The following is a 114,986-nucleotide window of genomic DNA, read 5'->3' on the forward strand; positions in this document are numbered from 1 at the left end:
TGGATCGAGCTCGACGGCAGGCGGGTCGGCGCCAGCAGCCTGACGCTCGACGGCGTGCCGCCCGGCGTCTACGCGCTCAGGATCACGAAAACGGGCTTCCGGCCCGTGATCCGGCGGATTCGCCTGGGTCCGGGAGAGCGCGTCGCCCTGCGCGTGGCCCTGGCGCCAGTGGCACCGCCACGACGCTCGCCGCCTGCGCCGCAGTGGATCGTCCGGCTGCAGGACGCACAGCGACCGCGGAGCATCCCCACGCCCGCCGCGCGACCCGGCGCGGTGTACCTGGTGACGTTGCCCGCGCTGGCAGGCGTCACGCAGTACAACCGGCTCGACCAGGTGGTGCTGGCCGGTGTCGTCTATCGGCGCGCCCTGGTCGAGTACCGCAACTGGTGGCAGGGACGCAGCCGGCGCGATCGCGAGTGGCGGGTGGTCTACCGGCTGGGAGGCCGGTACGCGCGCTTCCGCGCGCGGGCGGGCCTGGAGGACGGCGCGCCCCCGGAGGTCACCGCGTCGTTCGAGGTGCGGGGCGACGGGGTCACGCTGTTTGCGGGCGCACTCAAGCGCGCTGGCGACGCGCCCGACGTGATCGACGTCGACGTCGCTGGCGTCGTCGAGCTGGAGCTGATCGCCAGGGCGACGGATCCGTTCTACACCCGGGGCGTGGGCGTCATCTGGGCCGATCCACACCTGGTGCCGGCACCCGCTGGTGCCCCGACACCGTCCGCGCCGTCACCGGCAGCCGGCGACGGCCCCGCGCGCCAGGAGCGTCCCTGAGGTCGCAGCGGTGCGGGCGCCACCCCCCGGCGCGCGCATCCCCGGGGTCCCGCCACCGGAGCGCGCGAGGGCCGTTCCACCGCCGTTGCGCGACGCGATCGGCCCGGCAGCCGCGCGGCCAACCGCGCGGGGTTGAACCCGAGGCCGCGCCGCCTGCAGGCGGGGGAGGCAGGACGCCCGATCCCCGTCGCTACGTCGCGTACTTCTTCGCCCAGTCGCTGACCAGGGGGATCGTAAACGCTTTGCCCTGATACGCCTGCGCGGCGTAGTACACCGACAGGATCAGCCAGGCCAGCCACAGCACGGGGAACGTGAGCACGCCCATCAAGAACCCCAGGAACGGGATCCCGGAGAGGATCGTGGCGATGACCCAGAGGGCGAACCAGGCGATCCCCCAGAACAGAGCCGTCCAGCCGTGGTGGCGCATGAACGGGTCCTTCTTGAGGTCGCTGACGACGATGACGAGGGCCACCAGCCAGATGGGGTAGGCGAGCGCGGCGAGCAGGCGGTTCGACTGGTCCGATGGCGATGTGCTCATGGACGCCTCCTGCAGGCGAAGTGCGCACGTGCCACGCGTGCACGCGCGCCCGGTGTGGTTCGCACCACCTGACGATGCGGCATCTCCTCGCGCAGGAACGTACGCGCGCGAGCACATGCGCCCAGCGTCTTTCGCACCGCGGCCCTGACTTCCTGCCGCCTCACGTCGCTCCAGACCGGGCGGTAGCGGTATCCAGCTCGCCTGCACCGGCTGGTCCGACGTGCGCTCGTAGGGCGTGTTGAGCGGTACCTGTGGCGACGCCTGCAGAGACGTCCATATGACACGCCCCTGGACACGCTCGTGGAGACGCCGCTTGAGACGTCCACGCGCCTGCAATTCGAAAGACACGTCTGCCGTCGTGTGCCCGTCCGCTTGAGACGTCGACCGCCTACCGATGCGCCTGTATGCGCCTATAATGAAAGCGCGATGGCCACCGCCTCGACCGTGCGCTCACCGCTCGCCGCCGGGCTGATCGACGAGATCCGCGCGGTGACCGGCGGCCGCCCCGTGGTCGTCGCGTTCAGCGGCGGGCTCGACTCGTCGACCGTGGCAGCGCTGGCGAAGGAGGCGCTGGGGGCGCCGTCGGTGCTGCTGGTCACGGTCAACATGGGCGCCTACAACTACCGCCGCGGCAACGAGATCGTCCTGGAGATGGCCGAGCAGCTGGGGCTGGCACAGCGCTGCCTGCTGGGCCAGCGGCTCCAGCACGTGGTGCAGCGCGCCGGCCCGGCGTGCAACCGCTGCACCCGGGAGATCAAGTTGGGGCTGGTGCGGGCTGCCGCCCGGGGGCGGCTGGTGCTGACGGGCTCCAACCGCAGCGACACCTGGGGGCAGCGCGGCCTGAAGGTGCACGACGGCTTCTACGCGCCCCTGCTGGACCTCGACAAGCCGCAGATCCGCGCGCTGGCCGCCGAGCTCGGCCTGCGGATCCCACGCATCGGTGAGGCGCCCGGCCGCGAGGGGTGCAAGCTGAAGCACCTGCTGAAGCCGCTGGTGAACCCCGACTACCACGGCCGCGCGGTGGCCGAGGCCAACGAGGTGTTGCTGCAGACCCTGGCGGCGGTCGGCTGGCCTGCCGAGCTGGCCAACGTGAAGATCATTGGGCCGCTGCGCCGGAACGTGGCCCTGGTGAACGTCCGGCCGACGCCGCCCGGCCCGGTGCGGGCGGCGGTGGAGGCCGCCCTGCGGGCGCTCCCGGTGCTGGACGAGGTGCGCGTCGTCGACGGGCCCCTGCGCCTGGTCGTGCGCGCCGGCCCCGCGCTCGCCGGTGACGCCCGGGGCCGCTACTGGGTCGAGCACGGCCGCCTGGCCCCGGAGTTCGCGCATCCCATCACGGTCGAGTGGCAGCCCGCAGCCGACGGGCGCCTGGCGACCTTCCACGTGCTGGACGCCACGCCCGCCTGACGGTCTGCCGCGCTGCGCGGGGCGGCCTGCAGGACTGGCCGCGCGCGCGCCCGAACCAGCGTGACGATGAGCCGGGGCCCGAGCATGCCGTGGCCAGACGCGGTGCGGACCACCGCTCGAGGGGGCCACATCCGTATGCTGACGGGCAGCGTGCTGCTGCTCGCGCTGGCCCTCGCCGTGGCCGGACCGGCGGCCGCGACATCCGAGGCCACGCTGGAGTTCTGGACGATCGCGCTCCAGCCGTTCTTCACCGACTACGTCCGCGCGATGATCGCAGCCTACGAACGGGCCACCCCGGGCGTCCGCGTGCGCTGGGTCGACGTGCAGTTCCAGGCCATCGAGCAGAAGCTGCTCGCCGCCCTCGCCGGTGGCGTGCCCCCGGACGTGGTGAACCTCAACACCGAGATGACGGTCCGCCTGGCGCAGCGGGGCGCCCTGGTCGACATGGACGCGGCCACCCCACCCGAAGTCCGCGCGCGGTACTTCGAGGGGCTGTGGCGCTCGGCACGGCTGGATGGGCGCACCTACGGTGTGCCGTGGTACGTGGTGCCCAACGTCGTCGCCTACAACGCCGCCCTCTACCGCAGGGCGGGCCTGGACCCCCAGCGCCCGCCCGCGACCGAAGACGCCATGATCGCGCACGCCCGCCAGATCAAGGACCGCACCGGCATCTACGGGTTCATGCCCAACGTCGAGGGCGTGCGAATGCTGCACCGCTTCCAGGAAGCGGGGCTGCCGATCCTCAGCGCCGACGGGCGGCGCGCCGTGTTCAACTCCGCGGCCCACGTGGCCTACCTGGCGCGCTACGTGGCGTTGTTCCGGCAGGACTACTTCCCCGAAGACACGCTGCGCCGCGGGTACCTGGGCGCCACCGAACGCTACAGCGCCGGGCGGCTCGGGATGCTCATGACCGGCCCGCAGTTCCTGCTGCGGGTCAAGACCGACAACCCCGAGGTCTACGTCCAGACGCGCGTGGCGCCCTACCCGAAGGGCAAGGGGCAGACGCTGCACCTGGCGACGATGACGCTGGCGGTCCCCCGCGCCAGCCGGCACGTGCGCGCGGCGGTGGCGTTCGCGCTGTACGTGACCAACGACGAGAACCAGCTGGCGTTCAGCCGACGGGTGGTGGTCTTCCCCTCGACGCGGCGCGCGGCGGCCGACCCCTTCTTCCGGCAGGGCGGCGCGGACCCCGAAGCCGTGGCGCGTCGGGTCGCCGCCGCCGACCTGCCCCTGGCGCGCGACCTGAGCGTGGTCGTGCCGCACCAGGGCGACCTGTTCCGCATCTTCCGCGAGGCGATCGAGAGCGCGTTCTACGGCCGGCGCACGCCCCAGGCGGCCCTCGACTGGGCGGTGGCCGAGTGGAACGCGCGGCTGTGAGGCGGCCGTGACCTCCTTCGGGCAGGTCCTGGGCATCTACCTCCTGCGGGCGCACCGCCAGCCACCCGATCCCGTGCCGCAGGCCAAGGCGCTGGTCGGGCACGGCCTCGAGGGCGACGTGCACGGCAAGGGGCGGCCCGACACGGCACGGCAGGTCCTGCTCGTCGACCGGAGCACGCTGGCCGCGCTGGACCTGCCGCCCGGGGGGCTGCGCGAGCAGCTCACCGTGGACCTGCCCGGGCTCGACCGCTTGCCGCCAGGCACACGGCTGCGGGTGGGCGAGGCCACCCTGGAGGTCACGATGCCCTGCGAGCCGTGCGAGGTGGTGGGTCGGTACCTGGGCGTCCCCGATCCGTATGCCTTGCGCGACGCCCTCCGCGGCCGGCGGGGAGTCCTGGCGCGGGTCGTGGCCACGACGGGCGAGGGGTGGATCCGCCTCGGGGATGCCATCGTCGTGGAGCCCCCGGCCGCTCCCGGCCCGGCGTTCCGGTGACCGTCGCCGCGCGCCGCTGGCGCCGCGCCGCGACGGCCTACCTGTTCCTCGCGCCCGCGCTGGCGCTGCTGGGGCTGTTCACGTTCTACCCGGTGGCCGTCGGCACCCTGCTGGCGCTGTTCGACTACGACGCGATCTCGCCGCCGCGGTTCGTGGGGCTGGCGCACTTTCGCGCGCTCGTTGCCGACCGGTTCTTCTGGATCGCGCTGGGGAACTCGCTGAAGTACCTGCTGGTGGTGCCGGTGCTCCAGGCGCTGTCCATCGGGCTCGCGGTGGCGGTGAACGTGCCGCTACGGGGGATCGCCTGGCTGCGCGCGGCGTACTACCTGCCCGTGGTGACGTCGATGGTCGTGGCCGGGCTGCTGTGGCGGTGGCTGTACGAGCAGGACGGCCTCGTGAACTTCGTCCTGCTGCGTCTGGGCGTGCTGGCGCGGCCGGTGGCGTGGCTGGGCCACCCGGACCTGGCGCTGTTTGCCGTCATGTTCGTCACGCTGTGGAAGGGCCTGGGATACTACATGGTGATCTACCTGGCGGGGCTGCAGGCGATCTCCCCGGAGTATGAGGAAGCCGCGACCGTGGACGGCGCCACGCGGTGGCAGGTCTTCCGATGGGTCACGCTGCCCCTGCTGCGGCCGTCGATCCTGCTGGCCTCGACCATCAGCGCCATTGCGGCGTTGAAGGTCTTTGAAGAGATCTACGTGATGACCGGCGGGGGGCCGATGTTCCGGACGTACACCATGTTCTACTACATGTTCGACAAGGGGTTCCAGCAGCTCGACCTGGGCTACGCCGCCGCCCTGGGCGTCGTGCTGGCGGCCGCCGTGCTCGTGTTCTCGGCGGTGACCTTCCGGCTGTTTCGGCACGGGGGGTGGACCTATTACTGACGCGCTGTCCCGCCGTGCCCGTCGCCCGCCCCCGGTGGTGCGCTACGCGGGGCTGGTGGCGCTCGCGGTCTTCACCACGTTCCCGCTGGTGTGGCTGGCGGCGGTGGCGCTGCGGGCCCGCGGCCCGGTCTTTGGGTTCCCGCCGGCGCTGTGGCCGTGGCCGCCGTCCCTGGTGCACGTCGCCACCGTCTGGCAGACGATGCCGCTGCCGCGGTTCTTCGCCAACACGCTGGTGCTGGTCGGGGCCGGGGTGGTCCTGCAGGTGACGCTGTGCGCCATGGCGGCCTACCCGCTGGCCCGCATGGAGTTCCCGGGGCGCCGCCTGATCACGGGGCTACTGCTGGCGACGCTGATGCTGCCCGGGCACATCGGCCTGATCGTCAACTTCGTGACGCTGCTGCGGCTGCGCCTGGTGGACACCTACGCGGGGGTGGTCCTGCCGGGCGCGGTGAGCGTCTTTGGCATCCTCCTGCTGCGCCAGGCGTTCCTGGCCGTGCCGGCGGACCTGGAAGACGCCGCGCGGCTGGATGGGGCCTCGGAGTGGACCATCTGGCGACGGGTCATGCTGCCCGTGGTGCGGCCGGCGCTGGCGACGCTCGCGCTGTTCGAGTTCGTCGCCCACTGGAACGCGTTCCTCTGGCCGCTGGTGGTGCTGAAGTCGCCCGAGAAGTACCCGCTGGCCGTGGGGCTGCTGTACCTGTCGGGGCTGTTCGCCCACAGCACGCGCGCGGTGGCCGCCGGCGCGGTGCTGATGACGCTGCCGGTGGTGGTGGTGTTCCTGTTCACGCAGCGGTACTTCGTGCGCGGGCTCCTGGTGGGAGCGCTGCGGTGAACGGTCCGCGCGGCACGCTGGACCGCGGCCCTCGCCCCGGACGCCTGGCCGGCGGTGGCGCCTGACGTGAACCGCCTGCTCTTCGTGCCGCTCGACGACCGGCCCGCCACGCGCGAGGGCGTGCTGGACCTGCTGCCGCTGCTGGGCGTCCCGTGGGCCACGCCGCCGCGGGAGCTGCTGGGGCATCGCCGGCAGCCCGCCGACCTGGACGCGCTGTGGCGGTGGGTGGAGCGCGAGGCGGCCTCGGCCGATGCCCTGGTGGCGTCCGCTGAAGTGCTCCTGCACGGCGGGCTGGTGGCCTCGCGCCTGTCGGTCGACCCGCTGGAGGCCCTGTGGGCGCGGCTGGACCGCCTGGTGCGGCTGGCCGGACGGGTGCCGACCTATCTGAGCGCCGTCAACCCGCGCATTCCCGCCGGCGGCGCCGACGAAGAACCCGCGTACTGGGGGCCGCACGGCGACGCGCTGCGGCTGTACTCCAGCCGGCTGGACGCCGGGGAGCAGACGGGCGACGACGCCAGGGTCCGCGAGGCGCTGCGCGCGCTGGAGACGGTGCCCGCGCCGGTGGTCGACGACCTGCTGCGCCGCCGTCGCCGCCAGCTGCTCCTCAACGTCGAGCTGATGCTGCTGGCCGCGCAGGGCACGCTGCGCGCGCTGCTCGTCGGCCAGGACGACGCGGAGCCCTACGGGCTCCCCCGCGCCGACCTGGCGGTGCTGCGGCGCCTGCGGGCGCGCCTGGGCAGCCCGCGGGTGCACATCTCCGCGGGTGCCGACGAGCTCAACGCGCGGTTGCTGGCGCGGCTGGCCAACGACACGATCGGCCGCGGACCCCGGGTGGCCGTGCGCTACACCTACCCCGAAGCCCGGCGCAGCATCCCGCGCTACGAGCCCGCACCGCTGGAGGAGACGGTGATGGCGCACCTGGAGGCCGCCGGCTGCCCGGTGGCCGAGGACGGTGCCGAAGCGCTGCTGTGGGTGCACAACTTCGCCGGGGCGCAGCAGCGCGAGGCAGTCGACCAGCGCGGCGCGCCGCCGGCGCCGGTGCGGACCGTGGCCACCGCGCTGGCCGAGGCCAGCGGGCGGGGGCTCCTGTGCGGGTGTGCCGACGTGCGGTTCGCCAACGGTGCCGACGACGCGCTGGTCAACGCGTTGCTGGTGCGCGACGACTTCGCCGGCCTCGTCGGCTACGCAGGCTGGAACACCTGCAGCAACAGCCTGGGGACGGTGGTGGCCCAGCTCGTGCTCAGCTACCATGCCCGCGCGCGCCTGAGCCCCACCCGCTACCGTGAGCTCCGCCGGCGCTACCTGCTCCGCCGCCTCCTGGACGACTGGGGCTACCAGGCCGTCGTGCGACCGTACCTGGCGCGTGAGGTGGTGCCGCACCTGGGCGCCGACGGCGGGCACCTGGGGCCCGCCGTCGGCGCCGTGCGCGAGGCGGCGCTGCGCCGGTTCCAGGAGAAGGTGCTGCCGCCGGTCGAGCGCGTCTTCGGTGGCCCTGCGCTGCGCGGGCTCAGCTTCCCCTGGGACCGGTTGTTCGAGGTCCACGTCGAGCTGCCCGAGGAGCTGGCCGCGCTGTGAGCGCTGATGCTGCCTACGACGTCGTGGTCATCGGCGGCGGTCCGGCCGGGACGGTGGCCAGCATCGCGGCCGCGCGCGCGGGCGTCCGGGTCGCCTGCGTCGAGCGGTATGGCTTCCTGGGCGGCACGCTGACCGCTGCCATGGTGGCGCCCATGATGGGGTTCCACGCCGGCGGGCAGCAGGTGGTACGCGGCATTCCCCAGGAGATCGTGGACCGCCTGCAGGCCCTGGGCGCCTCGCCGGGCCACGTGCCCGACCCTATCGACTTCTGCGCGTCGATCACGCCCTTCGACTACGAGGGGCTCAAGCGGGTGCTGCTGGAGATGGCCGTGGACGCCGGCGTCGACCTGTGGCTGCACACCGTGTTCCTCGACGCCCGGGCCCGCGACGGCGTGGTCGAGCGCGTTCGCGTCTGGCAGAAGGACGGGACCAAGGACCTGCGCGCGTCGGTGTTCGTCGATGCCTCGGGCGACGGCGACCTCTCGGCGGCGGCCGGCGCGCCCTTCGAGGTCGGGCGGCCCGGCGACGGACGCCCGCAGCCCATGACGCTGATGCTCCGCCTTGGCGGCGTGGACTGGGAGGCCGTAATGGACTACCTGACGGCGCACCCCGACGAGGTCCAGCACGGCCAGGGGATCCACGAGCGCATCGACGTCGCGTGGCTGCGGCGCCTGCCGTCGCGGGGCTTTGCGGGCTTTGGCGGCCTGGTCCGTGCGGCGCGCGACCGGGGCGAGTGGACGATCCCGCGCGACCGCCTGCTGGTGTTCGAGGGCGTGCGGGCGGGCGAGGCCGTGGTGAACACCACGCGCGTGCTCGACCGACTGGGCGTGGTCGGCGCCGACCTGGCTCGGGCCGAGGTGGAGGGTCGCCGGCAGGCCTACGCGGTGGCCGACTTCCTCCGCCGGCATGTGCCCGGATTCGGCGACGCCTACGTGCTCGAGACCCCCGCCCAGATCGGCGTGCGCGAGACGCGGCGGGTGCTGGGGGAGTACGTGCTGACTGCCGACGACGTCCTGGGAGCCCGCAAGTTCGACGATGCCATCGCGTGCGGCGCCTACCCCATCGACATCCACGATCCGGCATCCATGCGCCTGGTGGCCCGCCGCCTGCCCGAGGGCGAGTACTACACGATCCCCTACCGGTGCCTGCTGCCGCGCGGCGGCGTGAACTGGCTCGTGGCCGGCCGGTGCATCTCGGCTACCCACGAGGCCGCGGCGGCGTTTCGGGTCTCGGCGATCGTCATGGCCATCGCGCAGGCGGCGGGCACTGCGGCGGCGCTGGCCGTCCGGCAGCGCGCCACGCCGCGGGAGGTCGACGCGCAGGCGCTGCGGGCGCAGCTGCGCGCCCAGGGCGCCGTCGTCTGAGGCGGTCGCGAGAGGCAGAGAGGGGCATGTACGAGGGCGCCGCCGCATCGATCCCTGACCGCCGCGGGCTGCTGATCGTGAGCCTGCCCCGCAACGACCTGGCCCTGGCCCGGGCCGCGGTCACCGCCGGCGCCGACCTCCTCAAGGTGCACGTCAACGTCGACCACCGCGCCGCGCGCGTGCGCTTTGGCTCGCTGGACGACGAGTGGCCGCGCCTGGAGACGATCCTGGGGCTGGGCGTGCCCACGGGCCTCGTGCCCGGTGAGGAGCAGATGGTGACGCGCGAGGAGGTGCCGCGGTTGCGCCGGTTCGCGTTCCTCGACGCCTACATCACGCGGTTGCCGCTGTTCCTCTACGAGGTGGGCGTGCCGGTGGTGCCCGCCGTGCCCCACGACTACCCCGTGGCGGCCTACGGGGCGATCGCCGCGCTGCCGGGGGAGTGGCTGGAGGCCGCGCTCGTGCCGCCGGACGGCTACGGCGCCGAGCCCGTGGCCGACGACCTGGTGGCGCTGGCGCGGCTCGGGCAGGCGACGGGCCGTCGGCTCATCGTGCCCAGCCAGCGCCGGATGCGCCCCGAGGACCTGCCGCGCTACTTCGCCGTTCCGCACGTGTGGGCGGTGATGATCGGCGCGGTGGTGACGGGACGGACGCCCCGCGCGCTGGGGCAGGCCACCGAGGCCTTCCGGCGCGGGTTGGACGCGCTGTTCCGGTGACCGCCCTGGCCTGCTGGCAGGAGGCGGACGACATGCCCGTGACGTGGTCCGACGACGACATGAGGGGCTGCGGAAGGACTGCCCGCACGGCGTGCTGGCGCGACGCGCCCGGAGGCGCGTGACGGTGCCGAAGCCACGGCCTCGTGCTGACGCCGGCCACCGTGCAGGGTGCCACGCCCCCGGAGGCGCATGACGGTGCCGGACGATCGCAACCTGCGCTGGCTGTTTGCGGCGCTCTTCCTGTGGACGTTTGGGCTGGGCCTGTACGAGCAGCTGGTGCCCATCTTCGCGCGCCAGCTCGGGGCCTCGCCGGTGCAGCTCGGCACGCTGTTCAACCTGCGCTACCTGGGGTTGGCCGCGGGCTACCTGCTCGGCATCGTCGTCGCCGACCGCTGGCGCCGCCGGACCGTCATCGTCGCCTCGTGGGTGGCGGCCACGCCGGTGCCGCTGCTGCTGGCCGCCGCGCCCACCCACCTGTGGCTGCTGCCGGGCCTGCTGCTGTACGAGGTCACCTTCTTCGGGTTGCCCGCGGTGCACGCGTTCGTCGCCGAGCGCGTCGCGCCCGACCGCCTGGCGTCCACCTTCGCTGCCATGGGCGTGGTGACGTCGACCGCCTTCCTGGTGGCGCCGACCCTGGGCGGCGTCGTCGCCGACCGCTGGGGGATTCGCGCGACCCTGCTGCTGGCCGCGGCCTGCTACCTGCTCTCGACCGCGATGGTGCTGCAGGTGCGCGGGGCGCCGCCGGCTCCGCGTGCGGCGCACGCCGCGGTGCTGCTGACGTGGACGGCGCTGCGCCCGCTGCTGCCCGTGCTCCTGCTGGTCGCGGGACCCGCGGTCGCGGTGCTGGCAGCAGCGCCGTTCCTCACGCCGTTCCTGCGCGAGGTCCGGGGGCTCTCGCTGTCGGAGATCGGGTTCCTGGGCTCGATGACCGCGGTCGGCGGGGTGGGGCTCACCGCGATCGGTGGCCGGTTGGGCGACCGGGTGGGTATCGTCCCGGCCCTGGTCGGTGCGCTGCTGGTTTACGCGCTGGGGATGGCCCTGCACGTCTACGGCCCGGCGGCGCTGCTGCCGGTAGCGTCGATCCTGCGGGCGCGGGCGCCCGCCGCCGCGCTGGGGCAGGCCCTGGTCGGGGCGCACGCGCCCGCGGAGGTGCTCGGCCGGGCGTTCGCCGTCTCGGGGATGCTGGCGGCCGGGCTTGCGGCGCTTGGCGTGGTGGTCGGCGGCTATGCCTACCGGGCCGACCCCGTGCTGCCCGTGGTGCTGGCAGCGGGGCTCGCGGTCGCGCTGGCCGGGGCCGTGCTGTGGGTGCGCCCCGTCCCCGCCGCGGCGGCAACCGCGCGCCGACAGGTGGCAGAGGCCGCACGCGACGCGCCGGCGCCGTGACGCGCGACGCGCGCATCACGGCGCGGGCTCGCGCACCCTGAGCGTCTCCTGCGGGCGGCGCGGAGGGTGTGGGCGGCGCAGCAGGCGGGCGGCGCTGGAGGGCGCGTGGGCGCGCGAGGGCGACACTCAGGTGCGCGATGCGGTCGCAGCTGCGCCGGCTTGCTGCGGCGCCTGGCCGCGCGTGTTCACGAGCCAGACGCCCCCCAGCACCACCGCGCCCCCCAGCAGCGTGAGGCCCGAGGGGATCTCGCCGAGCCACACCCACGCCACGAGCACTGCCAGCGGTGCGATCAGGTACAGCGCGTTCCCGACGATGGCCGCCGGTGCCCGCGACAGGGCGTAGGTCCACGTGGCATAGCCGATCGCGGTGGGGAAGACGCCCAGGTAGACGGCGGCCAGGGTGGCGGTGCGCGGGGCCGTGCGTGTCGCGTCCACCAGGCCGCCGGCGGCCAGCAGCATGAGGAGCGTGCCGGCCCAGATGCAGTAGGCGTTCAGCGCGGTCGCCGCGTACCGCCGCAGCAGCGGCTTCTGGCCCACGAAGTACGCCGAGGTGGCCACGGCTGCCAGGACCACCCACAGCGCGTTGCGGTCGACCGCGAGGCTCCCGCTCTCGCTCCAGACGATCAACCCCACGCCGCCGAACGACAGCACGGTGCCCACCCATCCCCACGCGGTCAGCCGCTCGCGCAGGAACGCCACGGCGAAGAGCGCGATCCAGATCGACTCCGATGCGATGATGAGGCTGCCAGCGCCGGCCGTGACGGTGCGCAGACCAAAAGCCAGCGCCAGCGTGTAGGTCGTGATGCCCGTGGCGCCCAGGACGACGATCGCCGGGAGGTCGCGCCACGCCGGCGGGCGGAGCCCGGCGACGACCGCGTGCCCGGCCAGCAGCGTCGAGGCGATCAGGTACCGGAGGGCCGCCAGGTGCACCGGGTGGTAACCGTCCAGGCCGGCGCGGATCGCGGCGTAGGCCGATGACCAGGTGAGCAGGGTCGCTGCCACCGCCATGAGCGTGCGGCGGTCCAGGGGGAGCGTCCGCGGCATCAGGGGACGGCGACGCTCATGATCCGAGCCGGGATCAGGACAGCGCTGCAGGCCGCCTACGGCGGGGCGCCGGACGCGAGCGCGGCCACGACTGCGTCGAGGTCGGTGAGGTCCGGGAAGAGCAACGCCGCACCCGCCGCGCGCAGCGCCTCGAGCCCGTAGACGCCCGTGGCCACGCACAGGCAGGCCGCGCCGTTGGCCCGTGCGGCTGCCAGATCGTGTGGCGTGTCGCCGACCACGACGATCCGGTCGAACGGTGTGCGGTAGTGCGCCCGGGCACGGGCGATGCCAGCGGCGATGATGGCGGCGCGCTCGGGGGCGTCGTCGCCGAACCCACCCGTGGGGAAGTAGCGGTCCAGGTCGTGGACGGCCAGCTTGAGGCGGGCCCCGCGTTCCAGGTTGCCCGTGCCCAGCGCCAGGTACATGTCGGCCCGCGCCGCCAGCGCCTCGAGCAGCGGTCGCACGCCAGGACAGACCTCGCCCGGCTGCTCGCGGACCGTCTGCGCCAGGTGGCGCAGGAAGCCTTCCCGCAGGGCGGTCAGCGCACCGTCGGCGGCGGGCAGGCCGTGGCTGCGCAGCACGTCGCGTATGATCAGGGCGTCGGTGCGGCCCGCGGTGTCCAGCGCGCGCAGGTCGGGGACGACGCCGAAGCCTTCCTGCAGGGCACGGGCGAAGGCCAGGCGCGCGGCCCCGCTGCGGCGGACGAGCGTGCCGTCGACGTCGAAGAGGAGCAGCGTCGGCATGGACTTATTCTAACACCCGGCGCGCGTGATCCTGATCCGCCACGTCCCGCCGCCGACGTCGTCGATGGTGCAGCGGTACCCCATCGTGGAGACGTACAAGGGGATGGACTCCAACGCGGGCGGATGATCGGTCAGCACCTCCAGCACCGCCGCCTCCTCCAGCGGCGTCTGGCGAAGGACCTCCACGGTCTTCATCATGGGGTAGGGGCAGATCTCGCCCCGCACATCCAGTGTACGCATGATCGTGCTACCGTCCTTTCCGTCGTGGCGTCCTGGGGCATGGGGCAATGTTCCAGTACAACGCTGCGTTGGTGTGCCCCGCCGTGCGCTTTCGCTATGGCCTCCCGCAGGTGGAGCACGCCTCCGGTGTAGTCCTGTGCTAGCACGCGCCACCGGCCGCGCGCCCTGCGGCCTCCAGCGACCTGCCGCACGCCTCCAGTGCAGCCCCGTGCCAGCAAACGCCACCATCTGTGTACGCTACGCGATCCTGCGAATCACCGACACGCCCACCCGAGCCCCGAGCGCCAGCGCAGCGGCGAACACCCACCCGTTGAGGGCCAGCGAGGGAATCGCCGAGAAGAACGCGCCGATCGTGCACCCCATGGCCAGCGAGGCACCATACCCCATCAGCAGGCCACCGGCGAGGGCCTGCACGTAGCGCCGACGCTCGGCGGGCCGGCGGATCCGGAACTCGCCGGCCAGCAGCGCGCCCGCGAAGGCACCGGCGACCATGCCGACGTCGAGGGTCAACGCGTGGGAGATCCACGGGCCCCGCGTGCCGACCAGGGCGCACCCCGACAGCGTGCCGGCCCCCTGGAGCGGGCCCGGCCCCACGCCAGCGATCTCCAGCACCCCGATGGCCCAGCGGGAGAGTTCGCCGGTCACGCCCCACGGCATGTGCGCCAGGTAGAGCCACACGTTCAGCACGCCGAGCGCCACGCCCCCCGCCGTCGGCGACCATCCGCGCACCAGCACGGCCGCCAGCGCCACTGCCAGACGATCGAGGAGCCCCGCGCCCGATGGCGCGGCGAGGCTTGACCCCGCTGCGGGGCCCGGCGCCACAGGGGACGGTGCTGCCGGCAGCCCGGCGCGGGTCTCCCGCCACACCACCAGCACGTACGCCACCGCGAGCAGCGCGAACGTCACGGCGAGGCCACCCACGTACCCGCCTGCCGCCGGGAGCCACACCACCGGGCTGCGCGCAATGGACGCGCGCCACCAGAAGTTCCAGGTGTGGGCACCCGCCCCCAGCCCTGCCAGGATCCCCATCAGGGCCACCGCGGACGCCACATACCCTTCCCCGATGCGGTACAGCGAACCCGAGACGCACCCGCCGGCCAGCACCATGCCCACCCCGAACAGGATCCCCCCGAGCACCAGGTGGAGCCCGAGGGGAACCGCGTGCGCCTCCGGGGCCACCATCCCCAGCGTGGGATCCGGCACCATGCGCCACATGAGCAGGGCGAACCCCGCACTGGCCACGGCCAGCCCGGCCAGGATGCCCCGCATGATGCGACCAGACCCGAAGAGGAACAGGTCCCGAAAGGCGGAGGCGAAGCAGAACCTGCTGCGCTGCAACACGAACCCCAGGGCGACCCCAAACGCCCAAAAAACGCCCGTGCGGGGGTCGCCCGGCGCGGCATGCGCCCAGAGGACGCCCGCCACGAGCGTCGCCCCGAGCGCGGCGATCGCGCCAGCGGCGAGCGACACCACCGGAGGCTCGCGACGACCGTTCACCGTGCTACCGTCCTACCGGCGTGTCGGTGCGGTTGCCCCACTCCTCCCAGCTACCGTCGTAGTTGCGCACCTGGGGGTACCCCAGCAGGTACTTCAGCACGAACCACGTGTGCGCCGCGCGCACCCCCGTCTGGCAGTACACGATCACCTCGCGGTCCCGCGGGAACCGCGGCCCGTAGATGGCGCGCAGGGCCTCCGGCGTCTTGAACGTGCCGTCGGGGTTGACGGCGGCCGTCCACTCGATGTTCACGGCGCCCGGGACGTGACCGCCGCGGGCCGACCGCACGTCCAGGCCCGCGTACTCTCGCGGGCTGCGCGCGTCGCAGACGAGCCGGCTGCCCAGCCGGGCCAGCAGGTAGTCGGTCGTGGCGAGGATGTTCTCGTCCCGTGGGGGCGCGACGTACGTCGAGGGTGTCGGCGTGCTCCCGCCGGTGACCAGCGGCCGGCCCTCGGCGACCCAGCGCCGGCTGCCGCCGTCGAGGATCGCGACGCGCGGGTGGCGGTAGAGCTTGAAGATCCAGAACGCCCGCGCCGCGAACAGGCTGCTGGTGTCGTCGTAGAGGACCACGCTGTCCTCGTTCCGGATGCCCAGCCGCCGTGCCATGGCCTGGAACTGCTCGCGGGTGGGAGCCATGCCTTTGACGGGATGCGTGGGATCCGTCAGGTCCGTCTGCCAGTGCACGTAGACGGCGCCCGCGATGTGCCCACGGGCGTAGACCCCGGGCGTACTGCTCACGTCGATCAGGCGCACGGCCGGGTGCGTGAGGCGGGCGGCCACCCACGCGGCGTTTACCAGGGCCTGTGTGCGCCCCAGGCCGGCGGCGGGCTGGCCGGACACCGCAGGGGCCAGCGCGCCCACCACGACCGAGATGGTCACGAAGACCGGTACGATCGCGAGCATCCTCTGCCACCACGTCGCGCACACCGTCGCACTTGCCCGGGCCGTTGAACCCGTCCTGGAGAGGGGGACCCAGAAGCCCCCACGCATCTTCCACGCTCTGCCTGCACGCTGCATCTGCCAGGTCACCTCCCTGGTGCCGATTCCATTCAAGACGCGGCGCACGGCCGGCCCCTCGCCGGCCATACGCGTCAACGTCGTGTGACGGTTGTCGGGGGGAACGCGAAGGCTACCGCCTTCGCGACGGACAGATGCACTCGCGCGGCCTGGCGGTCCCGCGCTCGCGGGTGCTGCGGGAACGGTTCGTCGAGGACCCCATCGTCGTCGGTCTCCGTGCTTACGCCATTAGGTAGCACAGCTGCCAACGCGATACAACCCCCTGGCGGGCCGGGGCCAAGATGATTGACCTGTTGCCCGCCGCTTCACAAGATCGGGACACCACGGCGGGCCGGGGACGTATGCGCCTCAGGCGTGGGGCGATTCGGGCGGTGGGTTGTGCGGCGTTACGCGCTGAGGCCACCCAACGCTTCCCAGATCCGCCGCTCGAGGGCCGAGAACTCTGCGGCGAAACGCATCGCGGCGGTCCGCGGGCGGGGGAGGGTGACGTCAACGTGGGCCTTGATGCGCCCGGGCCGTGCCGTGAGGACCAGCACGCGATCCGCGAGGAAGACCGCCTCCTGGATATCGTGCGTCACCAGGACCACCGTCTTCCGCCGGTGCTCCCACAGGCGGTGCAGCTCCGTCTGCATCCGCGAGCGCGTTTGCGCGTCCAGCAGACCGAAGGGCTCGTCCAGCAGCAGGATCGATGGATCGGTGGCCAGCACGCGCGCCACCTCGACCATCTTCCTCATGCCCGCCGACAGCTCTTTGGGATAGGCCCGGGCGTAGGCACCCAGGCCGGTGAACTCCAGCAGCCCGTCGACGATCGCCTGGCGGGCCGCCGCCCCATCGTCCCGCGCCAGCAGGCCCAGCTCGAGGTTCTCGCGGACGGTCATCCACGGGAAGATCGCCTCCTCCTGGAAGACGTAGCCCCGTTCCGGGCCCGGTCCGGACACGGGACGGCCCTCGCAGAGGACGCGACCCTCGGTCGGCTGCAGGAGCCCGGCGATGATGCGCAGGAGCGTCGTCTTGCCGCACCCCACGGGGCCCACGACGGCCAGGAACTCGTGGTCGAAGACCTCCACGCTGACCCCCTCGAGGGCACGGGTCGGCACGCGGCCAGCGTAGGTATGGCCGATACCCGCGACCGCCAACCGTACCCTACGCGAGATGGGCATGGGCCACGGCGCCGCGGGCCGCCGCGTGGGCGACCAACCGTACCCTATGCGAGATGGGCATGGGCCTCACGCCTCGCCATCCAGCCCGTCGCCCTGCCGTGGACGGCGAGCAAGAGGCGATCGCTGGCGAGCACCACGAGCCCGATGGCGACGATGCCGATGACGATCGTCGACACGCGCGGGTATGTGGCCGCCAGCGTGAGGAGGTAGCCCAGGCTGGGGGAGTGGGGGTCGATCAGCTCGGCTACCACCATGGTGGTCCAGGCGAGGGCCACCCCGATGCGCACGCTGGAGAAGATCTCGGGCAACGCGCACGGCAAGACCACCCGACGCCACGTCATGGCTCGGGGGAGCCCCAGGACCGCGGCAGCCTCGAGGTAGACGCGCGGCACGCCGGAGGCGCCCTGGAGCACCCCCAGGGAGACGACGGCCCCAACGCCGGTGGTGATGAGGAGGATCCTGGCCAACTCCCCAACTCCGAACCACAGCACGTACAGCGGCAGGAGGGCCAGCGCCGCTGCAAACCGCACCAACGTCACCCAGGGCAGCAGGAGGGCTCCCATCCGCGGCTCGGCCGCGGCCGCAAGCCCCACCACCAGCCCCACTGTGGTCCCCGCCAGCACGCCGGCCAGGACCCGGCCGCCGCTGACGAGGACCCCGCCCATAAGGGTCCCCGAGCGCAGCAGGAAGACCGTCTCGGTCGCCAGGGAGCCGTAGGTGGGTAGGAACTCCACGTTCTCGATGTAGTGCGCCCCCATCCAGACGCGCCGGGGCAGATAGGGGCTGCTGATCTGGGCCACCGCGCCGTAGAGCACCGCCAGGGTTGCGAAGGCTACCAGTGCGTGGCGCACACGTCACCTCCGCGCCCAGCCGGTCAGCCTGGCCGCGACGGTCCTGCTTAGCGCGTCCATCGCGTACCCGGTCGCGGCCAGACCAACGATCCCTACCATGACCACGGCGGGGTCGGCACCGATCTCCAGGCGGGAGGACCACAGACCGCCTCCGACGATGAGGTGGCCGATGCCATCGTCAGCCATGAGCATCTCTGCGCCCACCGCCGTCATCCACGCGAGCATGAGCGCGTAGCGAACTCCCGAGAGGAGCGAGGGGCCGAGGGCCGGGAGGAGCACCCGGCGCCACAACAACCTGCCGCGCACCCCCAACGCCCGCGCCGCCAGGATGTACACGGCAGGGAGGTCGCGGAGACCGTGGTAGGCAGCCACCACCAGCGTGACGCACGCGGCGTAGCCCACCGGCACCAGCAGGTGCGCCTCGCCGTGCCCCAGCCACAGCATCAGGTACGTCAACAGCGCTAAGGGTGGAATCGAGCGCAGCAGGCTGAATACCGGGTGAACATACGCATCGACCACGCGGCTCCAGCCCATGGCGAGCCCTACCGCGATGCCCGCGGGCGCGCCGGCGGCCAGGCCGGTCAGGACGCGGGCCGTGGTGCGTGCCAGAGCGCCCTGCAGGGTGATCCGCCGTTGGATGAGGAAACCCAGGTGACCATCCCCGTGGGAATGCCCGCCTGGCGCTCCGGGGCCGACCGGCCCCGCAGACGCTTCCGGGCCAACCAGCCACACCAGCGTCCGCCCCAGTTGTGGTAGCGAGGGCAGGGCTTCCCGCCGGTGCACCGCCGCCAGCCCCTCGGGCATCCACGGCGCGTCGACCCAGCGCCCGGACTCCGCCAGCAAGCCGTAGGTCCCGACGGCGAACACGACCGAGAGGACGCCGAAGAGAAGGCGCTGTCGCGTGTCGTGATGGGTTCGGACAGCCTTCGTGAACGTCTCCCGACCAGGAGAGGACATGCACAGTTTAGCGCCGCATGCTACGGCGACGCTGCGTTCGTGGTGTTCGTACCCGCGAAACCCTCATCCTGCTCAGCTGGGAAGATCACTGGGACAGGCCTGGAGCGGGCGACGGGATTCGAACCCGCGACCCTCGGCTTGGGAAGCCGATGCTCTACCGCTGAGCTACACCCGCCCGCTCGCCCGCATTATACCAGATTCGGCATGGCCCGGAGCGCCCCTTCCAGAGCGGTCTGCCCGGCGACCCCCGTCGCGCGCGTCCCGCGGTCACCGGTCACCCCCGGGCCCCCGTGGCGCCCGATGACGATATGACGACGGCGCCGGCGCGGGTGGCGGCCTCGACGGCGGATGGGTGGATCACGAAGCCGAAGAGCACAGGCACCGGGGCGCCCGGCAACACCGGGGCGAGGGTCTGGACCTGCCTCCAGAACGCTTCCACGTCCCGGCCGTGGATGCGGCTCTTCACCTCGCCGACCACTACGATGCGTTCGCCGTCGCGCGTCCCTCGCCGTACAGGTCGACTTCGACCTCTTCACCGTCCACCGTGAGGAAGCGTCGCTCCAGGGCGCCCACGCGGATCCCGCAGTGTTTCTCGAGGTAGGCGGGAGCGACTTCGCGCGCGAGGTCCTCCAGGGTGAACCCGAGGGTCTCGGCAAGCGTGCCAAGCTGTCGGGCTGTCTCCCGCTGGGCCTCGGCGAGGCGGTGCATCTCCTCCACGAGTCGGGTAACCTGGCCCTCCGTGCGACGCTGCGCATCGGCCAGCTGTTCGAGGTGGGTCTCGGTGCGCTGCTGGGCGGCGGCCAGTTGCTCGAGGCGGGTCTCGGTACGCTGCTGGGCGGCGGCCAGCTGTTCGAGGCGGGTCTCGGTGCGCTGCTGGGCGGCGGCCAGCTGCTCGAGGCGGGTTTCGGTACGCTGCTGGGCGGCGGCCAGCTGCTCCACCCGCACCGCCAGCTGGCGCACGATTTCCGGCAGCGAGAGCAGCTCGTCGGTCAGCAGCAGACGGCGCAGTTGGGCCCGCCACTCGGCGCGCTTCTCCAGCGCCCGCAGCAAACCCTCGAAGTCGCGGAGCGTAAAAGGCATCGTGACAGAACTATACCACGGCGAGAGCGCTCGGTCCCAGCCGCGCGGACCCCGGACGGCTACTTGCGCTTCGCCCGCTCGACGTAGGCGCCGGCCTCCACGTCGACGCGGATCCACTCGCCGGCCGCGATGAAGGGCGGCACCTGGATGACGACGCCGTTCTCCAGCTTTGCCTCCTTCCAGACGTTCTCGGTGCCCACCCCATGGGCAGGCGGTGCGGTCTCGGCCACCCGCACCTCCACGATGTCCGGGAAGACGACGCCCACCGGTTGGTCCTCGTGGAACTCCACCGGGAGCACCATACCCTCGGTCAGGTACGCGGCCGGACGACCCAGGCGGGTGCGCTCGATCGCCACCTGGTCGTAGGTCTCGGTGTCCATGAAGTGGCAGAGGACGTCGTCGGCGTAGAGGAACTGCATCGACCGCCGCTCCAGGGGCACGTCGGCAACCGGCTCGTCGGCGCGAAACCGCCACTCCCGGACCGCGCCGGTACGGACGTTGCGCAGCTTGGCGTGGGTCACACCGCCCATCTGGCCGCCGCCGGCGTGGAAGGTGGCGCTGAGCACTTTATAGAGCTCGCCCTCGAGCCGGATCGCCATGCCCGGCCGGAGCGCGGACGCGACGACCATCGCAGACAGCTCTCCCGCAGCCAGGAGGTGAGTCTACACCCGATATCAGTATCAGTATAGGGGATCTACGGGCGACAAGGGTGGCATTGCCCGGTGTCGCGACTGTTCGGAGCGTTTCCCTGGGTCACCGGGCCGCTACCCACTTTCCTTGCCCGGGCCGCGCAGGCGCGCTGATGGGGGGCGTGCCTTCGCAGACGGTCACCGGTCGCGCGGGGTTCAGGGCGTGCCGTCCACGGGGCGCTGGGGGCCTGGGGGTACTCGCACACGTCACCGGTCGCGCCGCGCTCAGGTTCCTCCCGCAGGACAGCGGCAGGGCTCGTCCCAGACGCCAGACGCCGATCAGCTGTCGCGCTCGGGCAAGTCCTCGGGCGGCACTCAGGGGTACTCCCCAAGGGCGCCTAGCAGGAGGTCGAGAAACCGTGCCCGATCGAGCTGCACGCCTACCTGCGCGTTGGGCGGTTTACTGCGGCGCACGCCCTCATGGGCCTGGATCTGGTCGGGGGTACCGGTAACGTGACGGAAGTCGCACACGGTCATGCCGCGGGTCAGGGTCCCGTGGAGCTCGACGGCCACGTGCGCGGGGCGGAAGGTCACGACCGCCGGGTCGATCAGCCAGGCCACGGCACAGGGATCGTGCATGTACCCGCCCGGTCGGCCGAAGACCCGGCGCGCGGTGCCGACGTAGAAGTCGAGCAGGTCGGCGGCGACCCGGCCCAGGTGCGTGCCCAGTGCCCGCAGCCGGCGCACCTCGTCGTCGGTCATCAGGGCCTGGCGCGTGAGGTTCAAGCCGGCCATCCACAGGGGGATGCCGGACTCGAAGACCACGGCCGCCGCCTCGGGATCGGCGTAGATGTTGTACTCCGCCGCGGGGGTGACGTTGCCGCCTTCGGTGGAGCCGCCCATCAGGCTGATCCCGGCCAGGCAGTCCTTCAGGTCGGGCGCCTCGCGCAGGGCCACGGCGACGTTGGTGAGCGGCCCGGTGGGCACGAGCCAGCAGCCGGGGTGGCGGCGGATCTCGTCAATGAGGAACGACACGCCGTGCCGCGGGTCAGGGCGCAGGCGCGGCGGCGGAAAGTCGTGGCCGTCCAGGCCGGACGGGCCGTGGATCTCGGGCCCGTGCAACGGCGGGTTCACCAGGGGCCGGGCCATGCCGGCGGCCACCGGGATGTCGGTCAGGCCGGCAGCCTCCAGGATCTTCAGCGTGTTCTCGGTGGTGCGCTCCAGCGGCGCGTTGCCGCAGACCGTGGTGACGCCCACGACATGCAGCCGACGTGCCGCCAGCAGGATGGCGAAGGCGTCGTCGTGGCCGGTGTCGACGTCGAGGAAGACTGGAGGCGTATCGGCAGACATCGCTGTTCCTCCCTACGAGTACGCCCGACGGGCGCGCTCCGTCCCACGCGCCCCCGGTGCTGCGCCTGGCGTAGTTCGGCGTCTGACAGAGGCGGTCTCAGAACCAGGGAACATCACGTGGTCACGGCCCGTCAGCAGCGTCACACCGGTCTTCCCTCGGCTTGCGTGGCCTCCCGCCCGTTGGGACGAAACACGGGCAGCACCTCGCGGCCCAGGAGTGCGATCTCTTCCATGATGAACGCGTGAGGGGTATGGGGCCCGTAGAGGCGAAAGATCAGGTGGTCGCACCCGAACCGTTCCACGAAGAACCGAATGCCCTCGATAACATCATCAGGAGACCCCACGATGAATCGCTCTGTCCCGATCGCGTCGAGGTCACGCGCGCGGCTGGCGTCTACCAGCCCGTGGCGCCAGCTGCCGCCGTACTCGTCCCTATAGATGGGGAGCAAGTAGCGTTCGGCGGCCTCCAACGCCCGCGCCCTGGTCGGAGCGATGATGAGTTCGCGCGTGAGCACCCGGGGACGCGATGCCGGATCCACCCCTGCCTCTCTCAGATAGGTCTCGTACTGGGCGCGGCAGTCCAGCAACCGCCGGAGGTCGGCCACAGGGCCCGGGATCCAGGCGTCGGCGTAGCGGGCCGCCCGCCGCAGGTTCTCACGGCCCCACCCCCCAGCCCAGATCGGGAACGGCGCCCAGGGCTCGACGGCGATTGGGGCGATGTGGAAGTACTGGCCGTGAAACGGCGTCCCGTCGCGTGCCATGAGGTGGCGGATGGCCATGAGGGCCTCCTCGTAGCGTCGACCCCGGTCGCGCGTCGGGACGCCGAACGCGGCGTACTCATCGTGGCGGTACCCCATGCCCACACCGAGGATCGCGCGTCCCTTGGACAGGATCTGCAGCATGGCCGCTTCCTCGACCACGCGGAGGGGGTGGTAGAAGGGAAGGACGATGATGTTCGTGCCGAGCACGACGCGCTCGGTGCGGGCAGCAACGGCCGCAAGCATCAGGAGCGGGGACGGCCAGTAGTGGTCGTGCACGCCGTGGTGCTCCGACAGCCACACCGAGTCGAAGCCCATCTCTTCAGCGCGGACGACTTCGGCGAGCGCCTCAGCAGTGCGCGCTCCCCCCTCCGTGGGCTGGATGCCGAACTTCAACGCAACGCCTCCTGGACTCGCCGGAGCGTGGCCCGGACCCCAGCGACCTTCGGCCGGACATGGGTTTCGATGGAGATTGCGCCCTCGTACCCGTCGTCGCGGAGCGCCCGTAGTTGCGCCGCCCAGTCGATGTCGCCGTCGACCGTCCACTCGACCGTATCAGGAGCCGCACGACGCGCATCCTTCACGTGGACGTGGGCGACGAGGCCGCGTACCGCGGCGTAGCCGTCCGGGTACGGTCGTTCGCCAGCCGCCAGGGCATTGCCGGGATCCCAGTTTACGCGCAGGGCCGGCGAGCCGATCTGACGCACCAGCGCAGCCGTCCGGGCTCCCGTGTCGGCCCAGCAGATGTGCTCGTTCTCGAGGGCCAGGACGATCCCCGCTCGCTGGGCGGTGCTGGCGGCTTCCGCCAGGACCTCGACGACCGTCTGCGGCATGAACGTGACGCCCGGCGTCTTCACGATACCGAAGGTGACGACGACGCGGCAGCCGAGCTCCTGCGCGAACGCCAGGCTCTCTTCCAGCAGCCTGGTGCGATGGTCGGCAAGCAGCGCCTCTTGGCGGCGCTCACGTGCGGACTCCTCACGATCCTGCCAGCGCAGGACCTGAAAGCCCTCGGGCACGGGCGTGGGCAGGGGGATTTTGAACAGGCCCGGCGAGATGGCCACGACCTCCACGCGAAAGCGCGCCAACAGCTGGGGGAGCCGTCGACGCCAGTAGGGGTCGAGCCTGGGCACCCGGCGCCCGCCGACGCCTCGAAGCTCGACGTGGCGCAGCCCCAACTCGGCGGCGAGCTCCAGTGCGGTCTCCAGGTCGTCGCTCAGTTCATCGGTGACGACTGCCAGCTTCATGTGGCCAGCCACTGCCGCAGCCGCGCGGCCCCACGCGCCATGCCTTCCTCGGCGGGCGGCAGGTCCTCGGGGTGCCAGCGGCGTTCGTATTCGAGCGACAGCACCCCATCGTACCCTTGTTCACGCAGGGCGGACAGGATCTGGGGCCAGGGCACGATCCCCTCGCCCACGACTCGCGAGCGGACGATGCGCGCTTCGGCCTCCACGTGGCTCACGTCGCGGGCACTAAACGGCCGTGTGGGATCGGTGAAGACGAAGTCCTTCACGTGCACGTAGGCGATCAGTCCCGCCAACACCCGTAGGGCTTCTTCCCAGGGCTCGGCACCGATGAACCCGAGATTCGGTTGATCGTAGAGGACGCGCACGTGGGGGTGATCCACGGCGCGCACCAGCGCCGCCGTCCGCGCAGCGGTATCGGCCATAGTGTTGAAGTGGTTCTCCACGCAGATGACCGCACCGACGCGCTGGGCGCGACTGCCCAGCTCCTGGAGCGCGTCGACGAGGCAGGCCCACTTTTCGTCCCACCGGTCGTCTCCGGGGAGGAAGCGACCAGCGTAGAGCCGTAGCCACCGGGCACCGAGGATCGGGGCGGCCTCCAGAGCCCGGCTGTACGCGTCGATGGCATCGCGGCGTCGTTGCGGGTCAAGATCGTTGAACGACGCCTCGTAGGGTGTCAGGGCGACGATGGGCACCCCGGCTCGCTCGGCATGGCGGCGTATGGTTTGCAGCGTGCTCACGTCCGTTGCGGGGTCGAGGCCACAGCGGTAGCCCTCCTGCCAGATGACCTCTGCTGCCTCCAACCCCAGACGCGCAAACAGCTCCAGCGCCTCGGGCACCGTGTGCTCGGGGGTTCCCATGGTGTGTCCGGCGATGATCATGGCGCCAGGCCGGGCAACCCCGCTGCCCGCAGGATGCGGTCGGTGAGGCGGTGGGTTTCGAAGGCGTCCCGCGCCGGCGTGCGCACAGTCCCACCGTGCCGGACGGCCGTCAGGAACTCCTCGACCTCCTGGCGGAAACCCAGACGGTCGTGCACCGACGCCCATCCCATGGCCAGCGGTGTGAGGCTGGTGGTGTGCGTTTGACGCTGATCGAGGACAGCAACCCACTCCGGCGCGTCGACGATCACACTCTTTCCGCGACCGTAGGTCTCCACGCGTTCCACCCACTGGCCGCAGGTGCGGTTGGCGATCAGAACGCCCAGGGTACGCGCGAACCGAATCTGCGCCACGCACGACGTTTCGTAGTACGCGTCCTCGAACTGGCTGGCGGCCACCACCTTCACGGCCTCACCGCAGATCCACCGCAGCAGATCGATCATGTGGATCGCGTTCTCCAGCGTCGCGCGATACTCTGTGCCCGGGCGGTTCTTCTCGGCGACCATCACGTCTGGCGGATGGTCGGCCCACTCCCGGTGCAGCGCGTCGTACACCGGCGCGTAGCGTCGGTTGAAGCCCACCATGAGCAGGGCCCCCGAGGCCTCGGCGGTCTGAAGGAGAGCCTCCGCGTCGGCCAGGGTGGTCGCCATGGGCTTCTCCAGGAAGACCGGAATGCCGCGCCGCAGGAGCGCTGCCGCGATGGATGCGTGGGTGTCCTTGGGGGTGAGCACGAAGGCGCAGTCAGCGTCTACCTCGTCCAGCGTCTCGTACACTCGTGGGATGTTGTACTGCGCCGCGATGGCACGAGCCCGTTCGCCCGTCCGACTCATGACGCCAGCGATCGTGCACTCGCTGGCCAGGAGGATCGGCAAGTAGACCGACCGGGCAATCGTCCCGACGCCGATTACCGCCACACGGAGCGTGGGTTTCGTCACGTATGGAGCACCCCAAACCTGTAGAAGATGTCGAGGATACGGGTCCGATAGGACAGGAACTCCGGCCCCGTCTGCACGTCGCCGGTACGGGGGCGCGGGAGCGCGATCGAGATGATGTCGGCGAGTTGCCCCGGCCGCGCGGTCATGACCGCCACCCGGTCGCTGAGGAGAATGGCCTCGGCGATATCGTGAGTGACGAACAGCACGGTGCTGCGCAGGTCCATCCACAACCGCTCCAGGTCTACCCGCATCTGCTCCCGGGTGAGCGCGTCGAGTGCCCCGAAGGGTTCGTCCATGAGCAGCAGCGGCGGGTTGTGGATGATGGCCCGCGCAATGGCCACGCGTTGCCGCATGCCTCCGGACAGCTCGAAGGGGTGCTTGGTCTCGAACCCCTGCAGCCCCATGCGGGCCAGCAGGGTCCGCGCCGCTCCCGTGTAGGCTTGGCGCGGCAGCCCTCGGAGTTCGATCTGCAGCAGGACGTTGTCCAGGACGTTGCGCCAGTCCAGCAGCAGGTGCTCCTGGAAGACGATCCCGATCTCGCGCACAGGCGCGCGCACCGGACGACCGTCGACGCGCACGTCCCCACGGGTGGGCGTGACGAGGCCGGCGACCACCAGGAGCAGCGTGCTCTTGCCGCACCCCGATGGCCCGAGGATGGAGACGAACTCCCCCGGGTGCACCTGCAGGTCGACGCCCGCCAGTGCCGGGACCGGCCCGGAAGGCGACCGGTACGTGACGTCGAGGCCGCGCACCTCGACCGCGCACGCCATCAGCGCGTCGGCAGGGAGTCGGGCAGGAAGCTCTGGTCGTAGTAGTGCTTGGGGCCGAAGCGGCCGGTGACGCCCATGTAGCGCGCCAGGAGCACCACGGTGTCGAGCCAGTCCTTGTCGGTGGCTTTCATGAGTTCGTTGGAGCTCTTGCTGAACAGGCTGCTGATGGCCACCGCCAGCTGGTCGCGGCCGATGGCCTCGTTCAACGCGGGGATGTACTTCTTCTGCACGGCGATGGCGACGTCGGGGTTCCGCCGCGCCACGTCCCAGCTCCGCACCGTCGCCCGCAGGAACGCCCGCACCAGCGCCGGCTGGGAGGTCAGCGTCTCCTGGTGGGCGATGATGGACAGCCCGATGGTGGACACGCCGTAGTCGGCGAACCGGAGGACGACCACCGGCATGCCTCGCTGCTTCAACGTCACGGCCTGGTCGTCGGCGCCGCCCAGGATGGCGTCGACCTGCTTGTTGAGCATGGCCGGGACTTTGGCCGCAGGATCCATGGCCACCAGCCGCACCTTGCTCTCGTCGATGTTGTTGGCGCCCACCAGCGCGGGCCACAGCGCCGACAGCGCGTCGCCCGGCGTGACCCCTACGCGTTTGCCCTCCAAGTCCTTGGGGGTCCGAATGCCGGCATCGGCAGCGGCGATGATGGCGAACCCGTTCATCTGGTAGATGGGGGCGATGATCTTGACCGGTATGCCCTGCGCGATGCCGATGATGGCGGTACCCGCGTCGGCGAACCCAAAGAGGTCGCTGCGGTTGCCCACCAGCCGCACCGTCGTGGCCGAGCCCGTGCCCTCGCCGATCCTGAGATCGATGCCGGCCTCACGGTAGAAGCCGCGATCCAATCCCAGGTAGAAGGGCGCGTGCAGCCCGACGGCCACGAAGTTCAGGCGAAACGACACCGGTGTGAGCGACTGCGGTGCCGAGCTTGAGGTCAGCCCCAGGACCAGCACCGCGACGAGGACGATACCGATGGCGTGGCGCATGCCTGTCCCCTCCTTGTCTGGTAGGTGTTCACGCCACTCCGGGGAGCGTCGCACCCCGATGTCCCCCTTTCACAGCGTGGAGCGCTCGACCTGCGCCAGTTCCCGACGGATCGACACATGCCAGGGAATGACGGCCCGTTCCACGCCCTCGACGAGCATGTACAAGACGATCCCGATCCCCGAGAGCAGCACCAGGATGGCAAACAGGAGCGGTGTGTTGAGGTCACCGTTGGCGCGCAGCAGCATGTACCCCATCCCCTGGTCGGCGCCCACGAACTCCCCGACGATGGCGCCGACCGTAGCGAAGGCGATGGCGACTTTGAGACCAGCGAAGATGTGCGGTAGCGCCGCCGGGAGCCGAATGCGCCAGAAGATACGCCATTCTGACCCGGTGATGGTGTGCGCCAGGTGCAGCAACAGGGGATTGACGGACTTGAACCCGGTGGTGCTGTCGATGACCAGCGGGAAGAAGGACAACAGGAACACGATGGCAACCTTCGGAACGAACCCGAACCCGAACCATACGATGAACAGCGGCGCCAGCGCGATCTTGGGGATCAGCTGGAGGAGCACGATGAGCGGGTAGACTGTGCGCTCGAAGGGCTTCCAGTACGCGATCAGGAGCGCCAGGGGGATGCTGACGACGACCGTGAGGCCGAATCCGACGAGGATCTCCCGAAGCGTCACCCGGATGTGCGGGGTCAACGGACCCAGGGAGGCGATTAACGTGCGCCAGACCACCCCCGGGGCCGGAAGGACGTAGTCGGGCAGCCGTCCCAGGGTGGCGATCACCCACCAGAGAGCGACCGCGAGGGTCAGCGTGATCGCGTAGCTCGCACCCCGGCGCAGGGGCTCGCTCATGGTACCACCGTGAGGCGTGACGGCGCCGGGGCCTGCGTAGTCTGCGGGCGCTGGGGGGTGCAGCGAGCGGGCACCACCACGCCGGGGCCTGCACGGTGCCCCAAGGCCCGGGAGATCGCGAGGCTGGCCTCCAGCACCAGGGGAACGATGCGTCGCATGCGCGCAGTGGTCATCCGGTAGGCAGGCCCGGCGGCGCTGATGGAGGCGACGACCCGGCCTTCGTGGTCGAAGACGGGTGCCCCCACGCACCGCACCTCGGCGTCGTGCTCGGCGCGGTCGATGGCGTAGCCGCGCTGGCGGATGCGGCGCAACTCTGCCAGGAGCGCCTCGGGTGCGGTAATCGTCCGCGGCGTGTAGCGGCGCAAGCCGTACCGACCTATCAGCCAGCGCACCTCCGCCTCGGGGAGGAAGGCCAGGTACGCCTTGCCGACACCGGTGCAGTGGATCGGGCACCGACCGCCGATGCGCGATCCGACCTGGACGACCCGACGGGTCTCCACGCGATCCAGGTAGACCATCTCGCCTTCGCTGAGGACGCACAGGTGCGCGACCTCGCCGCACGCGTGCGCCAGATGCTCCAGGTGGGGGCGGGCGACGTCGCGGAGGCGCACCTGTGCGTGGAACATGGCCGCGAGCTCCACCAGCCGCGGCCCCAGCGTGTACTGGCCCCTGCCGTGGGCCAGGAGGAGTCCCTCAGCCGTCATGGTGCGCAGGAACGGAAACAGCGTGCCCTTCGGCATCGCAAGCGCGCGGCTGAGCGCGGCGACGGACACGGGTTCCGCCTGGTCGCCCACGGCGTGCAGGATGCGCAGGGCCTTGGTCAGCGACTTGATGCTGCGGTTGTTATTGACAAACGCCATTTGCTTTACCGCGTTGTTCGGCGTGCGCGCCCACCTTCCTGCCGGTACCGCACCGGCAGGCTGGGGGGCTCCGCATGGCTAGGCCCGCAGCCCTGTGGCGGTCACGCCCTGCACGTAGTACCGCTGGAGGGCGAAGAACAGAGTCATCGGTACCCCGATGGCCATGGCGGTGGAGGCGAAGAGGCGGCCCCACGAGGTCGACTCCTGCATGACGAATCGTGAGATCTCCACCTGGACAACGGTGTGTGCCGCCGAATTGGCGGCCACCAGGGGCCAGAAGAACGCGTCCCACTGCATGATGAAGAGCATGAGGGCAGCGCTGATGAACGCAGGCGTCGACAGCGGCGCGACGACACGCCAGTAGATCGCCCACCAGGAGGCGCCGTCGATGCGGGCGGCGTCCAGCAAGTCGTTGGGGAACTCGGCGAAGAACTGGCGGAAGAGGAAGATGGAGAGCCCGTGGGGGATCGCCGGCACGATCAGCGCCAGGTACGAGTCCACCCACCCGAGCTGGCGGATCACCATGTACAGCGGAATCACGATGGCCTCGAAGGGCATCATGAACGTCAACAGCACGACCACGAACAGCAGCGCCTTCCCGCGGAAGGCGAACTTGGCGAACCCGAAGCCGGCCAGCGAGTTCACCACTAGACCGGCGCCCACGGTGGTGAGGCTGATGAACAGGCTGTTGGCCAGCGCCCTGGGGAAGCGCGTGCGTGTCAGGACCTCGCCGAAATACTGCAGGGTCAGTTCCTGGGGAACGAACGTCCGCCAGCTGACCGGGCGAACGTGCTGGAAGACCACTTCTTGCGGGCGTACCGCCGACAGCAGCGCCCAGTAGAGGGGCGTAAGCATGACGAGGGCGATGAGGGTGAGGGCCGCGTAGAGGACAGCCCGGGACCAGCGCGGGCGGCGCCGGCGCGCAGCGACAACGGTCCGGGCGGTGGGCACCTGCGAGGCGAGCGCTGCGGCCGTGGCCATTCCACGCTGGCCGTTGCCGAGCGGGCGCCGGACCCCGGAGCGCGGCAGGGACCACATGTCCCGGCGCTAGTACTCGAACTCGGCCCGGAGCAGCCGGAGCTGCACGCCGGTGAGCACCAGGAGCGCCGCCACGATCAGCACCGCCAGGGCCGTCGCCCGCCCCCAGTCCAGGAAGACGAAGGCGACGCGGTACGCGTGGAACATGAGCAGCTCCGTCGAGCCGTGGGGGCCGCCGCCGGTCAGCAGGTAGACCGGGACGAACATCAGGATGTTGATGGCCAGGTCGGCCACCAGCACGAACGCCAGGACGCGGCGCAACAGGGGAAACGTCACGTCGCGAAACCGCCGCCACGGGGTCGCGCCATCGAGGCTGGCCGCCTCGAGCACGGTGGCGGGGATCTGCTGCAGCCCCGCCAGCAGGAAGACCATCCAGTACCCCACGCCCTTCCACGTGGCCAGCACGATGATCGATGCCAGCGCCTGCCGCTCGCTGATGAGGAACGGCTGCGGGGGCAGGCCCAGGCGGACCAGGATGCCGTTGGCGAGCCCGAGCTGTGGGTTCAGCACCAGGTTCCAGATGATGGCCGTAATGGTCAACGAGACGGTCATCGGCAGGAAGTAGGCTGTGCGAAAGACCCCTATGGCGGGCACCTGGCGGTTGACCAGGAGGGCGAGGCCCAGGGCGAGGGCGATCTGCAGCGGGTTGATGAGCAGATTGAAGACGGCGGTCACGCGCGCTGCGTTCCACACCTGGGGATCGGAGAAGATGGCGAGGTAGTTTGCCAGCCCTGCGAACCGCTGCAAGCCGTCCAGGGTCTGCGTGTGCAGGCTCTGCCACAGCGCCAGGACCATGGGGTAGACCCGGAACACCAGCAGCCCGCCCACCGCCGGCCCGATGAAGAGGTAGGGCAGGAACGCCTCGCGCCGCCGCAGGCTCACGATACGAAGGAGACAGCCATCACTGCCGGTCCTGCCCGGAGGCCGTCTTCCCCGGGGACGACATCGCCGCGGCTCACGATGCGGAGGAAACGGCCGTCACTGTCGGTACTTGGCCAGCTCACGATCGATGCGCGCGGCCGCTGCGCGCAGTGTGCGCTGCACGTCCGCACCCAGCTGGATATCACGGAGCGCCTGCTGGAGGATGTTCTCGTACTCCCGGAACCCCGGGGTGAGTGGCCGGGGCACGGCGGTATTGGCCAGCTCGTAGAGGACGATCCGCCACGGTGCCAGCGAGAACTCGCCGGCCTTCTGCCGGTACACCGACCGCCGGCACGGGGTGCGCCGGGTGAGGTCGAACAGCATGGCGTTCTCCTTGCTGCTCACGAACGCCTTGACGAAGGCGATCGTTTCCCGCCGCCGTTCGGTCCGCGGGTTGATGCCGATGTGCCACGATCCCGTAGGCGTCACGACCTTTCCGCCCTGGAAATAGGGGTGGGGGGCGACGCCCCAGCTGAGGTCCCTGTAAGCTTCCAGGAAGCGCAGGTTCCACAGCTCGCCTACAAGCATGGCCAGCTTGCCCGTACCGAAGAGCTCGGTGACCTGCGGGATCTCGAACAGCCCTTTCGGGCTCACCTGCCACTCGGTGAAGAGCCGCTGGTAGAAGGTCATGGCGTCGACGAACGCGGGTGTGTCGATGTAGCCAGAGGCGCGCAGCCCGTCGGGGCTGATTCCGGCCGCCCCCTTCGACTGCGCCAGCGGCAGGATCTGGTAGGGGCGGTCGGTCTGCTCCAGGACGAGGCCCCAGATACCCTCCGCGGGGCGCGCGATCTTGCGTGCGGCTTCGACCACCCGCTCCCACGTCCAGCGCTGCCGCACGTCAGCGGGCGGGAACGGTAGGCCGGCGCGCTGGAACAGCGTCTTGTTGTAGTACAGGAGTTGCGAACTGGTCACGACTGGGGCAGAGTACAGCTTCCGGTCGAACGTCCCCTGGTCGATGCATGCCTGCAGCCAGTCGCGCTTCTCGTCGGCCGTGAAGACGTCGTCCAGCGGCAGCAGGTGGCCGCGCACCGCGTACGACGCCGTCATCGGCCCATCGACGGCGTAGACGTCGGGGGTACTCGTCCGCGCGCCCAGGCGGATATCCAGTGTTTCGAACAGCCGCCCGAAGGGGATGCGCTCCAGGTCGACCTCGACGCCGGCATCGGCCGCCGCCGCTTGCACCAAGGGCACGATGTGCGCTTCGGGCCAGCCGACCCAGATCATCTTCAGTGTAGGGCGGGCCTGGGGGAACGCTGGCGCGAGGCCCAGCACCAGGACGAGGAGCAGCACGGGAACCGCGGCCTTGCACACCACCGACCGGGGACGCACCGGTGCACCTCCCGTCGCCCGCGGCATCACGGGCACAGAGTCGCCTTCCAAGAAGACGTTATGGGCGGCCTGGCGGTAGCGTCAAGCGTTCCTCCTCGAGCAGCGCATCCTCAAGCAGCAGTGCGGCGACTGCGTCCTGCTCCGCCCGCGCCGGATCCAGCGGGATGACGTGGTACCGTCCCGCCAGCCACTCGGGCAGCTGGTCACCGTAGTGCGGGCTTCCGGGCTCGCCCGAGGCGCCCGCCGCGTCGACGGCCCACAGTACGGGAGGATCGGTGGCCAGGTCGGCGATCAGCCGGTAGTTGGCGCCCAGGCTGGCCAGGTAGTTGGGATCGTAGCCGGTGTTGCACACGGTCACGCCGCTGCCGTGGACAGGGAGGCCGCCGCGGTCGAGCAACGTCCCCAGGTCGCCCCGCCCGGACAACGCGTGGCGTAGCGGGATCGTGTGGATGCGGCCCCAGGTCCAGGTGTCCATGGCCGGGCCCAGCCGGGCCTCCAGGGCGTCCACCGCGCGCCGCAGCGCGTGCAGTGCGGCGGTGGCGCGGTCGCCGTCGGGGAACCAGCCCCAGGGATCGCCGGTCAGCAGGGCGAGCGCAAGGCCGGCGTTGGCGCTGGCCATCAGGTCCACCAGGGGCGCCGGGAAGCGCGCGGCGGCGACGGCGCGGCACCACTCTGCGAAGAACACCTCGAAGATGGCGGCGCCGACGGCATCGGTCGTCATGCGGCGATCCCAGGCACGCAGCACTGCCGCCGCGCGACGCACACGGGCGTCGCCGCTGCCGTCCACCAGCGCCAGCAGCCCGGGGACGCCCTCGACGGCCCGCAGCGACAGCACGTCGAGCTGCATGCGGGCGAAATCGTCGGCGCTGAAGCGCTCCTGCGCCTCGAGCAGCTGTCGGATGCGGCGGGCCCGGAGGCCGCTGCTCCAGGTCCCCGAGAGAGGGTAGGGGAAGTCGGGCGGCGCGTTGTGGTTGTTGGCAGTACGCACCCAGCCGGTGGGCGGGTCGACGACCGCGGGCAGCATGTCGAAGGGGATGAACGCCCGCCACTGGTGGGCGGGGTCCCATCCGGGCCGGTAGGCGCGGTCCCACTGCTCGCGGATCGGGATGCGGCCGGCGCACTGGTAGGCGATGTGGCCGTCGACGTCGGCCAGGACGAAGTTGAGCGTGGGAACGCTCCAGGTGCGCAGCGCGGCGCGGACGGCGGCCACGCTGTCTGCCCGGGCGATCTCCAGCAGGCAGGTCAGCTCGTCGCTGTCCTCGGCGCCCAGCCAGCGCAGGCTCACGGGACCGGTGTCGCGCAGCGGGCCGGGCAGCAGGTGGTCGACGATAGGGCCGTTGCGCGACGCGCGCACGACCAGGTCGACGGCCGGCGCGCCGCGGACGGCGATCTCCTCGCGGCGCTCGCGCGCCGGCTCCCATCGGCCGTCGTAGAGGAACGCGCCGGGGTGCGTGGGATCGGTGCGCTCGAGGTACAGGTCGCGCTGCGAGCAGAGGTTGTTGGTCACGCCCCACGCCACGCGCGCGTTGCGGCCCATGAGCAGGGCCGGCGTGCCCACGTAGGCGATCCCGGCGGCGTTGAACGACCCGCCGCAGAGGTGCAGCTCGTACCAGCAGCTGGTGACCCCGAAGGCGATGTGGGGGTCGCTGGCCAGCAGCGGTCGGCCGGTCACGCTGCGGTGTCCGGCTACGGCCCAGTTGTTGCTGCCCGGTCCCTCGCCGGCGCCCCCGCTGGCGAGCGGCTCCACCGGCGTCGCCGCGGGCGCCACCGCCGCGACGATCGTCTCGTCGCCGGCTTCGGGCAGCAGGAACGCCTCGTAGAGCCCGGGGTCGCGCAGCACGCGCTTGGCCAGCTCGGGGATGGCGATCACGGGCAGCCGCCCGGTGAGGTACCAGCGCAACTCGGCCAGCACCGCCAGCGAGTCGTACGGTGTCCACGGGTCGGGCGCGTAGTCGAGCAGGGCGAACTCGATGGGCAGGCCCCCTGCGCGCACGCCGATGCAGGCGTTCACCCCGGCGGAGAACGCCTCGAGGGCCACCCGGGTGGTCGCCGGCAGGCGCTCGAGGTGGGCCTGCGCGATGTGGGGCAGGCCGACGGTGCGGGCCACGATGTCCAGCTCGAGGCCATCGGGACCCAGCACCTCCGCCAGCCGCCCCAGCGCGCGCCGGCGCAGGTAGTCCATCTGCCACAAGCGGTCCTGGGCCATGGCGAAGCCGACGCCGAAGAACAGGGCGTCGTCACGTGCGGCCAGGACATGGGGGATGCCCCAGCGATCGCGCAGGATCCGGACCGGCCCCGGCGCGCCGACGCGGAACGTGCCGGTGGTTGGTGGCACGCGTGCGGCGACCTCCGCCTGCCACCAGGCGTCGAACGCCTGCCGCGTGAGTCCTTCGGCGGCGCAGACGGCCTCGATGGGGACGCCGGCCCCCAGCTGGCGCAGCAGGTCAGTCGAAGATCGCACCATAGGACGTGCATTCGTGGCGCTACGGGGGGAACTCCTGGCGGTGCCGATGCGCGCTCCGGCGCGTTCAGTGGGCGTGCGGCGTCCATGCGCACGGTTGTCGAAGGCGCGTCGCCTCGAACGCCCGGGAATCCGAGGCCCGGCGGAACGGGGACGCCGGGACGAACCGGCTAGCGCACGCCGTCGTCCGGGCGCGCGCTGGTGCGCGTCAACCGGGTCAGGCTCTCGCGCAGCGGCTGCCAGATGCCGTCGGGATCCTCCAGGACGTCGCCGTGCGGACCTGCGGCGGGCGCGACGGGGATCTCTGCGGTGGTCAGGCCGGCCGTCTCGGCCGGTCCGCTGCGGTCTTCTTCTTCGCGGCTCGCGCGCACGACCTGGACGAACGCGCGGACGACGGCTGGGTCGAACTGCGTGCCGGCGCGTCGCTGCAGTTCGCCCACCGCCTCCTGGGGGCTGCGCGCGTACCGGTACGGCCGGTCTTCGATCATCGCCAGGTACGCGTCGACCACCGCCACGATGCGCGCGCCCAGGGGGATCTCCTCACCGCGCAACCCCCGCGGGTAGCCGCGGCCGTCCCACCGCTCGTGGTGGGCGCGCACGATCTCGGCGACGCCCGCCAGCCGGGGGATGACCGCGAGCAGCTGCGCGCCGGACACCGGATGAGTGCGGATCGTCCGCCACTCCTCGGCCGTGGGCGGGCAGGGGCTGCGCAGGATCTCCTCGGGCACGCTGATCTGGCCGACGTCGTGGAGGATGGCGCCGTAGCGCACCACCTCGACCTGGTCTGGCGGCAAGCCCATCGCGCGCGCCACCTGTGCGGCCAGCTCGCCGCTGCGGCGCGCGTGCCCCGGACGGTACTCGGTGCGGGCGTCGGCGGCGTCGGTCAGCGCCAGCAGCGCGCAGATGTACGCGCGCTCGAGTTCCTCCAGTCGGCCGGGCCGGTCGACCCGCCCGAGCGCGTCGACGCCCCCGACGCGGTCCGCGGCGCGGGGCATGGAGCCTCCGTCCCACCCCTCGGAGTGCTCCGTCGTGCTCGGCATCACGGCGTGCGGCGGCATCGCGTGTCTCCTGCGTCGTCGTCCCGCCCGCGCCTGCGGGGCGGGCGACGGATGAGACCGGCTGAGGGCTCCGGCACTGCTCGTCGTAGCCGGCTGCTCCGTCGCCCGCCGCTCGCAGCTCCCCTGCGTTGCGCGCGGTGCACCATCTGGGCCTGCACCCGGCAGCGGGCGTGGCGTCTAGGTCTAGCGACTCTGTTGTACGGGAACAACCCTCGCAGGACCAGGGCAATTTGCACCGTCGGGGCACGCAGCGCGCGCCGTCGCGCGCGGCGCACCAGGAAGGTGTGAGGAACCTCGCGGTGACTTTAGAGGAACTGCTCCGACAGGCGGAAAGCTACCGGCGGGCGGGAGGGGCCGGCCCGGCACAGGCACTGCTCGCGCGGGCGGCCGCCATGCTGGCACCCACGGCCCCGGCCCGGGCTGCCGCGTTCTTCGAGGACGCCGGGCGACTGGCCATGCACGCTGGCGCCCACCAGATCGCCGCAGAGAACTTCGGCCGGGCGCTGGAGATACTCACACAACAGATGGACCCGCCGCCGGCCCTGCGCGCCCGGCTGTACGCCCGCCTCGCCCGCGCGCACTATGCTGGCGGCACGTTGCGGCGGGCTGCGGCGGCGGCGGGCCGGGCGGTGCGGCTGGCCCGCGGCGTGGATGCGGCCGTGGCCGCCGACGCCTACCTGGTCCTCGGTGCGGTCCTGCGCATGCGCGGTCGCCCCCGCGAGGCGCTCCGGGCGTTCCACCGGGCCCGACGGCTGGCACTGCAGGCGCGTCGGCTGCGGCGCGCCGCCGAGGCGTTGCACGGCGGCGGTCGGGCCCTGCTGGACCTGGGCGAGGTCTGGCGGGCAGAGGTCGCGCTCAACCGTGCTGAACGAGAATACCGGCGGCTGCGCGGCGCTCCGACGCCCGTCCGCGTGGACCTCGTGCGGCTACGCCTCGTGCGCGAGGATGTGACAGGCGGCCTGGACGCGGTACGCGCGCTGCTGGCAGACGTCAGCGCCCGTCTGGACGCAGCGACGCACGCATCGGCCCTGGCGCTGGCCGCAGAGTTCCAGAGCCGCGTCGACCCCGCAGGCGGCCTGGAGACCGCGGTGCTGGCGTTCGAGCTGGCCTGTACGCTGGGCCGGCCCCCGGTGCTCGCGGACGTGGTGCCCGTACTGCTCCGCCTGCGGCGCGCTACCCGTCAGCCGCTGGCGCCTCGCGAGCAGCAGGTGGCGCGGGCGTTGGCCGCTGAACTGGGCCTGGCGGTGGACGCGGAGCACGGCCGCGCGTGGCACGGCGTTGACGACGATCGGGCCGTCCCCGAGGCTGACCGGGCAGGCGTGGCACCGCCGCTTCCCGCGACGATGCGCGAGCGCCCTGCGCCCTGGACCGACGGCGGGATTCCGCCGCGTCGCCTGTCGCATCGTGCCGACCGCAGCGCGCCGGACCTGCCGACGCCGGCGCCCACGGGGCAGGAGATCCGTGCGCTGCGCATCGCGCTGGGGTGGACCCAGGAACAGCTCGCCGAACGGGCGGGCTTCGAGGTGACGACCGTCAAGCGGGCGGAGCGCAACGCCGGCGTGCCGGAACGCACGATGCGCGCGCTGGCCATGGCCATGGGCGTCGCGCCCGCATCGACGGGACAGACCGCTGCGCGCTACTGGCGCCACATGGGCCGGGCGTACGAGGCGATGGGCTCGCTCCAGGAGGCGCGCGCGGCGTTCGCACAGGCGGCGAAGCTGGCCGGGGCCAGCGGCGACCTGCTGGGCGAGGCCCAGGCCGAGGTCGCGCTGGCGCGGCTGGACCTGCGCGCCGGTGAGGTCGGAGGGGTGGTGGGGCGACTGGAGCGGTGCGGCCGGGTGTTCGCCAGTGCCGGTGACGTGGCCGCCTGCCGCCAGGTGGAACGGCTGATGGCGCAGGCGCACGTGGCCATGGGCGATGCGGCCGCCGCGGTCGAGCGCCTCGAGGCGTTGCTGGATATGCCGGGCACGCCCGTCGAGGACCGGCTGGAACTGCTGGAGGCGCTGGCAGTCGCATGCGAGGCCGCCGGCAACCCGGTCCGGGCGGACGCGATGCGTCGGGAAGCTGCGCGGCTGCGGGCGGCGGGTGCCGCGCAGGCGCCCGCGCGCGTGCGCCAGTACGCGGAAGAGGCGGTGCGCCTGCACCGCGCCGGCCGCGAGGCGGAGGCGGCGTACATGGCCGAGGTCGCGGCGCGCTGGGCGTCCATCACCCAGGCCCTCGCGCAGGTGGCGTCGGGCTAACCCCTGCCCTCGGCACTTACGACAACCGGACCGCCGCGGCATCGCCTCACGTCCGTGCAGTGGGTCCACTCCGCGCATTGGGTGGAGGCCCGGGCATCCTCATTCACGTCCATGCATCCTCATCCACGCCCGTACATCCTCATCCACGCCCACGCATCCTCATTCACACCGGCGCGTCCCCATCCACGCAGGTGCGCCCTTCGATCGACGGCGCACGCGACGCCGGCGGCGACCCCGGACACGCAACGCGCGGACGCGCGTCCCTCCGGGGGCGCGCGTCCGCGCGTCGGTGAGACAGTGCCGCCGGCGCCAAGACGCCCTACGTGATAGGCGTGGCGTCCCCGCATCGGTGGGACCAGTGCGCACCGCCGCGATCTGCGCAGAGGGGTGGCACGGCAGGTGGCGAGGCGTCGCGGTGTAATTACACCTGCTGGCGGCCGGATCTGGCCGGAGTCCACCGGATGCCGGGAGCACGGAGGTCACCGCATGGACCGCGCGACCAGGGACGTGTACGGGACGCTGGGCGTACGCCGCGTGATCAACGCGTGCGGGAACATGACGCTGCTGGGTGGCTCGCGCCTCTCGCCGCGGGTGCTGGCCGCAATGGCTGCGGCCAACGACGCGTTCGTGGACATGGCCGAGTTGCTCGCGCGCTCGGGCGAGGCCATCGCGGCGCAGCTGGGGGCCGAGGCCGCCGTCGTGACCTCGGGGTGCTTCGCCGGCCTGGTGCTGGGCGCGGCGGCCATCATGACGGGCGCGGATCCTGCACGCATCGCCCGGCTGCCCGCCACCGACGGCATGCGCGACGAGTTCCTGATCCAGGCCCCGACCCGCTACCACTACGACCGCGCGGTGACGGTGCCCGGCGGCCGGCTCGTGCCCGTCGGCGACGCAAACGGCACCACGGCCGCACAACTGGAGGCCGCCATCGGGCCACGTACCGCGGGCATCCTGTACCTGGCCAAGGCCGAGGGCACGTCGGGCGTGCTGCCGCTGGCCGACGTGGTGGCGATCGCGCGCCGCGCCGGGATCGCGGTGCTCGTCGACGCGGCGGCTGAGGTGTATCCGCTGGACAGGATGCGCTGGCTGGCCGGTGGCAGCGGCGCCGATCTGGTGTGCTTCGGAGCCAAGTACTTCGGTGCGGTGAACTCGGCGGGCGTGGTGTGCGGCACCCGCCAGGCGGTCGAGGCCGTGATCCAGAACAACTTCGTCGCCTACGAGAGCGCCGACACCCAGGCGCTTGGCCGCGGCTACAAGGTCGACCGCCACGAGGTGATCGCCACGGTGGTCGCGCTGGAGGAGTGGTTCGCGCTGGACCACGAGGCGCGCCTGGCCCAGCAGGAGCGGCGCCTGCGGGCGATCGCGGCGGCGCTGGAGGGCCTCGCTGGCGTGCGGGCCGAGCTCGTCTGGGAGCAGCCCTCGCCCTGGAAGCGCCTGGTCGTCCGCCTGGACGAGGCCCGGGTGGGGACGACGGCCGCGGCCGTGGAGGCCGCGCTGCGCGAGGGCGAGCCCAGCATTCGCGTGCGCGTCGAGGACCACGCCCTGGTGCTGGCGGCCCACACGCTGGACGACGGCGACGTTGAGATCGTCGGCCGGCGCTTGCGCCAGGTGCTGGCCATGGGGGCAGGGGCCGCGGGCGCGTGACCGGCGCGGCGGCGATCGGCCTCGACGCCACAGAGCATCCCGCAGGATCGAGGGGCAGCGTGCGGTGACCTACGACGTGGTCGTCATCGGTGTGGGCGGGATGGGCAGCGCCGCCGTCTACCACCTGGCCCGCCGGGGGGCGCGGGTGCTGGGCCTCGAGCAGTTCGACATCCCCCACGACCGCGGTTCCTCCCACGGGGTCACCCGCATCATCCGCCTGGCCTACTTCGAGGATCCGGCCTACGTGCCGCTGCTGCGTCGCGCGTACGCCCTCTGGCACGAGCTGCAGCACCGGTACGGCGAGCCGCTGCTCTACATCACCGGCGCGATCGACGCCGGGCTCCCCGGCAGCGTGACGGTCGAGGGGTCGCTGCGTTCGTGCGCCGTGCATCACCTGCCCCACGAGGTGCTGGACGCCGCCACGCTCGGGCGGCGGTACCCCGGCTACCGGCTGGCGCCGGAGATGGTGGCGGTCTACCAGCCCGACGGCGGCTTCGTGCTGTCCGAGCGCGCGATCGTGGCCCACGTGATGCTGGCGCAGGCGGCCGGCGCCGAGGTGCACGCCCGCGAGCGGGTGCTAAGCTGGGACCCCGACGGCGGTCAGGTCGTCGTGCGCACCGACCGCGCCGTCTACCGTGCCCGGCGGCTGGTCGTCACGGCGGGCCCGTGGGCTGGCCGCCTCGTTCCGCGGCTGGCCGCCCTGGCAGTGCCCGAGCGGCAGGTCCTGCTGTGGGCGCAGCCGCGCCGGCCCGAGCTCTTCCGGCTGGGCGCGTTCCCGGTCTTCAACCTCGAGGCGCCGGAGGGCCGTTTCTACGGATTTCCGATCTTCGGCGTCCCGGGCGTCAAGATCGGCAAGTACCACCACCGGCACGAGCGGGTCGACCCGGATGCGGTCTCGCGCGAGGTCACCGCCGAGGACGAGGCGGTGGTGCGCGAGGGGCTACGCCGCTACTTCCCCGAGGCCGACGGCCCGACCATGGCGATGAAGACGTGTCTGTTCACCAACTCGCCCGACGAGCACTTCATCGTCGACCGTCTGCCCGAGGCGCCGCAGGTGTGCGTCGCCGCGGGCTTCTCGGGGCACGGCTACAAGTTCTGCAGCGTGATGGGCGAGATCCTGGCCGACCTCGCCCTGGACGGCGCCAGCGCGTTCGACCTGCGCCTGTTCCGCGCGACCCGATTCGAGGCCTGAGGGACGGAGTCCACGGCGTCCTCACACCTCCGCCGCAGGCCCGCCGACCGGCGTCCAGACGGAGCCTCCGCACCGACGCGCAGGAGCCCGCGCGGATCCGCTGCCGCAGATCCCCGGCCGGCTTGCAGGCGGAGCCGGCGGGGCGATCGAGGCCGCGGCTGTGCGGCCCGCCGCAGGGGTCAGCCGGCCACTTCCGCGAAGAAACGGTCAAGTGCCTTGGTGAGCGCCTTCAGATGCTTGGCGAGATCCTCGCTCGACGGGTACTTGGACAACGACTCCAGCTCCTTGGAGATGCGCGATACCTCGCGGCGCGCCTCGGCGGCCGCGTCGCGCACTTGCAGACGTACGGGCATGGCCGTCCCTCCGCAGCACCAGTGGTCTCTGCCATCTTGATTGCCACAAGAGCGCGGCGGCCCGCAAGAGGGGTGCCGGCGCCGGGGAGGACATAGCGCATGGCCAGCACGGATCGCGCCTACCTGGCGGCCATCGACCAGGGCACGACCGGGACACGCTGTATCCTGTTCGACCTCGCCGGTGCCGTCGTGGCGTCGTCCTACCGCGAGCACGACCAGCACTTCCCGCAGCCGGGCTGGGTGGAGCACGACCCGATGCAGATCTGGGACCGTACCCAGACGGTCGTCGCCGAGGCGCTGGCCGCCGCGCCCCGCGGTCAGCTGCTCGCGGTGGGCATCACCAACCAGCGCGAGACCACCGTCGCCTGGGACGGAGACACCGGCCGGTCGCTGTACCACGCCATCGTCTGGCAGGACGTGCGCACTGAGCGCGACTGCCAGGCGCTCATCGAGGCGGGGTGGGAGGACGACGTGCGGCGACGGACCGGCCTGCCCATCAGCACGTACTTCTCGGCCACGAAGATCCGCTGGCTGCTGGCGCACGTCCCGGAGGTACGGGCCGCGGCCGCGGTCGGACGCTTGCGCCTGGGCACGATGGACACCTGGCTCGTCTGGCACCTCACGGGCGGCACCGCAGGCGGCGCGCACGTGACCGACCCCACCAACGCGTCGCGCACGCTGCTGTGCAACCTGGACACGCTGGCCTGGGATCCCGTGCTGCTGGACCGGTTCGGCGTGCCGGCCGCGGCGCTGCCGGAGATCCGGCCCTCCGTGCCCGCCGTGCCCTACGGGTTCACCGCGCCCGACGGCCCGTTCCGCGCCCGGGTGCCGGTGTGCGGCATCCTGGGGGACCAGCAGGCCGCCCTGGTGGGGCAGGCGTGCGTCGCGCCGGGCGATGCCAAGAACACCTACGGCACCGGGTCGTTCCTGCTGCAGCACGTGGGTCCCCGTCCGGCCTGGAGCACCCACGGGCTGCTGGGGACGGCGGCGTACGTGGCGGCGCGGGCTGGCGGCGAGCCGGTGCGCGCCTACGCCCTGGAAGGGTCGATCGCCGTGACCGGCGCGGCGGTGCAGTGGCTGCGCGACAACCTGGGGCTGATCGCCTCGGCGGCGGAGACCGAGGCGCTGGCGCGATCGGTGCCCGATACCGGCGGCGTCTACTTCGTGCCGGCGTTCTCCGGGCTGTTCGCACCCTACTGGGACATGCGCGCTCGCGGGGCGATCGTGGGCCTGACGCGGTACGTCACGAAGGCGCACCTGGTGCGTGCGACGCTGGAGGCGATCTGCTTCCAGAGCCGTGAGGTGCTCGACGCCATGGTGGCCGACAGCGGGCAGCCGGTCACGGTGCTCAAGGTCGACGGGGGCGCGGCGGCCAACGACTTCCTCATGCAGCTGCAGGCCGACATCCTGGGCGTGCCGGTGGTGCGGCCGGCGGTGCGCGAGACCACGTCGCTGGGCGCCGCCTACGCCGCCGGGCTGGCCGTGGGGGCGTTGCCGTCGCTGGAGGCCCTGCGGCAGCTGTGGCGCGCCGACCGCACCTTCGAGCCCGCCTGGGACGCCGGCCGGCGCGAGGAGGCGCTGCGCGGCTGGCGGCGCGCGGTGGAGCGGGCCCGGGGCTGGCTGGAAGGCTGAACGCCGTGGTGCGGCTGAGCCGCAAGCGGTTCGAGCAGCTGGTGGCCGAGGCGTTGCGCCAGATCCCGCCGGAGTTCCAGCGGGCGCTGGACAACGTCGCGGTCGTCGTCGAGGCCTGGCCCACGGCAGAGCAGCTCGCCGAGGTGGGCCTGGATCCTGATGAGCTGCTGTTCGGGCTCTACCAGGGCACACCGCTGCCCCAGCGCAGCCCCCTGGAGCCCTACCGCCTGCCCGACGTCATCACGATCTTCCAGGGCCCCCTGGAAGAAGCGTGCGCCACCGAGGACGAGATGCGCGAGGAGATCCGCAAGACCGTGGTGCACGAGCTGGCGCACTACTTCGGCTTCGACGAGGAGCGGCTGGAGGAGCTGGGCCTCGGGTAAGGGCCACGGGCGGCCAGCCGACGGTCGCACGTTAGCGCATCCCCGGTTCCCGCACGCGGCGCACGGGCACACGCAGCGCACGGGCAGGAGAGCGCCAGCGCTCACCGAACCCCTTGAGGGTGCCGGGGCCGATGCACGCGTCGTCGTCCACCACCCCCCTGCGCGCGCGGGTGCTCCGCAGCGGGAGCGCCGGCAACGCGGTGCTCGTGGAGACGGCGGGCGCCCGGGTGCTGATCGACGCGGGGCTGCCGGCCGACGCGCTGCTGCGCGCCCTGCGCGCCGCAGGCTCCACCCCGCTGGCGGCCATCCTGTTGACCCACGAGCACGACGACCACGCAAGGGGCGCGGTGGCCCTGGCGCGGGCTACGGGCGCGCCGATCTTCCTCACCGCGGCCACGCTACGCGCGTGCGGCGAGAGCCTGGCGGGGGTGCCCCACGAGGTGGTGGCGGTGGAGCGTCCGTTCGTCGTGGGCGGGGTCGAGGTCACGCCGTTTCCTGTCCCTCATGACGCCGCACAGCCCGTGGGGTTTGCGCTGACGCGCAACGGGACGCGCGTGGTCGTGGCCTGTGACCTCGGCGAGGTCACGTCCACGGTGCTCGACCACGCGCGGGGCGCCGACCTGCTGGTCATCGAGGCGAACTACGACGTCGGGCTGCTGGCGGTGTCACCGTACCCCTGGTTCCTCAAGAACCGCATCGCCGGGCCCCGCGGGCATCTCTCGAACGCGGCGGCGGCCAGGGCGGCCGTGGCCGCGGCCACGGGCCGGCCCCAGACCGTGCACCTGGTCCACCTGAGCGAGGTGAACAACCTGGCCCCGTTGGCCCGCGACCTTGTGCGCGCAGCGCTGGAGGCGGAAGGGCTGGCGGCGGTGCGCGTCGAGGCCGTCCGGCCTAACGCCGCCGGCCCATGGTGGCCGCCGGGCAGCACGCCCGCGGGATGAGGGTCGCGCCGGCGCTCTTCCACGGCGAGACGGTCACGCTGCGGCGCCACGCGGCGCAGATGCTGGAAGCGGCCGTGGCCGCCGCCGATCCTGCGGCGGCGGTGGCGCGCGTGCTCTGCCGCGAGGGCACCGTGCTGCGCGCCGGCGGCTGGACCTGCGACCTCCAGGCCGTGCGCCGCGTGGTCGTGGTGGGGGCGGGGAAGGGTGCCGTCCCCATGGCGCAGGCACTGGACGCGCTGGTGGGGCCGCAGCTGGCGGGCGGGCTCGTGGTGACGAAGTACGGGCACGGGGCGGCGTCGGGCCGCGTCGACGTGGTCGAGGCGGGGCACCCGCTGCCCGACGCCGCGGGCGAGCGCGCCGCGCGTCGCGTGCTGGCCATGGCGGAGGCTGCAGGCGCCGACGACCTGCTCGTCGTGGTGCTGTCCGGCGGCGGCTCGGCGCTGCTGCCGCTGCCGGCGCCCGGCGTGGCCCTGGAGGACAAGGTGGCCACCACCGATCTGTTGCTGCGCAGCGGGGCCACCATCACCGAGGTGAACACGGTGCGCAAGCACCTGTCGCGGATCAAGGGCGGGTGGCTGGCGCGCGCCGCCGCGCCCGCCCGGATCCTGACGCTGGTGCTCTCCGACGTCCTGGGGAACCCGCTCGATGCCATCGCATCGGGGCCGACGGTGCCCGACCCCACCACCTTCGCCGACGCGCTGGCGGTGGTCGAGCGCTACGGTCTGCGCGCCCGCCTGCCGGCCGCTGCCCGCGCGTACCTGGAGGCGGGAGCAGCCGGGGAGCGGCCCGAGACGCCCAAGCCCGACGACCCGGCCTTCGCGCGCGCCCACGCCACGGTGGTCGGCGACCTGCAGCTGGCGGTCGGTGCCGCGGCGGAACGGGCACGGTCGCTCGGCTACCGCGTGCGGACCTGCGGCACGGCGGTGCAGGGCGAGGCGCGCGCCGTGGGCGCCCGCTTTGGTGAGATGGTGCGCGACGTCCGCACGGCCGGCACGGCTGAGGCGGTCTGCCTCGTCATGGGCGGCGAGACCACCGTGACCGTGCGCGGCGGTGGCCGCGGCGGGCGCAACCAGGAGTTTGCGCTGGCGGCGGCGTGGCCCCTGGCGGGGGTGCCCGGGGTGCTGGTCGCCGCGTTCGGCACCGACGGGACCGACGGACCCACGGACGCGGCCGGCGCCGTGGCCGATGGCACGACGCTCGAGCGGGCACGCGCGCGGGGACTCGACCCCGCCCGGGCGCTGGCCGAGAACGACACGTACCCGTTCTTTGCGGCGCTGGGCGACCTGATCGTCACCGGGCCCACGCGGACCAACGTGAACGACGTGTGGCTCGGGCTGGTCGCTCCGGAGACGGCCCCATGACTCCCGGGGGTGGCCCCATGGCCGTGCTGTTCTGCGTGGCCGAGGCTGTCCCGTTCGCCAAGGCCGGAGGACTGGCCGATGTCGCGGGCGCGCTGCCCGCGGCGCTGCGCCGCCTGGGACACGACGTGAGGGTGGTGCTCCCGTGCTACCGCGGCGTCCCCCGAGACGGCCTGACGGCGATCCGGACGGTGCACATCACGCTGGCCGGGCAGACGCTCGAGGTGACCCTCCTGGCGGGTCGGGGCAAGGACGACGTGCCGTTCTTCTTCGTCGACGCGCCTGTGCTCTACGACCGGCCGGGCATCTACGGGGAAGAGGGCCGCGACTACCCCGACAACCTACTGCGCTTCGCGGTACTCTGTCGGGCGGCGCTCGCCATCGTCCGGGAGATCTGGAGGCCCGACCTCGTGCACTGCCACGACTGGCACACGGCGCTGCTGCCCGCCTACCTGCGCTGGGAAGGGCCCCGGCTGCCGACGCTGTTCACCGTCCACAACCTCGCGCACCAGGGGATCTTCCCCATCGGCGAGTTTCCCCTGACGGGCCTGCCGCCGGAGGCGTTCACACCCGACGGCGTGGAGTTCTTCGGCCAGGTGAACGTGGTGAAGGCGGGGCTGGTCTGGGCCGATCTGCTGAGCACGGTCAGCGAGACCTACGCCCGCGAGATCCAGACGCCCGAGTACGGCATGGGTCTGGAGGGACTGCTGCGCGCCCGGCGCGCGGACCTGTTCGGCGTGCTCAACGGCGTGGACTACACGCAGTGGGATCCCGCGACCGACCCCTACCTGGTGGCCCCCTACTCCGCCGACGACCTGTCGGGCAAAGCGCGCTGCAAGGCCGCCCTGCAGCGGGAGGTGGGGCTGGCTGATGCGCCGGAGGTGCCGCTGGCGGCGGTGATCGCCCGCCTGGTACCGCAAAAGGGGATCGACCTACTCCTCGACGCGCTGCCGGCCCTGGTGCGGGCGGGAATGCAGCTGGTGGTGCTCGGGACCGGCGACCCCGCGTTCGAGGAAGCGCTGCGTCGGGCCGAGCGCCGGTGGCCGGCGTCCGTGCGCGCGCGGATCGGCTTCGACGAGGGCCTGGCGCACCGCATCGAAGCCGGCGCCGACATCTTCCTGATGCCGTCGCGCTTCGAGCCCTCAGGGCTCAACCAGCTCTACAGCCTGCGCTACGGTACGGTGCCCGTCGTCCGCCGTACCGGCGGGCTCGCCGACAGCGTGGTGGACCTGACGCCGCAGACGCTGCAGGAAGGGCGCGCCACCGGGTTCGTGTTCGACGCCTACACGGTCGACGCGTTCCTGGCGGCGGTCGGCCGCGCTCTGGCCGCCTACCGCGATCCCGGCCTGTGGCGGTGGCTGCAGCAGACCGGGATGCGCCTGGATTTCTCGTGGGATCGGGCGGCGGAACGCTACGTCGCACTGTACGCCCTGACCCAGGAGCGGGCCGCAAGCCGCGTGGGGTAGCGGGTCCGGTGGGGGGCCAGCGAGGCGTCGCGTGCTGACCCTGGAGCTGCGGGGGTAGTGGCGTAGGGGATCCCCGGCGGCTGGCGAACGAGAGCAGGGGTCGATGGGGTGCAGGCGTCTTCTCCGGTGTTCGAGCGGCGCGCAGGCCACGGCTGGCGCACCGCTGCGCGTGCTCCTCCGGGGCGTCGGCCCGCGTGCCACCTGCACCGCCGACATTGCTGCAGATGCCCTGCCGCTGCGCCTCGGTCCCCGTCCCGCGCTGGCTGACGGTGTCGGCGGAGGAACCGGGCGCGCGTAGGGACGAGCGTGCGCACCGTCGCCCTCTTCGTCACCTGTCTCGTCGACCAGCTGTTCCCGCAGATCGGCGAGGCCGCAGTTTGCGTGCTGGAGCGCGCGGGCTGCGCCGTCAGGTTCCCGGCCGCCCAGACCTGCTGCGGGCAGGCCACGTTCAACGACGGCTTCTGGGACGACGCCCGGACGCTGGCCGCGCGTTTCCTCGACGTGTTCGCCGACGCGCCCGCGGTCGTAGCCCCCTCGGCGTCGTGCGCCGTGATGGTGCGCGAGTGGTACCCGCGGCTGTTCCGCGACGACCCGACGCGGGCGGCGCGCGCAGCGGCCCTGGCCGGGCGCACCTACGAGTTGAGCGCGTTCCTGGTGCGCGTGCTGGAGCGCACTGACCTGGGAGCGCGCTTCGACGCCGCGGTCGCCTACCACCCTGCCTGCCACGGGCTGCGGGGGCTCGGGCTGCGTGAGGAGCCGCTGCGGCTGCTGCGGGCCGTCCGCGACCTGCGCCTGGTGGAGCTACCCCGGGCGGAGGAGTGCTGCGGGTTCGGCGGACTCTTTTCGGTGACGTTCGCGGCCGCCTCGGGCGCGATGCTGGCCAGCAAACTCGATGCCCTCGAGGCCAGCGGCGCCGACGTCGTCACCGCTACCGACGCCTCGTGCCTGATGCACCTGGCGGGCGGGCTCGCGCGCCGCGGCAGCCGGGTGCGCGCGGTGCACCTGGCGGAGATCCTGGCGGCCACATGAGCGGCGCGGCAGCGGCAGCCCCGGGCGCCCCGAATCGCCGCAGGGGAGGGAGTGCACCGTGGAGGCCATGAGCCCCGTCCAGGCCACTGGTGGCGGCAGCCAGCCGGTGGCCGTCCCAGACGCCGGCGACCACGCCGTGCAGCCGCGCATCGACGTGCGCGGCAACCTAGCGCGCGCGCTGCGTGACCCCACGCTGCAAACCGCGCTCGGCCGGGCGCTGCCGGGGTTCCGGCGCATGCGGGCCGGCGCGGTGGCCGAGGTGCCCGAGTGGGAGTCGCTGCGCCAGCTCGCTGCCCAGATCAAGGACCACACCCTGGCCCACCTCGACCGCTACCTCGCGCAGCTGGAGGCTGCCGTCGCGACCGCGGGCGGCCAGGTGCACTGGGCGGACGATGCGGTCGAGGCGCGACGCGTCATCGTCGCCCTGGCGCGGGCACGCGGGGTGCAGCGCGTGGTGAAGAGCAAGTCCATGGTCACCGAGGAGATCGGCCTGAACGCCGCGCTGGAGGCCGCGGGCGTGCGGGTGGTCGAGACCGACCTGGGCGAGTACGTGCTGCAGCTCGCCGGCGAGGCCCCCAGCCACCTCATCGCCCCGATGCTGCACAAGCCCATCGAGGCTGTCAGCGAGCTGTTCGCCGCCAGGCTGGGCGCACCGCGCTCCACCCGGGCCGAGGAGCTGAACCGGGTGGCCCGCACGGCGCTGCGGGGCGAGTTCCTGGCCGCCCCGATGGGCATCACCGGCGTCAACTTCGCGGTGGCCGAGACCGGCACGCTCGTGCTGGTGGAGAACGAGGGCAACGCGCGCCTGGTCACCGCGTGCCCGCGCATCCACGTGGCGGTGATGGGCATCGAGAAGGTGCTGCCGCGCCTGGCCGATCTGGGAGTCTTCCTGCGGCTGCTGGCCCGCAGTGCCACCGGGCAGCGCGCCAGCGTCTACGTCTCGCTGCTGACCGGGCCGCGGCGGCCCGGCGAGACCGACGGCCCCGAGGAGCTGCACCTGGTGCTGGTGGACAACGGCCGCACGCGCCTGCTGGCCGATCCGGACCTGCGCGAGGCGCTGCGGTGCATTCGCTGCGGCGCCTGCCTCAACGTCTGCCCCATCTTCGAGCGCGCCGGCGGGCACGCCTACGGCTCGGTGTACGCCGGGCCGATCGGCGCCGTGCTCACGCCGGCCCTGTGGGGACTCGAACCCGCGCACGAGCTGCCCTTCGCCAGCACGCTGTGCGGCGCGTGCGGCGAGGTGTGTCCGGTGCGCATCGACCTGCCCCGGCTGCTGCTGGAGCTGCGGGCCCGGGCGGTGCGTGCGGGCCTGGTCGACCGCACGGATCGCCTGGTGGCCCGTCTGTGGACGTCCGTTATGCGCAGCCCCACGCGCCTCCAGCTGGCCGGGTGGCTCGCGCGGGTGCTCCAGTGGCCGCTGGTACGCCACGGCCGCATCGACTGGCTCCCCCCGCCGCTGGCAGGGTGGACCGCGTACCGCAGCGCGCCGCCGCTGGCGGCGGTGCCGTTCCGGGCGCGCTGGCGGCTGCGGCGAGGATCCGGCGCGTGACCGGCGGGCGCACGGCGTCTTTGGTGCCGGGGCGCGTGTGGCGTGCGGCCCTCACGGCGGGGTGCTGCCGGCACCACCGCGGAGGATCGCGCGCGTGAGCCGCGACGGCGTGCTGGGCCGCGTGCGGGCCGCGCTGGCGGCGGCGCGGGCGCAGGACACCGCGCGCGGCGCTGCTGCAGCGCCGATGGAGCTCCCGGCGCTTCCCGCTGCCCAGGCGCTGGCGGACCCGGTCGGCCTGTTCGTCGAGCGTGGCCGCGCCGTGGCCGCCACGGTGGAGGTCTGCGCGTCGGTGGATGACGCGGCAGCGCAGGCCGCGGCATGGCTCGCCGGCCGTGGAGCCCAGCGCCTCGCCGCCTGGGACGATCCAGAGATCTGGGCAGTGGTGGCCCAGCTGGCTGCCCGCGGTTTCGAGGTCGTCGCACCCGGCGCGCCGGTCGAGGTGGTGGCGCAGGCCGATGCCGGGCTCACCGGCGCGGCGTGGGGCATCGCCGAGAGCGCGTCGCTGGTGCTGCCCGCCGACCGGCGGCGCCCGCGGACATTCTCGCTGCTGCCGCCGCTGCACGTGGCGGTGCTGCGCGCCGACCGCATCGTGCCCGACCTGGCCGCGTGGTGTGCGCGGCTCGCTGCGGAAGAGCAGCTGGGTGGCGCTGGTCGTCCGGGTGCTGGCCCTCCGGATGCTGGTCCTCCGGGTGCCGGTGCCCTTTCGGGTGCTGCTGCAGGCGGGGGCGCGAAGCTGCCGTCGGCGCTGGCGCTCGTCACGGGCCCAAGCCGCAGCGCCGACATCGGGCTGGTGCCGGTGCAGGGTGCCCACGGGCCGATGGAGGTCGCGGTGTTCGTGGTGCCGGGCCCGTGAGGCCATGGTGGGCACGACGATCGCACGGCACGATGCTTTCATCGTGGCAGGACGGCGGTGGGGATCCAAAAGGGCGACCCGAGGGAGGGAGGCCGCATGCCGGTGGTGTTCGACACCAACGAGACGCTGGGGTACGCGCAGGCCGCCCGCGCGGGCAACCTGCTGTTCGTCTCCGGCCAGGTAGCGCTGGACGAGCAGGGCAACCTGGTCGGCCGCGACGACATCTGGGCGCAGACGGGGCAGGTGTTCGCCAACCTCCGGCGCACGCTGGAGGCCGGAGGCTCCAGCCTGGACCAGGTGGTGAAGCTCACGGTCTTCGTTACGCGCCTGGAGTACCTCTCGATGGTCCGCGAGATCCGCAAGCGCGTCTTCGGGCCGCTGGGCTTCTACCCGGCCAGCACGGCGGTGGTGGTGAGAAGCCTGGCCCGGCCGGAGTGGCTGGTGGAGATCGAGGCAATCGCGGCCGTCCGCGATGCCGGGGAAGGCTAGCGGTCGCGGAACTTCGAGCCGAGAAAACCAGGCTGAGGCCCGAATGGCTTAGGGTGCCACATTGTTTGCATTGATAACATACGTTAGCTGCGTTATCGTAGGAATCGTCGCGGGATGTCTGCGGGACAGTCACGCCGCTACCACGGCGGTGCGGCGGAAGAGGTGAGGGGCGATGGCACGCGGCACGACGCTCTACCTGCGGGGACTCCCCGAGGTGCTGGTGCGGGAAGCGAAGGCCACGGCGGCGCGACGCGGGGTGACGCTGACGGCCCTGGTGGCCGAGGCGCTCCAGCAGGTGGTGGGCGTGACGGTCCCGCTACCCGGCCCGCGAAGGGCCGGCCGGGCGCGACCGCGGGCCACCGGGCGTCCCGGACCGACGCCCCGCAGTGCCGAGGTCAGGGAGGCCACGGCGGCCGGCACGGCGGCTACGGCGAGCGCGGCTCCCGACGCCGCAAAGCACCTGGCCGAGAGCATGCGCTGGTTCGAGGTGAACCGCGCGCGCCTGGTCCGGCGCTACCGCAACCAGTACGTGGCCATCGACCGCGGTCGGGTGATCGACCACGACCGTGACTTCGACGCGCTGGCGCGCCGGGTGTTCGCGCGGCTGGGATCACGGCCGGTCTTCATGCCGAAGGTAACGGCCGAGGAGCGGGTAGTGTCCCTCCCTTCGCCCTGGCTGGTCCCAGGGTAGCCGGTGCAGCGCCCTGGACGATGAACCGCCCGTCTGCGCCCTCGACGACCGCGCCCGGGCAGGTCCAGCCATAGCCGTGGTGGCGTCCTCCCGGCGATCCCGACGGCGCAGTCCCACGGTGCATGCCTTCCCCTACGATGCGCGACGCGACCCACCGGCCCCCGTGCTCCCGGTGCGCCTCGGACCGCCCCGCGCCGAGCCGGCGACCGCCGTGGCGGCGCTCGTGGACAGCGGCGCCGACGTCACCGTCCTCCCGGACGGCCTGCCCCAGGCGCTCCGCCTGCCTCAGGTGGGCGAGGTGACGGTACGTGGCGTGGCGGGGACGGCTCGTGTGCCGGTCTTCGCTGCGGAAGTGGAAGTGGCCGGTGGGCGACGGATCGCTGAGGTGGTGGGAGTGGGCGGAGAGGTGCTCCTGGGGCGCGATCTGCTCAACCAGTGGGTCGTGACGCTCGACGGCCCCCGACGCTCGCTGCAGGTGGCGGTCGGGCTCGTGCGGGATTAGGTCTGGGCTCGAGTGGCCCGGGCAGGTAAACCATATCCATCCGAAGCCCGCCCCCACGCACCACGTCGGTTGCCCCTTGATACGGCTCGATTCGCCCGCTAGCACGAGATCTTTTTCGGCGTATGAGGCACGATCGCGATTCACCCCGTCACGCCCGAGCGCTGGCCTGACCTGGAGCGGTTCTTCGGCCTCGGCGACGACTGACACCTCGGACGCGGTGGTCTACTCCCACCGGAACCGCGACCTCGCCAGGAGGAAGGCCGCCACACCCCACCCCGTCAGGTAGAGCAGCCCCGGAAGGTAGGGGCCGAGCGCGTCGCCGCGGGCGGCCACGCCGCGCATCGCCTCGACGAGCGGCGCAAGCGGCAGCGCGCTGATGAGCGGCTGCACCGCCGCCGGCATGAACTCCCGCGGCCAGAAGACCCCCGCGAGGAACATCATGGGAAAGCCGAGCAGGCTGCCCAGCAGGTTGGCGGCTTCGGGCGTGCGCGAGACCGTGGAGACCGCAAGCCCCATTCCCACGAAGACCAGCGTTCCCCACACCGCCAGGCCCGCGAGCGCGAACAGGCTGCCGGCGATCACGACCCGGAAGAGCCCCACCGCCACCAGCGCGATCACCGCCAGCTGCACTAGGTTGGTGGCGGCGTAGCGGGCCACCAGGCCGCCGAGGAAGAGGCCAGGGTGCACCGGCGTCGCCAGCACCCGCTTGAGCACGAGACGCTGCCGGTACTCGGTCACCACCCAGCTCGTCCCCTGCAGGCCGGAATTCATGACGGTCATGGCGAGGATGCCCGGGAGAAGGAAGTCGATGAAGCGCATGCGCCGCGCGCCGGCCACCGGCGCGGTCTCCAGGCGCAGGATCGGCGCCGCCCCAAAAAGGCGCAGGTTGGCCTCGGCCACGAAGCGTTCCAGGATAAGGAGCGCCGTGCGCGCGTCCTGCAGGCGGGCCTGGTCGACGTAGACGCGGATGGTGCCGGTCCGGTGGGCCTGGGCGGGTGCCAGGGGCGAGGCCCTCGGGGAGGCCGTTGCCGACCCGGACGCCGCATCCGGCGGGACGATGACGAGGACTCGCCGCCCGCGCCGGAGCGCCTGGAGCGCCGAGGCCTCGTCGGGTTCGTCCACCACCCGCAGCACTGGCACCTCGGCCAGTCCCTGGCGCAGCCCCTCGGCCACAGGGCCCGGGCCGCGCACGAGGCCGACCGTGAACGTGACGCTCTCCCCGCGGCCGAACGCGACCCCGATGAGGCTCATTAACATGAGGGGAAACAGCAGCCCCCAGAAGACGCTGGTGCGGTCGCGGAAGTAGTGCTTGAAGAAGAAGAGGACGGTCAGGCCGAAGGCACGCATCGCTGTCCCCTCATTCGCGCAGGCTCCGGCCCGTCAGGTGCAGGAAGACGTCCTCCAGCGTGGCCTCCTCCACGCGCAGTTGGGTGAAACGCAGCGTCCCCGTGCGGAGGAGCGCCAGCACCGCCTGCACGGTCTCGACGGGATCGGTGGTGGCCAGGCGCACCTCGCCGTCGGCGCGCTCCACCTGCCGCACGGCCGGGAGGGCGCCGAGCGCGGCCTCTTCGGTCGTCTCCTCGTCCGCGCCCGCCAGCGCCACCGTGGCCGCGGGCGCGTGCGCCCTGATGAGCGCCCGCGGCGTGTCCAGGGCGACGATGCGGCCGTGGTCCATGATGGCCACGCGGTCGCACAGTCGCTGCGCCTCCTCCATGTAGTGCGTGGTGAGGATGACGGTGCGCCCCTCGCGGCGCAGGCCCTCGATGACGTCCCACAAAGTGCGGCGGGCCTGGGGGTCGAGGCCCGTGGTGGGCTCGTCCAGGAAGAGCACCGGCGGGTCGTGCACCAGCGCCACCGCGATGGCCAGCCGCTGGCGCTGGCCGCCGGAGAGCGTGCACACCCAGGCGCGGCGCTTCTCGGCCAGCTGCAGCCGCTCCAACAGCGGCTCGGGCGGGGCCGCGCGCCCGTGGAAGGCGGCGAAGAGGCGCAGCGTCTCCTCGACCGTCAGGCGGTCGAAGAAGCCCGCCTCCTGGAGTTGCACGCCGATCCGCGCCCGCACCCCGCGCGGATCGTGGCGCACGTCGACCCCGGCCACCAGGGCGCTGCCGCCGTCTGGGGCCCGGAGGCCCTCCAGCATCTCCAGGGTGGTGGTCTTGCCCGCACCGTTGGGGCCGAGGATGCCGAAGATCTCGCCGCGGCGCACGTCGAAGCTCACGCCGTCGACAGCGGTGAGCCTGCCGTAGCGCTTGCGCAGATCGCGGACCTGGACGATCAGGTCGGTCATGGCACTGGGGTCATGATAGTGCCCGGGCAGCCTGCGTCAATGCGGCAGGCCACGCCGATCCCTTCCACACTGACCAACGCCATGTTGCCGGCAGGGTTTACTCCATAGTAGATTAAGTGTGGTTCCGAATTGGAACCATAACATGCCTGATAGATCTTTCAGGAGCGCAACGGCGACGCGCGACAGGTAGAGAAGGGGACGAGTGATGCCCAAGAGTCTGTCCATCAAGAACGTGCCAGATGAGATCGTGGCAAAGTTGCGCGCCCGCGCCCGCCGGTCTCATCGATCGCTTCAGGGCGAGCTGCTGGCGATCCTCGAGGAAGCTGTCCGACTCGAGCGCCTATCAGTCACGGAGTTGCGACGCCGCGTGGAGGCTCTCGGGTTGAGCGCGCCCGACGAATCCGCCCTGCTGGTGCGCGCCGATCGGGATGCTCATTGAAGCGTCCCCCGGCACTCGTCCTGGATACTTCCGCGTTGGCCGCGGTGGCGTTCGGAGAGCCGGCGGGTGGCCGACTAGCACTTCTTCTTGAGGGGGCACTGCTCCATGCGCCCACGCTGATGCCCTACGAGCTGGCCAGCGTGGCCTGGCGGAAAGCCGTCAGGAATCCCGCCGGTGCGGAGAGCATCCTGCGGGCACTCGATCTTGCGCTGAGTCTCGACGTGCACTGGGTCGAGATCAATCAGCGTGATGCAGTGCAGCTTGCTCTGGAGGAGGGCATTACCCCCTACGATGCTGCCTACCTCGTCACCGCCCTTGTCACGTCTGGCGCCCTTGTCACCCTTGACCAGCGGTTGACCACGGCTGCCAGAGCACGAGGCGTTCCCCTGTACCCCTGAACCAAGCTGCCGAGGTTGCAGCTGGCGTTTGCTCAGTTCCGCGCGGTGGGCGGCTCCTCGGGAGGGGGCGGTCCCAGGCAGCGACCGTACAGCCCGGTCTGATCGCCCTGTGCGGAGCGTTCGCCTCGCACGCACATGCGACGCCGGCCCCGCACGCCCCGCGGACGGATTCCCCAAGGGCTCGCCATACGCGGGCAGACGCTGGCTAGCGCCCGCCCGCCCGCGGGCCCTCGCGCAACCCCTCGGCCACGCCTTGGTAGTACGCCCGCCAGATCAGGTGGTTGTAGCACTCGCTGCACAGCGGCAGGAGCTGGTGCCGCTCGGCCCACGGCAGCACCGCCCGGACCACCCGCGCGCCGACGCCGGTCCGGTAGACCAGCCACTTGAGCGGCAGCAGCACGGGATGGATCTCGGCCAGCAGCGCCAGGCTGTGCGGGCGGCCGTGCTTGCGCCAGAGGTAGACGGCGTTGCGGCCGGCTTCGCGTTGCCGGCGCATCACGGCAGCCAGGTCGAGCACGTGGACGTGCCGCACGACCGCCGCGGGCTCGTAGACGATGCGCACACCGGCGCGCTTCAGGCGGTAGGCGAGGTCCAGGTCCTCGAAGCCATACCCGCGGAACGTCTCGTCGAAGCCCCCGACCGCCGCGAACGCCTCCCGTGCCACCGAGAAGTTGCGCGCGGCGACGTGGGCGTACGAGAGGTCGTCGCGTCGGCGGGGTGCCAGGTCGGGGAGCAGGTAGTAGGCGCGCATGAAGGTGGACTGCAGCGTGGCAGGGTCCTGCACCGTCCGGCCCTGGACCGCCAGCAGCGCGCCGCCGCGGTAGTGCCGGAGGTGGGCGGCGACGAGCCCCGGCGCGAGGCGCAGGTCGGGATCGAGGAAGAGGAGGACGCGGCCCCGCGCCACGCGCGCGGCACGGTTCCGGGCGACGGCGAGGCCCTGGTTGCGTTGACGGAGGACGCGCACCGGGTGCGGGTGCGCCAGCCCGTCCAGCATCTCGGCCGTGCCGTCGGTGGAGCCGTCGTCCACCACCACGATCTCGAACGCGCCCTCCTGCGCGGCCAGATCGGCGAGCAACGCCGCCAGCTGGTCCCGACAGTTGTACGTCGAGACGACGATGCTCGCGTCGAGCTCCGCTGCAGGCGCGGGCGGGCCGGCTGCGCGCTCCGTGTAGGCGACCGCGCCGGGGTGCCCGGGCGTATCCGGGGCGCGAGCGCTCACGGCGGGTCGCCGGCGGTGCCCGGGTGTGACGCTCACAGCGGGTACCTCGTCGTCGCGGGTGCGCGTCGTGATCGTGATCGCCGGTGCTGGTCGGGTGCGGCCCTCATAGCGGCGGGCTGAACCGACCGTCCACGGCGGTCCAGCCGCCGTCCACCAGCAGCAGCGACCCCGTGACGTAGCTGGCGGCGTCGGACGCCAGGAAGACGATGGGGCCGGCGATCTCGTCCGGGCTCGCCCAGCGGCCCAGTGCTGGCTTGGCCGCGTAGGCCCGGTACCACTCGGGGTGGGCCTTGATCGGCGCCGTGAGCGGGGTCTCGACCACGCCGGGTGCCACGGCGTTCACGCGCACGCCCTGCGGTCCCAGCTCGGCCGCCAGCGCCCGCACCAGCTGGAGCAGCCCGGCCTTCGTTGCCGCGTAGACCCCCTGGCCGGGTTCGACGACGAGCGCGCGGATCGACGACAGCACGATGATGCTGCCGCGGCCCCGCGGGGCCATCACCGCACCGGCTGCCCGCATCAGTCGGAAGTTGCCCTTCAGGTTGACCAGCACGACGCGGTCGAACTCCTCGTCGGTGTACCGCAGCAGCGGTTTCCGGACGTTGATGCCGGGCGTGACGACGGCGACGTCGAGCGCGCCCCAGCGCGCCACGACACGGTCGACCACGTCGGCAGCGCTCGCCGGATCGGTGACGTCGACGGGCTCGGCCTCGGCCTGCCCGCCGTCCTGCTGGATCGCCGCGGCCACGGCCCGGGCGCCGTCGAGGTTGAGGTCGGCGACGACGACCCGCGCGCCGTGGGCCGCCAGGGCCCGGGCGGCCGCCGCGCCGATGCCCGAGGCGCCGCCAGCGACCAGCGCCACCCGGTCGTCCAGCCGAAAGAGCCGTCGGTAGTCCACGAAGGTCACCCTCCTTTCCTCGCGCTCTCGCGTGGCGCCTACGGCGCGTCCTCGTCGCCGGCGCCCAGATAGTACACGATCGTGGCCGCGTACAGGCGGGCCGCCGCCACCAGCTCGTACTCTAGGCGAAGGCGGAGTTCACGCGGCTGCGACGCGTGTCCCCGCGTACAGAGCGTCCGTGACTCCACACCGGGCCCAGACGATCCATTTGGCGAAGTAGCGGCTGGCTTGGAACCCGCTTACCTGCGGGAGAGTGGCCGCCACTACCGAGACCACCGACTACACCGCGCGGCAATAGTGCAAGAGCAACGCCTCACATCCGGAGCGCCACGGCCCGGACGCCCGCGCGGGCGAGGACCTTAGGCACCGTTTCTACCGCCAACAGGGCAGCGCCCAAGATGATCAGAAGGTCCCCGGGGAGCCGAAGCTTGTTGAAGAACAACACTTCGGGACGCTCGTAGAAGCTCAGGGCTCGAGCGGCAGCGTAGTCCGCTTGGACCGCCTCCCGCAGCTGCAGAACCCCGACAGGCGTCACGGCCAGGAACACCATGAGCGCAAGGCCGACATTCATAGCCCAGAACGCCGCCGCGAGTCGGTTCTCGCTCCAGCCCTCCGGGCGGGCATGCCGGAGAGCGTACAGGCTCAGCCCGACGGCCACGAACCCGAAGGCTCCTAGGAACGAGGCGTGACCGTGGGCCACGGTGAGGAAAGTGCCGTGCTGGTAGTAGTTCACCACCGGGAGGTTGATGAGCAGGCCAAGGATGCCCGACCCCACGAACTGCCACAGGGCGCTGGCGACGAAGAAGCGCAACGGCCAGCGCAAGGCCCCAGAGATCTCGGCGCCGCGGGCGAGGGCCCGTAGGGCCGTCCCCAGTAGCAGGAACAGGGGGATGACCTCCAGGGTGCTGAACACGCTGCCGATCCCCAGCCACAGCGGAGGTTCACCAACCCACCAGAAGTGGTGCCCGATGGCCAGGAACCCCGCCAGCAACACCAGAGCCCCTTCCAGGTACAAGGACTTGGTCACGTCCTCCCGGCTCACCAGCCGGAGCCCCGCGAAGAACCACCCGAGCACGAGGATCTGGAAGAACGCGAAAATCCCCTCCACCCAGTGGTGGACCACCCACCACCGCCAGAAGTCGATGACCACCCAGTGGCTGGTGGGCCGGTACGCGAAGCTGGCGTAGAAGGCAGCCGTGATGCCAGCCCCGTTCCACACCAGCACCTGCAGCAGGGGGCGCCACGCGACGGCCGCGCCCCACAGGGCGGAGGCGAGGACCGCCACCCACAGGGTGAACCCCACAGCAATCCCAGCCCGCCACAGCCGCCCCATCTCCAGGTACTCCGTGCCCTCGCTGCCCAGGAGCGGCGATCGGACCCACCCCTGAACGCTCGCGTACACGCCGAGGAGGGTCCCTGCCACGGACAGGAGGAGGACGACCGCGGAGGCGTAGGCCACGGATCGGTGCCACGGCCGCTCCTGGCCGCCGAGGAGCAAGGCGACGTACAGGGCCGCGGACATCCACATCCCCACCACCCACACCACCGCCATGGCGGTGTGGGCCGAGCGCACGGCCTGGAAAGGCAGCACGGCCATGCGCTCCAGCCCCAAGCGGCGGAACAACCCGTAGAAGTCCTCCCGGGACGCGTACGCGTTGGCGAGGTAGCCGCCCGCCAGGGTCTGGAGGAGGAACACGAGGAAGCAGCCTCCCACGAGCAGCAGGGCAACCCGAGCCAAGAAGGCGGGCGGCCGGGCGGCGCGTTCCTCCAAGGGCGGCAGCGCGGGGATGGGCTCCAGACGCACCGCGCCGAAGACCACCACGACCAGCAGGGCCAGGACGAGAACCCACCCCACGGACCACGCGGTCCACAGCACCGTTCCCGGGGTCGGGACAAGGCCCAGCTCCGGCGTGGGCGGGAAGTTGTTGGTGTACGTCCCGTCGCCTCCGGGCCGGGGGGTCACGGACACCCAGGCGGCCCACGCCACGAAGGCCGCAAAAGGCCCGACCTCCTCCGTCCGCAGGGTGTTGGGGGCGATGCCGAGACGCCAGTCGCCGCCCACAAACCGGCTGCGGTACCGGCCCTCGATGAGCTGGTGGGCCTGGACCCAGGGAGCCGGGAGGACTGCGCGGTCTCCGTCCAGCCGGGCCTGTCCCAGGACCTCCCGGACCCGCAGCATCGCCCTCCGCCGCTCCTCGGCGGAAGCCCGGTGGGGAGGTTGGCCGAGCACGCGCTCCGCCACCAAGTCGCGCAGCCAGGCCAGGTACTCCGCCCCGTAGTCGGGCCCGAAGTAGCTGCCGTTCCCGAACAGGGTACCGAACCCCATGAGGTTGCGGCGCTGGAAGACCTGTTGCCCGGCGCGCACGTCCGAAGTTGTGAACAGGACGGCCCCGTCCTCCCCCACGAAGGCTTCGGGGAGGGGCGGCAGGTGCCGGTAGGTCTGCGCCGCACCCCAGGCGAGGACCACGGCGCTCGCGACCACCACCGTCAGGAGCAGAGCGTTGGCCTGTCGCAGGCTCAAATACACACGGGGGAAGATTCAGCATCTGGAGACGGGAGCCCTGCTGTAGCGGCTGTTTGCGGGTCTACACGCGCAGGGGCGTGCTATAGGCCCTATAGGACGATGAAAGCTGCCATGGCCACCCAGACTGCGGCGTTGGAAGGTCCCGCCCTTGCGGAAGTCCGTGAGGGCTTGGCCGCAGTGTCTTCTGTACCCAGGGTGGCCTTCACGATCTTGCTTCTCAGTGTCCGTGCGGGAAACCTCAAGCACAACGGGCGCAGGCGCGCCAGCCTGCGAAGCTCCGGCCGCTTGCCCTCGATGGTGAGCACCGGGAACGCGGCCGAACATGGCACTCCCGTGGCTGCGGTTCTCTCGTGGCGCCTACGGCGCGTCCTCCTCGCCGGCGCCCAGATAGTACACGATCGTGGCCGCGTACAGGCGGGCCGCTGCCACCAGCTCGTCGATGGCCACGTACTCGTCGACCTGGTGGGGCAGCTCGCGCTTCCCCGGTCCGATGGTGACGATCGGGAGGCCGCCCCACGCGTGCAGGAATGTGCCGTCGGTGGCGCCCGGCACACCGCCGTAGCGCGCGGGCCGACCCAGCGCCACTTCGCACGCCCGCGCTACCGCCTGCACGATCGGCGCGTCGGCGGGCGTTGCGATCCACGGGCGGTCCTCGACCAGCTCGAGGCGGATCGCCGCCCGCGGGTCGCCGGCGCGAGTGCCCTCGGCCAGCGCCTCCATGGCCGCCAGCACCGCCGCGTGGTCCTGCCCGGGCACGGTGCGTACGTCGACCGTGACCTGCGCCTCGCCCGCCATGACGTTGAACTGCGGCTCGCCGTGGACCGGGGCGCGCATCGTGGTGGGCGTCACGTGGGGCAGGCCCAGGAACGGATGGCTGCCCACGCGCGCCTGTTCCCGGTGCTCGAGCTCGCCCAGGCCCAGCACGAACTGCGCCGCCCACGGGATGGGGTTGGCGCCCGCGTAGGGCATGGCTCCGTGGGCCATCTTGCCGACGAACGTGGCCAGCACACGCATGGCGCCTTTCTGGTACAGGCAGAGCTCGTTCTCCTCGGGCTCGCACACCACCGCCGCGTCGAACCCCTGGCAGCCTCCGGCGCGCACGAACGCCTTCACGCCCAGCATCAGGCCTTCCTCGTCGGCGAGCGCTGCCAGCCGCACGCGTCCCGGCAGGTCGGGCACGGTGCGGCGGACAGCGTCGAGTGCCACGATCGCCGCCGCCAGCCCGCCCTTCATGTCGCACGCCCCGCGGCCCCAGATGCGCCCGTCGGCCACGACGGCGTCGAAGGGCGGGTAGGTCCAGGCGGCTGGGTCGCCCTCGGTCACCACGTCGGTGTGGCCTTCGAGGATCAGGCCGCGGCCGGGCCGGCCGGTCTCCCAGTCGGCGACCACGTTGGGACGGCCGGGGGCTGCCAGGGAGGTCGACACCATGAGGCCCCGCGCGCGGAGGTCCTCGGCGAGGTACGCCGCGACCGCGGCCTCCGTGCCGGCGGGGTCCCCCGGGCGGATCACGCTGGGGATGCGCACGAGCGCGCACGTCAGCGCCACCACCTCGTCGGGATCCACGGCCGCGGCGGCGCGCGCCGCCAGCTCGCGCAGCGCGCTCACGGCCCGGCCCCGCCCCGCAGCCGGGGATCCAGCAGGTCGCGCAGGCCGTCGCCCAGCAGGTTGAAGCCCAGGACGGCTGCCGCGATGGTCACCCCGGGCCAGATCGCCATCCACCACGCGATGAAGAGCACGTCGCGCGCCTCCTGCAGCATGCCGCCCCACGACGGGGTGGGCGGCTGCGTGCCCAGGCCCAGGTAGCTGAGCGACGCCTCGGCCAGCACCGCGCCCGAGAACGCCACCGTGCCCTGGATCAGCAGCGGCCCGGCGATGTTGGGCAGCACGTGGCGGGCGACGATGCGCCCCTCCGGCGCGCCAAGCGCGCGCGCTGCCAGCACGAACTCCTGGTGGCGGACGGCCAGCGTCTGCGCGCGGCTCAAACGCGCGAAGATCGGCACCAGCACGATCCCGATGGCGACCATCGCCTGCACGTGGCCCGGGCCCAGCGCCGCGATCATCATCACGGCCAGCAGCAGGGCCGGGAACGCCAGCAGCCCGTCCATGACGCGCATGACCACGCTGTCGAGCGCTCCGCCGCGGAAGCCCGCCACGAGCCCCAGCGGTACGCCCGTCCCCGCGCCGATCAGCACCGCGGTGGCGCCCACGGCCATCGCCACGCGGCCGCCGTGCAGCAGCCGGCTGGCGACGTCGCGGCCCAGGCGGTCGGTGCCCAGCAGGTGGCCGCCGCCAGGCGGTGCGAGCCGCCCCGCCGGATCCACGGCCGTGGGATCGTAGGGCGCCAGCCAGGGCGCTCCCAGCGCCAGCACCACCAGCGTCGTCACCAGCGCCCCGCCGGCCACCAGCGGCGGGTTCAGCCGGCGCCGGCGCGGGGGCGCGGGCCGGCCGCGTGCGAGCGGAAGGCGGAGCGCGGACGGCGGCGTGGTCATGCGTAGCTATTGGTGCAGGTGCTGGCACCACGCACGAGCGGGCAGCGGGCGGACGGTCGCGTGGTCACGCTCAGTCGTAGGTGATGCGCGGGTCGGCCGCCGCGTAGAGGAGGTCGACGGCCAGGTTGAGCAGCGTGAACATCGTGGCGATGGTGAGCACGGCGCCCTGCACGATCAGCAGGTCCCGCGCGTAGATGCCCTGCAGCAGCAGCCGGCCCAGGCCCGGCAGGCCGAAGACCTGTTCGATGACGATCGTGCCGCCCAGCAGGAAGCCCAGCTGCAGGCCCGCCACGGTGAGCACCGGGATCAGCGCGTTGCGCAGCACGTGCCGCCGGAGCACGGTGACCTCGCCCAGGCCCTTGCTGCGGGCGGTGCGCACGTAGTCGCGCCGCAGTTCGTCGAGCACCGCCGCCCGCACCAGGCGCGTGAGCGCCGCCGCGCGCTCCAGGCCCAGGGCCAGCGCCGGCAGCGCCAGGTGCCGCAGCCACTGCGCCGGATCGCGCGCCAGCGCCGCGTAGCCCTGCAGCGGGAAGACGGGCCACGCCGCGGCGAAGCCCAACAGCAGGAGGATCCCCAACCAGAACGTCGGGATCGCCAGCCCCACCTGCGACCCCGCCAGTGCCGCCAGGTCGAGCGCCGACCATGCGCGTCGGGCCGCCGCGATGCCCACCGGGAGCGCAACGCCCAGGGCCACGGCCATCGCCGCCATCGCGACCGACACCGTGACGGGCAGCCGCTGGGCGAGCAACCGTGTCACGGGCTCGCGGTACGCGACCGAGGTGCCCAGGTCGACGCGGGCCAGCCGGCCCAGCCACTCGACGTAGCGCACCACCAGCGGCCGGTCGAGCCCCAGCTCGCGCCGCAGCCGACTGAGCTCGTCGGGGCGGGCATCGACGCCCAACATGATGGTGGCCACGTCGCCCGGGACCACCTGGAGCGCCAGGAACGTGGCGGTGGCGACCACGAGGACCGTGGGCACCACCGCCAGCAGCCGCCGGAGGACGAACGGCATGGTCCCCGCGGGCTACGCGGGGACGTGCACGGGCGCCGCGGGGGCGCGTCGGGCCGCCGGCTCCATCACTTCGTCGTCTTCCGGAAGTCGAACGTGTCGATGGCGTAGAGCTGGCGGAAGTCGCGCACCGACCGCTGGGTGCCCATGTAGAGCACCGGCGTGCCCAACGGGATCAGCATCACGTCCTCGGTCATCTTCTTGAGCGCCTCGGCGTAGATCCGCTTGCGGTGGTCGGGGTTGGTGGTCAGGCGGCCGGCGAGGATCAGGTCGGCCACGCGGGGGTTGTCGTAGCGCACGTAGTTGGGCGGTACCCTGCTGGGGTCGCCGAACCCCGCCAGCCGGCCGTCGGGGTCGAGCTTGCCCGTGTGGCCGATGATGGTCAGGTCGTACTCGCCGCCGGCGTAGATGCGCGACAGCCAGAAGCCCCACTCCACGACGCGCGTGCGGGCCACCACGCCCACGCGCCCCAGCATCGCCTGCACCAGCTGACCCGCCTCGATGTGCGCCTGGTAGGGCTGCGGGAGGGCCAGGTCCAGCGTCAGCCCGCTCCCGTACCCGGCCTCGGCCAGCAGCCGGCGCGCCTGGTCGGGGTTGTAGGGGTAGGGGTCGGGGATGTCCACGTAGTAGGGGCTGGTGACGTCCATGAAGACGTTGGAGACGAGCGACTCCCCGCCGTAGGCGGTCTTGAGGACCTGCTGGCGGTCGACGGCATGCCACAGGGCCCGGCGCACGCGCACGTCGCGCAGTGCAGGACGGCTGTGGTTGGGCGCCAGCACGTTGATCAGGCTGGTGACCTGGCGCAGGACCCGCACGTTGGGGTTGGCGCGCACGCGCGGCAGGTCGAGGAACTGGATGGCGTCGATGGCGTCGAACTCGCCTGCGAGCAGCCCCGCCACCTTCACCGCCGATTCGGGCACGAAGCGGATCAGCACCTCGCGCAGCCGCGGCTGGCCCTTGATCCAGTAGCCGTCGAAGCGCTGCAGCCGGATGAAGGCGTCGCGCTGCCACTCGGCCACGGTGAACGGCCCGGTCCCCACCGGCCGCGTGCCGAAGTCGTGGCGGCGGGCGATGAGGTCGGCCGGCAGGATGGCGCCCCACCCGTGGGCCAGCGCGGCGAGGAACGGCGCGAAGCGCTCGGCCAGGGTGATGCGCACCGTGAGGGGATCGACCACCTCGATGGTGCGGATGCTGCCGAAGTCGCCGCGCTTGGGCGACCGCGTGGCCGGATCGAGGATGCGCTCGAACGTCGCCTTCACGTCGCCCGCATCCAGCGTCTTCCCGTGGTGGAACTTCACGCCCGCGCGCAGCCGGAACGTCCACACCAGGCCATCGGGCGAGACCGTCCACGACTCGGCCAGCGCCGGGACGAGCTTCCCCTCGTCGTCGGGCTCGACCAGCGTGTCGTAGAGGCTCTTGTTGACCTGGAACGCGAGGGTGGCCGCGGTCGCCTGGGGGTCCAGGGTGTCGGGCCCACCCGAGAGGGCGAAGACGAACCGGTCCCGCGGGGCCTGTGCGCCCGCCGGTGCGCCTCCGGTCAGGGCCGCGACCACCACCACGGCCAGCGCGACCGCTGCCAGGGGACCGTGCGCACGTCGCACCTGCACGCTCCTCGTCGTCTGCTGCATCACCTGCGTGCCCTCCCTTCGGTGGCGTCGCGTCCCTGCGCGACGCCCAGCCCCGCCCGGGCGAGCGACCGATGGGCGGCGTCGACCGTCGCGGTCTCCATGACGACGGTCTGCACCCACGGGGGCAGGTCGCGCCCCAGGTCGACGGCCTGGCTGATCTCGCCGTCGCCCCAGGCGAGGTGGTCGTCACGCCGTCCGCGGTTGTCGTTGACGTGCACGTGCACCACGTCCCGGTCGGCGAGCAGAGCCCGCAGCACGTCGGGGCCGGCCAGGTAGGCGTGGGCCACGTCGAGGCACAGGCGCAGCGCCGGATGGGCCACCCGCTCGAACAGCTCGCGCAGCTCCTCGTAGCGCACCCCGTACGCGAACCCGATGCGGGGCGCACCATCGGCCAGCGCCACCGCCGGCATGTTCTCGAGATAGAGGTGGATGCCGGCGGCCGCCGCCGCGTCGGCGCACCGGCGCAGCGAGGCCACCGCGTGCGGCAGTCCGGTCTCGCGTGGGAAGACCTCCTGGTAGGGCGGGAGGCCCGGGTGCACGACCACGCCCCGCGCGCCCAGCCGCGCCGCCTCGTGGATCGTCGCGATCACCTGCGCCACCGACTCCTCACGAATGCCCGGGTTGGTGCTGGCGATGTTGATGCCGAGGATGGGAGCGTGCAGCGAGACCACGCGGCCATGGGGCCAGGGCACGGGCGGCGGCCACGCGTGGGGCGGCTCACAGAGGATCTCGATGCCAACGTCCGCGGCCAGCAGGTCTGCGGCCGCCTCCTGGAGCGGCCGACGGACCGCCGCAAAACTGGAGATCGCCAGATCCACGTCTCACGCTCCTCACCCCGCCCGGTGCCTGGCGGGTCGGGTCGTCATGCAGCCCCACTGCAGCATGGTGCCGCCGCTGAGTGGCACCCTGCCGGGTGCGGGACGGTCCGCGTCATCATGGGGCGCAATTGCACACGCTCCGTAGACGCCGGTCCCCCGCCGACCCGGGTCCGGGAGTAATCATACCACCACGGCCCTGGTGGCCGAACGCGCCTTCCTGCACCCTGTGCACACCCCGTCTGCACCGGCGCCCGGGCGCGATGCATCCGAGGCACAGGCCTCCGTGCGTCTGGTCGGGCGCCGTTCTCCGCGCGCCTGTTCAGGCGGGCTGCAGGTCCGGGTAGCCCGGGACGCCGCCGAGGCCACGGGCTGCGCGCACGGCACGGCGCGTCGCTTCAGCGACCGCCTGCGCGCAGGCCTCGCCCAGGCCGACGAGGTCGCCGGTGGCGTGCACGCCCGTCGCCAGCGCGAAGACCGTGTCGCCGTCGAACAACGTGTGCGAGGGCGCGATCGCCCGCGACAGGCCCGCGTGTCCCTGGACCGCGAGGCGCCAGCACTGCGCCTTGGTGAGCGTCGCGGACGTGGCCACCACGGCCAGGGTGGTGTTGGTGGCGAACACCGCGTCGGGCGGCCGGCGCAGCAGCGCACGCGCCGCGTCCGCGAAGCCCCCCTCGGGCGCGCGGGCGCCAGCCAGGATCGTCCCGTCTTCGGCGCGCACATCGCCCAGGGCGTTGACCACCACCAGCGCGCCCACGACCGTGCCGTCGTGCAGGCGCACGCTCCAGGTGCCCACACCGCCCTTCATCGCGTAGGCGGGCCCCAGGATCTTGCCCACGGTGGCGCCGGTGCCGGCGCCCACGCTGCCCTCGGCCACCGGGCCGTCGGTGGCCTGCTGGCACGCGCGGTAGCCCATGGCCGCGTCGGGCCGGGCCCGCGGGTCGCCCAGGCCCAGGTCGAAGATCACGGCGCCGCACACGATGGGCACCCGCGCCACGCGGGTGTCCAGGCCGCAGTCGCGCTCCTCCAGGTAGCGCATCACGCCGTCGGCCGCGGCCAGGCCGAACGCGCTGCCGCCCGCCAGCAGCACGCCGTGGATCCGCTGGACCAGGTTGCCCGGGTGCAGGACCGACAGGCCCAGCGTGCCCGGCGCGGCCCCGCGCGCCTCGCCTGCCGCCGTGGCGCCGCCTTCGCAGAGCACGACCGTGCAGCCCGTCAGGCCCACGAGGTCGGTCTCGTGGCCCACGCGGATGCCGGGCACGTCGGTGATGGACGTCATGCGGCGACGGCGTTGGACGTCATGGGGCACTGCAGGCCACGACGGTCGGGCACACGCCGCGACTCTTCGGGAGGGCGGGCGCGCACCCCTTCCCCAGACCATCCTCCTGTAGCGCCCGCGCCGGATGCGACGCTGGGTGATCTCAGGGTCTTGCGCCCGACGGCGTGAAGGTCAACGACGCGATCTGGCCGATCCGTCCCGGCACGCCGAGGCGCAGACCGTTGACCGTGAGGTCGGCCGCCCCCGCGTTTCCCGTCCTGATGTGGATCACGCGACGGGCAGTCCACTGCCGGATCTCGCCGGCGCGCACGACGCCCTCGAAGACCCGAATGCCGTCGACTGTGACCCGCAGCCACGACCTGCCGGTGGCACTCAAGATCACGCTGACGCCCATGGTCGCGTGGCCGCGGGCGGGCAGGGCGCTCCGAGGTGTCTCCGCAACCTCGCCGGGTGCGCCGTTCGGGCGAGCCCCCACGTGCGCGGGGCCTGTCGGAGACCGGGCCTGCGGGGGCAGTTCGGGGGAACCCGAGCGGCCCATAACGATCGACGGCGGCGCGGTAGCACCAGCGGCTGCGGGATCCGCGGCGTGCGTCGCCGGACCGCCTACCGCGATCGTGTCGCGGTCGGCGCCGGCGGGCGCGACCCCACGATCCAGGGCACCGGCCCCGTCTGTCGGTGGAGAGACAGCTCGATGCTGCGCGACGGCCAACGACCGGAGAGAACGCCCCGGCAGGTACGACGCGCCAGCGGCGGCGAGGAGCACAACTGCGCCCACCACCGCCCATCCCCTCGGGCGTCTGCGCTGCGGCCTGGACGGGCCGGGCAGAGCTCGTGCGTCCGGCAGGTGCCGCACCGCATCCGGGACGAGCCCCACACGCGCTGGTCCTGCGCGCAACATGCCTGCACCCGCCGCCACGTCGGCGGCGGGCGGCGGCTTCCGGAGGGTCGGCCCGGTGCGCGCGCCGCCTCGGAGCACATGCCGGACAACGCACACGCTGCGTGCGCGTGCCCGCAGATGGCGGGGCAACCGGTAGAAGGCCAGGCACCGCGCCAGGTCGGTCTCCAGATCGCGGGCGGCTCGCTCGCCTTCTGCCACCCAGCGAGCGCGCCAGGCGCGGAAGCGGGCTGCGGCGGCCTCGCGGTCGCCCGCCAGGAAGATCCTGCGGGCCTCCTCCGTGCACCCCGCGTGCCTTCGACCGTCCACGCTGCGCCGCATGACGGCCAGCCGGTGAGGGATGCTGTACTGGATAGCGACACCCGGGAACGTCGCTTCCACGGCGCGCACCACCGCTGGCGTGCCGTCACAACACACCAGCACAGGGGTAGCCGTGCCGGCCCGGAGTTCCTGGAGCAGGCTCGTCCAGGCAGGGGTGTCCACGCGTGCGACGCGACGCAGTCCCGCCACGGTGAGCGTGCCATCGGGAGCCACCGCGAGTGCGCACAACGTGTGGGAGGCCGTGTCCTCGGCGCTGGGCGGCACGCTGCCCAGCAGGAGCACCATCGGGGTCTGCGGCATACGCGCAGCACCTCCTTCCGGCGGCGCGTCCGGGCCTCGCCGACCATCGGTACCCGCCGCTGGAGGCTTCGGGGAGTTTCTACCCTTCTTTGGGGAGTTCTAGACGAGGATTTTCCCTAAGAGGCGGTCGCGGCTGTCCGCGAACTTCCCTAATAGTCCCCCAATCCACCGCTCGTCTCCCTGCTGCGCACCTGCACGTCGCGTTGGCTGCTGGCCACCCGCTAATCGTCCCAATCCGCCGCTCCTCTCCCCGCGGGCAGATCCACCGAGCGTCCACGGTCCGACCCTACAGCCACGCCCGGATCAGGGCCAGGCTGACCACCGCGATCGCAACCGACGCCAGGAGGCCGATGCCGAGCGGGCGCAGTCCCACGCGGCGCATGCCCTGCAGGTCGGCCGACAGCCCCACTGCGGCCATCACCATGACCACCAGGACGCGGCCCGCCAGCGAGGCGGTCCGGGCGACCGGCGGCGCCACCAGCCCGGCGGTGTTCGCCAGGGCAGCCGCAGCAAACCACAGGACGAACCAGGGGAAGATTCGCGCCAGGCGGACGCGAGGCCGTGCCACGCCCCCGGTGCGGCTGCGCCGCACGCTGGACGCGATGCCGAACGCGAGCGCCAGTGGTACCAGCAGCAGCGTTCGGGTGAGCTTCACCACGGTAGCGACCTGGCCGGCGGGCTCGCTGAACTGGAACGCAGCCGCCAGCACCGAGGAGGTGTCGTGGATGGCCGCGCCGGCCCAGGCGCCGAAGGCGGCGTCGGACAGGGCGAGCACATGGCCCAGCGCCGGGTAGACGACCACCGCCAGCATGTTGAAGAGGAAGATCGTTGTCACGGCGAAGGCGATCTCCTCTTGACGCGCTTCGATGATGGGCCCGATGGTCAGGATGGCTGTCGCGCCACAGATAGCGGTGCCCGCGCCGATCAGGCCGACGAGTCCCCCGGGTGCACGCAGCCATCGCCCGAACAGCGCGGTCAGCCCCAGCGCCAGCACCACGGTCGTACCCAGCACCGCCAGGGTACCGGTGCCGATGCGCAGCACCTGGGCGAAGCTGAGCGTGGTCCCGAAGAGCACGATGGCCACCCGCAGTAGCCTCTTGAGGACGAAGTCCAGGCCGGGGCGCCACGCCGGCCGCGGACCGCTGACGGTGCGCACCGTCAGTCCCACGGCGAGTGCCAGCACCGGCGCGCCGACGAGCGGGACCCAGCCGCCGCCGGCCCAGGCGACTGTCGCCACCGCCGCCGTGACCAGCAGGCCGGATGCGAGGGGAGCCACCGCGGTGGGCAGCGTGCGGGTGACGGTAGGTCGCAGGTCGTGCATCGATACCTCCCCGGCGGACGCGGAATGTCGGGCGCGTGCACGAGGCCAGCAACGGCTGCCGCCGATTCGCACGAGCCCACGCTCTGGCATGACTACCGCGGCCAGGGGCACCGTCCCTGCGCGCTGGCCGGCCGGCATGCAGTATCGGCCTACGTTGACACAGGACGCGCCGGCTGCCCATCGCAGCCCGGCCCACGGCGTCAGGCAGGCAGCACCGGTGCACCGGCGAGCCACGCACGCGGGTGGAGGCCGGCTCGCGCGGCATGGATACCCGGGTAGACGCACCGCCCGCAGGAGATCGCCCCGTGCACAGGAAACAAGAGGTCGTGTCGCGGTACCACCGGCACCGGGGACGCGCGCCGGGGAGGTCATGGACCGCACCGAGCTGATCCGCCGCCTGGAAGCCGTCGTCGGACGGCCGTACGTGCTCCACCGCACCGACGACGTGTCGGTGTACGAGCAGGATGCCCTGATGGTGGCGCGGGGCCGCCCGGACGCCGTGGTGCTGCCCGATAGCGCCGAGCAGGTGGCGGCGGTGGTGCGGATCGCCCGCGAGGCCGGCCTGCCGGTCGTCGCGCGGGGCGCCGGCACCGGGTTGGCCGGCGGCGCCATTCCCGTGCGGGGCGGCATCGTGGTGGCCCTCACCCGCATGACCCGCATCCTCGAGATCGACGTCGCCAGCCGGCTCGCGGTCGTCGAGCCAGGCGTCGTGAATGCCGATCTGACCGCGGCGCTGGAGCCCCACGGCCTGTTCTACGCACCCGACCCGGGCAGTCAGGTGGCGTCGACCATCGGCGGCAACGTCGCCACCAACGCCGGCGGGCCGCACTGCCTGGCCTATGGGGTCACCGGGAACAACGTGCTGGGCCTGGAGGTGGTGCTGTCCGACGGGACGCTCGCCTGGGTGGGCGGCCGCGCGCACGACGCACCGGGCTACGACCTCGTCGGCCTGCTGGTGGGCTCCGAGGGGACCCTTGGGATCGTGACCAAGATCGTCGTGCGCCTGGTCCAGAAGCGCGAGGCGGTGCGCACGCTGCTCGCGATCTACGACGCCATGGACGCCGCGTGTGAGGCCACCTCCGCGGTCATCGCTGCCGGCATCGTGCCCGAAGCGCTGGAGGTCCTCGACGGGATCTCGATGCGGGCGGTGAACCGCACGCTGGGCGCCGGGTTCCCCGAGGACGCCGAGGCGGCGTTGTTGATCGAGGTCGAAGGGGTGGCCGAGGCCGTGCCGGTGCTGATCGAGCGGATCGAGGCGATCTGCCGTCAGCACGGCGCCCGTCGCATCCAGACCGCCGCCACGGCCGAGGAGCGCGCCGGCCTCTGGAAGGGCCGCAAGCATGCCTACGGGGCGTTGGGCCGGCTGGGCCGGCGCGCCATGATGCTCGACGTGTGCGCGCCGCGCTCCCGCCTGGCCGAGGTGATGCGCCAGGTCCTGGCTGCCGGCCGGAAGTGGGAGGTGGGTGTCGCCAACTTCTTCCACGCTGGCGACGGGAACATGCATCCCACCCCGTTCTTCGACATCGCTGAAGACTCGCCCGAGTACGCGCGCGTGGTGGGGTTGACCGAGGACATCATGCGCGCCTGCGTGGACGCTGGCGGGACCATCACCGGCGAGCACGGCATCGGCCTGGAGAAGCGCGAGTACCTGGGCTGGATGTTCGGCGAGGCCGACATCGCCGCGATGAAGCGCATCAAGGCCGTCTTCGATCCGGACGGGCTGTGCAACCCCGAGAAGATCTTCCCGATCGGCCGGTCCCCGCACGCGATCCCCGCGCCGCGCGAGGTGGACGACGGCGCTGCGGCGCACACGGTCATCCGTGAGGCAGGGGGTGAGGCAGGGAGGGGCGGCGTTGCCGTGGCCGCCCCGGAGACCCTCGCCGCGGCCGTCCCGGAGAGCCCCGGCGCGACTGCCCCCGAGGTTGCGGGGCGGCCGGGTGGCGTTGCGCCGCCGGCATGAGCGGCCCGTCCCACGCCCCCGCAGTGCCCGCGCGGCTCGGTCCGGCCGACCTCGCGCCGCCGGGTGGCGCCGCGTCGGGCGCTGCTGTCGCGCCGCGAGCTGCCGGGACTTCGGCGATGCCATGGATTCCCGAGGTCGAGACCTGCATCCACTGCGGCCTGTGTCTGAACCAGTGCCCCACCTACCGGGTCACCCGTCTGGAAGCCGAGTCCCCTCGCGGACGCATCTGGCTCGTGAAGGAGGCGGCGGCGGGACGGCTGGAGCCGGCGGCCATCGCCGACCACCTGTACCTGTGCCTGATGTGTCGGGCGTGCGAGACCGCCTGCCCGTCGGGCGTCCAGTACGGGCGTATCGCGGAGGCCGCGCGGGCCGTGCTGGGCCCACCGGGCCCGCCCGTGCAGCGGGCGGTGGTCCGGTTCGTGCTGCGCCAGCTCATGCCCTACCCCGGGCGGCTGCGGCGCGCGGCCGCGGCCCTGCGCGCGGCACAGCGCACCGGCCTGCTGGCCTTCGCGCAGCGCGTGTTGCCCACGGGCCTGCGACAGCGTGCCGCGCTGGCCCCCGAGGTGCCGCCGCGGGGCTTCAGTCCCGAGGCCGAGGTGTTGCCCGCGCTGGGTGAGCGCCGGGCGCGTGTGGGGTTCCTGGCGGGCTGCGCCATGAGCCTGTTCTTCCCCGACGTGAACGACGCCACGGTGCGCGTGCTGCGGCGCAACGGGTGCGAGGTGGTGGTCCCCGCAGGCCAGGTGTGCTGCGGTGCGCTGAACAGCCACTACGGGGAAGCGCAGACCGCCCGGGCGATGGCCCGGCGGAACGTCGATGCCTTTCCCGACGACGTCGACGCCATCGTCACCAACGCCGCGGGGTGCGGGGCGGCCATGAAGGCCTACGGGCACCTGTTGGCCGACGATGCCGTCTACGCGGCGCGAGCCGAGCGCTTTGCCGCCAGGGTGCGCGACGCCACCGAATGGCTGGTGCAACTCGGGCTGCGCACGCAGCCGCAGGCGGTCCCGGTCGTCGCCACCTACCAGGACCCCTGCCATCTGGCCCATGGCCAGCGCGTGCGGACCGAGCCGCGCGCGCTGCTGGCGGCAGCCGGCGTCCGCCTGGTGGAGATGCCCGCCGCCGACCGCTGCTGTGGCAGCGCCGGCATCTACAACCTGCTGCAGCCCGCCATGGCCGAGACGTTGTTGCGCGACAAGATGGAGGCGGTGCGGGCCACCGGCGCGCAGGTGGTGGTGGCGCCCAACCCCGGATGCATGCTGCAGCTGCAGTACGGCGCCCGCCGGTTTGGCGTCCCTGTGCGCGTCGCGCACCTGATGGACCTCCTCGACCAGGCGGGGGCGTGAGGCGGGCGAGGGTCCCCGGGTGCACGTGACGGTCGACGCCCTGGCGTCCCGGGTGCAGGCGCTGATCGGCGCCGACGCGGTGCTGACGGCCGGGCTGGCGCGCTACGCGGTCGACGGGCACGTGCCGCAGGTCGTCGTCCGGCCGCGCGACGCCGATCAGGTCGCTGGGGTGTTGCGCCTCTGCGCCGAGGCTGGAGCCGCGGTCATCCCGTGGGGCGGGGGCACCGCGCAGGAGGTGGGCAACCCGCCCCGCGCCGCCAGCGTGGTGCTGCGCACCGACCGGCTGGCCCGCGTGCTCGACCACGACGCCGCGAACCTGACCGTCACCGCCGACGCCGGGATCACGTTGGAGGCGCTGGGTGAGACGCTGGCCGCGGCCGGCCAGTGGCTGCCCGTGGAGCCGCCCCGTGCGCCGCGCGCGACCCTGGGCGGCGTCGCCGCGCTCGACCTGGGCGGGCCGTGGCGAGGTCGGTTCGGTCCGGTGCGGGACCTGGTGATCGGAGTGCGCGCCGCCCTGCCGGACGGCAGCCTCGTCCGCTGGGGCGGGAAGACCGTGAAGAACGTGGCCGGCTACGACATGGCCAAGCTGTTCGTCGGGGCCATGGGCACGGTCGGCGTGCTCGTCGAGCTGACGCTGAAGGTCTTCCCCCTGCCCGAAGCGACGCGCACCGTGGCGCTGTGGGGCGAGCTCGACGCCCTCGTGGCCCTGGCGGGGCGCATCGCCGCATCGCCGCTGGTGCCGACGGGTCTGACGCTGCTCGACCGACCGGCGGCGGCGCTGCTGGGCGCCGCGGTGGGCGGGCTGCTGGGCGTCTCGTCGCCGGTGCTGCTGGTGCGCGCCGACGGCATCGCGCCCGCGGTGGCCCGGGCCGAGCGCGACGTGGCTGCCTGGGCCGCGCAGGCCGGCGTGCAGCACGAGGCGCTCGGGATCGAGGCCGCGCAACGCGTGTGGAGCGCGGTGCGCGACTTCGGCTGGGCGGGCGAGCTGGTGGCCGCGCGCCTGTCGGTACCCGTGGGACGGCTGCCGGGTGCGCTGGCCGCGCTGCGCGCCGGCCTCCCCGCGGCCGCGGGCCTGGTGGCGCACGTGGCAGCCGGCGTCGTCTGGGCCGCAGGGCCGCCTGCGGGGTTTGCGGCCACGACGCTGCACGGCCTGCGGCAGGTGGCGGTCGACCACCATGGCCACCTGCTGCTGGCCCGGCTGCCGGCGGCCCTGAAGGCCACCGGCGACGTGTGGGCCCCGGTTCCTCCGGCGCTGCCGGTGATGCGGGCGCTCAAGGCCGCGTTCGACCCTCACCAGATCCTCAACCCGGGCCGCTTCGTGGCGGGGTTGTAGCCCGGCGTGGCCGTCGCATCGGACCGCGCCGCCTGGCCCGGAGGAGGCATCGTCGCATGGCACGCCTGCACCTGGCGCTGGCGATCCACAACCACCAGCCGGTAGGGAACTTCGACCACGTCTTCGAGGACGCGTACCGCCGGGCGTACGCGCCCATGGTCGCGGCCCTGGAGCGGCACCCCGCGGTGCGCCTGGCGCTGCACTACTCCGGTCCGGTGCTGGACTGGTTGCGCGACCGCCAGCCCGGGTTGCTGGCGCGCCTGCGCGCGCTGGCCGCCCGCGGCCAGGTCGAGATCATGACCGGCGGGTACTACGAGCCGATCCTGCCCGTGATTCCCGACCCCGACAAGCGCGGCCAGATCCGCAAGATGACCGCGGCGGTGCGCGCGCTCTTCGGCGTGCGGGCCACCGGCCTGTGGCTGGCCGAGCGGGTCTGGGAGCCGCACCTGCCCCGACCGCTGGCGGCCGCGGGCGTGCGCTACACCATCGTGGACGATGCGCACTTCTTCCGGGTCGGGCTGCAGGAAGACGACCTCGTCGGCTACTTCGTCACCGAGGAGGCGGGCGCGCCGCTGGCCATCTTCCCCAGCCTCAAGGCACTGCGCTACCGCATCCCGTGGGCCACGGTGCCCGACCTCATGGCGTGGCTGCGGGCCCAGGCCGACCGTACCCCGGCCGACGGCCGGCCGCGCCTGCTGGTCATGGGCGACGACGGCGAGAAGTTCGGGTTGTGGCCCGGGACGTCGCTCCTGTGCTGGGAGCGCGGCTGGATCGAGGAGTTCTTCGCCGCCGTGGAGGCGGCCAGCGCGTGGCTGGTCACGGTGCCGCCCGGCGCGTGGCTCGACCGCCACCCGCCGCGCGGCCGCGTCTACCTGCCCACCGCGGCCTACGATGAGATGACCGAGTGGGCGTTGCCGGCCCCGCGCGCGGCACAGCTGCCCGCCCTCAAGCACGAGCTGGCGGCGCAGGGGCGCGAGGACGTGCTGCCGTTCCTCCACGGCGGCTACTGGCGGCACTTCCTGGTGAAGTACCCTGAGATCAACACCATGCACAAGGCGATGCTGCGCGCCAGCCGCAAGGTCTGGCGCATGCCGCCAGGACCAGCGCGGGCCCGCGCGCTGGACCACCTCTGGCAGGGGCAGTGCAACTGCCCCTACTGGCACGGCGTCTTCGGCGGCGTCTACCTCGGGCACATCCGGGCGGCCACCTACGCGCACCTCATCGCCGCCGAGGCCCTGGCGGACCGCCGGCGCGGCAGGTGGGTGCAGGCGCGTCGGCAGGACGCGGACGCCGACGGCTTGCCCGAGGTCGTGGTGACGACCGACGCCCAGGTGCTCGTGCTCGACGCCGACGCCGGCGGCGGCGTCGTGGAGTGGGACGTGCGGGCAGCACGGGTCAACCTGGTCAACGTGATGACCCGGCGGGAAGAAGGCTACCACGCCCAGCTGCGCGAGGCCGCAGCGCGGGGCGAGGTGGTGCTCGCCCGGTCCGATGCGGTCGAGTCGATTCACACGACGCGGGTGCGGGTCAAGGAACCCGGGCTCGAACGCCATCTGCACTACGACTGGTACCGGCGCGCGGCGTTCCTCGACCACTTTCTCGAGCCCGGCGCCGATCCTGCGGCCGTGCTCGGGTGGACCGTGCGGGAACTCGGGGACTTCGTCGACCAGCCGTACCAGGTGACGGTGGCCCGGCGTCGTGCGGACGTCGCCGTGCGCCTGTGGCGGGACGGCCACGTGTGGGCCGGTGAGGTGCACACGCCGGTGCGCGTCGAGAAGACCTTGTGGGTGCCCGCGGGACGCCATGTGGTCACGGTGGCCTACCGGATCACCAACACGGGCGATCGCCCGATCGCCGCCGTGTTCGCGGTGGAGACCGTCTGGGGCGTAGACGGGCCCGACGCGGAGGTGACACCGGTCGGGGGCCAGGCGCCATCGGCGTCGGGGCGGGCGCACCGCGTCGGCGCCCCGGCGCTGCTGCCCGACGTCACGGGCTGGATCCTGCACGACCGGCCGCGGCCGCTGGACGTCGTCGTGACCGCGCCGCCTGGCGACCTGTGGGTCGTTCCCATCGAGGTGGTCTCGGCGTCTGAGGGCGGGTACGAGCGTACGTTCCAGGGCGCGACGCTGTGGTCGGCGCGGCCATTGCTCCTGGCGCCGGGCGCCGTCTGGGAAGGCACGTTCCACGTCGAGGTGCGGCGCCGCAGCTGACTGCGCCGCCGTGCGGGTCTGTGCCCGGGGCACGTGGTGCTCGTTGCCCGGTGCCAGCGGGACGTACCGGCCGTCGTCCAGTGCCAGGAGAGGTGCCGACCGCCGCCCGAGTCGGGAGACGTACCGGCGGCCGTTCCGTGCTAGGGATGCCAGGGGACGTGGCCCCGGTGGCCCAGTGCCAGGCGCGCCGGACGGCGCTCGACGCCCCTACGCCGGGAGCGGACGTGCCGCCCGCAGCCCGTTGGCCACGGCCAGCAACTCGCTGACCTCGTGGACCACGATGGCCGCGACCACCGTGATGGCGCCCAGGAGCGCTGCGGGGATCAGCACGCTGAGGACCAGCAGCGAGAAGACGAGGTTCTGCAGGCTGATGGCCCGCACGACCCGCCCCAGGCGGATCGCTTCGGCCACTTTCACGAGATCGTCGGCCATGAGCGCGACGTCGGCCGCTTCGATGGCGGCGTCGGTGCCCGCAGCACCCATGGCGATGCCCACGGTGGCCGCGGCCAGGGCCGGCGCGTCGTTGATGCCGTCGCCGACCATCGCCACAGGGCCCAGGGCTTCCTCGAGCTGGCGGATGTGGGTGACCTTGTCCTCGGGCGAGAGCGAGGCGTACACGCGGTCGATGCCCAGGTCCCTGGCGACGGCGTCGGCGGTGCGCGCGTGGTCGCCGGTGAGCATGACGACGGTCACCCCGAGCCGGTGCAACGCGGCGATGGCGGCGGCTGCGTCCGCCCGCGGCCGGTCGTGCAGGGCCAGCAGCCCCAGCGCCACGCCGTCGGCCGCCACGGCCACGACGGTCTTGCCCTGGGCCTGCAGCGCAGCGGCCGCGTCCACCAGCGGGCCGAGCGCCACGCCCTCCTGCTCCAGCGCGGCGGGAGTGCCCACCACCGCCACCCGTCCGTCGACCCTGGCGCGCGCGCCCAGCCCGGCCAGCGCCGTGAACTCGGCCGCCGCTGCCAGCGCCACGCCTTCCTCACCGGCACGGCGAACGATCGCCTTCCCCAGCGGATGCTCGGAGCGCTGCTCGACGCTGGCCGCCAGGGCCAGGACGTCGTCTCGCGCGACGCCGGGCGCGGGGATGACGTCGGTGAGCTGCGGGCGACCCTCGGTGAGGGTGCCGGTCTTGTCGAACGCCACCGCGCGGATACGCCCGAGGTTCTCGAGGTGGACGCCGCCTTTCACGAGGATCCCGTGCCGTCCCGCGCTCCCGATCCCTGCGGCCACGGCCACGGGAGTGGACATGACCAGCGCGCAGGGCGCCGCCGCCACCAGCAGGACCACGGCGCGCAGCACCCACGGCCCTGCTGGTTGCCCGACCAGCGGCGGCACGACGGCGAGCAGCACCGCGGCCGCCAGGACCCCGGGCGAGTAGCGCCGCCCGAACCGCTCGATGACCCGTTGCAGCCGGCCCTTGCGCTCCTGCGCCTCTTCGACCAGGTGGACGATGCGGGCCAGGGTGTTGTCCTCGAAGGTGGCGGTCGCTTCGACCACCAGCGCCCCGTGCCGGTTGATCGAGCCGGCGAAGACGCGGTCGCCCGGCCCCTTGTCCACGGGCGTGGACTCGCCCGTGACGGGCGACTCGTCCAGCGCCGAGGTGCCATCGCGGATGATGCCGTCGGTGGCCACCACCTGCCCCGGCCGGACGACGAAGCGGTCGCCGCGCCGCAGCTGCGTCGCCGGCACCGTCTCCTCGCGCCCGTCGCGCAGGACGCACACGTCCTGCGGCGCCAGCGCCAGCAGCGAGCGGATCGCCGACCGGGTGCGGGCGTAGGCGTACTCCTCCAGTGCCTCGGCGGTCGCGTAGAGGAAGACGAGGAGCGCGGCTTCGTCCCACAGCCCCAGCCCCGCTGCCCCGGCCGCCGCGGTGGCCATGAGCACCTCGATGCCGACCGCGCGCTCGTGCCGGAGCGCGTGCAGCCCTTCGCGCAGGAAGTGGTTGCCGCCCAGGGCCATGGCCAGCAGGTAGCCGACCGGCTCCAGACGGTGCAGCCCGGCGAGGTGTCCTAGGCTCCAGGTGACGGCGATGATCGCGCCGGCCAGGAGCGCGTCCCGCATGACGGGAAAGCGCCACCACGGGCCCGCGAACTCGCGGTGCGGTCCATGGGGATCGACCGGAGAGGGCGGCACGAGCGTCCGATTAGGGGCGCAAGGCGCGCCCTCCTGCCGCGGTGACGACGTGTCGCTCGGATGAGCGGGCTGCGGGAGCAGCTGTGACGCGTGGCCGGCGGTTTGCGGCGCCCCGGCAAGCCGCACGCAGGTGGCTTGTGAATGGCCGGCCCGCCCACCATGCCCGCGAGGCCTGGGGCCTCTGGGGCCGGCTAGCCGAGCATCTCGTCGACGGTAAGCACGACCTCCGGGAACGCGAGCGGTGACAACTGCTGGCCCCGCGCGAAGGCTTGCGCGTTGCGATACCCGGCCGGCGCCGGCTCCCGGTACACCTCGACGGCCTGTCCTTCCAGGTCCACCAGCCAGACCTCCAGGATCCCGGCCCGTGCATACAGTGGAACCTTCACCTGCCGGTCGTATGCAGCCGAGGTGTCGGCCACCTCCACCAGCAAGAAGACATCCCGAGGGCCGGGCAGGTCCGGCGCGTAGGGCCGAGGGTGCAGCAGCGCCAGGTCGGGCTGCGGCTCGGAGTACCTGTCCAAGCGGATCGGGTTCTGCACGCTCACGTCCGCCCGCGCTCCCACCCTGGTCACCAACAGACGGGTAAGCCGGTTCACGCAGTCGAGATGGGAACCCCTTATGGCGGTCATGTCGACGATCTCGCCCTCGATCAGCTCTACGCGATCGTCCTCCGAGAGGATGCCCGCCTCGGCCATGCGGTGGTACTCGTCCACCGTGAAGCGGCGCCTTGCCCGTTGCACAGACATCGACGACCTCCCGGTCCAACTGATCTATCGGCCGGCTAGCGCACACCTTTCTCCCCCGGTGCGCCGGTTCCTCGCTCTCAGATCCCTGTGGGGGGGGGCGGGCGTGGGCACCTCGTCCACCCGCACCCGCCGTTCCCGTACCTCAGATCCCTGTGAGGGCGGTTGTGGGCCCGCAACCAGGGCCGCCCTCTCGCAGCGCCCGGTGACCTCTTGCGGTTTTTTGCGGTAACGCCTCTAGCGCCCGCCCCACAGCAGCCGGTAGATGCCATACGACCCCAGCACCCGGCGCACGTACGCGCGCGTCTCGGCGAAGTCGATCTTCTCCACGAGGTAGTCGGGGTCGGGGTCCAATCCGGCAAAGCGGCGGGCGTTCCCGGGCCCGGCGTTGTAGGCGGCCAGGGCCAGGCGCAGGTCGCCGTGGAACCGGTCGAGCTGCATGCGCAGGTACCGTGCGCCCAGGGTCAGGTTCAGCGCGGGGTCCGTGAGGCGGGCCACGTCGATGGTGGGATCGCCCGCCAGGGTCCGCGCGGTCGAGGGGAGCAGCTGCGCGAGGCCCACGGCGCGGGCGGGCGACACGGCCACGGGATCGTAGCGGCTCTCCTCACGCACCAGGGCCAGCAGCAGGAGCGGATCGATCTGGGCGGCGGTGGCTGCGGCGGTCACCTCCTGCCAGAACGCGCGGGGGTAGGCCAGCCGCCAGACCGCCTCGTCGCGCATGCCCTCGGCCAGCAACGCTTCCGCCACGTCCACCGAGCGGCGCACGTCGCCCAGACGCGCGTACACCGTGGCGAGTAAGCGCATCACTCGCAGATCGCGGCGGACCTCCAGCGCGTCTTCGGCGGCCTCGGCGGCGTCCGCGTCGAAGCCCAGCCGGGCGAGTTCTTCGAACGCGGGCGCGGGGGCGTCGGGCGGGGCGTGTGGCAGCGTCGGGGGCAACACGGGCGCGGGGTATCCCAGGCGCTCGCGAGCCCGCTGGCCGTAGTAGGTCAGCGGGTAGCGCTCCGCCGCCACGCGCAGAAGCGGGGTGGCGTCGCCGCCGCCCGCTTCGGCGGCTTTGGCGGCCCAGTACCAGGCGCGTGCGGCCTCCCCGCGGGACGGCGCTGCGGCGGCGGCCGCGCGGAACCGCGCGACGGCATCGGGCACGCGCCCCGCGCGCAGCGCGAGCCATCCCAGGCGCCAGCGGGCCTCGGCAGCCTCGTGCGCATCGGGCCGTGCGGCTGCCGCGCGGCGGTAGGCGGCCGCAGCGTCGGCCGTGCGGCCCTGCGCCTCCGCGCGCAGTCCCATCCCCAGCCACGCCAGCGCGGCGAACCGGCTGTGGGGCGCCGTAAGGAACAGCGTGGCAGTGGCGTCGCGCGCGGCGCGCGCGTCGCCTGCCCGCCGGGCCGCCACCGCCATCCAGTAGTACGCGCCTGGTCGATTCCAGCCCAACCGTGCTGCCCGGGCAAACGCGTCGTGGGCATCGCGTGCACCGCGCCACAGCCGCACCTCGCCCAGGCGGTACCATGCCTCGCCCGCCACGTCGGCACGCGCCGCGCGCGTGGCTGCCAGGAACTCACCCGCAGCCGCATCCCACTCCCCCTGCTGCAGCAGCAGCCGCCCGCGGTCGAGCCGCGCGTCCAGCGGGACGTCACCAGGTGCGAGCGGCCGGCCCGTCGCCTGCACAAAGACGTCGTTGGCGCGCCGTGCGGCCGCATGCGCGGGATCCATCCACGCCGCCCTGGCCAGCGCGCGCCGGGCGAGGTCGCCGCGCCCGGCCGCGACCGCCACCTCTCCCAGCGCCAGCCACCACTGCGGCGCCTGGGGATACAGCCGGACGGCCTCGTCGAGCAGGCCCAACGCATCGTCCGTCCGCCCGGCCGCCGCGCGCGCGGCTGCGGCGGCGGCCAGCGCCCGGGCGCGCACGCGACGGGCAGCGGGAGGCACCGCGCGCACCGCTGCGTCGCCGGCGGCGATGGCGTCTGCGACCCGTCCCGCCCGCGCAAGCGCCAGCGCCTCACGCACGCGCGCGTGCGCGGTCAGCGTGGGGTGCGCGGCCGCCTCACGGTAGGCGGCCGCCGCCTCGCCGTGTCGTTCGAAGCGCTCCAGGCACCAGCCCAGCAAGTAGGCCGCCCGCCGGGCCTGCATCCCGTTCCCTGTGGCCAGAGTCTGGAGGCTCATGAGGTGCTGGGGACAAGCGCCCGCGTCCGTGTGGACGCTGCGCGCCAGGGCATCGAGGTCGGAGACGGCCGCCGGCAGGACCGCCGGCGGCACGAAGAGGTGCGCTGCCACCAGCACGGTGGCCGTGGCCACAGCCACACGTCTCGTCGTCACGGGCGCGGTGTCGCTGCTCGGTACCGCGAGGCTCGCGCGGCGACCAGCACCACAGCCGCACGCCGCAACGGTATGGAGTCCTCGCCGCTCCCCTGGGACAGCAGGTGAGGGGGATGGACGACCACCGCCGCGCGCCTCCGCGTCATGGAGTCGTTGGGGCTTCCGACCACCACGTCGGTGAGGTGGCGGTCAGCGCCGTGCGCAAATTGTCGTCGTCATGCGAGGCGCGGCTTCGTCGCGCGGACCGTGACGCTGGCCAGCCCGGCAGCCCGGTAGGGGCGACGCGACACGACCCGGACCTCGGTGAAGCCGGCCCGGCGCAGCGCCTCGAGGTAGTCGCCCTCGGGGATGGCGCCTGCCAGACACGCGGTCCACGCGTCAATGGTCTCCAGCTCCGGGGAGAGCGGGCCAGTGCGGACGATGTCCGCCACCACCAGCCGCCCGCCGGGCTTGAGCACGCGGCAGGCCTCGGCGAAGGCGCGCGCCTTGTCGGGCACCAGGTTGATCACGCAGTTGCTGATCACCACGTCGGCGGACCCATCGGGCAGCGGCAGGTGTTCGATCTCGCCCAGCCGGAACTCGGCGTTGCTCACCGCCAGGCGCGCCGCGTGCGCCCGCGCCCGCGCGATCATCTCGGGCGTCATGTCCACGCCGATGGCGCGGCCTGTAGGGCCCACGCGGCCCGCAGCCAGGAAGACGTCGAGGCCAGCACCGCTCCCCAGGTCGACCACGACCTCGCCCGGCCGGAGGTCGGCCGCCTCCACCGGCGCGCCGCAGCCCAACGACTCCCGGGCCACCTCCGCCAGGGCAGCGCTGTGTTCCACCGCACCCGCGGGGCCCATTGGCGCAGCCAGCGCGGTCTCGCCACAGCTGCCATCGGTCGGTGCGTCGCAGCAGCCGCTCGCGTCGGCTGCGCGGTCCGAGCCAGCCGTCCGTGCTGGGCCGTCGTGCACCGCAGTAGCGTCGTCCCGCAGCCCCGCGGCCTCGCCGCGCGGGCCGGGGGCGCAGCATGCCCCGCCGCGTCCCACCAGCCGCGCGTAGCGCTCGCGCACCGCGAGCCGGATCGCGTCGTCGGGCAGCCTCGGCCCGACTGCCGGTGTGTCCTGCCGCGGTCCCTGCGTCATTTCCCCGTCACCTCCCCACCGGGCGATGTCTCGCCAAGTGGCCGCACCATCACGACCGACGATGCGCAGCACGCCAGGTGCCACTCCGCCGAGCGCTGCACCGACGGGCGCACCGCCTCGCGCGTCGTGGGCCGAAACCCCAGGCGCGCGAAGTAGCCGGCGGCGGTGGTCGTCAGCAGGTACACCTCGGCGTGTCCGCGGGCGCGGGCCCGAGCGAGGAGGGCGGCGACCAGCGCACGGCCCAGGCCGCGGCCGCGGTGCGTCGGGGCCACCGCCACGGAGCGCAGGAGGCCCGCGTCCCCATAGTCCTCCAGGCCCGCCGTCGCCACCAGCCGGCCGGCGTCGCGGACCACCAGGACGCCGTCGAGATGGTCGGCCACACCTTCGGCGGGCAGGCCGCTGGATGCGAGCAGCGCGCAGATCTCGTCGAGGTCTTGCGGGCCGGCCGCGGCCAGCGTCCACCGGGCCTCGCCGACGCCCTCGGGGGCAATGATCGACACATTTCGATCCATGGGTGTTGGCACGGGCATCCCTCCCAGCGGGCGTCCACGGTCCCAGCTGCCCGGCGGTTCGTCCTCCTGACCGATATCCACGGCGTCGCGGGCGTCCGGCGCGGACGTCCGAGGATCGTTCCTCACCCCGGGTCCGCGGTGCCCCGGCAGACGAGGCTGGCCCCTCACAACAGGCGCACCAGGTCCTGCGCGACGCGCTTGAGCGCGTCGCGCCGCAGCCCGTAGAACGCCCAGTGGCCGCGCCGCTCCACATCGACCAGCCCCGCTTCGCGCAGCACCCGCAGGTGGTGCGAGATCGTGGGCTGTCCCAGCGGAAACGCTTCCACGATGTCGCAGACACACAGCCTGTCGTGCCCCGCCAGCAGCTCCACGATGCCCAGGCGCACGGGATCGCCCAGCGCGGTCAGGACCGCGGCGCGGGCCTCCAGCGCGTCATGGTCGAGCGCCCCGGCGTGGGAGCGGCGGCCGCACGCGCAGCGCGGTCGGGCGGTAAGCGTCGTGGCCGGCGTCATGAGCCCAGGGTAGGCGATCTATCGAATATTGTCAATACATGGCAGGCACGCCCCTCATCCCTGCCCCCGGGTCGCGCCGCGGGGCAGGACGACCAGCCCGGAGGCGTCCACGAAGTAGCGCTGGGCGTCCCGGCGCGGATCGAGCCCGATGACCTCGCCCGCGGCGATGGTGTTGTAGCGGTCGACGATCACCCGCCGCAGGTGCGCGCCGGCGCCGACGCGCGTGTGGTCCATGACGATCGCCTCGTCGAGCACCGCGCCCGGCTCGATGCGCACGCCCCGGCCCACGATCGACCGCCGCACGGTGGCGTGCTCGATGCGGGCGCCCTCGCCGATCAGGGAGTCCACGATCTCCCCACCGATCACGTGGGCGGCGGGTCCGGCGTAGGCGGCGGTCAGGATGGGCCAGGCGGGGTTGTCCAGGTCGAAGACGGGCGATGCGCCCAGCAGGTCCATGTGGGCCTGCCAGTAGGCGGCCAGGGTGCCCACGTCGCGCCAGTAGCCGCGCTCCTCGTAGGGCTTGGTGCCCGGCACCTGGTTCGTGAGGAAGTCGTAGGCGAAGACCCGCGCCCGCGGGTACAGCTCGGGGATGATGGTCCGGCCGAAGTCGTGGTCGGTGCTGCGGCGGGCGTCCTCCACCAGCGCCTCCACCAGCAGGTGCCGGTCGAAGATGTAGTTGCCCATGGACGAGAGGGCCATCGCCGGGTTCCCCGGCATCGGCGCCGGCTGCGCCGGCTTCTCCTCGAACCCGATGATGCGGCCGTCGGCGTCGGTCTCGATGATGCCGAACTGCGAGGCCTGGGCGATGGGCACGGGCAGCGCGGCCACGGTGACCTGGGCGTCGCGCTCCAGGTGGGCCAGGAGCATCTGGTTGATGTCCATGCGGTAGATGTGGTCGGCGCCGAAGATCACCACGATGTCGGGGTTGAAGTCCTGCAGCAGGTTCAGGTTCTGGTAGACGGCGTCGGCGGTCCCCCGGTACCACTGCTCGCCCCAGCGCATCTGCGGCGGCACGGCGATCACGAAGTGATCGGGCAGCCCGCCGAACCGCCAGCCGATCCGCAGGTGCTCGATGAGGGACTGGGACTTGTACTGCACCAGCGCGTAGACGGCGTGGATGCCCGAGTTCACGAAGTTCGACAGCACGAAGTCGATGATCCGGTACTTGCCGCCGAACGGGACCGCCGGCTTGCTGCGTTCGGCGGTCAGCGGGTGCAGGCGCTCGCCGCGGCCGCCGGCCAGGATCACGCCCAGCAGCCGCAGGCGCGAGATCCGCGGGCGCCGGATCACGGGGTGCGGACCTCCCGCGCCGCACGCACGTGCTCGGCGACGTCGGGGAAGGGGAAGTCCTGCACCTCGCGCGCGGCCAGGAACGCCTCGTCGTCGGCGCCGAGCGGCTGCCCTTCGGCCGCGCGCCGCAGGAGCTGGGAGAGACGCACGAAGTGGGCGTAGTGCTCGGCGAAGCGGCCCTCGGCGTAGTTGCGGGCGGCGCCCGTGGTGATCAGGAACTGCCAGTCGGAGGCCTGCAGCACCAGCAGTTCGCGCGCCAGCTGCGCCAGCAGCCGCGACAGCAGCGGGTGTCCCTCCCACGCCACGCCGCCGGCCAGCGTCCAGAAGTCTTCCTCGACGGCGTAGAGCATGTCCCACGTCCAGGCGGTCTGGGGGTTCAGCCACATCCGGTGGTCGCCGCCGTCGCCCCACGAGCCCTCCAGGAGCGAGACCGTCTCCGCCGGCGGATGGCGGGCCAGGACCGCTGCGGGCGTGGTCACCGTGACGCCGTCGGCGGGCAGCCGCTCCAGCACCGCCCGCAGGAACTGCGGCCCCTCGAACCACCAGTGGCCGAACAGCTCGGCATCGTAGGGGTTGACCACCAGCGCGCCCTCGAACGCGTGGGCCGGCCCTGCCGCCAGCACACCGCCCACCAGCCCGGCGAAGTGCGTCGCGTGCGCGCGCGCCCGCGCCAGGGCCGCCGCAGGGTCGTAGCGCTCCTTGGCGCCGAGGTCGCCGCGCGGATCGGTCACCCGCCAGTACCGGATGCCACCGGGCGTGTGGCGCTTGTGGAACTCGAGGTAGGCGCCGTCGCCCGGGTAGCCCTGGTCGCGGCTCCAGACCTGCATCGTGGTCTGCGGATCGCGCAACAGGGCCACGGCGCCACCGGCACCCTCCCGCGACGCCACCAGGTAGGCGCGGTAGGGCGTGAGGTCGCGGCGAAAGGGCGGCGCCGCAGGCTCGCCGCCCAGGGCGCGCAGCGCGGGGTAGTAGTCGCGATAGGCAGTGCGGGCCTCCCCGCCCTGCAGCAGGTGGGCGTCGGCCACGAAGTACTCCAGCCCGTGTGCGGCGAGGAACTCCTCGAGCCCCCGGCGGTGGCGGCGCACGCGGCCCCGCAGCGGCCCCGCCGGCGGCGTCCACGTGTAGCGCGGTCTGTACCCGCACTCGGGCAGCCAGGCGCCGCGCGCGGGCTGGCCGAAGTGGCGCGCGTGGGCGGCGGCTCCCACGCGCACCTGGAGGTCGATGGACTCGTCGCGCCCCAACAGCGGCAGGTAGCCGTGGGTGGCCGCCGAGGTGATGAGCTCCACAGCCCCCGTCGCCGCCAGCCGCCGCAGCGCGCCGAGCAGGTCACCGTCCAGGCGCCGCAGGTGCGCCAGCGCCCGTCGGTAGACGTCTTCCCAGAAGTAGGTGAGGTCTGCCAGCGCGCCCTCGCCGGCGCGCTCGAACCGGGCGCGATCGGCCGCCACGGCGTCCAGGCGCTGCGCGAGGTACGTCTCGACCTCTGCGGCGCACTGCGGGTGCGCCAGTTGCTCGCACAGCACCGGCGAGCAGCTGACGGTAACAGGGGTGGTGGGTCCGCGGGCGGCCAGTGCGTCGAGCTGCTCCAGCAGCCGCAGGTAGCAGCCGACGACAACCTCGGCCAGCCACTCGCTCCCATGCGGCCAGCGCCCGTGAGCCAGGACCAGCGGCAGATGCGCGTGGAGGATCAGGAGGAAGTACCCGCGCGACGGGGCCATGGCGCCTCCGCCTGACTTGGCGTCTCGGGCGCGGAACTCCTCCCGCCGCTCCTTGCCCGGCGTCGCAGGCGTCCCGAAGACCGTGCGCCCTGGTCGCCCGCACGCCTGCCGGTCCCGTCACGCCGTCTGCGCGCGGAACCAGTGCCACCGGGCGCGGCCCCTCGGCTACCTGGACCGTCACCCCGTGTGCGCCCGGAACCAGTCGACGGTGGCCGCGAGCCCTTCCTCCAGCGACACCGCCGGCGTCCATCCCAGGTGCGTCCGGGCAGCGTCCGCCGCCAGCACCACGTGTCGGACGTCACCCGGCCGCGGCGGGCCGTACACCGGTGGTGGGGCCCCCGGCACCTGCCGGGCCAGCGCGCCGTAGACCTGGTTGACGGTGGTGGCCACCGCGGTGCCGATGTTGAAGGCGCCGCGGGCACGGCGGTCGGTGGCCAGCAGGTTGGCCCGGACGACGTCCGCCACGTAGACGAAGTCGCGGGTCTGCTCTCCGTCGCCGTGGATCGTCGGCGCCCGACCGTCGAGCAGCGCGCGCGCGAAGATGGCCACCACGCCCGCTTCGCCGTGCGGGTCCTGGCGCGGGCCGTAGACGTTGGCGTAGCGCAGGCAGACGGCGGCGAGCCCGTGGAGCCGGCCGTAGGTCGCGATGTACTGCTCGGCACACCACTTGGCGCACCCGTAGGGCGAGAGCGGTCGCACCGGCGTCGCCTCGTCGGCGGGCAAGCGCTCGGGGTCCCCGTACAGCGCGCCGCCGGTGGAGGCGAAGATCAGATGCTCGACGCCGAACTCGACGCACAGCGCCAGGACCCGCAGCGTGCCCAAAACGTTCACCTCGGCGTCGCCGAGCGGGTCCCGGACCGAGAGGCTCACCGACGCCTGGGCTGCGTGGTGGTTGACGACCTGCGGCCGTTCGCGCGCGAAGACCTCGCGCAGCGCCGGGTCACGGACGTCCACCTGGTAGAAGCGCGCGCCCGCCGGCACGAACGCACGGCGGCCGCCGACCAGCGAGTCGACGACGATCACCTCGTCGCCCCGGGCGAGGTACGCCTCGGCCACGTGGGAGCCGATGAAGCCGGCGCCGCCGGTTACCAGGACGCGCATGGGCGGACCGCGCCGGGTGCGGTAGAGTAAGAGGGGCGCCGCGCCGTCATCGGCGCCGACCCCGCGCCCAGGAGCGTGCGCGCCGGCGCGTCTGCTGGATGCGGTCGAGCACCCTAGCGGCAGCCACCAGCTCGGGCAGCGCGGCGACGTCCAGGCGCCACTTGAGCTCGCGCAGGAGCTCGCCGCGCGACATCTCAGCGGGCGCCCACGGCGGCGGCGAGGGCTGGTAGCGCCACCGGCGGGTCTGCTCCAGAGCGTAGAGCACCTCCCGCAGCAGGTCCCGCGGGATCGCCACGATCTCGTCGCGCAGCCGGCGGCGCAACTGCAGGAGGTGGCGGAGGTCGGTGCCGCTGAGACGTGTGCGCTCGATCGGAGACATGTACGCGGCGGAAAGGGTTCGCGCTGCGACGGCCGGTCCCTCTTGCCGGTCGGGGGGAAGGACGGAGGCCCGTGCCTGGTGCAGGTCGTCGCCTGCGGCGGGCGACTCCTTGCTGACACGGACAGGACGCTTGCTGACGCTGGCAGGACGGAGGGCTCGAGGCGGATGGTGGTCGAGGACGGTGGTGCGCCGATGATCGACCTGGACGATCCGACGGCGCTTCGACGCGGCGATCCCGCCGGCATGCTGGCACTGGTGGAGGGCCTGGGGCCCATGGTGCTGGAGGGCTGGGAGGTGGGTGCGGCGGCTGCACCGCACCTCCGTGCACCCCGCGTGGTGGTCGTCGCGGGCCTGGGCGGCTCGGGGATCGGCGGCGACCTGCTCGAGGCGCTCCTTGCGCCGACCAGCCCGGTGCCCGTCCTCGTCGTGAAGGCCACCGCGCTGCCGGCCTGCGTCGACCGCGACGCGCTGGTGATTGCGTGTTCGTACTCCGGTAACACCGAGGAGACCCTGGCCGCCTTCGACGACGCGACCCGTCGCCAGGCGGCGGTGGTGGCGGTCACCTCCGGGGGTGCCCTGGCCGCGCGGGCGCGCGCCGCTGGCGTCCCCGTGGTGGCGGTCCGGCCCGGCCTGCCGCCCCGGGCGGCCCTCCCCCTGCTGTTCCTGCCGATGGTCCGTCTCGCGCACCACTTGGGGCTGACCCCCATTGGCGATGCCGACGTGCGGGAGGCCGCCGAGCTCCTGGGCCGGCTGGCCACCGAGTGGGGCCCGTCGGCCCCCACAGCGGGCAACCTGGCCAAGCAGCTCGCCACCCGGCTGTCCCGGGCGCTCCCGGTGGTCTACGCGGCCACCCCTGGCCTGGCCCCGGTGGCCTACCGGTGGAAGACCCAGCTCAACGAGAACGCCAAGCGCTTTGCGGTCTGGAATCGCTTCCCCGAGGCGAGTCATAATGAAATAGAGGGGTGGCAGGCGCCGCCTGCGGAAGCCGCCGTGGTGGTGCTCAGGGACGCCGAGGACGGCGTGCGCGCGGCGCGCGAGATCGGCGCAGTGCGCGCGCTGCTGGCCCGGCGGGCCGGCCAGGTGGACGAGGTGTGGACGCAGGGCACAGGCCGCCTGGCGCGGGTGTTCTCTCTGGTACTGCTCGGCGACTTCGTGAGCGTGTACGCCGCGCTGGCGCGGGGGGTGGACCCCACGCCCATCGCGGCGATCGCGGCGGTGAAACAGCAGGTGCAGGAAGCGCTGCCGTCGCAGGGAACCAGTGCCCTGTAGCGCAACTGCGCGCCGGGGCGGGCAGCACAGGGAGCGGAGGCGATCATGGCGCGGGTGTTCCTGGAGGGCGTGACCAAGAAGTTCGGGAACGTGACGGCGGTCAACAACGTCACCCTCGAGATCCCCGACAAGCAGTTCACGGTGCTGGTGGGCCCGTCCGGGTGCGGCAAGACCACGGCGCTGCGGCTGATCGCCGGCCTGGAGGAGGCCACCGCCGGCAACATCTACATCGGCGACCGGCTCGTCAACGACGTGGCCCCCAAGGACCGCGACATCGCCATGGTGTTCCAGAACTACGCGCTGTACCCGCACATGTCGGTCTACGACAACATGGCGTTCGGGTTGCGGTTGCGGCGCTACCCCCGGGCCGAGATCGACCGGCGCGTGAAGGAAGCTGCGGCCCTGCTGGGCATCGAGCAGCTGCTGGACCGCAAGCCCAAGCAGCTCTCGGGCGGGCAGCGCCAGCGGGTGGCCCTGGGGCGCGCCATCGTCCGCGAGCCGCAGGTCTTCCTCATGGACGAGCCCCTGTCCAACCTCGACGCCAAGCTGCGCGTGCAGACCCGGGCCGAGATCAAGAAGCTCCAGGCGCGGCTGCAGACCACCACGGTCTACGTGACCCACGACCAGGTCGAGGCCATGACCATGGGCGACGTGATCGTGGTGATGCGCGACGGTGTGATCCAGCAGGTCGACAGCCCGCTCAACCTCTACGAGAAGCCGGCCAACATGTTCGTGGCGGGCTTCATCGGCAGCCCCGCCATGAACTTCATCCCGGCGCGCCTGGTGGCCCGCGACGGGGCCACCGTGCTCGACGCCGACGCGTTCGCCATGGAGGTGCCGCCGGACATCGCGGCGCTGGCCAGGGACTGGGTGGGCCGCGAGGTCATCTTCGGCATCCGGCCCGAAGATATCCAGGACCGGGCCTTCGCCCGCGACGCCCACCCGGGGTGGGTGCTGAAGGCCACGGTCGACGTCCACGAGCCCCTGGGATCCGACGTGATCCTCTACCTGAGCGTCGGGCCCCACTCCATCGTGGCGCGCGTCGACGCCCACAGTGAGGCCAAGATGGGCCAGGCCACCGAGGTCGTCTTCAACATGCGCAAGCTGCACCTGTTCGACCCGCAGACCCACCAGGCCATCATCTGACGCGGGCGGTGGTGCGCCGCGCGCCACCGCGCGGCGCAGCATGCGCAGTGCCGCACGCCGTCATCCGACGCGGGCAGTCGCGAGCGTCGCGCGGTGCCCGGGGCGGCCGCGGCGGTGCGCGCCTGCCCCCAGCCCAAGACGTTGCAGCCGTAGCGCCGCAGCAGCGTCCGGCACCGGCTCCACGGGTGCGGGCCGGTCATCACGGAGACACGACGATCGGCCCGCTGCAGCGCTCCCAGCACTGCGGGTGACAGCAGGCTGTCCTAGCCCGCCGCCGGCCGTCGCTCGCTGCGCTCGCTCCCCAACGCCGCACCGGCCATGTCGCCCAGCGGTCCGAGCAACTTGGTGAACTCCAGCGGGAAGATGAACTTGGTGGCCGGGCTTGCGCCCAGCGCCTTGAGGGTCTCCAGGTACTGGAGGGCCATGGTCTTGGCGTCCACGGTCTGCGCCACCTTGAAGATCGTGTCCAGCGCCAGCGCGAACCCCTCGGCCCGCAGGATCGCCGCCTGACGGTCGCCCTCCGCGCGCAGGATCGCCGCCTGCTTCTCGCCCTCGGCCACCTTGATGGCCGCCTCGCGCTTCCCGTCGGCCTCGGTGACCACCGCACGGCGCGTGCGCTCCGCCGACATCTGCCGGGTCATCGCCTCCTGCACGTCCTTGGGCGGCAGGATCTCGCGGATCTCGACGGTGGTGACCTTCACGCCCCAGCGCTCGGTCACCTCGTCGAGCTTGGCGCGCAGTACCTGGTTGATCTGCTCGCGCCGGGCCAGCACGTCGTCGAGGATGATGTCGCCGATGACCGCGCGCAGGGTGGTGGTGGCCACACCGCGGGCCGCGCCCGCGAAGTCGGCCACCTGGATGACCGAGCTCTCGGGGTCGACCACCTTGTAGTAGATGAGGAAGTCGATGTTGATGGGCGCGTTGTCGCGGGTGATGCATGTCTGGGAGGGGATCTCGATGAACTGCTCGCGCAGGTCCACCCAGACGGCGCGGTCGACGATGGGGATGAGGAAGACGATGCCCGGGCCCTTGCGGCCGATGCTGCGGCCCAGCCGGAAGACCACGAGCCGCTGGTACTCGCGGACGATCTTGATGGCCGCGTTGAGGATCATCAGGCCGACGATGACGACGGCCGCGGCGTACGTCAGCAGTCCCACGATGTCTGGCATGCGCCACCTCCTGGCGGCCTGGGGCGCCACCATAGTTCTGGCTGCTGGCAGGGTCTTCCTGCGTCGGGCGCTGTGCGGGCAGCACTCCCAGTAGGACGACGCGCGGCTCGCCGCCTGGTCGTCGGGATCGTAGCGGCGCGCCGGCGCCTGGGCACTCCCGAGGGCTCCCGAGCGGACGGCACGCTGCTGGCCCCCTGCCCCGGGCCGCGGGAAGGGAGCGTAACGCCGTCGGGCGCCGACCAGGGGGCCGGGGGATACGGCCCGAAGAGGGGAGCGGCGATGTGGTACCTGGGCGTGGACTTGGGCGGGACGAAGATCCTGACGGCGGTCGTAGACGAGACCGGCCAAGTGGCAGCCCGCGTGCGGGCGCCCACGCCGCAGACCGGGCCGGCCGCGGTGGTCGAGGCCATCGCCGCCACCGCCCAGCAGGCCCTCGAAGCGGCAGGCCTACCCCGCGGGGCCGTGCGCGCCGCCGGGGTCGGCGCGCCCGGCCCCGCCGATCCCGTCACCGGCACGGTGTTCAGCCCGCCCAACCTCCCTGGCTGGGGCGACGTGCCGCTGGCCGACCTGCTGCGCGCCCGGCTGGAGGTGCCCGTGGCCGTCGAGAACGACGCCAACGCGGCGGCGCTGGGCGAACACTGGGTCGGGGCCGGGCGCGGCGTCGACGACCTGCTCTACATCACGGTGGGCACCGGCATCGGCGGCGGGCTCATCCTGCGCGGCCAGCTCTACACCGGCACCTCGGGCTGCGCCGGTGAGGTCGGCCACATGGTGATCGTCCCCGACGGCCCGCGCTGCGCCTGCGGCCGGCAGGGATGCCTGGAAGCGGTGGCCTCGGGGCCCGCCATCGCGCGCGCGGCCCGCGCCGCGCTGGAGGCCGGCCGGCCCTCGGTCCTCTCGGCGGTGGCGGCCGAGGAGCTGGACGCGCACGCGGTGGCCCGGGCGGCGGTCGAAGGCGATCCGCTCGCGCGCGAGGTCTTCGCCCGCGCGGCCCGCTACCTGGGGCTGGCCGTGGCGAACCTGGTCAACCTGCTCAACCCCGCCATGGTCATCATCGGCGGCGGCGTGGCCCGTGCCGGCGACCTGCTGCTGGCTCCGGTGCGCCGCATCGTGGACGCCGAGGCCTTCGCGCGGCCTGCGGCGGCGGTCCGCATCGTGCCGGCGGCCCTTGGGGCGGATGCGGGTGCGCTGGGGGCTGTCGCCGCGGCACGCCAGCGCCTCGCCTAGCGTCGTGGGCGCCGCGCCGACTGCCCTGGACGCGCGGACCCCACGGCGTCGGCTGCCGTCGGGGAATCCACAGGACGTTGTGGGAGCAATCTCGCAGATGCTCCTCGACGTACGGTCCCCACGGCGTCGGCGGCCGTCGGGCGCCCCTACAGCGCGCTCAGGTCGATACGCCGCTGGACGAAGTTCGTGTACACCTCGCCCCGGCGGAAGAAGGCGTTGTCGAGCACGGCCAGGTGGAAGGGGATGGTGGTGCGCACCCCGCCGATCTCGAACTCCAGCAGCGCCCGCCGCATGCGCGCGATGGCCTCGTCGCGGTCGCGGCCCCAGGCGATGACCTTGGCCAGCAGCGAGTCGTAGTACGGCGGCACCACGTAGCCGGGGAAACAGTGGGTGTCCACCCGGATCCCCGGCCCCCCGGGCGGGATGAACTGCGTCAGCGGGCCCGGCGAGGGGCGGAAGTCGTGGCGGGGGTCCTCGGCGTTGATCCGGCACTCGATCGCCCAGCCGCGGATCTCGACGTCGCGCTGCGCCAGCGCCAGCCGCTCGCCGGCGGCGATGCGGATCTGCTCCTTGACCAGGTCCAGGCCGGTGACCATCTCGGTCACGGGGTGCTCGACCTGGATGCGGGTGTTCATCTCCATGAAGTAGATGTTCTCGTGCTCGTCCACCAGGAACTCGACGGTGCCGGCGTTGACGTAGCCGATGGCCTGCGCGGCCCGCACGGCGGCCCGTGCCAGCGCCGCCAGCGTGCGCTCGCGCAGCCGCGGCGGCGGCGACTCCTCGATGAGCTTCTGGTGGCGCCGCTGGACCGAGCAGTCGCGCGCGCCCAGGTGCACCACGTGGCCGTGGGCGTCGGCCAGGATCTGTACCTCCACGTGCCGCGGCTCGCCGAGGTACTTCTCGATGTAGACCTCGCCGTTGCCGAAGGCGGCTTCGGCTTCCCGCCGCGCCGTCTGCAGGGCGGCGGCCAGCTCCTGCGCCGTGTGCACCACCCGCATGCCCCGCCCGCCGCCGCCGGCTGCGGCCTTGATGATCAGGGGGAAGCCAGTCTGGCGCGCGATCTCCAGCGCCTCGCGTTCGGACGCCACGGGCCCGGGGCTGCCGGGGACGATCGGCACGCCGTGGCGGTGCATGAGCGCCCGGGCCGCCGACTTGTGGCCCATGGCCTCGATGGCCCGCGCCGGCGGACCGATCCAGACGATCTTGTGGTCGGCCACGATCTCCGCAAACCGCGGGTTCTCGGCGAGGAAGCCGTAGCCCGGGTGGATGGCATCCGCCCCGGTCAGCTCGGCGGTGCTCATGATGTTGGGGATGTTGAGGTAGGAGCCGGCGCTGGACGCCGGGCCGATGCAGAACGCCTCGTCGGCCAGCTTCACGTGCAAGGCGCCGCGGTCCGCCTCGGAGTAGACGGCGACGGTGCGGATGCCCAGTTCGCGACAGGCGCGGATGACCCGTACCGCGATCTCGCCGCGGTTCGCGACCAGGACCTTGCGGAACATCACCGGCCCCGGGCGGTGGGCTCGAGGGCAGGTTCGATGAGGAAGAGGGGCTGGCCGTACTCGACGGGGCTGGCGTTGTCCACCAGCACGCGGGCGAGGCGGCCGCCGACCTCGGCCTGGATCTCGTTGAAGAGCTTCATCGCCTCGATGATGCAGACCACCTGCCCGGGCGTCACGTGGTCGCCTTCCTTGACGAAGGGCGGCGCGTCCGGAGCCGGCGCACGGTAGAACGTGCCCACCATGGGCGCGACGATGGGCACCAGGTGATCCTCGGCGGCCGGGCCGGTGGCGCCGGCGGGCGTGGCAGTGGGCGTGCCGGCGGTCGCCGCAACGGCCCCGGGGCTCGCTGCGCTGCCGGCCGCCCCGGCGTCGGCGTGCACCACCGGCTGGCCCGCACCGGTGCGCACGCGCACCTTGAGCGAGGGGATGGCCACCTCCAGTTCCGCCACGCCGCCCTCGGTGGCGATGCGCACCACCTCGCGGACCTGCTCGAAGTCGATGCGGTCGGTCATGGTCGCTCCTCATAATAGCCCATGCGCCGGTACTTGGCATACCGCCGGCGCACGAGCTCGTCGACCGGGAGGCCGTCCAGGGTCGCCAGGTGCCGGCGCACCGCGGCGCGCACCGCGTCGACCGCCCGCGCCGGGTCGGTGTGCGCGCCGCCCGGAGGTTCCGGGACGACCTCGTCCACGACCTCGAGGGCCAGCAGGTCCGCGGCCACCAGCCGCAGGGCACCGGCGGCCTCGCGCGCCCGGGTCGCGTCGTGCCAGAGGATGGCCGCGCAGCCTTCCGGCGGGATGACGGTGTAGATGGCGTGCTCGAGCATCAGCACCGCATCGCCCACGGCGATGGCCAGCGCGCCGCCGCTGCCGCCCTCGCCCGTGACCGTCACCACGATGGGCACCCGCAGCCGGGTCATCTCCATGATGTTGCGCGCGATGGCCTCGGCCTGGCCACGCTCTTCGGCGGCATCGCCCGGGTACGCCGCCGGCGTGTCGACGAAGCTCAGGACCGGGTACCCGAACTTCTCGGCGAGCTTCATCACCCGCAGGGCCTTGCGGTAGCCCTCGGGGTAGGGCATGCCGAAGTTGTGGGCCAGGTTCTCCCGGGTGTCGCGGCCCTTGTGCGGCGCGATGGCCGCCACCGGGCGCCCCTCGAACCAGCCGAGGCCGCAGACAAGCGCCGGGTCGTCCCGGAACGCGCGGTCGCCGTGCAGTTCGGTGAAGTCGTCGACCAGCGCCGCCAGGAACTCGTGCGCCTTGGGCCGCTGGGGGTGGCGCGCCAGGGCCACGGCCTGCCAGGGCGTGCGCAGCGCGGCCAGCTCTTCGCGCAGCGCAGCGGCGCGCGCTTCCAGGGCCTCCACCAGGTCGGGCGCCGGCGGTCCTGTCTGCGCCGCGCGCTGGCGGTGCTGCGCGAGCTCGCGCGTCACCTCGCCCAACTGCGCTTCGAGCGCGGCTGCCCGCTCCTCGGCTTGGCGGTCGCGCTCGGGTAGGACCTTCACGGTCCCGCGCCTCCCGGCCCCGCGTCCCCCGCTCCCGCGCCTTCCGTCCGTGCGCCTTCCGACGCCGCGGCAGCAGCCTCCACGCGGGGCGCGCCGAAGTAGCGCAGCAACCTGCGCAGCGTCTCCCGCAGCTGCGCTCGTGGGACCACCAGGTCGATCAGCCCGTGCTCCAGACAGAACTCGGCCGTCTGGAACTGCGCGGGCAGCTTGCGGCGGATCGTCTGCTCGATCACCCGGCGGCCCGCGAAGCCGATCAGCGCGCCCGGCTCGGCCAGGATCACGTCGCCCAGGAACGCGAAGCTGGCGGTCACGCCGCCGGTGGTGGGGTCGCACAGCACCGAGATGTAGGGGAGCCGCGCGTCATGGACACGCCCCACCGCCGCACTGGTCTTGGCCAGCTGCATCAGCGACAGCGCGCCCTCCTGCATGCGCGCGCCCCCTGACGCCGCAAACGTCACCAGGGGCACCCGCGCGTCGACTGCGCGCTCGGCCAGGCGCGCGATCTTCTCGCCCACCACCGAGCCCATCGAGCCGCCCATGAAGAAGAAGTCCAGCGCGCCGACCGCGATCCGGTAGCCGTCGATGGTGCCAAAGCCGGTCAGGGCCGCCTCAGGACGGCCCGTGGCCCGCCGGGCCTCGGCGAGCTTGGCCGCGTACCCGTCGAACCGCAGGGGATCGCCGCTGGTCAACCCGGCGTCGGTCTCCTGGAACGAGCCTGCATCGAGCACCTGGGCCAGGCGTTCGGGCGCGGCGAGGCGGTGGTGGTACCCGCAGGTCGGGCAGACCTTGAGGTTGCGTTCCAGGTCCTTGGTGTAGGTAACGGCGCCGCACCGGGGACACTTCGTCCACAGCCCGGCCGGGAGGTCGCGCCGTTCGGTGGAGGTGTACTTCGGGCGGCGCAGCCAGTGCAGCATGTGCGCCTCGGTGGCTGGTACGGATCGGCGGGCGCACACGCGCCCGCGAGAACCATACCATTATACCCTGCGCCGCCCGGTGGTGGATGATGTCGGAGCACGTGCAGTTCCTCCACAACCAGCCGCGCCGCCCGGAGCTGGATAATGCCGGACGATACGCACCCTGCTCGGCGGGCTCAGGCGCCGCGCGTCGTCACGTTGGTGGCCGCGGCGCGGCACCTGACCGTGACGCGGTCAGTATGGGTGCGCCGCCAGCAGCAAGCGCTTGCGGGGCGCCCCGCGCCCCGTCACTTCCTGATCAGCGTGTGCAACTCCTGGACGTGCCGCTGAGGTTTGATGTCGGGGGGGAGATTCGGGCGGACGTACTTGGCGAACCACTCACTTGCCGCCTTGGATGACTCCCACACCTCGACGACCCGCCAACCGCCCTCGATCGGGTGTCCAAAGTGCATGATGAAGCCGGGAGCCTCCTTGAGCGCCTCGCCAAGGGCGCGGATGGTCTGTTCATAGCCTTCGGGCGTTTGGCCTGGGACATCACCTGTAATGACCACCGGCATTGCGATCACCTCCATCAGACGTTTGTCCGAACAGGCCAAGAAGCCGACGGATGGCATTCCGCTCCGGCTCTGCCGTTCGGACCGTGCGAGTCCACCCATCGAACGTTCAGGATCGGGTCCTCGGGATCGGAGAAACGATCTTCTTGGCCTTCCCGATCGCCTCCATGTAGGTCTCGGGCGGCATGATCGGCGTGAATTTCGGTTCGTTTCCAGTAAACCAGGTCAGTGCGTACATGAGTTCTGCGATGTGGGCGGGACTATTGAGCTCGACCACCATGAAGAGACCTCATCTCGTGGGGGTCCCGTAGATCGCCTGAGGTCGGAAACGATCTACGATCTTCGCAAAGAACGGCCCCCGGCCCGTCGCCGCTATCGATGGTGTCGCCGCTTTCGATCGTGGCCCAAGTCTCTACCATGTAGAGCATCGCCTTTCCCCCCGGGGTCCCAGGCCGCTGATGCCGGCGCGTGGGTTGATGTTCGGAGCCAAGGTCGGGCGAGGAGCGCTGCCCTCCTTTCGTGGGTTCGTTTGCTACCGAACGAGCGCCGTCCCAGCCAGCGATCCGCTCGGACGCTGATTGGGTGCTATCCTACAACCGGCGCGAGGGCTGAGCAACCCCCGGCAGTCCCCAGGGCCCCCCGGTGCCTGGGATCGTAGCTGTTCCCCGCGGGCGTCCCGCCCTATCCCACGACGTCGCGGAAGATCCGCAGGAAGTTGGCGCCCAGCAGCTTGATGATCTCGTTGTCGGAGTAGCCCGCCCACACCAGCGCGCGGGTCAGGTTGGGCCAGTCCCGCCACGACTGGTAGCCCTCGACCCGTGCGCCCCAGCTGGTGCGGTGCTCGGGACGGAAGCCAAACCGCGCCATTTCGGCGTCCAGCAGCGCCTCCAGGGGCTGCGGAAACACCGCGCCCCAGTCGGTGCCGATGCCCACGTGGTCGATCCCCATGACCTCCACCGCGCGCTCGACGTGGGCCAGGAAGTGGTGGAGGGTGGCCGTGGGCTCCGCGGTGATGAAGAACGGCACGACCAGCACGCCGAAGTAGCCGTCGCGCGCGGCCAGCGCCCGGAGGATCTCGTCGGTCTTGCCCCGGTCGTGCGGGCTGAGCTCCCGCGAGAAGGCGTGGGTGATGGCGACGGGGCGCTGGGAGGCCTCGATCGCCTCCAGGGTGGTGCGCAGGCCGCAGTGGGACAGGTCGATCAGAATGCCCCGGGCGTTCATGTGGCGGACGAGGCGCAGGCCGAAGTGGGTGAGGCCGCCGTCGTGGCGCTCGGTGCACCCGGCGCCCACGAAGTTCTGGGCGTTGTAGGTGAGCTGCACGATGCGCACGCCCAGGTCGTAGAAGAAGTCCAGCAGGCTCAGGTCCTGTCCGATCGCCGTGGTGTTCTGGAAGTTGAGGATGATCCCGCGGCGGCCCTCGGCCTTGGCGCGCTCGATGTCGGCAGCGCGGGTGACCTTCAGCAGGCGGTCGCAGCCGTCGAACTTGCGCGTGATGCGCGCCAGGTCGCGGAGCGCCGCCTCGTAGCTGAAGGGGATGCGGCCGAAGGCACCCTGGGTGGCGCTGATGACGTCGACCCCGCTCGCGTCCCACCAGGCCCAGTACTCGGGCAGCTGATCGGCGACCAGGGCCTCGGTGGCCATGCGATCCAGTTCGTCGAGGATGTCAGGTAGCGGCGTCTGCCGCGCGGCCAGCTCGTCGAGGCGAGCCAGCATCGCGGGCGAGAACACCGAGGGCTCACTGGACAGCGTGTCGATGACCAGGGCTTCCCGGTGGAGGGCGGCGGCGCGCGCCTCCTGTGCGGCGGTCAGCGTGAACATGGGTGCTCCTCGTGTGCGCGTGGTGTCGACGGAAGGAGTTCCGCTTGGCCGGCCCCGTCCCTGCCGGATCAGGGGTCCTGCGCCGCCATGGCGACCGGCGCGGTACTGCAACGACCGTTCGCGCGCGCCGTACGACCCCCACGGTCTCTTCGCTCCTGTGCCTCTGCGCCCGCCGTCGTCTGCGGCGACGACCCCGCGTGCTCCGCTGCACGACGTGGGCTCTCGTTGTTTCTTGAAAACTCCCCGGCAACGCACACGCGGTCATCGGCATTCGCCTGCACGACCTGCGCCCTTGTTATAATGAGAACGCTGCTGGCGGCAGTCGTAGTGGCAGGGGACGTGGTGTCGGCGCATTTCCTCGTGTCAGGTCACCGCGCCGCACGGCAGCTGGGAGCAGAGGAGGCGCATCTGTCGTGTTCATCACCGGACCATCGACCCCCCGACGGGTCAAGAACCGGAGCCTGCCGCTGCTGGTCGTGCTGACCGTCGCGGGCCTGCTGGGCGGCTACGTGGGGCCCCGTGCAGGCCTCGTGCTGGGACCGGCGGGTAGCGCCGGCGCGCAGCTGCCCGGCCTCGCGCCACCGCCTGCGGCCGTGCAGGCGCCGGCGCCTCCGGGGGTCGCGCAGCTCCCGCCGGGTGCGCCGCCGGCCGTCGTGCAGGCGCCGACCACCCGGGTGCTCGAGCGCGAGGAGTCGGCGATCATCCGCGTGGTGCAGCAGGCGCGCCCCGCGGTGGTGAACATCAACGTGCGGGCCGCCGTGGCCACCCCGTTCGGCCTGTTCCCCCAGGAAGGACAGGGATCGGGCGTCATCGTCCGGCGGGACGGCCTCATCCTGACCAACAACCACGTGGTGCAGGGGGCTCAGGAGATCACCGTGACGCTGCTCTCGGGCCGGACGCTGCGGGGGCGGGTCATCGGCGCCGATCGCTTCTCCGACCTGGCGGTGGTCCGCGTGGACGGCGGCGGGGCGCTCCCCGTGGTGGAGTTCGGCTCGTCCAGCGCCCTGCAGGTGGGGCAGACCGCCATCGCCATCGGCAACCCGTTCGGGCTGGGGAGCACGGTGACCGTGGGCGTGGTCAGCGCGCTGAACCGCAGCATCCAGGCCGGCCCGGACTTCATCGTCGAGAACCTCATCCAGACCGACGCGGCCATCAACCCCGGGAACAGCGGCGGCGCGCTGCTCGACTCGAGCGGGCGTCTGATCGGCATCAACACCGCCATCATCCGCGACGCGCAGGGCATCGGGTTCGCGATCCCCATCGACCACGCCCGCGCCATCATGGAGCAGATCATCGAGCGTGGTCGCGTGGTGCGGCCGGCGCTGGGTGTCGAGATCCGCGGCGAGATCGACCCTGCCACCGCGCGGGCCTACGGGCTGGGCATCGACTACGGCGTGCTGGTGGTGCCGCAGCCCGGCAGCCCGGCCGAGCGCGCCGGCATGCGTGCCAACGACATCATCGTCGCCATCGACGGGCAGAAGGTGACCAACATCAGCGAGCTGCGGCGGGAGCTGTTCAAGAGGCGGCCCGGCGACGTGGTGCGCGTGGAGGTGTTCCGCGAGGGCCGGCGGCTCACGCTGACCGTGACGTTGACCGAGCTGCGCACCAGCGGGCTGGCGCGCCCCTGGGCCTAACGGGCCGGTGCACGTCGTGCGCCCCGGCCTGACGGCGCGTCGGCAGGCCGGACGCTTCTGCCTGGTCGACTTCGACGGGCCCGAGCCCCCCGCGACCCTCGAACGTCGCATCGCCGACGCCCACATCGCCGGCGTCGTTCTCTTCCGGAAGAACGTGCGCAGCGCCAGACAGGTCGCGGCCCTTACCGCCTCCCTGCAGGGGACGGCGCGGGCGGCCGGCGCGCCGCCGCTGCTGGTGGCCATCGACCACGAGGGCGGGGCGGTCACGCGCTTCCCCCTGCGGCCCGACCCTGCTGGCCCGGCCATGACCCCGTTGCCCTCGGCCATGGCGCTGGGGGCCGCCGGCGATCCGGCCCTGGCGCGCGCGGCCGGCGCGGTGGCTGGCGCGGAGCTGCGTGCGCTGGGCGTGCACCTCAACTTCGCGCCCGTACTCGACGTCAACACCAATCCTGCCAACCCGGTCATCGGCGCCCGCGCCTTCGGTGAGACCGCGGCGATGGTGACGGCGCTTGGGATCGCGTACCTCCAAGGGCTCCAGGCGGCGGGGGTCGGGGCCACGGCGAAGCACTTCCCCGGGCATGGCGACACCAGCGTCGACTCGCACCTGGGTCTGCCGCGCGTGGACCACGCCATCGTGCGCCTGGAGACGGTGGAGCTGGCACCGTTCGCCGCAGCAGTGCGTGCCGGCGTCGCAGCCATCATGACCGCCCACGTGGTCTACCCCGCCCTCGACCCCAGCGGGACGCCCGCCACCATGTCGGCGCCCATCCTCGCGGGGCTGCTGCGCGACCGGTTGGGGTACGGCGGGCTGGTGGTGTCCGACTCGCTGAGCATGCGGGCCATCGCCGACCACGTCGGGGTCGGCGAGGCGGCGGTGGCCGCCGTGGCTGCGGGCTGCGACCTGCTGCTGGCGCTCGGACCACCGGCCTTGCAGGACGACGTCCTCGAGCGCCTCGCGCTGGCGATCGAGCGGGGGGTGCTCCCGGCGGCGCGGCTTGCGGCTGCGGCGGCGCGCCTGGCCGACGCCCTGCAGCGCCGGGGCGCCGGCACGGCGGGTACAGGAGCGCCCGCAGGCGGTCCCGGGCCTCCGGACCTCGCCGCGCACGTCGGCACGCCAGCCCACCTGGACGTCGCGCGGCGCATCGCCGAGGCCGCGGTGACGCTGGTCCGTGATCCCGCAGGCAGGCTGCCGCTCCGCGGAAGGGTCGCCGTCGTGGCGCTTGGGGGGCGCTCCGGTCCGGCGGAGCCTGTCGAGGGGTTCTGGCCCGAGCTCGATGCCTCCCTGCGGCGCCATGGCGCGGACGCAGTCGGGCGGCCGCCGGACGCCAAGGACCTGTCCGCGTTCGACCGGGTGGTCGCAGTCACGTGGGGGCGCGGGACGCCCGAGGCCCGCACGGTCGAGGTCTGGCGGGCGTTGCACCGTCGCGTTGGCGACCGCCTGGTGGTCGTGGCCGCCGGCGATCCCTACGAGCTGGCTGCCGTGCCGCCCGACGCAGCCTGCGTGGCCACCTACGGCCCAGACCCCTTCAGCATCGACGCTGCGGCGCAGGTGCTGCTGGGGCGCCGTCGGGCCCGCGGGCGCCTGCCGGTCACGCTGCCCCGGGCCACGCCGTGACCGCCCCGGTGGCGTCGTGCACACCTGCGGGCGGCCTTATCGGCGGCCGCCGTCGCCGCGCAGGGGAAACAGGCTCTCAGGTGGCGCCGTGAACACCCGCAGGGATACCAGGACCGGGGACGGGCGGGCGGTCGAAGCCAGAGACCGCTGGACTGGCCCGTCAGAGCCGCGGTGTGCCTCCCCGGCTGGGCGCCGGTGGGCGATCCGGGCCGGGCGCTTGCTGCGGCCCGACGGGCTGAGCGGCCCGGGGATCGTGGAGATCGAGGACGACCGGATCGCCGCCGTCACCGAGGGCGACCGGCCCGGGCCGGCGCTCGATGCCTGTGAGGACCTGGTGGCACCCGGGTTCGTCGACCTTCAGGTCAACGGTGCTGCCGGCTGCGACTTTCTGCACCCCACGCCGGAGGGGTTCGCTGCCGCCTCCGCGCATCTGCTGCGCACGGGCACCGTCGCCTACCTGCCGACCCTCGTCTCGGCGCCGCACGACCAGCTGCAGCAGGCCCTGGCGTTCTTCGCCGCGCGCATGCACGACCCGGCGTGCGCGCCGCGCATCGCGGGCGTGCACCTCGAGGGCCCCTTCCTGTCACGCGCGCGCCCTGGCGCGCATCCCGTCGAGCATCTCCAGCCTCCTTCCATCTCATTCATCGGCCGCCTGCTCGACGAGTTTCAGGGGGTCGTGCGGCTGGTCACCCTGGCCCCGGAACTCGACGGCGCGCTGGAGGTCATCGACTTCCTCGCACGCCGCGGGGTCCTCGTCGCGGTGGGGCACACCGACGCGACGTTCGCTCAGGCCTGGGCGGCCTTTGAGCGAGGCGCGCGGCTGGCGACCCACCTGTTCAACGCGATGCGGCCGCTACACCATCGCGAGCCCGGCGTGGTGGGGGCGGCCCTGGCGCATCCCGAGGTCACCTGCACGGTCGTCGCCGACCTGGTGCACCTGCACCCGGCGGTGCTTGCCCACGTGATCGCGGCCAAGACGCCGGCGCGCGTGGCGCTCGTGACCGACGCGGTCGCGGCGGCAGGCACGGTGGGCGGCACGGCCACCCTGGGCGACCGCACGGTCGTCGTGCGCGACGGCGCGCCACGCCTGCCCGATGGGACGCTGGCCGGCAGCGTGCTCACCATGGACGCGGCCGTGCGGCACGTGTGCGCGCTCGGCGTCGACCTGGCCGACGCCTTGCGCATGGCCTCCGTCACGCCGGGGGCGTTGTTGGGGCGTTCTCCCGGTCTGGCCCCGGGCGCGCCCGCGGACCTGGTCGTGCTGGATGCCAGCCTGCGGGTTCGGGCGACGATCGTACGCGGACGCCTCATCTGGCAGTCCCCGCGGCAGTCCCCGTAAGGGTCGCGGCGGTCGTGAGTAGTCGTAAGTACAGGAACGTCTGAAGCGCTAGGGCGTCTGGAGCGCCGGGGCGTAGGGAGGGGAGCGGGGGGCGGCGAATCCCGGGGTGCCCGGCGGGGAGGAGACCGCATGTGGGGTCGCGCGTCCAGGTGACGATGGGTCGACTGCGGTGATGGTCGACCTGGGGCGGCCGACTGTTGCGATGGTCGCCCGGAGCATGGTCGGCCGGGCGATGGTCGATCGTGGTATGGCCGATAGTCGCGCTGGTCGGCCGGCGCGCAGATCGACCGGAGCGACGGGGGAGCCGGAGAGCATGGAGGCGTTGAAACACCGGATCCGGACCGAGGGCCGCAACCTCGGGCGCGGCATCCTCAAAGTCGACGGCTTCATCAACCACCAGGTGGACCCCGCCCTCATGCACGCCTGCGGCCAGGAGCTGGCGCGCCGCTTCGCCGCGGCTGGCGCCACTAAAGTGCTGACCGCCGAGATCTCGGGCATCGCGCCGGCGTTCTGCACCGCCCTCGTCCTGGGCGTGCCCGTGATCTACGCCCGCAAGCAGCGGCCGGCGACGATGCCGCATGAGGTCTACCTGACCCTGGCGCCCTCCCACACCAAGGGTCTGCACGTCGAGCTGATCGTCTCGCCCGAGTTCCTGGCGCCTGGCGACCGCGTGCTGATCGTCGACGACTTCCTGGCCACGGGGCAGACGATCCAGGGGCTCGCGCGCATCGTGCAGGCGGCGCGGGCACATCTGGTGGGGATCGGGGTGGTCATCGAGAAGACCTTCGAGGGCGGCCGCGCGCTGCTGGAGTCCCTGGGCGTGCCCATCGAGGCCCTGGCCCGCGTGGTGGACATGCGGGACGAGAAGATCGTGGTCGCCGACTGACGGAGGCCCCGCGCCGTGCAGCGCTACCTGGCCCGCCGCGCGCTTGTCACCCTGCCGATCCTGCTGGGAATCACGGTGTTGAGCTACCTCATCATGTCGCTTACGCCCGGGGACCCCGTGACGATGCTCATCAACCCCAGCATGAGCGAGGCCGACATCGAGATCAAACGCCGCGCGCTGGGCCTCGACCAGCCCGTCTACGTGCGCTACGTCAAGTGGCTCGGCGAGCTGCTGCAGGGCAACCTGGGCTACTCGTTCAGCAGCGGCGCGCCCGTGGCCCGGCGGATCGGTGAGCGCCTCGGGCCCACGCTCCTGCTGACCGGGACGGCGCTGACGCTGTCCTACCTCATCGCCGTGCCCACCGGCGTCCTGGTGGCGGTGCGGCGCTACACCTGGATCGACTACCTCGCCACGTTCCTGGCGTTCCTGGGCATCAGCCTGCCCACGTTCTTCCTGGGTCTGGCGGGTATCTACGTGTTCGCGCTGCGGCTGCGGTGGCTGCCCACTGGCGGCACGATGACCCTGGGTGGGGAGGGCGGCGTGCTGGACCTGCTCTGGCACCTGGTGCTGCCCGCCTCGGTGCTGGCCGTGGCCGGCGCCGGCGCGCTCATGCGCTACGTGCGGTCCAGCATGCTGGAGGTGCTGGGGCAGGACTACGTGCGCACCGCGCGTGCCAAAGGGCTGGCCGAGGGGCTGGTGCTGCGCCGGCATGCGCTGCGCAACGCCCTGATTCCGGTCGTCACCCTGGCCGGCCTGCAGCTGCCGGCCCTGCTGGCCGGCGCTGTGATCACCGAGCAGATCTTCGAGTGGCCGGGGATGGGGCGGCTCACCATCGAGGCCATCAACCAGCGCGACTACCCGGTGCTGATGGGTATCACGCTGATCACCGCGCTGCTGGTAGCCGCCGGCAACCTGCTGGCCGACCTCACCTACGCCTACATCGACCCGCGCATTCACTACGACTGAGGCGCGCCATGGCCGATGCGCTGCCCAAGGTCCGGTCGCTGGCTGCCGCTTCCCGGCGGGCGCCGCAGGCCCAGGGGTTCTGGCAGCTGGCGCTGCGCCGCTTCCTGCGCCACCGCATGGCGGTCGCCGGCCTGGGGGTGTTCACCGCCGTGGCGGTGATGGCCCTGGCCGCGCCCGTCCTGGCGCCGCACAGTCCCACGGCGATCGACGCCACCGCGTTCCAGGCGGCCCCCTCGGCTCGCCATCCGCTGGGTACCGACAGCGTGGGGCGCGACGTCCTCAGCCGGCTGATCTACGCGGCGCGGGTCTCCCTCTCCGTGGGCGTGCTGGCGGTGGGGATGTACGTGGTCATCGGCACCGCGGTGGGCGCCATCGCGGGCTACGCCGGCGGCACGGTGGACCTGCTGCTCAGCCGCGTGATGGACGTGGTGCTCTCGTTCCCGCCGCTGATCATCATCCTGTTCGCCGTTAGCGTCTTCGGGCGCCCCAGCCTGTGGAACGTGATCGTGGTGCTGGGCCTGCTGGGCTGGCCACCGGTGGCGCGCCTGGTGCGCGGCCAGGTCCTGGCGCTGCGCCAGCAGGAGTTCGTGCTGGCGGCGCGGGCCTGCGGGGCCGACGACCGGCTCGTGGTGATCCGCCACCTGCTCCCCAACGCCATGGCGCCGGTGCTGGTGGCGGCCACGTTCGGCACGGCCAACGCCATCCTGGTGGAGGCCGCGCTGTCGTTCCTGGGGCTGGGGGTGCAGCCGCCGACCCCGTCGTGGGGGAACATGCTGACCGACGCCCAGTCGCTGACGGTCCTCGAGCGGATGCCGTGGCTGTGGCTGCCGCCTGGCTTCATGATCCTGATCTCGGTGCTGGCCATCAACTTCGTGGGCGACGGGCTGCGGGACGCTCTCGACCCCGGCCTGCGCCTGTAGGGATGTCGCGACCCTGGCGAGCGTGGAGGGCGCGCCGGCTCACCCCGGCCTGCGCCTGGAGCGATGTCGCGACTCCTGGCGGCCATGGAGGGCGCGCGGTGGATGCCCGGCCTGCGCCTGTGGCGATGTCGCCGGGAGAAGGTGCCGGCGGTGCGGCCGTGGGGGGGGGCCCGTGGTCCGGCCCGGGCGCTCACCCGGGGACGGGCCGCGCCCGAGGGCTGGGGCCCCAGCGGGCGGGCGCAGGAGATCGGCATGCTGATCGCGTAGGGTGCTAGGACCCATCCAAAGGGGGGAATGACCTATGGAGCGCAGACGCGCACGGCTGACAATCTCGGTCGTGCTAGGGCTGGTGGCGGCGTTGCTGCTGCCCGCCGGCGGGCTGGGAGGCCCGCGGTCGGAGCTCGTGGTCGTCTCGGGGATGTGGAGCCCGCCCAACAACTTCAACCCCATCAACACCGACAGCTGGTACGGGTTCTACCCCATCCGGTTCATGTTCCTGCGCCTGCTCGAGGCGCGGATCGATCAGGGCCAGCTCAAGTTCTACCCGGCGCTGGCCAGCCGATGGGAGGTGGCCTCCGACAACCAGACGTTCACCTTCACGCTACATCCCCGCGCGGCCTGGCACGACGGCAAGCCCGTGACGGCCGACGACGTGCTGTTCACCCTCAACACCATCAGCGACCCGCGCACCGAGACCAACCGGGGCACCGACATCGCCACCATTGCCGGCACCGACGCCCGGGGCAAGCGCGCGGCGGGCGCGCAGCTGGGCGTGCGGATCCTCGGCCCCAACAAGCTCGAGATCAAGACCAAGGCGCCGGTGGACCCCAACCTGTTCTTCGAACAGCTCGGCACCGGGGTACCCATGCTGCCCCGACACGTGCTGGGCGACGTGCCGCCCGACCAGCTGAACCGCCACCCGTTCATGATGGCGCCCACGGTGGGCAACGGCCCGTTCAAGTTCGTGCAGTACAAGACCGATCAGTTCATCGAGCTGCTGGCCAACGAGAACTTCCACCTGGGCGCCCCGAAGTACCGGCGGCTGTTCATCCGGATCATCCCGCCAGCGGTCATGCTGGCCCAGATCGAGCGGGGCGAGCTCGACCTCAGCGCGGGCCTGGGGATCGGCGAGGTGCTGATCGAGGACTGGGACCGGGTCAAGCAGATGCCGCACGTGCGGGCGGTCTCGTTCGCTGCGCCGGCGTACCAGTACCTGCTCTACAACTTCCAGCGGCCCTACCTCCAGGACAAGCGCATCCGGCGCGCCATCGCCCACGCCGTGAACCGTCCTTTGATCATCAACCAGTTGCTGCGGGGAGAGGCCGAGCTGGTGGAGGGGCCGATCGTGCCCATGAGCCCCTACCTCAACAAGAACGTGAAGCCCTGGCCCTACGACCCGGCGCGGGCGCGGGCCCTGCTGCAGGAGGCGGGGTGGGACTTCGGCCGCACGCTCGTCCTGCGGGTCCCCACCGGCAACGTGATCCGCGAGCGCTCGGGGGACATCATCCGGGAGAACCTGGTGGCCGTCGGCATGCGGGTGGAGATCCAGAAGTCCGACTTCCCCACGCACATCGCGGCCCTGCGGCAGGCCAACTACGACCTGGCCCTGGTGGGGTGGGGCGGCACCCTGGATCCGGACGTCTCCTCGCAGTTCCGGACCGGGGCGATCTACAACCTCACGCACCACTCCATCCCCCAGCTCGACCAGCTACTCGACGAGGGGAAGGCGACGGCCGACCCGGCCAGGCGCCGCCAGATCTACTTCCGGTTCCAGGAGGTGTTCGCCGACGAGCTGCCCATCCTGGTGCTGTACTATCCCAACGCCCGCACCGTGGTGGCCAAGCGCATGAGCAACGTCCTGCCCAACCAGTCGGGCATCTACGACTTCCAGCCGTACATCTGGATCGCGTCGGTGCAGTAGCACAGCCGGCTGCTGGGGGGCGGCGCGCTTTGCGCGCGCCGCCCCCACACGTGTCCTGCGGCCCGGTCAGGGAGGGAACCCCGTGGACGACGTCCTGCGCTACCTCGACGCTCACTTCGACGCCCACCTCGCGCGCGTCCAGCAGTTCGTCCGCCAGCCCAGCATCAGCGGCGAGGGCACCGGCATGCGCGAGATGGCCGAGCTGGTGGCCGACAGCATCCGCCGCCTGGACGGGAGGGCCGAGCTCGTGCCCACCGACGGCTGGCCGGTGGTCTACGGCGCGGTGGAGGCCGGGGCGCCCAAGACCCTGCTCCTCTACGGCATGTACGATGTCCAGCCCGTGGAGGGCGAGCAGTGGCTGGTGCCGCCCTTCGCGGGCGAGGTGGTGGACCTGCCCGAGCTCGGGCCCAGCGTCGTGGCCCGCGGCGTCTACAACACCAAAGGGCCGCTCGCCGGGCTGTTGTTCGTGCTCGAGGCCATCCAGACCGTGCGCGGGCGCCTGCCGGTGAACGTCAAGTTCGTCGTGGAAGGGGAGGAGGAGCTCGGCAGCCCCCACCTGCCGCAGTTCGTCCATGCGACCCGCGACCGCCTGGGCGCCGACGCGACCTACTTCGCCTTCTACAACCAGGACCGCCACGGCAAGCCGATGCTGTGGCTGGGCGTCAAGGGCATCCAGTACTTCGAGATCGCCTGCCGCGGCGGGGCGTGGGGCGGTCCGCGCACCCGCGGCGTGCACGGCAGCAACGCGGTCTGGATCGGCAGCCCCGTCTGGCGGCTGCTGCGCGCGCTGGCCACCATGATGGACGACGACGAGCAGATCCAGATCGAGGGCTTCTACGACGACGTGGCCCCGCCCAGCGCCGAGGACGAGGAGTTGCTGGCGGCCCTGGCCCGCACCTTCGACCCGGCCACGGAGCTGTGGATGTGGGACGCCGAGCGGTTCAAGTACGACCTGACCGGCGCTGCCCTGCTGCGCCGCTACCTCTACGACCCCACGCTGAACATCGACGGCATCTGGGGCGGCTACACGGGGCCCGGCACCAAGACCCTGCTGCCCCACGAGGTGCGCGTGAAGATGGACGTGCGCCTGGTGCCCGACATGCAGCCCGAGCGCGTGCGCCAGCGGATCCGCGCGCACCTCGAGCGCATCGGCCGCGGCGACCTGGAGGTGCACTTCTACGAAGGGTACCCGCCGGCCAAGACCAGCGTGCGCGCGCCGGTCGTCCAGGCGCTGGTCCGCGCCATCCGGGCGCTGGGCTTCGAACCCGAGATCTGGCCCCACATCGCCGGGTCGGCGCCGTTCTACCTGTTCCGCGAGGTGTTGGGCCAGCCGTTCGCCATGGGCGGCCTGGGCCATGGCGGCCGCCCCCACAGCCCCAACGAGTACGCCACCCTGGACGGGATGCGGCTGTTCGCGCGGTCGGTGGCGCGGTTCCTCTACGAGTACGCGGAGGACGCGGCGCGCTGACGGACGTCCACGCCGCGGCAGGCACGTGCGCCCCGCGGCGAGTCCAGGACGGCAGGCACGTGCGCCCCGCAGCGCGTCGAGGGCGGAAGGCACGTGCGCGCCACAGCGAGTCCATGGCGGCAGCCACGCGTGCCCCACACGCGTCCACGGTAGCAGCCACGCGTGCCCCATGGTACGAGCTGACGGCCCGGCGCCCCCTGCCCGCTGCGCTGCGCGGTCGGGCCCGATGGCCCGCCAGGCCAGCGGTCATCCCAGCGCCAGCGCGATCAGGCCCGCCACCATGCTGCCCGCCGCGGCCAGCCGCCGCGGCGCGTCGCCTTCGGCCAGCACCCTGGTGCCCAGCACCGTGGCCACCAGGATGCTGATCTCACGCGCCGGCGCCACGTAGCTCACCGGCGTGAAGACCATGGCGGTCAGCACCAGGAAGTAGGCCAGCGGCGCCAGCAGCGCGATCCCCACGATCTCCACGCGATGGGCTGCCCAGTGCCCGCGCACCTCGTGCCACCGCGCCAGCGCCACCGGCGCCAGCAGCGCCGCGCAGCCCAGGTTCGAGCCCCAGTCGTACACCAGCGGCGGCACGCCCACCTGCGCCACGCCGTACTTGTCCCACAACGTGTAGGCGGCGATGGTGGCGCCTGTGAGCAGGCCGTAGCGCACCGCCCACGGGTTGGTGCCGGCGCGGGCCAGCACGCGCGTCCCGCCCGTGAGCACGAACACCCCGCCGACGATGAGCGCCGCGCCGACCAGTGCCAGGGGCGTCGGGCGCTCGCCCAGCACGGCCATCGCGGCCAGTGTCGCGAGCAGCGGCCCGGTGCCGCGCGCCAGTGGGTAGACCAGGGACAGGTCCCCCGTCTGGTAGCCCCGCTGCAGGCTCACGAAGTAGACCACGTGCAGGAGTGCCGACCCTGCCATGAAGGCCACGCCCGTGGCGCTCACCGACGCGCGCTGCACGACCAGCAGCACCGCCACTGCCGGCGTGTAGAGCACGCCCGACAGCAGCGTGAACAGCCACACGAACGGCGCGCCGCCGCCCGCGCGCTTGGCCAGCAGGTTCCAGACCGCGTGGATCGCGGCCGCCGCCAGGATGAGCGCAAGCGCCACCGCGGTCATGCAGGCGGGCGCGCCCCGGGCGCGCGCCGGCATCGCGGGCTGCACCGGCGGCGTGCCCGGCGCCGGCACGTGGGCTGCGGGCCGTGGCAGGAGGCTGGCATGGCGCACGGCTGCGGGCGCGGGCTAATCCGGGTGCTGTTCGTCGGCCCGTGCGCCACGTGGCAGGATGCGGGCGCGGCGCACGGCTGCGGGCGCGGAGACGGCCTCACCGGCAGGGTCATGCTCCCTGCCGGAGGTACTGGCGCCGCCCCAGCTCGTAGACGTCCTGCCCGTAGATGTCGTTGGCGACGACGACCGGGAAGGCGTCGACCTCCAGCCGGTAGATTGCCTCCGGCCCAAGGTCGGGGAAGGCCACCACCGCGGCCGCGCGCACCCGCTGCCCAAGCAGTGCTGCGGTGCCTTCCACCGCCGCGAAGTAGACCGCGCGATGGCGGACGAGCGCCTCCCGCACGTCGGGTCCCCGGCGACCTTTCCCGATCATGCCCCGCAGGCCGGCCGCCAGCAGCGCCGGCGTGTAGGGATCCATGCGCGTGGCCGTGGTGGGCCCCGCGGCACCGATCGGCCGCCCCGGGCGCGGCGGGGTCGGCCCGCAGTAGTAGATGACCTGGCCCCGCAGGTCCACCGGCAGCGTCTCCCCGCGGGCCAGCAGGGCCGCCAGGCGCTCGTGCGCGGCGTCGCGCGCGGTGTAGACGACGCCAGAGAGGAGCACGTGGTCGCCGGCGTGCAGACGCGCGACGTCGTCGTCGCGCAGCGGCGTGGTCAGCGCGATGGTGGCGGGGTGGCCTGCGAAGATCTGCTCGCTGCTCATGGCGTCAGCGACGTCCGCCGCCCTCACAGTTCGATCGTCTTCGCCCGGTGCGAGTGGCAGTCCAGGTTGACCGCCACCGGGAAGCTCGCGATGTGGGTGGCGTGCCCCTCCACGTGCACCGCCAGCGCCGTCACACTGCCCCCGAACCCTGCCGGACCGATGCCCAGGGCATTGATGCGCTCCAGCAGGCGGGTCTCCAGCGCCGCCAGCTCCGGGTCGGGCGAGGGCTGCCCCACCGGCCGCAGCAGCGCCCGCTTGGCCAGCAGCGCCGCCTTCTCGAAGGTCCCGCCCAGGCCCACGCCCACCACCACCGGCGGGCTGGCGTTGGGTCCTGCCTGCTCGATGGTCTCCACGACGAACGCCTCCATGTCCTGGCGCCCCGCCGCGGGCGTCAGCATGGCCAGGCGGCTCGCGTTGTCGCAGCCCGCGCCCTTGGCGATGATCCCGATGCGCACCCGGTCGCCGGGCACGATGTCGAAGTACACGATCGCCGGCGTGTTGTCGCCCGTGTTCTCGCGGCGCAGCGGGTCGCGCACCACCGAGCGACGCAGGTAGCCCTCGGCGTAGCCCCGGCGCACCCCCTCCTGGATCGCCTCGGTCAGGCTGCCGCCGACCACCCGCACGTCCTGGCCCAGGTCGACGAAGACCACCGCCTGGCCGGTGTCCTGGCAGAGCGGGTACCACTGCTCCCGCGCCACCCGCGCGTTCTCCAGCAGCTGCTCCAGCACCCGTCGGCCCACCGGCGAGACCTCGGCGTCGCGCGCCCGCGCCAGGGCTGCCAGCATGTCGGGCTGCATCCGGTGGTTGATCTCGATGCACAGGTCGGCGACGGCCCGGGTGATGGTTGCGGTGGTGATGGTGCGCATCGCAGCCTGCACAGCGTCCACCGCTACCGGGGCTTCCCCGTCGCGTACCGCGTCACCGCGGCCAGGAACGCCACGAGCGATGCCTCCGGCCCCTCCGCCAGCCGTCGGCGTGCACGGTCGAGGGGGAAGAGCGTCTCGATGCCGCCCACGTTCCGCACGCACGGCTCCCCGGCGGGATCCCAGGTACCGCCGAGCGTGCGCACGATGACCTCGCCAAGGTAGCAGCCGAGGCCGTAGGCGAACCGATCGTCCGCGCTGCGCGCGCCCGGCGGATCGAAGCGCTCGCCGATGAAGCGCTCGAGGGCCGCGACGCTGTCCGCCGAGTAGTCGAGGGCGAGGGCGGGCGCCAGGTCGCGCATGAGCGCCACGAAGGTCGCGGCGTCCCAGGCGCAGCGGGCCGGGCGCGGTCGGTCGGGCTCTGCTGTCGACAGCAGGTAGACCCGGCAGTCCGAGCCGCTGCCGACGCACACGGCGTTGCCGACCACGCAGGCCGAGGTCCAGACCGACGTCGGCGCGGTGAACGCCCAGAGCTGGCGGCCGGTCTGCAACGCCCACGCGGTGAACGTCCCGTCAGAGCACCCTGCCAGCAGGACGTCGCCGGCCACGGTGGGTGCGCTGAAGGTGTGGGGTTCGGTCTCGGTGGTCCGACGCACCCGCCAGCGTTCTGCCCCGGTGTCGGCGTCGAGGACCCGCAGGACGCCGTCCTTGCCGCCGAGCGCCACCACGCCTGCGGCCACGGCCGGCGAGGCGTCCAGCAGGGCGCGCGCGGTCTCGCAGGCCCACAGCCGTTCGCCCGTGGCCAGGGCCAGCGCGTAGAGCCGACCGTCGTTGCTGCCGATGTACACGACCTCGGTGTCGCGCGTCGGGCTCACCCCGATGGCGGGGGTCGACAGCACCTCCCCGCCGGTCGCAAACGTCCAGCGCACCTGCCCCGACGCGGCGTCGACGGCGTAGACGCGCCCGTCGCGGCTGCCGCAGACCACCACCCCGCGTGCCACGGCGGGCGACGAGTAGAAGCCGCCGCTGGCGCGGACGCGCCAGCGCTCGTGCCCGGTCGCCCGCGCGAGGGCGTACAGGCACCCGCCGCGCTGGCCGGGGCGAGCGCCCCCGCTGCCCACGTAGACGACGTCGTCTGCCACCGCGGGCGACGATGCGATCGGCAGCCCCGCCTCGAACCGCCAGCGGACGTCGCCGGTGGCGAGATCGAAGGCGTAGCAGCCGCCGTCCTCGCCCCCGATGTACACCGTGTCGGCCACCACCGCTGGGGACGACGACGTGCCGTGCGGTAGCGTGCGCCGCCAGCGCACCCGGCCCGCCGCGAAGTCGATGGCGTAGACGTGACGGTCGCGGCCGCCGAAGCACACGAGATCGCCGGCGACCGCTGGCGCGGAGAACACGGTCCCGTGGGTCTCGAACGCCCAGCGGGCCCCGACCAGGCGCAACGGGTTCGGGGCGCGGTAGGTGCCGTCGCGGGCCGTGTTGGCGCGGAACATCGCCGGTACTGCCGAAGCGTCAGCCATTGCACAGTCCCCTCGCGCGGCGTCGGGTGCA

The 114,986-nt window shown here is 72.7% G+C and carries 104 protein-coding genes and 1 tRNA gene; 42 read left to right on the plus strand and 63 right to left on the minus strand.

Translation table 11 applies throughout. The annotated features are described in order from the left end of the window. Positions 1-771 (plus strand): NPCBM/NEW2 domain-containing protein (locus tag QN157_08025; protein MDR7555538.1); only part of this gene is annotated, 771 nt, incomplete at its 5' end. A gap of 190 nt (positions 772-961) precedes the next feature. On the opposite strand, the gene QN157_08030 is transcribed toward QN157_08025, so the two are convergent. Further along, the gene (locus QN157_08030) at positions 962-1,309 is read right to left on the minus strand and encodes a DUF4870 domain-containing protein (protein MDR7555539.1); all 348 of its coding nucleotides are present in this window, start codon (positions 1,307-1,309) and stop codon (positions 962-964) included. 426 nt (positions 1,310-1,735) lie between these two features. On the opposite strand from QN157_08030, the gene QN157_08035 reads away from it, so the two are divergent. The 9 genes from QN157_08035 to QN157_08075 all read left to right on the plus strand — a co-directional run bounded on the left by QN157_08035 (position 1,736) and on the right by QN157_08075 (position 11,334). Further along, positions 1,736-2,713, plus strand: coding sequence for an asparagine synthase-related protein (locus tag QN157_08035; protein MDR7555540.1), 978 nt, complete (start codon positions 1,736-1,738; stop codon positions 2,711-2,713). 135 nt (positions 2,714-2,848) lie between these two features. After that, the gene (locus QN157_08040; protein MDR7555541.1) at positions 2,849-4,090 is read left to right on the plus strand and encodes a sugar ABC transporter substrate-binding protein; all 1,242 of its coding nucleotides are present in this window, start codon (positions 2,849-2,851) and stop codon (positions 4,088-4,090) included. 7 nt (positions 4,091-4,097) lie between these two features. Next, the gene (locus tag QN157_08045; protein ID MDR7555542.1) at positions 4,098-4,583 is read left to right on the plus strand and encodes a hypothetical protein; all 486 of its coding nucleotides are present in this window, start codon (positions 4,098-4,100) and stop codon (positions 4,581-4,583) included. After that, positions 4,580-5,467 (plus strand): sugar ABC transporter permease, encoded by an 888-nt coding sequence (locus QN157_08050; protein ID MDR7555543.1) that lies wholly within the window; start codon positions 4,580-4,582, stop codon positions 5,465-5,467. Before QN157_08045 ends, QN157_08050 begins: the two co-directional genes overlap by 4 nt. Positions 5,468-5,501: 34 nt before the next feature. Beyond that, positions 5,502-6,299, plus strand: coding sequence for a carbohydrate ABC transporter permease (locus tag QN157_08055; GenBank protein ID MDR7555544.1), 798 nt, complete (start codon positions 5,502-5,504; stop codon positions 6,297-6,299). Positions 6,300-6,365: 66 nt separating this feature from the next. Further along, complete coding sequence (locus QN157_08060; GenBank protein ID MDR7555545.1) at positions 6,366-7,874, plus strand: DUF4127 family protein; 1,509 nt, start codon at positions 6,366-6,368, stop codon at positions 7,872-7,874. Further along, positions 7,871-9,238: an FAD-dependent oxidoreductase gene (locus QN157_08065; GenBank protein MDR7555546.1), complete on the plus strand. Its 1,368-nt coding sequence runs from the start codon at positions 7,871-7,873 to the stop codon at positions 9,236-9,238. The genes QN157_08060 and QN157_08065 overlap by 4 nt, the downstream gene beginning before the upstream one ends. 26 nt (positions 9,239-9,264) lie before the next feature. Continuing rightward, a complete protein-coding gene (locus QN157_08070) occupies positions 9,265-9,951 on the plus strand; it encodes a hypothetical protein (GenBank protein ID MDR7555547.1) in 687 nt (228 codons plus the stop codon). A gap of 189 nt (positions 9,952-10,140) precedes the next feature. Further along, on the plus strand, positions 10,141-11,334 hold the full coding sequence (locus QN157_08075; protein ID MDR7555548.1) for an MFS transporter: 1,194 nt from the start codon (positions 10,141-10,143) through the stop codon (positions 11,332-11,334). Positions 11,335-11,460: 126 nt separating this feature from the next. Here QN157_08075 and QN157_08080 read toward each other — a convergent pair whose 3' ends face one another. From QN157_08080 to QN157_08205, 26 genes are all read right to left on the minus strand, one after another. After that, entirely contained in the window at positions 11,461-12,378 is a 918-nt protein-coding gene (locus QN157_08080; GenBank protein ID MDR7555549.1) for a DMT family transporter, read from the minus strand. 56 nt (positions 12,379-12,434) lie between these two features. Beyond that, positions 12,435-13,121, minus strand: coding sequence for an HAD hydrolase-like protein (locus tag QN157_08085; GenBank protein MDR7555550.1), 687 nt, complete (start codon positions 13,119-13,121; stop codon positions 12,435-12,437). Between the two features lie 9 nt (positions 13,122-13,130). Next, positions 13,131-13,361, minus strand: a complete 231-nt coding sequence (locus QN157_08090; GenBank protein ID MDR7555551.1) for a sulfurtransferase TusA family protein — start codon at positions 13,359-13,361, stop codon at positions 13,131-13,133. A 237-nt stretch (positions 13,362-13,598) separates the two neighbouring features. Beyond that, positions 13,599-14,858 (minus strand): YeeE/YedE family protein, encoded by a 1,260-nt coding sequence (locus QN157_08095; protein MDR7555552.1) that lies wholly within the window; start codon positions 14,856-14,858, stop codon positions 13,599-13,601. Between the two features lie 4 nt (positions 14,859-14,862). After that, positions 14,863-15,759 carry a sulfurtransferase gene (locus tag QN157_08100; GenBank protein ID MDR7555553.1) on the minus strand — a complete coding sequence of 299 codons (897 nt, stop codon included), beginning with the start codon at positions 15,757-15,759 and terminating at the stop codon, positions 14,863-14,865. Between the two features lie 500 nt (positions 15,760-16,259). Continuing rightward, positions 16,260-17,033, minus strand: coding sequence for an ABC transporter ATP-binding protein (locus QN157_08105; GenBank protein MDR7555554.1), 774 nt, complete (start codon positions 17,031-17,033; stop codon positions 16,260-16,262). 44 nt (positions 17,034-17,077) lie between these two features. Beyond that, complete coding sequence (locus QN157_08110; protein ID MDR7555555.1) at positions 17,078-17,884, minus strand: ABC transporter permease subunit; 807 nt, start codon at positions 17,882-17,884, stop codon at positions 17,078-17,080. Between the two features lie 3 nt (positions 17,885-17,887). Next, positions 17,888-18,751: an ABC transporter permease subunit gene (locus QN157_08115; protein ID MDR7555556.1), complete on the minus strand. Its 864-nt coding sequence runs from the start codon at positions 18,749-18,751 to the stop codon at positions 17,888-17,890. A 190-nt stretch (positions 18,752-18,941) separates the two neighbouring features. Next, positions 18,942-19,016: transfer RNA gene (locus tag QN157_08120), tRNA-Gly, on the minus strand. Positions 19,017-19,115: 99 nt separating this feature from the next. Continuing rightward, positions 19,116-19,307 (minus strand): hypothetical protein, encoded by a 192-nt coding sequence (locus QN157_08125; GenBank protein MDR7555557.1) that lies wholly within the window; start codon positions 19,305-19,307, stop codon positions 19,116-19,118. 11 nt (positions 19,308-19,318) lie between these two features. Further along, positions 19,319-19,921, minus strand: a complete 603-nt coding sequence (locus QN157_08130) for a hypothetical protein (GenBank protein ID MDR7555558.1) — start codon at positions 19,919-19,921, stop codon at positions 19,319-19,321. Positions 19,922-19,980: 59 nt separating this feature from the next. Next, positions 19,981-20,550: an elongation factor P gene (locus QN157_08135; GenBank protein MDR7555559.1), complete on the minus strand. Its 570-nt coding sequence runs from the start codon at positions 20,548-20,550 to the stop codon at positions 19,981-19,983. A 375-nt stretch (positions 20,551-20,925) separates the two neighbouring features. After that, positions 20,926-21,900 carry a nucleoside hydrolase gene (locus QN157_08140; protein MDR7555560.1) on the minus strand — a complete coding sequence of 325 codons (975 nt, stop codon included), beginning with the start codon at positions 21,898-21,900 and terminating at the stop codon, positions 20,926-20,928. Between the two features lie 140 nt (positions 21,901-22,040). After that, positions 22,041-23,054, minus strand: coding sequence for an LLM class flavin-dependent oxidoreductase (locus QN157_08145; protein MDR7555561.1), 1,014 nt, complete (start codon positions 23,052-23,054; stop codon positions 22,041-22,043). Then, the gene (locus tag QN157_08150; GenBank protein MDR7555562.1) at positions 23,051-23,905 is read right to left on the minus strand and encodes a sugar phosphate isomerase/epimerase family protein; all 855 of its coding nucleotides are present in this window, start codon (positions 23,903-23,905) and stop codon (positions 23,051-23,053) included. The genes QN157_08145 and QN157_08150 overlap by 4 nt, the downstream gene beginning before the upstream one ends. Further along, a complete protein-coding gene (locus QN157_08155) occupies positions 23,902-24,783 on the minus strand; it encodes a sugar phosphate isomerase/epimerase family protein (GenBank protein MDR7555563.1) in 882 nt (293 codons plus the stop codon). The genes QN157_08150 and QN157_08155 overlap by 4 nt, the downstream gene beginning before the upstream one ends. Beyond that, positions 24,780-25,715, minus strand: coding sequence for a Gfo/Idh/MocA family oxidoreductase (locus tag QN157_08160; protein MDR7555564.1), 936 nt, complete (start codon positions 25,713-25,715; stop codon positions 24,780-24,782). The genes QN157_08155 and QN157_08160 overlap by 4 nt, the downstream gene beginning before the upstream one ends. Continuing rightward, positions 25,712-26,485, minus strand: a complete 774-nt coding sequence (locus QN157_08165) for an ABC transporter ATP-binding protein (GenBank protein MDR7555565.1) — start codon at positions 26,483-26,485, stop codon at positions 25,712-25,714. The genes QN157_08160 and QN157_08165 overlap by 4 nt, the downstream gene beginning before the upstream one ends. After that, positions 26,485-27,474 carry an ABC transporter substrate-binding protein gene (locus tag QN157_08170; protein ID MDR7555566.1) on the minus strand — a complete coding sequence of 330 codons (990 nt, stop codon included), beginning with the start codon at positions 27,472-27,474 and terminating at the stop codon, positions 26,485-26,487. The genes QN157_08165 and QN157_08170 overlap by 1 nt, the downstream gene beginning before the upstream one ends. Positions 27,475-27,543: 69 nt before the next feature. Beyond that, positions 27,544-28,335 carry an ABC transporter permease gene (locus QN157_08175; GenBank protein MDR7555567.1) on the minus strand — a complete coding sequence of 264 codons (792 nt, stop codon included), beginning with the start codon at positions 28,333-28,335 and terminating at the stop codon, positions 27,544-27,546. After that, a complete protein-coding gene (locus QN157_08180) occupies positions 28,332-29,195 on the minus strand; it encodes an IclR family transcriptional regulator (protein ID MDR7555568.1) in 864 nt (287 codons plus the stop codon). Before QN157_08180 ends, QN157_08175 begins: the two co-directional genes overlap by 4 nt. Positions 29,196-29,273: 78 nt before the next feature. Then, the gene (locus tag QN157_08185) at positions 29,274-30,176 is read right to left on the minus strand and encodes a carbohydrate ABC transporter permease (GenBank protein MDR7555569.1); all 903 of its coding nucleotides are present in this window, start codon (positions 30,174-30,176) and stop codon (positions 29,274-29,276) included. A gap of 66 nt (positions 30,177-30,242) precedes the next feature. Next, positions 30,243-31,115, minus strand: a complete 873-nt coding sequence (locus QN157_08190) for a sugar ABC transporter permease (protein ID MDR7555570.1) — start codon at positions 31,113-31,115, stop codon at positions 30,243-30,245. Positions 31,116-31,211: 96 nt separating this feature from the next. Then, the gene (locus tag QN157_08195; GenBank protein ID MDR7555571.1) at positions 31,212-32,483 is read right to left on the minus strand and encodes a sugar ABC transporter substrate-binding protein; all 1,272 of its coding nucleotides are present in this window, start codon (positions 32,481-32,483) and stop codon (positions 31,212-31,214) included. A 58-nt stretch (positions 32,484-32,541) separates the two neighbouring features. After that, positions 32,542-34,947 carry a penicillin acylase family protein gene (locus QN157_08200; GenBank protein MDR7555572.1) on the minus strand — a complete coding sequence of 802 codons (2,406 nt, stop codon included), beginning with the start codon at positions 34,945-34,947 and terminating at the stop codon, positions 32,542-32,544. Between the two features lie 167 nt (positions 34,948-35,114). Then, on the minus strand, positions 35,115-35,939 hold the full coding sequence (locus QN157_08205; GenBank protein ID MDR7555573.1) for an HD-GYP domain-containing protein: 825 nt from the start codon (positions 35,937-35,939) through the stop codon (positions 35,115-35,117). 347 nt (positions 35,940-36,286) lie between these two features. Between QN157_08205 and QN157_08210 the strand changes: the two genes are divergently transcribed. The 3 genes from QN157_08210 (at position 36,287) to solA (ending at position 41,078) form a co-directional block, all read left to right on the plus strand. Further along, entirely contained in the window at positions 36,287-38,242 is a 1,956-nt protein-coding gene (locus QN157_08210) for a helix-turn-helix transcriptional regulator (protein ID MDR7555574.1), read from the plus strand. Between the two features lie 486 nt (positions 38,243-38,728). After that, positions 38,729-39,886 carry a hypothetical protein gene (locus QN157_08215; protein MDR7555575.1) on the plus strand — a complete coding sequence of 386 codons (1,158 nt, stop codon included), beginning with the start codon at positions 38,729-38,731 and terminating at the stop codon, positions 39,884-39,886. A gap of 64 nt (positions 39,887-39,950) precedes the next feature. After that, the gene (gene solA / locus QN157_08220) at positions 39,951-41,078 is read left to right on the plus strand and encodes an N-methyl-L-tryptophan oxidase (protein ID MDR7555576.1); all 1,128 of its coding nucleotides are present in this window, start codon (positions 39,951-39,953) and stop codon (positions 41,076-41,078) included. 179 nt (positions 41,079-41,257) lie between these two features. Here the strand turns inward: solA and QN157_08225 are convergent, their stop codons facing one another. After that, positions 41,258-41,431 (minus strand): hypothetical protein, encoded by a 174-nt coding sequence (locus tag QN157_08225; protein ID MDR7555577.1) that lies wholly within the window; start codon positions 41,429-41,431, stop codon positions 41,258-41,260. A gap of 99 nt (positions 41,432-41,530) precedes the next feature. Between QN157_08225 and glpK the strand changes: the two genes are divergently transcribed. From glpK to QN157_08280, 11 genes are all read left to right on the plus strand, one after another. Then, positions 41,531-43,063, plus strand: coding sequence for a glycerol kinase GlpK (gene glpK, locus QN157_08230; GenBank protein MDR7555578.1), 1,533 nt, complete (start codon positions 41,531-41,533; stop codon positions 43,061-43,063). A 5-nt stretch (positions 43,064-43,068) separates the two neighbouring features. Continuing rightward, positions 43,069-43,446 (plus strand): metallopeptidase family protein, encoded by a 378-nt coding sequence (locus tag QN157_08235; protein ID MDR7555579.1) that lies wholly within the window; start codon positions 43,069-43,071, stop codon positions 43,444-43,446. A gap of 131 nt (positions 43,447-43,577) precedes the next feature. Then, positions 43,578-44,387, plus strand: coding sequence for an MBL fold metallo-hydrolase (locus QN157_08240; GenBank protein ID MDR7555580.1), 810 nt, complete (start codon positions 43,578-43,580; stop codon positions 44,385-44,387). Beyond that, complete coding sequence (locus tag QN157_08245; protein MDR7555581.1) at positions 44,384-45,748, plus strand: glycerate kinase; 1,365 nt, start codon at positions 44,384-44,386, stop codon at positions 45,746-45,748. Before QN157_08240 ends, QN157_08245 begins: the two co-directional genes overlap by 4 nt. 17 nt (positions 45,749-45,765) lie before the next feature. Further along, a complete protein-coding gene (gene glgA, locus QN157_08250) occupies positions 45,766-47,211 on the plus strand; it encodes a glycogen synthase GlgA (protein MDR7555582.1) in 1,446 nt (481 codons plus the stop codon). Positions 47,212-47,517: 306 nt separating this feature from the next. Next, positions 47,518-48,240, plus strand: a complete 723-nt coding sequence (locus tag QN157_08255; protein MDR7555583.1) for a (Fe-S)-binding protein — start codon at positions 47,518-47,520, stop codon at positions 48,238-48,240. 67 nt (positions 48,241-48,307) lie between these two features. Further along, positions 48,308-49,789 carry a LutB/LldF family L-lactate oxidation iron-sulfur protein gene (locus QN157_08260; protein ID MDR7555584.1) on the plus strand — a complete coding sequence of 494 codons (1,482 nt, stop codon included), beginning with the start codon at positions 48,308-48,310 and terminating at the stop codon, positions 49,787-49,789. Between the two features lie 94 nt (positions 49,790-49,883). Further along, on the plus strand, positions 49,884-50,642 hold the full coding sequence (locus QN157_08265) for an LUD domain-containing protein (protein ID MDR7555585.1): 759 nt from the start codon (positions 49,884-49,886) through the stop codon (positions 50,640-50,642). A 96-nt stretch (positions 50,643-50,738) separates the two neighbouring features. Then, positions 50,739-51,131 (plus strand): RidA family protein, encoded by a 393-nt coding sequence (locus QN157_08270; GenBank protein ID MDR7555586.1) that lies wholly within the window; start codon positions 50,739-50,741, stop codon positions 51,129-51,131. A gap of 172 nt (positions 51,132-51,303) precedes the next feature. After that, positions 51,304-51,822, plus strand: a complete 519-nt coding sequence (locus QN157_08275; protein MDR7555587.1) for a DUF5678 domain-containing protein — start codon at positions 51,304-51,306, stop codon at positions 51,820-51,822. A gap of 172 nt (positions 51,823-51,994) precedes the next feature. Then, entirely contained in the window at positions 51,995-52,324 is a 330-nt protein-coding gene (locus QN157_08280; protein MDR7555588.1) for a hypothetical protein, read from the plus strand. Positions 52,325-52,546: 222 nt separating this feature from the next. Here the strand turns inward: QN157_08280 and QN157_08285 are convergent, their stop codons facing one another. After that, on the minus strand, positions 52,547-53,671 hold the full coding sequence (locus QN157_08285; protein MDR7555589.1) for an ABC transporter permease: 1,125 nt from the start codon (positions 53,669-53,671) through the stop codon (positions 52,547-52,549). A gap of 10 nt (positions 53,672-53,681) precedes the next feature. After that, positions 53,682-54,608, minus strand: a complete 927-nt coding sequence (locus QN157_08290; GenBank protein MDR7555590.1) for an ABC transporter ATP-binding protein — start codon at positions 54,606-54,608, stop codon at positions 53,682-53,684. Between the two features lie 205 nt (positions 54,609-54,813). Between QN157_08290 and QN157_08295 the strand changes: the two genes are divergently transcribed. Together QN157_08295 and QN157_08300 are read left to right on the plus strand one after the other, a co-directional pair. Continuing rightward, the gene (locus QN157_08295) at positions 54,814-55,047 is read left to right on the plus strand and encodes an Arc family DNA-binding protein (GenBank protein ID MDR7555591.1); all 234 of its coding nucleotides are present in this window, start codon (positions 54,814-54,816) and stop codon (positions 55,045-55,047) included. Then, the gene (locus QN157_08300; GenBank protein MDR7555592.1) at positions 55,044-55,445 is read left to right on the plus strand and encodes a type II toxin-antitoxin system VapC family toxin; all 402 of its coding nucleotides are present in this window, start codon (positions 55,044-55,046) and stop codon (positions 55,443-55,445) included. The genes QN157_08295 and QN157_08300 overlap by 4 nt, the downstream gene beginning before the upstream one ends. A gap of 205 nt (positions 55,446-55,650) precedes the next feature. Here the strand turns inward: QN157_08300 and QN157_08305 are convergent, their stop codons facing one another. From QN157_08305 to QN157_08355, 11 genes are all read right to left on the minus strand, one after another. Then, entirely contained in the window at positions 55,651-56,700 is a 1,050-nt protein-coding gene (locus tag QN157_08305; GenBank protein ID MDR7555593.1) for a glycosyltransferase, read from the minus strand. 67 nt (positions 56,701-56,767) lie between these two features. Further along, a complete protein-coding gene (locus QN157_08310) occupies positions 56,768-57,559 on the minus strand; it encodes an SDR family oxidoreductase (protein MDR7555594.1) in 792 nt (263 codons plus the stop codon). 313 nt (positions 57,560-57,872) lie between these two features. Further along, positions 57,873-60,080 (minus strand): cbb3-type cytochrome c oxidase subunit I, encoded by a 2,208-nt coding sequence (locus tag QN157_08315; protein MDR7555595.1) that lies wholly within the window; start codon positions 60,078-60,080, stop codon positions 57,873-57,875. Positions 60,081-60,440: 360 nt separating this feature from the next. After that, positions 60,441-61,688: a M20 family metallopeptidase gene (locus QN157_08320; GenBank protein MDR7555596.1), complete on the minus strand. Its 1,248-nt coding sequence runs from the start codon at positions 61,686-61,688 to the stop codon at positions 60,441-60,443. Beyond that, entirely contained in the window at positions 61,685-62,572 is an 888-nt protein-coding gene (locus tag QN157_08325) for an ABC transporter permease (GenBank protein ID MDR7555597.1), read from the minus strand. Before QN157_08325 ends, QN157_08320 begins: the two co-directional genes overlap by 4 nt. Before the next feature lie 70 nt (positions 62,573-62,642). Further along, a complete protein-coding gene (locus QN157_08330; GenBank protein ID MDR7555598.1) occupies positions 62,643-63,584 on the minus strand; it encodes an ABC transporter permease in 942 nt (313 codons plus the stop codon). Between the two features lie 65 nt (positions 63,585-63,649). Beyond that, positions 63,650-65,182, minus strand: a complete 1,533-nt coding sequence (locus tag QN157_08335; protein MDR7555599.1) for an ABC transporter substrate-binding protein — start codon at positions 65,180-65,182, stop codon at positions 63,650-63,652. Positions 65,183-65,208: 26 nt separating this feature from the next. Then, complete coding sequence (locus QN157_08340) at positions 65,209-66,027, minus strand: sugar phosphate isomerase/epimerase family protein (protein MDR7555600.1); 819 nt, start codon at positions 66,025-66,027, stop codon at positions 65,209-65,211. Positions 66,028-66,346: 319 nt separating this feature from the next. After that, positions 66,347-67,303 carry a P1 family peptidase gene (locus QN157_08345; protein MDR7555601.1) on the minus strand — a complete coding sequence of 319 codons (957 nt, stop codon included), beginning with the start codon at positions 67,301-67,303 and terminating at the stop codon, positions 66,347-66,349. A 142-nt stretch (positions 67,304-67,445) separates the two neighbouring features. Then, the gene (locus QN157_08350; protein MDR7555602.1) at positions 67,446-67,697 is read right to left on the minus strand and encodes a DUF4115 domain-containing protein; all 252 of its coding nucleotides are present in this window, start codon (positions 67,695-67,697) and stop codon (positions 67,446-67,448) included. A gap of 1,408 nt (positions 67,698-69,105) precedes the next feature. Continuing rightward, entirely contained in the window at positions 69,106-70,140 is a 1,035-nt protein-coding gene (locus QN157_08355; GenBank protein ID MDR7555603.1) for a putative sulfate exporter family transporter, read from the minus strand. Between the two features lie 370 nt (positions 70,141-70,510). Between QN157_08355 and QN157_08360 the strand changes: the two genes are divergently transcribed. From QN157_08360 to QN157_08375, 4 genes are all read left to right on the plus strand, one after another. After that, positions 70,511-72,100: an FAD-linked oxidase C-terminal domain-containing protein gene (locus tag QN157_08360; GenBank protein MDR7555604.1), complete on the plus strand. Its 1,590-nt coding sequence runs from the start codon at positions 70,511-70,513 to the stop codon at positions 72,098-72,100. A 116-nt stretch (positions 72,101-72,216) separates the two neighbouring features. Further along, positions 72,217-73,443, plus strand: a complete 1,227-nt coding sequence (locus QN157_08365; GenBank protein MDR7555605.1) for a heterodisulfide reductase-related iron-sulfur binding cluster — start codon at positions 72,217-72,219, stop codon at positions 73,441-73,443. A gap of 19 nt (positions 73,444-73,462) precedes the next feature. Then, a complete protein-coding gene (locus QN157_08370; GenBank protein ID MDR7555606.1) occupies positions 73,463-74,776 on the plus strand; it encodes an FAD-binding oxidoreductase in 1,314 nt (437 codons plus the stop codon). 56 nt (positions 74,777-74,832) lie between these two features. Then, entirely contained in the window at positions 74,833-76,986 is a 2,154-nt protein-coding gene (locus tag QN157_08375) for a DUF1926 domain-containing protein (GenBank protein ID MDR7555607.1), read from the plus strand. Between the two features lie 207 nt (positions 76,987-77,193). Here QN157_08375 and QN157_08380 read toward each other — a convergent pair whose 3' ends face one another. The 10 genes from QN157_08380 to QN157_08425 form a co-directional block, all read right to left on the minus strand. Then, positions 77,194-79,044, minus strand: a complete 1,851-nt coding sequence (locus QN157_08380) for a cation-translocating P-type ATPase (protein MDR7555608.1) — start codon at positions 79,042-79,044, stop codon at positions 77,194-77,196. A 263-nt stretch (positions 79,045-79,307) separates the two neighbouring features. Beyond that, positions 79,308-79,862, minus strand: coding sequence for a Uma2 family endonuclease (locus tag QN157_08385; GenBank protein MDR7555609.1), 555 nt, complete (start codon positions 79,860-79,862; stop codon positions 79,308-79,310). A gap of 234 nt (positions 79,863-80,096) precedes the next feature. Then, a complete protein-coding gene (locus tag QN157_08390) occupies positions 80,097-82,172 on the minus strand; it encodes a lytic transglycosylase domain-containing protein (protein ID MDR7555610.1) in 2,076 nt (691 codons plus the stop codon). 215 nt (positions 82,173-82,387) lie between these two features. Continuing rightward, positions 82,388-83,296 (minus strand): arsenite methyltransferase, encoded by a 909-nt coding sequence (gene arsM / locus QN157_08395; GenBank protein MDR7555611.1) that lies wholly within the window; start codon positions 83,294-83,296, stop codon positions 82,388-82,390. Further along, positions 83,293-83,796, minus strand: coding sequence for an arsenic resistance N-acetyltransferase ArsN2 (gene arsN2, locus QN157_08400; GenBank protein ID MDR7555612.1), 504 nt, complete (start codon positions 83,794-83,796; stop codon positions 83,293-83,295). Before arsN2 ends, arsM begins: the two co-directional genes overlap by 4 nt. A gap of 176 nt (positions 83,797-83,972) precedes the next feature. Continuing rightward, positions 83,973-84,320 (minus strand): metalloregulator ArsR/SmtB family transcription factor, encoded by a 348-nt coding sequence (locus QN157_08405; GenBank protein MDR7555613.1) that lies wholly within the window; start codon positions 84,318-84,320, stop codon positions 83,973-83,975. A 54-nt stretch (positions 84,321-84,374) separates the two neighbouring features. After that, complete coding sequence (gene glgC / locus QN157_08410; GenBank protein ID MDR7555614.1) at positions 84,375-85,610, minus strand: glucose-1-phosphate adenylyltransferase; 1,236 nt, start codon at positions 85,608-85,610, stop codon at positions 84,375-84,377. After that, positions 85,607-87,325: a DUF1957 domain-containing protein gene (locus QN157_08415; GenBank protein ID MDR7555615.1), complete on the minus strand. Its 1,719-nt coding sequence runs from the start codon at positions 87,323-87,325 to the stop codon at positions 85,607-85,609. Before QN157_08415 ends, glgC begins: the two co-directional genes overlap by 4 nt. Positions 87,326-87,502: 177 nt before the next feature. Next, the gene (locus QN157_08420) at positions 87,503-88,426 is read right to left on the minus strand and encodes an NAD-dependent epimerase/dehydratase family protein (GenBank protein MDR7555616.1); all 924 of its coding nucleotides are present in this window, start codon (positions 88,424-88,426) and stop codon (positions 87,503-87,505) included. Between the two features lie 46 nt (positions 88,427-88,472). Continuing rightward, positions 88,473-88,805: a hypothetical protein gene (locus tag QN157_08425; GenBank protein ID MDR7555617.1), complete on the minus strand. Its 333-nt coding sequence runs from the start codon at positions 88,803-88,805 to the stop codon at positions 88,473-88,475. A gap of 165 nt (positions 88,806-88,970) precedes the next feature. Between QN157_08425 and QN157_08430 the strand changes: the two genes are divergently transcribed. Then, positions 88,971-90,074 (plus strand): bifunctional phosphoglucose/phosphomannose isomerase, encoded by a 1,104-nt coding sequence (locus tag QN157_08430; protein ID MDR7555618.1) that lies wholly within the window; start codon positions 88,971-88,973, stop codon positions 90,072-90,074. Positions 90,075-90,119: 45 nt separating this feature from the next. After that, on the plus strand, positions 90,120-91,220 hold the full coding sequence (ugpC, locus tag QN157_08435) for a sn-glycerol-3-phosphate ABC transporter ATP-binding protein UgpC (GenBank protein MDR7555619.1): 1,101 nt from the start codon (positions 90,120-90,122) through the stop codon (positions 91,218-91,220). Between the two features lie 263 nt (positions 91,221-91,483). Here ugpC and QN157_08440 read toward each other — a convergent pair whose 3' ends face one another. Further along, positions 91,484-92,389 (minus strand): SPFH domain-containing protein, encoded by a 906-nt coding sequence (locus QN157_08440; protein ID MDR7555620.1) that lies wholly within the window; start codon positions 92,387-92,389, stop codon positions 91,484-91,486. Positions 92,390-92,668: 279 nt separating this feature from the next. Here QN157_08440 and QN157_08445 point away from each other — a divergent pair, with 279 nt between their 5' ends. Then, a complete protein-coding gene (locus QN157_08445; protein ID MDR7555621.1) occupies positions 92,669-93,616 on the plus strand; it encodes an ROK family protein in 948 nt (315 codons plus the stop codon). A gap of 146 nt (positions 93,617-93,762) precedes the next feature. On the opposite strand, the gene accC is transcribed toward QN157_08445, so the two are convergent. The 7 genes from accC to QN157_08480 form a co-directional block, all read right to left on the minus strand. Continuing rightward, on the minus strand, positions 93,763-95,115 hold the full coding sequence (gene accC, locus QN157_08450; protein ID MDR7555622.1) for an acetyl-CoA carboxylase biotin carboxylase subunit: 1,353 nt from the start codon (positions 95,113-95,115) through the stop codon (positions 93,763-93,765). Next, positions 95,115-95,627 (minus strand): acetyl-CoA carboxylase biotin carboxyl carrier protein, encoded by a 513-nt coding sequence (gene accB / locus QN157_08455; GenBank protein ID MDR7555623.1) that lies wholly within the window; start codon positions 95,625-95,627, stop codon positions 95,115-95,117. Before accB ends, accC begins: the two co-directional genes overlap by 1 nt. Continuing rightward, a complete protein-coding gene (locus tag QN157_08460) occupies positions 95,624-96,553 on the minus strand; it encodes an acetyl-CoA carboxylase carboxyltransferase subunit alpha (GenBank protein MDR7555624.1) in 930 nt (309 codons plus the stop codon). Before QN157_08460 ends, accB begins: the two co-directional genes overlap by 4 nt. A 59-nt stretch (positions 96,554-96,612) precedes the next feature. Continuing rightward, on the minus strand, positions 96,613-97,530 hold the full coding sequence (gene accD / locus QN157_08465) for an acetyl-CoA carboxylase, carboxyltransferase subunit beta (protein MDR7555625.1): 918 nt from the start codon (positions 97,528-97,530) through the stop codon (positions 96,613-96,615). Between the two features lie 287 nt (positions 97,531-97,817). Continuing rightward, the gene (locus QN157_08470) at positions 97,818-98,102 is read right to left on the minus strand and encodes a hypothetical protein (GenBank protein MDR7555626.1); all 285 of its coding nucleotides are present in this window, start codon (positions 98,100-98,102) and stop codon (positions 97,818-97,820) included. Positions 98,103-98,193: 91 nt separating this feature from the next. After that, positions 98,194-98,364 (minus strand): hypothetical protein, encoded by a 171-nt coding sequence (locus QN157_08475; protein ID MDR7555627.1) that lies wholly within the window; start codon positions 98,362-98,364, stop codon positions 98,194-98,196. Positions 98,365-98,765: 401 nt separating this feature from the next. Further along, the gene (locus QN157_08480; GenBank protein MDR7555628.1) at positions 98,766-99,902 is read right to left on the minus strand and encodes a membrane dipeptidase; all 1,137 of its coding nucleotides are present in this window, start codon (positions 99,900-99,902) and stop codon (positions 98,766-98,768) included. 413 nt (positions 99,903-100,315) lie between these two features. Here QN157_08480 and QN157_08485 point away from each other — a divergent pair, with 413 nt between their 5' ends. From QN157_08485 to QN157_08525, 9 genes are all read left to right on the plus strand, one after another. Then, a complete protein-coding gene (locus QN157_08485; protein ID MDR7555629.1) occupies positions 100,316-101,536 on the plus strand; it encodes a trypsin-like peptidase domain-containing protein in 1,221 nt (406 codons plus the stop codon). A gap of 16 nt (positions 101,537-101,552) precedes the next feature. After that, positions 101,553-103,151: a beta-N-acetylhexosaminidase gene (gene nagZ, locus QN157_08490; GenBank protein ID MDR7555630.1), complete on the plus strand. Its 1,599-nt coding sequence runs from the start codon at positions 101,553-101,555 to the stop codon at positions 103,149-103,151. A 217-nt stretch (positions 103,152-103,368) separates the two neighbouring features. Next, positions 103,369-104,490, plus strand: a complete 1,122-nt coding sequence (nagA, locus tag QN157_08495) for an N-acetylglucosamine-6-phosphate deacetylase (GenBank protein ID MDR7555631.1) — start codon at positions 103,369-103,371, stop codon at positions 104,488-104,490. Positions 104,491-104,803: 313 nt separating this feature from the next. After that, a complete protein-coding gene (xpt, locus tag QN157_08500; protein ID MDR7555632.1) occupies positions 104,804-105,376 on the plus strand; it encodes a xanthine phosphoribosyltransferase in 573 nt (190 codons plus the stop codon). Between the two features lie 15 nt (positions 105,377-105,391). Beyond that, positions 105,392-106,342, plus strand: a complete 951-nt coding sequence (locus QN157_08505; GenBank protein MDR7555633.1) for an ABC transporter permease — start codon at positions 105,392-105,394, stop codon at positions 106,340-106,342. A gap of 8 nt (positions 106,343-106,350) precedes the next feature. Continuing rightward, positions 106,351-107,262, plus strand: a complete 912-nt coding sequence (locus QN157_08510; GenBank protein ID MDR7555634.1) for an ABC transporter permease — start codon at positions 106,351-106,353, stop codon at positions 107,260-107,262. Positions 107,263-107,325: 63 nt separating this feature from the next. Then, complete coding sequence (locus QN157_08515) at positions 107,326-107,529, plus strand: hypothetical protein (GenBank protein ID MDR7555635.1); 204 nt, start codon at positions 107,326-107,328, stop codon at positions 107,527-107,529. 34 nt (positions 107,530-107,563) lie between these two features. Continuing rightward, complete coding sequence (locus tag QN157_08520; GenBank protein MDR7555636.1) at positions 107,564-109,183, plus strand: ABC transporter substrate-binding protein; 1,620 nt, start codon at positions 107,564-107,566, stop codon at positions 109,181-109,183. Positions 109,184-109,265: 82 nt separating this feature from the next. Then, entirely contained in the window at positions 109,266-110,651 is a 1,386-nt protein-coding gene (locus tag QN157_08525; protein MDR7555637.1) for a M20/M25/M40 family metallo-hydrolase, read from the plus strand. A 246-nt stretch (positions 110,652-110,897) separates the two neighbouring features. Here the strand turns inward: QN157_08525 and QN157_08530 are convergent, their stop codons facing one another. The 4 genes from QN157_08530 to QN157_08545 all read right to left on the minus strand — a co-directional run bounded on the left by QN157_08530 (position 110,898) and on the right by QN157_08545 (position 114,955). Continuing rightward, positions 110,898-111,794 carry an EamA family transporter gene (locus QN157_08530; GenBank protein ID MDR7555638.1) on the minus strand — a complete coding sequence of 299 codons (897 nt, stop codon included), beginning with the start codon at positions 111,792-111,794 and terminating at the stop codon, positions 110,898-110,900. 184 nt (positions 111,795-111,978) lie between these two features. Then, complete coding sequence (locus QN157_08535) at positions 111,979-112,569, minus strand: Fe-S-containing hydro-lyase (GenBank protein ID MDR7555639.1); 591 nt, start codon at positions 112,567-112,569, stop codon at positions 111,979-111,981. 23 nt (positions 112,570-112,592) lie between these two features. Beyond that, positions 112,593-113,435 (minus strand): fumarate hydratase, encoded by an 843-nt coding sequence (locus tag QN157_08540; protein MDR7555640.1) that lies wholly within the window; start codon positions 113,433-113,435, stop codon positions 112,593-112,595. Between the two features lie 23 nt (positions 113,436-113,458). Beyond that, the gene (locus tag QN157_08545) at positions 113,459-114,955 is read right to left on the minus strand and encodes a PQQ-binding-like beta-propeller repeat protein (GenBank protein MDR7555641.1); all 1,497 of its coding nucleotides are present in this window, start codon (positions 114,953-114,955) and stop codon (positions 113,459-113,461) included. Positions 114,956-114,986: the final 31 nt, after the last annotated feature.

Source organism: Armatimonadota bacterium (assembly GCA_031459855.1).
Taxonomy (GTDB): Bacteria; Sysuimicrobiota; Sysuimicrobiia; order Sysuimicrobiales; family Humicultoraceae; genus Fervidifonticultor; species Fervidifonticultor primus.

What these genes read in the sequence shown, in the direction of transcription:
- QN157_08030 (MDR7555539.1), bottom strand. Translation starts at nt 1,309, where the DNA reads ATGAGCACATCGCCATCGGACCAGTCGAACCGCCTGCTCGCCGCGCTC.
- QN157_08035 (MDR7555540.1), top strand. Translation starts at nt 1,736, where the DNA reads ATGGCCACCGCCTCGACCGTGCGCTCACCGCTCGCCGCCGGGCTGATC.
- QN157_08040 (MDR7555541.1), top strand. Translation starts at nt 2,849, where the DNA reads ATGCTGACGGGCAGCGTGCTGCTGCTCGCGCTGGCCCTCGCCGTGGCC.
- QN157_08070 (MDR7555547.1), top strand. Translation starts at nt 9,265, where the DNA reads ATGTACGAGGGCGCCGCCGCATCGATCCCTGACCGCCGCGGGCTGCTG.
- QN157_08075 (MDR7555548.1), top strand. Translation starts at nt 10,141, where the DNA reads ATGACGGTGCCGGACGATCGCAACCTGCGCTGGCTGTTTGCGGCGCTC.
- QN157_08080 (MDR7555549.1), bottom strand. Translation starts at nt 12,378, where the DNA reads ATGCCGCGGACGCTCCCCCTGGACCGCCGCACGCTCATGGCGGTGGCA.
- QN157_08085 (MDR7555550.1), bottom strand. Translation starts at nt 13,121, where the DNA reads ATGCCGACGCTGCTCCTCTTCGACGTCGACGGCACGCTCGTCCGCCGC.
- QN157_08090 (MDR7555551.1), bottom strand. Translation starts at nt 13,361, where the DNA reads ATGCGTACACTGGATGTGCGGGGCGAGATCTGCCCCTACCCCATGATG.
- QN157_08100 (MDR7555553.1), bottom strand. Translation starts at nt 15,759, where the DNA reads ATGCTCGCGATCGTACCGGTCTTCGTGACCATCTCGGTCGTGGTGGGC.
- QN157_08105 (MDR7555554.1), bottom strand. Translation starts at nt 17,033, where the DNA reads ATGCCCATCTCGCGTAGGGTACGGTTGGCGGTCGCGGGTATCGGCCAT.
- QN157_08130 (MDR7555558.1), bottom strand. Translation starts at nt 19,921, where the DNA reads ATGCCTTTTACGCTCCGCGACTTCGAGGGTTTGCTGCGGGCGCTGGAG.
- QN157_08135 (MDR7555559.1), bottom strand. Translation starts at nt 20,550, where the DNA reads ATGGTCGTCGCGTCCGCGCTCCGGCCGGGCATGGCGATCCGGCTCGAG.
- QN157_08140 (MDR7555560.1), bottom strand. Translation starts at nt 21,900, where the DNA reads ATGTCTGCCGATACGCCTCCAGTCTTCCTCGACGTCGACACCGGCCAC.
- QN157_08150 (MDR7555562.1), bottom strand. Translation starts at nt 23,905, where the DNA reads ATGAAGCTGGCAGTCGTCACCGATGAACTGAGCGACGACCTGGAGACC.
- QN157_08155 (MDR7555563.1), bottom strand. Translation starts at nt 24,783, where the DNA reads ATGATCATCGCCGGACACACCATGGGAACCCCCGAGCACACGGTGCCC.
- QN157_08165 (MDR7555565.1), bottom strand. Translation starts at nt 26,485, where the DNA reads ATGGCGTGCGCGGTCGAGGTGCGCGGCCTCGACGTCACGTACCGGTCG.
- QN157_08170 (MDR7555566.1), bottom strand. Translation starts at nt 27,474, where the DNA reads ATGCGCCACGCCATCGGTATCGTCCTCGTCGCGGTGCTGGTCCTGGGG.
- QN157_08175 (MDR7555567.1), bottom strand. Translation starts at nt 28,335, where the DNA reads ATGAGCGAGCCCCTGCGCCGGGGTGCGAGCTACGCGATCACGCTGACC.
- QN157_08180 (MDR7555568.1), bottom strand. Translation starts at nt 29,195, where the DNA reads ATGGCGTTTGTCAATAACAACCGCAGCATCAAGTCGCTGACCAAGGCC.
- QN157_08185 (MDR7555569.1), bottom strand. Translation starts at nt 30,176, where the DNA reads ATGGCCACGGCCGCAGCGCTCGCCTCGCAGGTGCCCACCGCCCGGACC.
- QN157_08200 (MDR7555572.1), bottom strand. Translation starts at nt 34,947, where the DNA reads ATGGTGCGATCTTCGACTGACCTGCTGCGCCAGCTGGGGGCCGGCGTC.
- QN157_08205 (MDR7555573.1), bottom strand. Translation starts at nt 35,939, where the DNA reads ATGCCCCGCGCCGCGGACCGCGTCGGGGGCGTCGACGCGCTCGGGCGG.
- QN157_08215 (MDR7555575.1), top strand. Translation starts at nt 38,729, where the DNA reads ATGGACCGCGCGACCAGGGACGTGTACGGGACGCTGGGCGTACGCCGC.
- QN157_08225 (MDR7555577.1), bottom strand. Translation starts at nt 41,431, where the DNA reads ATGCCCGTACGTCTGCAAGTGCGCGACGCGGCCGCCGAGGCGCGCCGC.
- glpK (MDR7555578.1), top strand. Translation starts at nt 41,531, where the DNA reads ATGGCCAGCACGGATCGCGCCTACCTGGCGGCCATCGACCAGGGCACG.
- QN157_08240 (MDR7555580.1), top strand. Translation starts at nt 43,578, where the DNA reads ATGCACGCGTCGTCGTCCACCACCCCCCTGCGCGCGCGGGTGCTCCGC.
- QN157_08245 (MDR7555581.1), top strand. Translation starts at nt 44,384, where the DNA reads ATGAGGGTCGCGCCGGCGCTCTTCCACGGCGAGACGGTCACGCTGCGG.
- glgA (MDR7555582.1), top strand. Translation starts at nt 45,766, where the DNA reads ATGGCCGTGCTGTTCTGCGTGGCCGAGGCTGTCCCGTTCGCCAAGGCC.
- QN157_08260 (MDR7555584.1), top strand. Translation starts at nt 48,308, where the DNA reads ATGAGCCCCGTCCAGGCCACTGGTGGCGGCAGCCAGCCGGTGGCCGTC.
- QN157_08270 (MDR7555586.1), top strand. Translation starts at nt 50,739, where the DNA reads ATGCCGGTGGTGTTCGACACCAACGAGACGCTGGGGTACGCGCAGGCC.
- QN157_08275 (MDR7555587.1), top strand. Translation starts at nt 51,304, where the DNA reads ATGGCACGCGGCACGACGCTCTACCTGCGGGGACTCCCCGAGGTGCTG.
- QN157_08285 (MDR7555589.1), bottom strand. Translation starts at nt 53,671, where the DNA reads ATGCGTGCCTTCGGCCTGACCGTCCTCTTCTTCTTCAAGCACTACTTC.
- QN157_08290 (MDR7555590.1), bottom strand. Translation starts at nt 54,608, where the DNA reads ATGACCGACCTGATCGTCCAGGTCCGCGATCTGCGCAAGCGCTACGGC.
- QN157_08295 (MDR7555591.1), top strand. Translation starts at nt 54,814, where the DNA reads ATGCCCAAGAGTCTGTCCATCAAGAACGTGCCAGATGAGATCGTGGCA.
- QN157_08325 (MDR7555597.1), bottom strand. Translation starts at nt 62,572, where the DNA reads ATGACCACGCCGCCGTCCGCGCTCCGCCTTCCGCTCGCACGCGGCCGG.
- QN157_08330 (MDR7555598.1), bottom strand. Translation starts at nt 63,584, where the DNA reads ATGCCGTTCGTCCTCCGGCGGCTGCTGGCGGTGGTGCCCACGGTCCTC.
- QN157_08345 (MDR7555601.1), bottom strand. Translation starts at nt 67,303, where the DNA reads ATGACGTCCATCACCGACGTGCCCGGCATCCGCGTGGGCCACGAGACC.
- QN157_08350 (MDR7555602.1), bottom strand. Translation starts at nt 67,697, where the DNA reads ATGGGCGTCAGCGTGATCTTGAGTGCCACCGGCAGGTCGTGGCTGCGG.
- QN157_08355 (MDR7555603.1), bottom strand. Translation starts at nt 70,140, where the DNA reads ATGCACGACCTGCGACCTACCGTCACCCGCACGCTGCCCACCGCGGTG.
- QN157_08360 (MDR7555604.1), top strand. Translation starts at nt 70,511, where the DNA reads ATGGACCGCACCGAGCTGATCCGCCGCCTGGAAGCCGTCGTCGGACGG.
- QN157_08365 (MDR7555605.1), top strand. Translation starts at nt 72,217, where the DNA reads ATGCCATGGATTCCCGAGGTCGAGACCTGCATCCACTGCGGCCTGTGT.
- QN157_08375 (MDR7555607.1), top strand. Translation starts at nt 74,833, where the DNA reads ATGGCACGCCTGCACCTGGCGCTGGCGATCCACAACCACCAGCCGGTA.
- QN157_08380 (MDR7555608.1), bottom strand. Translation starts at nt 79,044, where the DNA reads ATGCGGGACGCGCTCCTGGCCGGCGCGATCATCGCCGTCACCTGGAGC.
- QN157_08385 (MDR7555609.1), bottom strand. Translation starts at nt 79,862, where the DNA reads ATGTCTGTGCAACGGGCAAGGCGCCGCTTCACGGTGGACGAGTACCAC.
- arsM (MDR7555611.1), bottom strand. Translation starts at nt 83,296, where the DNA reads ATGACGCAGGGACCGCGGCAGGACACACCGGCAGTCGGGCCGAGGCTG.
- QN157_08405 (MDR7555613.1), bottom strand. Translation starts at nt 84,320, where the DNA reads ATGACGCCGGCCACGACGCTTACCGCCCGACCGCGCTGCGCGTGCGGC.
- QN157_08415 (MDR7555615.1), bottom strand. Translation starts at nt 87,325, where the DNA reads ATGGCCCCGTCGCGCGGGTACTTCCTCCTGATCCTCCACGCGCATCTG.
- QN157_08420 (MDR7555616.1), bottom strand. Translation starts at nt 88,426, where the DNA reads ATGCGCGTCCTGGTAACCGGCGGCGCCGGCTTCATCGGCTCCCACGTG.
- QN157_08425 (MDR7555617.1), bottom strand. Translation starts at nt 88,805, where the DNA reads ATGTCTCCGATCGAGCGCACACGTCTCAGCGGCACCGACCTCCGCCAC.
- QN157_08430 (MDR7555618.1), top strand. Translation starts at nt 88,971, where the DNA reads ATGGTGGTCGAGGACGGTGGTGCGCCGATGATCGACCTGGACGATCCG.
- ugpC (MDR7555619.1), top strand. Translation starts at nt 90,120, where the DNA reads ATGGCGCGGGTGTTCCTGGAGGGCGTGACCAAGAAGTTCGGGAACGTG.
- QN157_08440 (MDR7555620.1), bottom strand. Translation starts at nt 92,389, where the DNA reads ATGCCAGACATCGTGGGACTGCTGACGTACGCCGCGGCCGTCGTCATC.
- QN157_08445 (MDR7555621.1), top strand. Translation starts at nt 92,669, where the DNA reads ATGTGGTACCTGGGCGTGGACTTGGGCGGGACGAAGATCCTGACGGCG.
- accC (MDR7555622.1), bottom strand. Translation starts at nt 95,115, where the DNA reads ATGTTCCGCAAGGTCCTGGTCGCGAACCGCGGCGAGATCGCGGTACGG.
- accB (MDR7555623.1), bottom strand. Translation starts at nt 95,627, where the DNA reads ATGACCGACCGCATCGACTTCGAGCAGGTCCGCGAGGTGGTGCGCATC.
- accD (MDR7555625.1), bottom strand. Translation starts at nt 97,530, where the DNA reads ATGCTGCACTGGCTGCGCCGCCCGAAGTACACCTCCACCGAACGGCGC.
- QN157_08470 (MDR7555626.1), bottom strand. Translation starts at nt 98,102, where the DNA reads ATGGAGGTGATCGCAATGCCGGTGGTCATTACAGGTGATGTCCCAGGC.
- QN157_08475 (MDR7555627.1), bottom strand. Translation starts at nt 98,364, where the DNA reads ATGGTGGTCGAGCTCAATAGTCCCGCCCACATCGCAGAACTCATGTAC.
- QN157_08480 (MDR7555628.1), bottom strand. Translation starts at nt 99,902, where the DNA reads ATGTTCACGCTGACCGCCGCACAGGAGGCGCGCGCCGCCGCCCTCCAC.
- xpt (MDR7555632.1), top strand. Translation starts at nt 104,804, where the DNA reads ATGGAGGCGTTGAAACACCGGATCCGGACCGAGGGCCGCAACCTCGGG.
- QN157_08510 (MDR7555634.1), top strand. Translation starts at nt 106,351, where the DNA reads ATGGCCGATGCGCTGCCCAAGGTCCGGTCGCTGGCTGCCGCTTCCCGG.
- QN157_08515 (MDR7555635.1), top strand. Translation starts at nt 107,326, where the DNA reads ATGTCGCGACTCCTGGCGGCCATGGAGGGCGCGCGGTGGATGCCCGGC.
- QN157_08520 (MDR7555636.1), top strand. Translation starts at nt 107,564, where the DNA reads ATGGAGCGCAGACGCGCACGGCTGACAATCTCGGTCGTGCTAGGGCTG.
- QN157_08530 (MDR7555638.1), bottom strand. Translation starts at nt 111,794, where the DNA reads ATGCCGGCGCGCGCCCGGGGCGCGCCCGCCTGCATGACCGCGGTGGCG.
- QN157_08535 (MDR7555639.1), bottom strand. Translation starts at nt 112,569, where the DNA reads ATGAGCAGCGAGCAGATCTTCGCAGGCCACCCCGCCACCATCGCGCTG.
- QN157_08540 (MDR7555640.1), bottom strand. Translation starts at nt 113,435, where the DNA reads ATGCGCACCATCACCACCGCAACCATCACCCGGGCCGTCGCCGACCTG.
- QN157_08545 (MDR7555641.1), bottom strand. Translation starts at nt 114,955, where the DNA reads ATGGCTGACGCTTCGGCAGTACCGGCGATGTTCCGCGCCAACACGGCC.